Source organism: Streptosporangium becharense (assembly GCF_014204985.1).
Taxonomy (GTDB): Bacteria; Actinomycetota; Actinomycetes; order Streptosporangiales; family Streptosporangiaceae; genus Streptosporangium; species Streptosporangium becharense.
The window spans coordinates 5,674,844-5,790,186 of record NZ_JACHMP010000001.1 but is presented as its reverse complement, the minus strand read 5'-3'; the positions used below and the strand labels follow the sequence as shown (position 1 = coordinate 5,790,186).

Below are 115,343 nucleotides of genomic sequence, written 5' to 3'. Positions count from 1 at the left end.
ACCACAGGTATCGCATCCGCCTTGGCGTCTACTTGTAACCGGCTTCACACCCGGCGATGACCGTTCCAGCGCCGGTGCGCAGGTGGCCCTCGCCGATGTAGACCCACTTGGTCGAGGTCAGCTCGGGCAGGCCCATCGGGCCGCGCGCGTGCAGCTTCTGCGTGGAGATGCCGATCTCCGCACCGAAACCGAACTCGCCGCCGTCGGTGAACCGCGTCGAGGCGTTGACCGCCACGGCCGCCGAGTCGACCAGCGCGACGAACCGGCGGGAGGCGCTGACCGAGCGGGTGACGATCGCATCCGTGTGGCCCGAGCCGTACCTCCTGATGTGCGCGACCGCGTCCTCCAGCGAGTCGACCACCGCGGCGGCGATGTCCAGGGAGAGATACTCCCGGCGGAAGTCGTCCTCCCCCGCGGGCACCACGTCGCCGTAGGCGGCGACGCGGGCGTCGCCGTGCACCGTCACGCCTTCGGCGGCCAGCGCGGCCAGCGCGCGCGGCACGAAGGCATCGGCCACGGCCGCGTGCACCAGCACCGTCTCGGCGGCGTTGCACACCGAGGGCCGCTGCACCTTGGCGTTGAGCAGGATCTCGATCGCGAGGTCCTGGTCGGCGTCCGCGTCGACGTAGACGTGACAGTTGCCCACCCCGGTCTCGATCACCGGGACCGTGGACTCCTCGACCACCGAATTGATCAGCGAGGCGCCGCCGCGCGGGATCAGCACGTCGACCAGACCGCGGGCCCGCATGAGCTGCTTGGCCGAGTCGCGGGTCTGGCCCGGCACCAGCTGCACGGCTCCGGCGGGCACCTCGGTGCCCGCCAGCGCCTCCTGCATGATCCTGACGAGCACCGTGTTCGACTCGTACGCACTGGAGGAGCCGCGCAGCAGGGTGGCGTTGCCGCTCTTGAGACAGAGCGCCGCGGCGTCCACGGTCACGTTGGGCCGGCCCTCGTAGATGATGCCGACCACCCCCAGCGGCACCCGGATCTGGCGCAGCTCCAGGCCGTTGGGCAGCACACCGCCCCGGATCACCTCGCCCACCGGGTCGGGCAGGTCGGCGACCCGGCGGACCGCCTCGGCGATGTCCCCGATCCGGCCCTCGTCGAGACGGAGCCGGTCGATCATGTATTCGGAGGTGCCGCCCTCACGGGCCTTCGCCACGTCGAGGGCGTTGGCCGCGACGATCTCGGCGGAGCCCGCCACGAGCGCGTCGGCGACGGCGCGGAGCGCGGCGTCCTTCGGCGCCCGCGGCAGCGGGGCCAGCTCGGCGGCGGCCTCTTTGGCCGCCAGGGCCACCTTCAGGAAGTCCTCGGACATCGCGCACTCCAAAAGAACTAGTCGTGGGACTCCAGTATGACGATGTCGTCCCGGTGGATGAGCTCGCGTTCATATTCCGGACCGAGGCTGGCGGCCAGCTCGCGGGTGGACCGCCCGAGCAGGCCGGGGATCTCCCCCGCGTCGAAGTTGACCAGGCCCCGGGCCACCACCCGGCCCAGCGGGCCGCACAGGTCGACCGGGTCGCCCGCGGCGAAGTCCCCCTCCACCGCGGTGACCCCGGCGGGCAGCAACGACTTGCGGCGGCCCACCACGGCCTCCACGGCCCCCTCGTCGAGGTGGAGCCGGCCCCGCCCGGTGGTGGCGTGGGCGAGCCAGAGCAGGCGCGTGCCCGGGTGACGGCCGCCGGGGTGGAAGCAGGTGCCGACGTCGCTTCCCGCGAGCGCCTGGGCGGCGTGCGCGGCGCCGGTCAGCACCACGGGCACCCCCGCCCCGGTGGCGATCCTGGCCGCCTGCACCTTGGTGACCATTCCGCCGGTGCCGACCGCGCCGCCCTTGCCGAGCTCGACCCCGACGAGGTCCTCGGGACCGCGCACGTCGACGAGCCGCCGGGCGCCGGGACGCCGGGGATCACCGTCGTAGAGGGCGTCGACGTCCGACAGCAGCACCAAAGCGTCGGCCCGGATCAGATGGGCGACCAGCGCGGCGAGCCGGTCGTTGTCGCCGAAGCGGATCTCGTCGGTGGCGACCGTGTCGTTCTCGTTGACCACCGGCACGATGCCCAGCTCCAGCAGCCGGTTCAGCGTGCGCTGGGCGTTGACGTGGTGCGAGCGGCGCATCATGTCGTCGGCGGTCAGCAGCACCTGGCCGACGCGCAGGCCGTAACGGGCGAAGGAGGAGGTGTAGCGGGCCACCAGGACGCCCTGGCCGACGGAGGCCGCGGCCTGCTGGGTCGCCAGGTCACGCGGCCGGGCCGACAACCCCAGCGGGCCGAGGCCCGCGGCGATGGCACCCGAGGACACCAGCACGATCTGCGTGCCGCCCCCACGGCGGGCGGCGAGCACGTCCACCAGGGCGTCCACCCGGTCGACGTCGATCGTCCCCTGCGGGGTCGTGAGCGAGGACGAGCCCACCTTCACCACGAGTCGCGCGGCCGTACGGATCCGATCGCGCACAGAGTTCACCACACGCACCTTTCACAAAGACGATCACAGACAGGCGGTTCGCCCGGCCGGTGCCCACCGGCCGGACGAGGCCGGCGCGCAGGGGCCGGCCGTCCGGCACGCCCGCCGAGCCGGCGTTCCGGTCCGGCGCGGACGGCGCGCACGGGCCGACCCCGTCAGGCGAGGCGGTCGTCGCTGCCGCGAGGGCCGTGGTGCACGGCCTCGGCGTTGAGCGTCGGCTGCCAGTCGAAGATGTAGCCGTTCTCCATCGACCCGATGACGACCTCGGCACCGGCCGTGGCACCGGCCTTGAGGAGCTCCCCCTCCACGCCGAGCCGCTCCAGCCGGTCCGCGAGGTAGCCCACGGCCTCGTCGTTGGTGAAGTCGGTCTGACGGATCCACCGCTCCGGCTTGACCCCGGTGACCTGGAAGGTGTTCTCGCCGACCCGGCGGACGGCGAACCCGGTGTCACCCAGCTGCTTGGGCCGCAGGACCAGGCGGGTCGGCTCGGGGGCGGGCGCGGCGGCCCTGGCCGCGGCGACCATCTCACCCATGGCGTAGGTGAGCTCCTTGAGCCCCTCGTGGCTGGCCGCGGAGATCGGGAAGACCCGCAGGCCGTGCTCCTCCAGCATCGGCCGGACGATGTCGGCCAGATCACGGGCATCGGGTACGTCGGCCTTGTTCAACGCGACCAGGCGGGGCCGGTCCTCCAGCTTCCCGTACGCGCTCAGCTCGGCCTCGATGGCCTCGTAGTCGCTGACCGGGTCGCGGCCCGGCTCCATCGTGGCGCAGTCGATCACGTGCACGAGCGTGCTGCAGCGTTCCACGTGGCGCAGGAACTCGTGCCCCAGCCCCTTGCCCTGGGAGGCGCCGGGGATCAGCCCCGGCACGTCGGCGACGGTGAAGACGGTCTCGCCCGCGGTGACCACGCCGAGGTTCGGCACCAGCGTGGTGAAGGGGTAGTCGGCGATCTTCGGCCGGGCCGCGGAGAGCGCGGCGATCAGGGAGGACTTCCCGGCGCTGGGAAAGCCGACCAGCGCCACGTCGGCGACGCTCTTGAGCTCCAGCATCACGTCGAGCTCGTCGCCCGGCTCCCCGAGCAGCGCGAACCCGGGCGCCTTGCGCTTGGCGGAGGCCAGTGCGGCGTTGCCCAGACCGCCGTGCCCGCCTTCGGCGATCACGTAGCGGGTGCCCGCGCCGACCAGGTCGACGACGACCTCACCGGTGGCGGCGTCCTTGACCACGGTGCCGTCCGGCACCGCCAGGATGATGTCGCCCCCGTTCGCGCCGTCGCGGTTGGAGCCCTGTCCCTGCTTGCCGTTGTCGGCCTTGCGGTGCGGGCGGCGGTGGTACTCCAGGAGGGTCGCGGTGTTCGGGTCGACCTCGAAGATCACGTCGCCGCCACGGCCGCCGTTGCCCCCGTCCGGGCCTCCCAACGGCTTGAACTTCTCCCGGTGGACAGAGGCGCAGCCATGTCCCCCGTCACCGGCCTTGATGTGCAGGACCACTTGGTCCACAAAGTCCGGCATGTCTGCTTTCTACCCCTATCTGCGGGAAATCTGGTGGAAAACGCGAACAGGGGCGGACCGCTGTGTGCGATCCACCCCTGTCGTCAACGTCTGTCGGTGCGAATCTACTCCGCGACCGGGACGATGCTCACCGCGCGACGCCCGCGCTTGACGCCGAACAGCACGTGGCCGGCGGTCAGCGCGAACAACGTGTCGTCACCGCCACGGCCGACGTTGTCGCCCGGGTGGAAGTGGGTGCCGCGCTGGCGGACGATGATCTCACCGGCGTTGACCAGCTGGCCGCCGAAGCGCTTGACGCCGAGGCGCTGGGCGTTGGAGTCACGGCCGTTCCGAGTGGACGACGCGCCCTTCTTGTGTGCCATCTCGCAAAACTCCCGAAACTCAGGCCTGGTTGATTCCGGTGATCTTCACCTGGGTGTACCGCTGACGGTGACCCTGGCGCTTCTTGTAACCGGTCTTGTTCTTGTACTTCAGAATGCGGATCTTCGGACCCTTGGTCTCGCCGAGAATCTCGGCGGCCACCGTGAACTTGCCCGCCTCGGTGGTCACGTCGCCGTCGTTGACGACGAGCACCGTCGGCAGCGAAACCGTGGAACCGACCTCGCCGGCGACCTTGTCCACCTCAAGGACGTCACCGACGGAGACCTTCTGCTGCCTGCCGCCGCAACGAACGATCGCGTACACCGCGGAACCCTTCTTCTGACTGCTTGCTCGCTGGATGCTGCGCCCCGCATCCGGCTGTGGTCACTGACTGACGTACCGGGTAGGCGCGCGAACAGGGCGCGCCATGAGCGCACCGGTTCATCAGGGTACCGGATTCACGGTGTCCTGGTCGAACCGGGCGGAACGTCGGGGGTGCCGGTCTACTCGACCGGCTTGGCCTTGCGGGGACGTCTCCGCCCCCGGCCGGAAGCCTGTGCGGCCTGCGCGCCCTCACCCTGGGCGTCGTCAAGCGCATCTGTCACCGTATCACGACCGGACTGGTCTCCGGCCGCGACAGCCTGACCGCCCTCCTTGGCGAGCTTCTCCGCGACGGCCTTCTCCACGGCCATCTTGCCCTGGGTGCCACGCGGCTCGGGCTTGCCCTCGACCGGCTCGGCCGAGACGTGCAGCCCACGGCCGTTGCAGCACTCGCAGACGGTGGAGAACGCCTCCAGGAGCCCCTGGCCGACCCTCTTGCGCGTCATCTGGACGAGACCGAGCGAGGTGACCTCGGCCACCTGGTGCTTGGTCCGGTCACGGGCCAGGCACTCCAGCAACCGGCGCAGCACCAGGTCACGGTTGTTCTCCAGCACCATGTCGATGAAGTCGATGACGATGATGCCGCCGATGTCGCGCAACCTGAGCTGGCGGACGATCTCCTCGGCCGCCTCCAGGTTGTTGCGGGTGACGGTCTCCTCCAGGTTCCCGCCCTGACCGGTGAACTTGCCGGTGTTGACGTCGACCACGGTCATCGCCTCGGTCCGGTCGATCACCAGGGAGCCGCCACTGGGCAGCCAGACCTTCCGCTCCATCGCCTTGGCGATCTGCTCGTCGATCCGGTAGGCGGCGAAGACGTCCCCGTCCTCCTCCCACCTGGTGAGGCGGTCGGCCAGGTGCGGGGCGACATAGCGGACGTACTCATCGATGATCTCCCACGCCTCGTCACCCGAGACGACCAGGGAGGAGAAGTCCTCGTTGAACACGTCACGGACCACCCGGACGGTCAGGTCCGGCTCCGAGGAGAGCAGCTCCGGCGCGCTGGCCGACTTCGCCTTGCGCTGGATGTTCTCCCACTGGGCCGAGAGCCTGGCCACGTCACGGCCGAGCTCCTCCTCCGAGGCCCCCTCGGCGGCGGTGCGGACGATGACCCCCGCGTTCTCCGGCATGACCTTCTTCAGGATGCCCTTGAGACGGGTGCGCTCCTTGTCGGGGAGCTTACGGCTGATACCGGTCATCGAGCCGTCGGGTACGTAGACCAGGTAGCGTCCGGGCAGGCTGATCTGCGAGGTGAGACGGGCGCCCTTGTGGCCCATCGGATCCTTGGTGACCTGCACCAGCACCGACTGGCCCGACTTCAGCGCCACCTCGATCCGCTTGGGCTGGCCCTCCAGCCCCGCGGTGTCGAAGTTGACCTCACCGGCGTACAGGACCGCGTTGCGGCCCTTGCCGATGTCGACGAACGCGGCCTCCATGCTCGGCAGCACGTTCTGCACCTTGCCGAGATAGACGTTGCCCACGTACGACTGGCTCGCCTCGCGGTTGACGTAGTGCTCGACGAGGACGCCGTCCTCCAGCACCGCGATCTGGGTGCGGCCACCGGTACGGCGGACCACCATCATGCGCTCGACGGACTCGCGGCGCGCCAGGAACTCCGACTCGGTGATGATCGGCGGGCGTCTGCGGCCGAGTTCGCGGCCCTCGCGGCGGCGCTGCTTCTTGGCCTCCAGGCGGGTCGAGCCGCGCACGCTCTGCACCTCGTCGACCGAGGTGCTGCGTCCCGCGCGGGGCGCGCGGATGCGGACGACCGTGTTCGGTGGGTCGTCCTGGGTCTCGGCGAGGTCTTCCGCGCCTCTGCGCCGCCGGCGGCGGCGCCGGCGGGAACCCCCGGCCTCGGTCTGCTCCTCCTGGTCGGACTCCGGAGCCTCGTCCTCGGCCTGCTCGCCCTCGGTCTCCTCGGTCTCGTCGCTGTCGCGCACCTTGCTGCGGCCACGCCCGCCCCGCCGACGCCGGCGCCGACGACCGCCGACCTCGTCGTCACCGTCGACGTCGTCGTCCTCGGCCTCGTCGGCCGGCTCGGCCTTGTCCTCGGCGGATTCCGGCTCGGGCACGGGCTGCTGGACCGGCGCGGGACGCACGGCGGGCGGCTCGGCCAGGTTCTGGTCGGGAGCCTGGAACAGCGGCTGGAAGACCGCGGCGGGCGCCTGGAAGGTCACCACCGGCACCTCGGACCGCTCCCGGGCGGACAGCCCGAAGGGGTCGGAGAAAAGCCTCGACGGCCGCTCCTCGATGATGTCCTCACCGGCGGGCTCGTCGTCCAGCGGCTCGTCGACGGGCATGGCGGTCAGCAGTTCGTCCGCCTCCTCCTCGACGTCGGCCTCGGCCGGGACGGCCGCGGGAGCCGGCTCCGGCGCGGCCGGGGTCTCCGCCTGCGCGGCCTTCCTACGGGTACGGGTGCGCTTGACCGGCACGGTCGGCGCGGACGCGGCCTCGGCCGCCGGCTCCTCCACCAGGGCCGCGGGCACGAACTCCGCCGCGGGCACGGCCTCTCCCGCAGGCTCCGCGACCGGCTCGGGAACATCCGCCACCGGTCCGGCGACTCCCTCGGGGGTCACGACCTGCCCGGCCTCGGGACCCGGCACGGGCTCGGCCGCCTTCTTCGCTCGGGTGCGCCGCGCGGTGCTGGTCGTGCCGTCCGCGGCGGCCGTCTTGCGGGCGCGGGTGCGCTTGACCGGCGCGGTCGGCGCGGACGCGGCCTCGGCCGCCGGTTCCTCCACCGGGGCCGCGGGCACGGCCTCTCCCGCAGGCTCAGCCGCGGGCTCCGCGACCGGCTCGGAATCCGGACCCGGCTCGGCCCCGGAGTCCGGCGCCTCGGCCGCCGACTGCGGAGCGGGGACGGTCTCCGGCGCGGACGCGGCGGCCGGTCTCGTGATCACTACGACCTCGGGCTCGGGGTCCTCCGGCGGAGGCCCCGCGGGCCGGCTCGCCGCCCTGCGGCGGGGAGCGGGTCGTGTCTGTTCTGTTCGGTCGTCCTCGCCGGGACCGTTGGTCCCGACGTTGGGCTCGTTGTCGAGCATGCGGGCGCTCTCCCGTCAGCCCCCGGGCGCGTCTCCGCGCCGCACAGGGGCTCTCGTCTCTCACTGTCCGCCAGGCCGTGGGCCCGGCGCCAAGTCCTATATGTCGCCGTCGACGTGCCTGCTCGCCGGTTCCGCCTCGCCGCCGCGCGTGTTGTCGCGGTCAAGGTCGAGCGGGTCGGCGGGCTCGCCGGTGTGCGCGTCGAGCGGGCCCTGCGCCAGCCTGGTCACCTCGGGGGGCACCGGCGGCGCGAAGTCAGCCACAAGACGCATTCCGGCAAGAACGTCGTCGGGTCGAACGGCAGGCGTTGCGTGCCGTACAACCATGCGAAGTATGACACATGGTTGACTGGACGCCTGACCTGCGGTTGTCTCAGTTCCCTCAAATACCGTGAGACTCAGCACCGCCTCACGCGCGTCGAAGCGGCGCATCCCCTTCTTCGTGAGCCGCTCGACCTCGACGTGGTCGGCGGCGAGGAACCTCTCGACCGCCGTCCCGGCGACGGCCGGATCGGCTCCCGGCAGCCGCAGTTCCCACGCCGAGCACTCCAGGCGGTCGGCCAGACTCCCCGCCCCCGCCTCGACGACGTCGACGACGTCGAGGCCGGCCGGCAGCGAGGCGTCCAGCGCGGCCCGGACCTGCTCCGGATCGCACTCACGCGTCACGCTGATCTCGAGGTACTCGGCCTCGCTGGCCACTCCGGTGGGGGCGGCCGCCCCCACATAGGAGATCTTCGGGTGCGGCGAGAAACCCGCGCTGAAGGCCACCGGGACATCCGCTCGCCGCAGCGCGCGTTCCACGGCTCGGGAGATGTCGCGGTGGCTGGTGAAGCGCAGGCGGCCCCGCTTGGTGTAGCGCACGCGGAGACGCTGCACCGCGAGCGCGGGCGGCGGCCCGTCGGGAACGGGTTTCAGGGTGGTGTCGTCCTTCCAAGTCGTGGTGGTCGTTTCGGCCGGGCGGCGCTCACGCACCGCCCGTCTCAGACAACCGTCAGTGGCAGCAGCTTCTTCCCCGTCGGCCCGATCTGGATCTCGGTGCCCATCGTGGGGCAGACACCGCAGTCGTAGCACGGGGTCCAGCGGCAGTCTTCGACCTCGACGTCGTTGATCGCGTCCTGCCAGTCCTGCCAGAGCCACTCGCGGTCGAGGCCGGCGTCGAGGTGGTCCCAGGGCAGGACCTCGTTCTCCTCACGCTCGCGGGTGGTGTACCAGTCGACGTCGACGCCCGCCTTCTCGGCGGCGTCCATCCAGCGCTGGTAGGAGAAGTGCTCACTCCAGCCGTCGAACCGGCCGCCGTCCTCCCACACCGCGCGGATGACCGCGCCGACCCGGCGGTCGCCCCGGGAGAGCAGGCCCTCCACGATCGAAGGCTTGCCGTCGTGATAGCGCAGGCCGATGGCGCGGCCGTACTCCTTGTCACCGCGCAGGGCGTCCTTCAACGCCTTGAGCCTGCGGTCGACCGTCTCGTGGTCGGCCTGGGCCGCCCACTGGAACGGGGTGTGCGGCTTGGGCACGAACCCGCCGATGGAGACCGTGCAGCGGACGTCGCGCGATCCGGTGGCCTCACGGCCCGCCTTGATGACCTTCTTGGCCAGGTCGGCGATGCCGAGGACGTCGGCGTCCTCCTCGGTGGGCAGGCCGCACATGAAGTAGAGCTTCACCTGCCGCCAGCCCTGGGTGTAGGCCGTGGTGACCGTCCGGATGAGATCCTCCTCGGTGACCATCTTGTTGATCACCTTGCGCATCCGCTCGGAGCCGCCCTCCGGGGCGAACGTCAGACCCGAGCGGCGGCCGTTGCGGGAGAACTCGTTGGCCAGGTCGATGTTGAAGGCGTCGACCCGGGTCGAGGGCAGCGACAGCGAGGTGTTGGTGCCCTCGTAACGGTCGGCCAGGCCCTTGGCGATGTCGCCGATCTCGGAGTGGTCGGCCGACGAGAGCGACAGCAGGCCGACCTCGTTGAAGCCGGACGCCTTGACGCCCGCCTCGACCATGTCGCCGACCGTGGTGATCGAGCGCTCACGGACCGGACGCGTGATCATCCCGGCCTGGCAGAAGCGGCAGCCGCGGGTGCAGCCGCGGAAGATCTCCACGCTGAACCGCTCGTGCACGGTCTCGGCCAACGGGACCAGCGGCTTCTTCGGGTAGGGCCACTCGTCCAGATCCATGACCGTGTGCTTGTGGATCCGCCACGGCACGCCCGACCGGTTGGGCGCCACCCGGCGGATACGCCCGTCGGGGTGGTAGTCGACGTCGTAGAACCTGGGCACGTAGACCCCGCCGGACTCGGCCAGCCGCATCAGCAGCTCGTCGCGACCGCCGGGCGAGCCCTCGCCTTTCCACTCGCGGATGACCTCGGTGATCGCGATGGCGATCTGCTCGCCGTCACCGAGGACGGCGGCGTCGAGGAAGTCCGCGATCGGCTCGGGGTTGAACGCCGCGTGACCGCCGGCCAGGACGATCGGGTCGTCGTCACCGCGGTCGGACGCCAACAGCGGGATGCCCGCCAGATCGAGCGCGGTCAGCATGTTGGTGTATCCGAGCTCGGTCGAGAAGGAGAGCCCGAAGACGTCGAACGCCCGCACGGGGCGATGCGCGTCGACCGTGAACTGGGGCACGCCCTCGGACCGCATGAGCGCCTCCAGATCCGGCCAGACCGCGTAGGTCCGTTCGGCCAGCGTCTCGGGCAGCTCGTTGAGGATCTCGTAGAGAATCTGGACGCCCTGGTTGGGCAGGCCCACCTCGTAGGCGTCCGGATACATCAGCGCCCAGCGGACCGTGGCCTCGTCCCAGTCCTTGACGGTCGAGTTGAGCTCACCCCCGACATACTGGATCGGCTTCTGCACCTTGGGCAGGAGCGCTTCCAGACGGGGAAACAGCGACTCGACAGACATGCTGTCAAGAATATCCGGCTAGAACGGGTGCCACAGTCGGTCGTCGCCCGCTCGCAGCGAGTCGAGCCGGTGCCGCAGCTCCTCGCGGGCCGCGCGGTCGCGGTGCGCGTTGCGCAGCACGGTGGTGAGCGTCTGCAGCTCACGCATGTCGCGCAGCACCGGGTAGCCCGCCCACGCCGTGGCGTCGTAGCCGTACGCCTCGACGAAGTTGGCCCGCTGGCGCTCGGTGAGCCCGAACCTGACCCCCTGCAGTGTCGGAATCAGGTCGATCTCCCTCGGCCCGGCGCAGACCCCGTCCCAGTCGCACAGCACGAAGCCGCCGAGGGTGCGGATCATGTTGCCGCGGTGGGCGTCGCCGTGGATGAGCCCGTACGGCAGGGCGAACTCCAGCCGCTCGTAGTACGTCTCGGCCAGCGCCTCGCAGCGGCCGAGCAGCCAGGCGCGGTCATCGCCGTCCAGCACGACGCTCGCGTCGATCGCCCGTCGCACCGTGCCGAACGGGTCGTGGGTGGGCAGCTCGAACGGCACCGGCGGCAGGTCGTGCAGCCTGCGCAGCAGCGGCCCGAGCTGCGCCGGGTCCGGCGGCGGCCCGATGTGCTCCTCGTGCCGCCAGAACGTCGCCAGGAACCCCTCCGCGGCGACCGGCTGCTTGACGGGCAGCGGCCGGATCGCGGGAAAACCCTGCTCCGCCAGCCACTGGGTGACGCGGACCGAGATCACCAGGCGGTCGTACCTGCCGGGGGTGGTCGCCTCCGCCAGCCGCACCACCGCCCGTTCGGCCGGCAGGTGGTAGACGGTGTTGGCGAAGCTGCGCAGCAGCGTGGCACCGGTGGCGTCGAGACCGGCCCGCCGGCACGCGTCACCGAGCGCCGCACCCGCCCGGACGAGAAGCGAACCCTCCGCCTCGGCCGCGATCGTCATCGTCCGCTCCTTTTCACGACGGAAGCCGTCATCGTTCACTCCTGTCCGAGACATCGGAAATCGCGTGCCGGGCCTGCTGTGGCAGGCCCACCGCGCAGAAACTCTCGATCCGCCGCGCCATCTGCTCGGCCCCCGGCCGGCCGGCGAGCAGGGCACGACCCGTGCCGAGGGTCGTTCCCAGGCTGCTGATCCGCCGGTCGGGCGGGAGCGCGAGGATCGGCGCCACCGCCTCCTCGGCGCCCGAGGTGTCGCCCTCCATCAGGTGGGCGATCGTCAGGTGGGCACTGGCCATCGACTCGCACCCGTAGGAACGGTTCTCCGGCTCCCCCGAGGTGTACAGGCCGAGCGACTCACGCGCCGCCTCGATGGCCGACGCGGAGTCACCCAGGTGCAGGTGGGTGACCGCCGCGTAGTAGCGCTCCTTGGCGGGACGGAACGCGAACTCCCCGGCGATCTCGTCGTGCAGCTCGTCGGTCGCGGCCGAGCGCGCGTCGGCCGCCCACAGCAGCGCCTCGGACGCCTCCCTGTGCCGCCCGAGCAGCGCGTACGAACGTGCCCTGAGCATGTGCAGGCGGGTGGCGCCCGACCCCTCGCGCACGCAGGTCAGGCCCTCCTCGGCGTAACGCGCCGCGTCACCGTGGCGGCGGTCCCACAGCGCCACCGACGCCTGCATGCCGCGTGCCCACCCCATCAGCGCCGGGTGCCCGGCGATCTTGCCGTACGTCCACGCGGCCCGCGCGAGCGTGTCGGCGGGGACACGGCGGTCCATGTCCATGCTGACATTGGCCATCAGCCCGCACAGGGCTCCGCTGAGGAAGTACAGCTCCCGCGCCTGACCGGGGTGGACACGCTTGTCCAGTGCCCTGCGGGTGCGTTCCTGCAGCTCGCGCATCTCCACGAACAACGGCAGCGGCGCCTCGGAGACATAGCGCCGGCCGACCCAGATCACCTGGGTGCGCAGCCGCTCCAGCGCACCCGTGCCCAGCTCGCTGGCCTCCGCCTGCTCGGCGTGCGCGCCCGCCTCGTCGGCCGCGACCATGATCAGGTCAAGGGCGGGAGGCGCGGACGGCACCACACGCAGCTCCTCGGGGGTGTAGTCGTTGGCGAAACCGAGCTGCACCGGACCGGTCTGGAAGAGCCGGCACAGCAGGTCCGTGTAGTCGCGGTCGGGCCGCGCTCCCGCCTCCCACTCCCGCCAGGAGCGCTCGCTCAGGCCGCGCCGCCTGACGCCCTCGCGATCGCACATGGCGTGGAAGCGCTCGATGGCCTCCTCCACCGTCCACCCGTGCGCGAGCCGGTAGCACTTGAAGCGGGTCTGCCGGGGGCAGCAGGCGTGGATCTCGTCCACCATCTGCTGGATGACAGCCACGGACGGCGGGCCCGGGAGGGCGGCCAGAGTGCGGTTGCGGATGATCGTCGCACAGGCGAGCGTCGCGCGGTCTCCCCCGCGTGAGATCTGGGTCATCTGCTCTCCGGAACGCCGGTGGCCGGGGACCCCGTCACGTTAGTGCGCCACCCCGGGGCGGGGGGAGGTGAGAACCCGCCGCCGGGCCCGAAGCGGGACGGCCTCATGAACGGCCACCGCCGAAGGGCACCACCGTTCCGCCGTTGCGGAGCTGCGCTTGGAAGAGCTGCCCGCACAGGCTGCTCGGCGTCTTGGCGAACCACACCACCGGTGGGCTGCCCGCCGACACCGCCGCCCACCGGCCCTTGCTGAACACGATCCGGTAGTCGGGGAACGCGGTCCGCAGCAGTTCGAGCGCGCGTTGCCTCTCGGCGAGCTCAGAGATCACGGTTCCTCCGTCATCGCGAGTTCCGGCTTCGTTCCCAGAGTGTTCGCTCCGCGGGCACGACGCCAGTGAGAATCCGGGCCCGTGACATGCGGACCGCTCTCATGTCGCCACCCGCGTCCCACACCGCCGCTCAGAAGTGCTCTTCGCGCATGTGGACGGCCTGCAGCAGTCCAATGGCGATCATGTGGGCGAACGTGGCCGTGCCCCCGTAGGAGACGAACGGCAGCGGAAGGCCGGTGATCGGCATGATCCCGATCGTCATCCCGATGTTGACGAACGTCTGGAAGGCCAGCCAGCACACGATGACCCCGGCCACCAGCGTGCCGAACCGGTCACCGCACTCACGGGCGATCCGCACCCCCCGCACCAGGACCGTGCCGAGCAGGGCCACCACGGTGACCGAGCCCAGGAAACCGAACTCCTCCCCCACGACCGTGAAGATGAAGTCGGTGTGCTGTTCGGGCACGAACCGGCCGGTGGTCTGGCCGCCCTCGAACAGTCCCTTGCCGAACACCTGTCCCGACCCGATCGCGATCAGCGACTGGGTGCTGTTGTAACCGACGCCGCGCGGGTCGCTCGCCGGGTTCAGGAAGGCGGTGAACCGGGCGATCTGGTACGGCTCCAGCACGTCCATGAACCACACCGTCACCGCGCCGCCGACCACGGCGAGGAAGAGGCCGGCGATCCAGCGTTTGCGGACCCCGGCGATGACGATCGCCCCGGCCGTGATCACTCCGATGACCATCGTGGTGCCCAGGTCGGGCTGGAGCATCACCAGCCCCATGGTGACGGCGGATATCACCAGCGCGATCCCGACGTCGGCACCGCGCGGCCGGTCGGTGCCCTCGGCGGGCTTGGCCAGCAGCATCGCGAGCATCAGCACCAGGCCGACCTTGGCGAACTCCGACGGCTGGAGGCCGAAGCCGCCGCCCAGCATGATCCACGAGTGGGCGCCGTTCACCGTCGTACCGAGCGGCGTGATCACCAGGAGCAGGCCGACCAGGGTGAGGCCGTACACCACGGGCGCGTACGCCCGCAACGCCCGATGGTTCACCATCGCCACGACCCCGCCCAGCATGGATCCGATCATGAGAAGGAGGATGTGCTTCTTGACCAGCCCGGTCGAGCCGGCCGCCCACGTCCGCGTCGACGACCACACCAGCAGGGTGCCGATCACGGCCAGCGCGGCCACCGCGACCAGCATGACGCCGTCCATCCGGCCGACCGCCGACAGCACCGTCACCGCCCTGCCCGCGGACGACGTCTTCGGTGGCACGGCCGCCACCCGGCTCATGACGTTCTCCCGCGGCCCCGCGAAGACGCGCCCGCGGCCCTACGGCACACCGTCGTCATCGGGCCACCGTCCCGTCCCGCTCGATCATCGGAGGTTCGGCGGCCGGGCGTCCGCCGGGTAGGAGGGGGGCGGTCCGTTTCCCGTCGGGTGCGAAGCCGAAGATGGCCTCGTAGATCTTCCGCACCGCGGGAGCCGCGGTCTGACCGCCCATCCCGCCCTGGGACACCATGGCCACGATCACGAACCGCGGCTTGTCCGTCGGGGCGAACGAGGCGAACCACGAGGTGTCGGCCTTGCCGTAGACCTCGGCGGTCCCGGTCTTGCCGCCGATCTTGACCTCGTCCATGGGGAACCCGGAGAACGCACCCGCCGCGGTGCCGTCGGAGGCCACCTCGCTCAACGCCCCCTTGATGTAGGCCCGCTCACCGGCCGACAGCGGCAGCCTGCCCACCACCGGTACCTCGATCTCCTTGACCTTGGTGCCGTCGGGACGCACCAGTGCCCACCCCACCCGGGGGCTGCGCAGCCTGCCGTCACCGACCAGCGCGGCGTAGGCCGCCGCCAGCTGCAACGGCGTCACCAGCACGTCCCCCTGCCCGATGGAGAAGTTGGCCGCGTCACCCGGCCGCCACTGGTAGCCCTCCAGGCAGTTCTCGTACGCCAGCCGCTTGAGGAAGGCGGCCCTGCTCGGGCTGCTCCTGGCCGCCTCGGGATAGCCCGTCCTGGCCCGCCTGCAGTTCTCGTCCTTGGTGACCGACCACAACTGTTTCTTCCAGGCGCGGTCGGGGATCCGCCCGGGAGACTCGCCCGGCAGGTCGATGCCCGTCGGCCTGCCGAACCCGAAGGCCCGCGCCATGGCCGCCATCGGTTCCTTCGTCCTCCCCTTGGGGTGCAACCCGCCATCGCGCAACCACTGCTCGTAGGCCGCCCGATAGAAGATCGTGTCGCAGGACTTCACCAGCGCCGTGTGCAGGGTGAGCGTGCCCAGCCCGATGCCGCGGAAGTTGTTGAACGGCCGGTCGCCCACCATGAACGACCCCGGGCAGGAGTACTTGCCGTGCAACGGGTACCCGTCGCGCAGCATCGCCGCCACCGACGACACCTTGAAGGTCGAGCCGGGTGCGAACTCCCCCTTGATGGCCCGCGACACCAGCGGCCTGCCCGCCTTGTCGGACAGCAGACGCTGGTACTGCGTCTCGGAGATCCCCCCGGTCCAGACCGCCGGGTCATACGTCGGCGCGCTGGCCAGCGCGATGACCCGGCTGGTCCTCGCGTCCAGCACCACCGCCGCCGCGCCGTCGGCCCTGGGAGCGCTCTTCATGGCCTCGGCCAGCGCCTTCTCCGCCGCGGCCTGCACCTTGGCGTCGATGCTGGTGATGAGCGTGTCACCGGGAACCGGGGGCACCTGCCGCTCCACCCCGATGACCTTGCCGAGCCGGTCGACCTGCACCCGCCGCATCCCCGGTGTCCCGCGCAGCGGCACGTCGTACACCGACTCCAGGCCGTCCCGGCCGACCAGGTCCACCCCGGAGAACGCCGCCCGGAGGCCGTCGCGCCGCTCCAGCTCCTCCTGCGTGATCGGTTGCAGGTAACCCAGCGCCTGCGCGCCCGCGCTGTCGCCCGGATACTCCCGTACGGCCTGGACCTCGGCCGTCACCCCGGGGAACTCCTCCTGGCGCTCCAGGATCTGCAGGGCCTCACGGGTGGTGACGTCGTCGTCGATCGGGATCGGCTGGTAGGGCGAACCGGGCCAGCACGGCCGGGCCACACCCGGCCCGCATGCCCTGATCCGCTCGCGCAACTCGGCGGTACGGCGGCCGAGCACCTTGGCCAGCCGGTCGAGCACCGTCCTGCCGTTGCCCTCCATCCGGTTCAGGCGCGTACGGTCGACCGAGACGACCAACGTGGTCCGGTTGCGCACCAGCGGACGCCCGGCGGAGTCGAGGATCTGCCCGCGCACCGCCGGAACGACCACATCGCGGGTTCGCGTCTCGGTCGCGGCCGCCACGTACTCCGCGCCGCGCACCACCTGCACCTGCCAGAGCCGCGCGGCGAGCAGCGTCATCAACGACACGACCAGCACCTGCAGCACGACCAGTCGCCCCCGCATCCGGATCATGCCCGTTCCTCCTCACGCGTCACGCCCGCCCCCTGACCGCCACGCCCGCGGAGCCCCCACCCACGTCCCGCGGCCCAGCCGCCCCACCCGGTGAGACAGCCGCCGCCCACCGGGCGAACCCCTCACCACACGCCCGGCACCCCCCTCACCGGGCCCGGTGTTCTCCACCAGGCACCCGGCGGTCTCCTCACCGGGCGCCTGATGGTTTCCTCACCATGCACCCCACTCCACACGACCCCGCGCCGGATAGCGCGACGACCGGTGGACCGACCACGTCGTCTCCGGCCCCCGGACGACCCTGCGCGCCGCCCACACCACGGGCGGTGCGGCCAGCAGGTTGTAGAACACCGCCTGCGGCAACACCGTGGTGAGCGTGGCCAGGTCGACCCGTACATCGTTGAGCAGGGCACCGGCCGCCACCGCGATCACCGGGCCCGCGGCCGCGCACCCCAACGCCGCGACCGGCCCGGCCCCCGGATACTTCTCGACCGCCCGCCCTGCGATGAAACCGACGAGACACAGCAGGAACGCGTTCTGCCCGAGCAGGTGGGCCACCGGCGGCAGCACGTCACTGACGAGCCCCACGGTGAACCCCATGACGGCCCCCGCCGTGGCGCCCCGGGCCAGCGCGTAACCCACCACCGCGAGCAGGACCAGATCCGGCACGGCCTCCCCGGGTAACGGCAGCAGGTTGACGACCGTCACCTGGACGACCATGACGATCAGGAGCATCGCCACGAACAGCACGCCCCGTACCATCCGTCAGGTCCCCTCTCGCGCCACGGAGGGTTTCTTCGGCTCTCGCGGCTCCGGGGGGATCACCGGGCCGCGCGGCTCACGCCGGGGTGCCCGCATCACCACACCGACCACGTCGAGCGCGGTGAGGTCGGCGTACGGCCGTGCGTAGGCGATACGGGTCAGCTCCCCCGGTGTGGCCTCCACCCGCTCGATCACCCCGATCGGCACCCCCGCCACGTACGGAACCCCACGCTGGGAGCCGAAGCTCACGATCCGGTGGCCGGGGGTGATCGGCGCGGTCGAGTCGAGCAACCGGAAACGGATCAGGCGACCGTTCTCCCCCACGCCGTGCACCACGCCGATCTCGTTGCTGCTCTCCAGCCGGGCTCCGGCGGCCGAGGCGGGGTCGCTGAGCAGGAGCACGGTCGAGGTCTCCGAACCCGCCTGGATCACCCGGCCGACCAGCCCGTCGGCGTTCAGCACGGTCATCTCCGGACGCACCCCGTCGGCACGGCCCACGTCGAGCTCGACGGCCTCCTCGAATCCGAGCGTGCCCCGCCGGGCGATCACCTGGGCGGTCACGACCGTGTATCCACCGGCTCCCGCCGTACCCAGCAGTCTGCGCAGTTCCTCCGAGCGCCTGCGATCGAGGTTCCGCGCCGCCAGGTCACGCTTGAGCCGCTGGTTCTCGGCACGCAACTCCTCGACCCGCCGCCGGGCGGCGGGTGCTCCGGCCATCGTCTCGAAGAACTCGCCGACCGGCCGGGCGATCCCGGCTCCCGCGTTCTCCACAGCCCCGAACAGCTCGCTGCCGACTCCCCGGAGCGGGCCCAGCGGGGAGCCGGCCCCGGCACGATGATCGACGGTCACCAGGATCAACGCGGCTGCGAGCAGCAACCCCAGGTTGATCCGTGACCGGCGGGTGTCCTTCATCAGTGACGTGGTTCGGGGACGAGAACCTGCTGGAGAGCGTCGAAGTCCTCGACGCACTTGCCCGAGCCGAGCGCGACGGAGTCGAGCGCGTTGTCGACGAGATGGATGGGCATGCCCGTCTCGTCCTTGAGCCGCTCGTCCATCCCCTTCAGCAGCGCTCCGCCACCGGTGAGCGCGATCCCCCGGTCCATCAGGTCTCCGGACAGCTCGGGCGGGCACTTGTCGAGTGTGGTCTTGACCGCGTCGACGATCGCGTTCAGCGGCTCCTCGATGGCCTTGCGGATCTCTCCGGCGGACACGACGACCGTCTTCGGCAGCCCGCTGACCAGGTCGCGACCCCGGATCTCGGCGTGACTCTCCTCGGGCAGCAGGCAGGCGGAACCGATCGCCATCTTGACCTCCTCGGCGGTCCGTTCGCCGAGCATGAGGGAGTACTCCTTCTTGGCGAAGGTGATGATCGCGTGGTCGAGCTCGTCGCCGCCCACCCTGATCGACTGGCTGGTGACCACGCCGCCCATCGAGATGATCGCGACCTCGGTGGTGCCACCGCCGACGTCGACCACCATGTTGCCGGTCGGCTCGTGCACGGGCAGACCGGCACCGATCGCGGCGGCCATCGGCTCCTCGATGATGTAGACCCGGCGGGCTCCCGCCTGGTAGCCGGCCTCCTTGACCGCGCGCTGCTCGACCCCGGTGATCCCGCTCGGCACCGCGATGATGATGCGCGGCTTGGCGAAGTGACGACGTCTGTGCACCCGCTGGATGAAATAGCGCAGCATGCGCTCGGTCACGTCGAAGTCGGCGATCACACCGTCCTTGAGCGGCCGGATGGCCACGATGTTGCCGGGCGTGCGACCGATCATCCGTTTGGCCTCGATGCCCACGGCCACGATCTTCCCCGTCGTGGTGTTGATCGCAACGACGGAAGGCTCGTTGAGCACGATGCCGCGGCCTCTCACATAGACCAGCGTGTTCGCGGTGCCGAGGTCGACTGCCATGTCACGGCCGAGAAAAGCAAGATTACCGCCCATGAGGAAGGCTGCCCCCCTTCCGTCGGGTCGTCGGCGAAAACTACGGAACGCACTCGAATCGTAACGTGGCGCACCCACCCTTAAGCGCAATGAGCAGCCCTACCCCAGCAAAATCTTGGGTCAGGCGGAACGCACCGGACCCCGCCGTCCCACAGGACGACGGGGTCCGCGAAGCCGGAATATCCGGGAGTTTAGAAGCGGTCCGGGAAGAAGATCTTGATCTCCCTGGCGGCGGACTCGGGGGAGTCGGAGCCGTGGACGACGTTCGCGCCGATCTCCAGGGCGTGGTCGCCGCGGATGGTGCCGGGAGCGGACTTCACCGGGTCGGTGAGACCGGCGAGCGCGCGGAAGGCCTCGACGGCGCGGGGGCCCTCGAGCACCAGCGCGACCAGCGGGCCGGAGGTGATGAACTCCACCAGCTCCCCGAAGAACGGCCGCTCGGAGTGCTCGGCGTAGTGCGCCTTGGCCGTCTCGACGTCCAGGGTGCGCAGCTCCAACGCCACGACCTTCAGGCCCTTGCGCTCGACGCGGGCGATGACGTCACCGATGAGACCACGCGCGACGCCGTCGGGCTTGATCAGGACAAGGGTGCGCTCGGACACTGGAGTTCTCCTTTGAACAGGGATAGGTCGCGGACTGCGGTGAACGCGCGAAGTTTACCGCCCTTCGCGAGGTTCCCCATGGTCGGCGAGGTCACGTCACGGAAGGGTGGAGCCGTTCGCCGGGTCGTCCTCCGGTGAGGGAGTGGGCGGCGGCACCACCACGGGCGGGACCGCGGTCTTCTCCTGGTCCGGACCGGGCTCCCGCGCGGGTTCCCCTGCCGGGTCCGGCACGGGACGCGGGCGGGTGTCCCCGCCGTCCCCGGGCGGTGTCGCCTCGGCGGCGGCACCCGGTACGACCGGTACGGCCGCATCCCTCCCGCGCACCGGATCCTTCGCCCCGGTCGCCTCACGGGTACCCGGCACGTCCGAGGTGCCCGGCAGGCCCTCGGTGCCCGTGTCCGCCGAGGTGCCGGGCAGGAGACGGGCGAAGACCGCCCCGAGCACGATGACCAGAAGCACCAGGCCACCTCCGATCAGCGCCCACAGATGCAGTGCGTCCACGAACCCGTCGACCAGGGCCTGCGGAGTCGTCGCCTCCCTCAGGCGGGGGACCTGGACACCGCTGCCCAGCAGGAAGCCCACGAGCACCGCGGGAAAGAACAACGACAGGGCGAAAAGCGCCGAGACCGCCCCGTGCAGACGCAGCGCGGCGGTGAGCGCCACCGCAGCCCCCACGGTGAGCAGCACGAACGGCAGGATCAGAATCGGCCCGCCGGGGGTCGGCAGGAACAACCGGACCGCGCACAGGCCGGCCATCACGGCCACCAGACCGCCCGCCGCGAGGCCGGGGACGGCGGCGTCACGCAACCGACCGGCCAGCACTGCGGCGACCAGACCCGCCACCCCCGCGATCACGAAAGCCGGCCACAGCCCCGACAGGCCGGGGCCGCCGAGCCCGCCGAGCTCGACATAGGTGACCTGGGCACAGGTGGGCAGGAGCACCACCCCCACCGCGGACATCGCGTACGCGGACGCGCGGCCGGCGGCTCCTCCCGGGGCGCCCAAGGTGGCCAGCCCCAGCAGGGCCAGCAGTGACACCAGTGCCGCGCGGACCACCAGGGTCGCCGACCAGTCGAACGTGCCTCCCACCGCGAGGGCGGCGACACCCGCGGCGGGCACGATCACCAGCAGGGAACGCCGCTGCTCCCCCGGAACCGGCGCCGGACCCCGGACGGGGTCCTCACCCTTCTCCAGCCAGAACACGAGATGGAGCGCGGCCAGCACGAGCGCCACACCGGTCAGCATCGGGTACGGCTGGAGGGAGACCCGCCAGGAGCTCACCTCGTCGAGCGGCCCCAGGGCGAGCGCCTGGGCGGCCACCAGGCTCACCGCCAGCGTGGCCGCCCACACCGCTCTGAGGGCCGGAGAACGCCCCCAGGCCATCATGAGGGTGGCCGGGACCAGCAGGCCCGCACCCACCCCGTGCAGCGCCCGCAGGCACCCCACCGCGAACGTGGAGGCCGCGTACCCCCCGGCGGCGTCGGCTGCCGCGATCAGGGCCAGCCCGGCGACCACGAGGAACGCGGGCCTCGTCCGGCGCACCGCCACGGCGGCGGCGGGCACGGTCAGGACCATCACGGGAAGCGCCAGACCATGGGCCCGGATCATCTCGATCTGCGAGACGCCGGGCGGCAGGAGGGCGGCCACCACGGAGATGGTGTTGGGAATGGCGACGATCGCCAGTGGCAACGCGATCGCGACGAGCAGTCCGAGGACGACGTCGGGCAGCGGGGCGGCTCGGAGAACGCGGACCAGGCCCGCGGGCCCGGCTGCCACGGCCCGGGTCGGCTGGATGGGAGGGACGGCCATGTTGGCCGACTTTAGCGAGAAGTGACGCCCTCGACACGGCGAGCGACGAATATCGCCGTGATCCACAGCGCGGCGAAGATCGATCCGAGGAAGAACATGGTCGGAACCATGAACCCCGAGGCGATGGCGAGGAGCTGGATCACGCTTCCCAAGATGTACGCCACAGGGTGCTTGAGCAGCCCGACGACCACCACGCAGAAGACCGCCAGCCCGAGGCCGACGGTGACCGCGACAGCCGGATCGATGCCCTGCGTGTTGATGGCCACCGGTGTGAACAGCCCGACGACTATCGCCTCCATGCCGAGCACGCTGGCGCACAGGCGCCGCATGCCCGGAGTCACAGTGATCATCTCTCGCCCCTCCCCCGTCGCCCGCTCCGCACCGCGCTCACCGTGCCTGCTGCACTTCTCACCGCATCGATCACCGGGGCTGTCGCCATGTCGCCCACCACATCGATCACCGGAACTGTCACCATGCCGATCGCCGGGGTTGTCACCATGCCACCGACCACACCGATCACCGGAACTGTCACCGCACCGGTCGCCACAGCTTTCCGTCGGGCCTTCACCGTGCCGCTCACCGAGCCTCTCACTGCTCCTCCTGGCGGCGGGTCGTCTCTCCACGGGCAGCACGCTTTCACCGTGCCGCTCACTGCTCCTTGTCCGCTCTGAGCAGCAACCTGGCGTCCCCCGCCGTCACCACTGATCCGGTGATCAACACACCGGTCCCGCTGAACTCCCCCATGGCGTCGGCCATGCCGATCGCCCGGTCGATGGCGTTGTCCAACCGTTCCACCTGGTGGACCCGATCCGGACCGAAGATCTCCTCAGCCAGAGCGGCGAGGTCGTCCACGTCCATGGACCTCGGCGAGGAGTTCCGGGTCACCACGATCTCGTCCATCATGGGTTCCATCAGTTCCAGGATGCTCTGGACATCCTTGTCGCCGAAGACGGCCACCACTCCGATGAGGTTGGCGAAGTCGAACGACTCCCGGACCGCTTCCAGGGTCGCCTGCACGCCCCCGGGGTTGTGCGCGGCGTCCACCAGCACTGTCGGCCCCCGCCGCACCACCTCCAGCCTGCCGGGTGAGCGCACCTGCAGGAACGCCTGGCGCACCACCTCCTCGCTGAGAGGTTCGTCCCCGGCGCCGAGCGCCTCGACCGCGGCCAGCGCACAGGCGGCATTGCTCGCCTGGTGGGCCCCGTACAGGGGGAGCATGACGTCCTCGTAGGTTGCCCTGAGCCCCTTGAGGCGGAGCATCTGGCCGCCGATGGCGAGCTCCCGGCCCAGCACGCCGAACTCCAGCCCCTCGCGCGCCACGGTGGCGCCGACCTCGCTCGCCCTGTGCAGCAGTACCGTCGCCGCAGGAAGTTCCTGCTGTGCGAACACGGCGGTCGCCCCGGGTTTGATGATGCCCGCCTTCTCTCCGGCGATCGTCTCGACATCGGGACCGAGGTAGTCGACATGGTCCAGGGAGATCGGAGTGATGACCGCCACCGCGCCGTCGGCGACGTTGGTGGCGTCGAAGCTGCCGCCCATGCCCGTCTCGACGACCGCGACGTCCACGGGGGCGTCGGCGAAGGCGGCGAACGCCATCGCGGTGAGGGTCTCGAAGAAGGAGAGCCTCCGGCCCCGGGAGTCGATCATCTGCAGGTACGGTGCGACGTCCTCGTAGACCTCGACGAAGCGCTCCTCACTGAGTGGGACGCCATCAACGCAGATGCGTTCGCGCATTGAGGCAAGGTGCGGGCTGGTGAACCGGCCGACCCGCAGGTTGCGCTCCCGCAGAAGAGACTCGATCATCCGCGTCGTGCTCGACTTACCGTTGGTGCCGGCGACGTGCACCACGGGATAGGAGCGCTGCGGAGAACCGAGCACGTCCATAAGCGCGGCGATGCGATCGAGGCTGGGATCGAAGTCCCACTCGACGCCGCGTTGCATGATCGCCTGTTCAACCGCTCGATAGTCCACGTCTTTAGCCTACTGACCTTCCCGGCGGCTCCCGGACCAGCCCGTAAGCCTGGGATGAAAGCAGATCTCCTGACGCTGGAAGCAGGCGAAACAGAGAAAGACCTGGCCGACCGTCGAATGGACGACCGCGCCAACCTTCGAGCCTCGGGATCCGGTGGCCGAGCGGACCTTCGAAGACACCGCCCGACTGTGGTCGACCCCGACGAAGCCGCAGTCGATTCCGACGAACTAGCCAGGGCTGGGTCCCTGATCCGTCCCATGACATCCGTCCCATGACAATAGAAAAGCGGACGAGCGAACCCCCCATGCCAAAGGGGCTCGCACAGACCCCGCCCCGGGCTGCCACGAAAAAGGGGGGGCCCGCAGAGCGAAAAAGGAAGGGGGCCCGCAAAGCCCCCGGCCGGCCCCCAGCAGACCCGCACCCCGCCAGGCCCGCCCCTCCCCCGGAGCCGGCACCACGCACAAAGAGGGCACCGGCCCCGCACCCGCACCCGCACAAAAAAAGGGGGGCCCGCCCCCGGACCCCCCTGACACACAAAAAAAGGGGGGCCCGCAAACCCCCCGGAACCCCATACAACCAAAAAAGAAGAGCCCCCCACCATCCCGGCCGGCCCCCCCGCACACGCACACGCACACGCACACGCGCACGAAAAAAAATGAGGGGGAGGAGCCCGTCCCCTCACGGGACGGACCCCTCCCCCTCACATAACGATTGTCCGGCGGCGACCTACTCTCCCACACCGTCCCCGGTGCAGTACCATCGGCGCTGAAGAGCTTAACTTCCGGGTTCGGAATGTAACCGGGTGTTTCCCCTTCGCCATAACCGCCGTAACCCTATGAAACACACAACCCACCGGTTGCTGCCTCAGAATTGCCTAGTGGACGCGAGCACAACAAGACTGCTTCATGGTCAAGTCCTCGGCCTATTAGTACCGGTCAGCTCCACACATTACTGCGCTTCCACCTCCGGCCTATCAACCCGGTCATCTCCCGGGAGCCTTACCCCCTCACAGGGTGGGAGACCTCATCTCAAGGCGAGCTTCCCGCTTAGATGCTTTCAGCGGTTATCCCTTCCGAACGTAGCCAACCAGCCGTGCTCCTGGCGGAACAACTGGCACACCAGAGGTTCGTCCGTCCCGGTCCTCTCGTACTAGGGACAGCTCCTTTCAAGTCTCCTGCGCGCGCAGCGGATAGGGACCGAACTGTCTCGCGACGTTCTAAACCCAGCTCGCGTACCGCTTTAATGGGCGAACAGCCCAACCCTTGGGACCTACTCCAGCCCCAGGATGCGACGAGCCGACATCGAGGTGCCAAACCATCCCGTCGATATGGACTCTTGGGGAAGATCAGCCTGTTATCCCCGGGGTACCTTTTAGCCGTTGAGCGACGGCGCTTCCACATGCCACCGCCGGATCACTAGTCCCAGCTTTCGCTCCTGCTCGACCCGTCGGTCTCACAGTCAAGCTCCCTTGTGCACTTACACTCGACACCTGATTGCCAACCAGGCTGAGGGAACCTTTGGGCGCCTCCGTTACCCTTTAGGAGGCAACCGCCCCAGTTAAACTACCCACCAGACACTGTCCCTGATCCGGATCACGGACCGAGGTTAGACGTTCAAAACGACCAGAGTGGTATTTCACCAATGACTCCACCCGAACTAGCGTCCGAGCTTCACCGTCTCCCACCTATCCTACACAAGACGCTCCAAACGCCAATGTCAAGCTGTAGTGAAGGTCCCGGGGTCTTTCCGTCCTGCTGCGCGTAACGAGCATCTTTACTCGTAGTGCAATTTCACCGGGTCTGCGGTTGAGACAGCGGGGAAGTCGTTACGCCATTCGTGCAGGTCGGAACTTACCCGACAAGGAATTTCGCTACCTTAGGATGGTTATAGTTACCACCGCCGTTTACTGGCGCTTAAGTTCTCACCGTCGCCAGGCAAGCCTGGCTAAGCGGTCCCCTTAACGTTCCAGCACCGGGCAGGCGTCAGTCCGTATACATCGTCTTACGACTTCGCACGGACCTGTGTTTTTAGTAAACAGTCGCTTCCCCCTGGCCTCTGCGACCCCCACCAGCTCCGGACGCACGGTCCATCACCAGCGAAGGCCCCCCTTCTCCCGAAGTTACGGGGGCAATTTGCCGAGTTCCTTAACCACAGTTCACCCGATCGCCTTAGTATTCTCTACCTGACCACCTGAGTCGGTTTCGGGTACGGGCCGCCGCGACACTCACTAGAGGCTTTTCTCGGCAGCATAGGATCACCCACTTCGCCACAATCGGCTCGGCATCACATCTCAGGATACGCGGACCGCGGATTTGCCTACGGTCCTCCCTACATGCTTACCCCAGGAACAACCATCGCCTGGGCTGGGCTACCTTCCTGCGTCACCCCATCGTTTACCTACTACCAGATCAGGCCAGGCGTTCAGCCTCACCCCAGACCCGAAGGTCCGAAGGGCTTAAGGACCCTTAGTATCACTGGATTCAGTATGGGCGCATCACAGCGGGTACGGGAATATCAACCCGTTGTCCATCGACTACGCCTGTCGGCCTCGCCTTAGGTCCCGACTTACCCTGGGCGGATTAGCCTGCCCCAGGAACCCTTGGTCATCCGGCGCAGAAGTTTCTCACTTCTGATTCGCTACTCATGCCTGCATTCTCACTCGCACGGCCTCCACAACTGGGTCACCCCGCTGCTTCGCCGGCCGCACGACGCTCCCCTACCCATCAGCGTCTCTCAACCACAAAGGCTCGAGTTCATACGCTAATGCCACGACTTCGGCGGTGTACTTGAGCCCCGCTACATTGTCGGCGCAGAATCACTTGACCAGTGAGCTATTACGCACTCTTTCAAGGGTGGCTGCTTCTAAGCCAACCTCCTGGTTGTCACTGCGACTCCACATCCTTTCCCACTTAGCACACGCTTAGGGGCCTTAGTCGGTGATCTGGGCTGTTTCCCTCTCGACTACGGAGCTTATCCCCCGCAGTCTCACTGCCACGCTCTCACTTACCGGCATTCGGAGTTTGGCTGACGTCAGTAACCTTGTCGGGCCCATCGGCCATCCAGTGCTCTACCTCCGGCAAGAAACACGCGACGCTGCACCTAAATGCATTTCGGGGAGAACCAGCTATCACGGAGTTTGATTGGCCTTTCACCCCTAAACACAGGTCATCCCCCAGGTTTTCAACCCTGGTGGGTTCGGTCCTCCACGCGGTCTTACCCGCGCTTCAACCTGCCCATGCCTAGATCACTCCGCTTCGGGTCTACAGCATGCGACTCAAACGCCCTCTTCAGACTCGCTTTCGCTACGGCTCCCCCACACGGGTTAACCTCGCCACACACCATAACTCGCAGGCTCATTCTTCAAAAGGCACGCAGTCACATCACAGCCCTCCGAAGAGGACTACGCTCCTACGGCTTGTAGGCACACGGTTTCAGGTACTCTTTCACGACCCCTCACCGGGGCACTTTTCACCTTTCCCTCACGGTACTCGTGCACTATCGGTCATCAGGGAGTATTTAGGCTTACCAGGTGGTCCTGGCAGATTCACACAGGATTTCTCGGGCCCCGTGCTACTTGGGATCCCCTCCAGAAGCCCCCACGATTTCGCCTACCCGGCTCTCACGGTCTACGGCAGCCCTTCCCAGAGCTTTCGACTATCACAGAGGTTTATCACTTCTCACAGTCCCGGCAGAGACCGTCGGAGAGTCCCACAACCCCGCACACGCAACGCCCGCCGGCTCTCACACGTGCACGGTTTAGCCTCTTCCGCTTTCGCTCACCACTACTCACGGAATCACTATTTGTTTTCTCTTCCTACGGGTACTGAGATGTTTCACTTCCCCGCGTTACCACCAACCGCCCTATACATTCAGGCGGAGGCAACACCACATGACTGGTGCTGGGTTTCCCCATTCGGACATCCCCGGATCACCGTCTGGTTGGCGACTCCCCGGGGCTTAACGCAGCCTCCCACGTCCTTCATCGGCTCCTGATGCCAAGGCATCCACCGTGTGCCCTAAAAAACTTGGCCACAAAGATGCTCGCGTCCACTATGCAAATCTCAAACAACAAACAGCCACCGCACCCACCCACCCCACCACGGGAGCGGACGACACAGCCCTGTACACGAGGCCAAACGAACCAGGACCCACCCACCGCATCGCCATCACGACGACCGGCCGGCACGCCCCTGAGAGTGTCCGTTCCCTCAGGACCCAACAGTGTGTCCAACCAGCCCGGCCCTCCGGCAGACCAGCGTTCCCTCTCCCCCGGAGACGAACCCCGGAAGCGGTACTAACGGCCCGGTGACCCCGGCCTGGTTGAGTAGCCAGTGCTCCACTAATGAGCGCGCCGTGTGCAGGACACGCGCCTGCAGACACGACATGAACCCGCGCCCCCACCCCAAGAGGTGGAACCACGCGAGCCGACTGCTCCTTAGAAAGGAGGTGATCCAGCCGCACCTTCCGGTACGGCTACCTTGTTACGACTTCGTCCCAATCGCCAGCCCCACCTTCGACCGCTCCCCCCAGCAAGCTGGTTGGGCCACGGGCTTCGGGTGTTGCCGACTTTCGTGACGTGACGGGCGGTGTGTACAAGGCCCGGGAACGTATTCACCGCAGCGTTGCTGATCTGCGATTACTAGCGACTCCGACTTCATGGGGTCGAGTTGCAGACCCCAATCCGAACTGAGACCGGCTTTTAGGGATTCGCTCCGCCTCACGGCATCGCAACCCTCTGTACCGGCCATTGTAGCATGTTTGCAGCCCAAGACATAAGGGGCATGATGACTTGACGTCATCCCCACCTTCCTCCGAGTTGACCCCGGCAGTCTCCCATGAGTCCCCACCACCCCCGAAGGAGCGTGCTGGCAACATGGAACAAGGGTTGCGCTCGTTGCGGGACTTAACCCAACATCTCACGACACGAGCTGACGACAGCCATGCACCACCTGTCACCCAGTCCGAAGAGGGCTCTGTCTCCAGAGCTTTCCGGGCGATGTCAAGCCTTGGTAAGGTTCTTCGCGTTGCGTCGAATTAAGCAACATGCTCCGCCGCTTGTGCGGGCCCCCGTCAATTCCTTTGAGTTTTAGCCTTGCGGCCGTACTCCCCAGGCGGGGCGCTTAATGCGTTAGCTACGGCGCGGAAACCGTGGAAGGCCCCCACACCTAGCGCCCAACGTTTACGGCGTGGACTACCAGGGTATCTAATCCTGTTCGCTCCCCACGCTTTCGCTCCTCAGCGTCAGGTAAGGCCCAGAGAACCGCCTTCGCCACCGGTGTTCCTCCTGATATCTGCGCATTTCACCGCTACACCAGGAATTCCGTTCTCCCCTGCCTACCTCTAGCCAGCCCGTATCGAATGCAGACCTGGAGTTAAGCCCCAAGCTTTCACACCCGACGCGACAAGCCACCTACGAGCTCTTTACGCCCAATAATTCCGGACAACGCTTGCGCCCTACGTATTACCGCGGCTGCTGGCACGTAGTTAGCCGGCGCTTCTTCTGCAGGTACACGTCACCTTCGTCCCTGCTGAAAGAGGTTTACAACCCGAAGGCCGTCATCCCCCACGCGGCGTCGCTGCGTCAGGCTTCCGCCCATTGCGCAATATTCCCCACTGCTGCCTCCCGTAGGAGTCTGGGCCGTGTCTCAGTCCCAGTGTGGCCGGTCGCCCTCTCAGGCCGGCTACCCGTCGTCGCCTTGGTAGGCCGTTACCCCACCAACAAGCTGATAGGCCGCGAGTCCATCCCCAACCGAAACAACTTTCCACACGCATCCCATGCAGGAACGTGTCATATCCGGTATTAGACCCAGTTTCCCGGGCTTATCCCAGAGTCAGGGGCAGGTTACTCACGTGTTACTCACCCGTTCGCCGCTCGAGTACCCCGAAGGGCCTTTCCGCTCGACTTGCATGTGTTAAGCACGCCGCCAGCGTTCGTCCTGAGCCAGGATCAAACTCTCCAAACAATGTCTTCGAGTTCTCCCGGCTGAAAGCCCCCCGTCACCCCCCGGGACCGAAACGGCCCGGCGGACACGAGGGAACATCAACCAAAGGAATCCCATCCCCCCACCGGCCACAGACCGGCGAGTCGGACGGGGTTGTGCTTCATGCACTGGCTTTTAACACACTGTTGAGTTCTCAAGAAACGGACGCGTTCACCGGGGAACCCGGTCCGTGCGGACCGATCCTCCGGGGCATTCCATTCCGTGTCACCATCTTACCGTTTCCTCCGGGTTCGTGTCAAACTGTCGTGTTTGCGACCGTTCGACCCACACCCGCCGAATCCGCTAGGATGCCGACTTCCCTGTTCCCAGGGCAACCCCTCTAACTTACTTCAACATCCGCGCCTTGTCCAATCCGTACGGATCGACCCGACTTCGAATGTTGTAGAGGGGATGCAGGACCTCAGCCCCGCTCGGAAAACTGTAGCAGCCTCTGCGGGCTGTCATGGCCAACTTCCCGTTAAGAACTAGGTCTTCCCCTTGCCACCGCCTCCCAAACCGATGGGGCCCGGAGCGACGAGCTCCGGGCCCCATGGGCGGAGACAACCTGCCTGCCCGCCTCTGCGGTCGTAGCTCGCAGGCTCTGGAAGAGCCGCGAGCCGGCAGGAGATCAGCCGGTGGGCAACGCTTCCAGCTGGGCGAGCAAGCGCGTGATGTCCTGCTCGGCCTGCTCCGCGCGAGCCCGGACCTTGCTGACCACGGCATCGGGCGCCTTCGCCATGAACTGCTCGTTGCCGAGCTTGGCGGCGACCTGAGCCGCTTCCTTGCGCGCCGCAGCGAGATCCTTCTCCAGGCGCTTGCGCTCGGCGGCCACGTCGATGGTACCCGCGGTATCGATCTCGACGGCGATCCCGCCCACATCGAGCCGGGCGGTGGCCGTGAACGACTCCGACGGATCGTCGAGCCGGAGCAGCGAGCGGATCGCCCCCTCGTGCGCGGCAAGAGCCGTTCCGGAGAGCGACAGCCGGGCGGCGACCCGCTGACCGGGCTTGAGCCCCTGGTCGGAACGGAACCGGCGCACCTCGGTGACCAGTCCTTGAACCGCCAGGAGTTCCTCCTCAGCGGAGGGATCCCGCAGCGACTCGTCCACCGTCGGCCAGGAGGCGACCACGATCGACTCGCGCCCGGTGAGCGCTCGCCACAGTTCCTCGGTGACGAACGGGATCAGCGGATGGAGCAGGCGGAGCAGGGCGTCGAAGACGTGTCCGAGGACCAGTCGGGTGTGCTCCTGCCCGGCGGCGATCTGGATCTTGGCGAGTTCCACGTACCAGTCGCAGACCTCGTCCCACGCGAAGTGGTAGAGCAGGTCGGAGACCTTGGCGAACTCGAACTCCGCGAAGGCGGCGTCCGCGGCGCCCACGACCTCCTGAAGCCGGGAGAGAATCCACCGATCGGCGGTGGTCAACTCCTCGGTGGGGAGGTCTCCGGTGACCGCCCCGTTCATGAGGGCGAAGCGGGTGGCGTTCCAGATCTTGTTACAGAAGTTGCGCGACCCCCCGGCCCACTCCTCGCTGACCGCCACGTCGGAACCGGGATTGGCGCCGCGCAGGAGCGTGAAGCGGGTGGCGTCGGCGCCGAAGCGCTCGACCCAGTCGAGCGGGTCGACGACGTTGCCGAACGACTTCGACATCTTCTTGCCGTACTGGTCGCGCACCATGCCGTGCAGCGCCACGGTCCGGAACGGCGGCTCGCCGTCCATCGCGTAGAGGCCGAACATCATCATCCGGGCGACCCAGAAGAAGAGGATGTCGTACCCGGTCACCAACACGGAGGTCGGGTAGAACTTCTCGAGTTCCGGCGTCCGCTCCGGCCAGCCGAGGGTCGAGAACGGCCAGAGCCCGGAGGAGAACCAGGTGTCGAGGACGTCGGAATCCTGGACGTAACCCTCGGGCGCCTCGTCGTCCGGACCGACGCAGACGACCTCCCCTTGAGGCCCGTACCAGACCGGGATGCGGTGCCCCCACCACAGCTGCCGTGAGATGCACCAGTCGTGCATGTCGTCGACCCAGTCGAAGTAGCGCTTGGCCAGCTCCGGCGGGTGGATCTTCGTTCGGCCGTCGCGGACCGCGTCGCCGGCGGCCTTCGCCAGCGGCGAGACGTTGACGAACCACTGGAGGGAGAGTCGTGGCTCGACCACGGTCTTGCAGCGCGAGCAGTGCCCGACGGAGTGGAGGTACGGCCGCTTCTCGGCGACGATCCGGCCCTCCGCACGCAGCGCGGCCACCACTGCCGGCCGGGCCTCGAACCGGTCGAGGCCCTGGAACGGGCCGTGCGCGGTGACCACCCCGCGCTCGTCCATGATCGTCATGGACGGCAGTGAGTGACGGCATCCGATCTCGAAGTCGTTCGGGTCGTGCGCCGGGGTGACCTTGACCGCTCCGGTGCCGAAGGCGGGGTCGACGTGCTCGTCGGCCACGATCGGGATGCGCCGACCGGTGAGCGGAAGCTCGACCTCACGGCCGATCAGGTGCCGGTAGCGCTCGTCGGAGGGATGCACGGCCACGGCGGTGTCACCGAGCATCGTCTCCGCCCGCGTCGTGGCGACCACGATGGAGTCGTCTCCGTCACCGTAGCGGATCGAGACGAGTTCGCCCTCGTCCTCACTGTGCTCCACCTCGATGTCCGACAGCGCGGTCAGGCAGCGCGGGCACCAGTTGATGATGCGCTCGGCGCGGTAGATGAGCCCGTCGTCGAAGAGCTTCTTGAAGATCGTCTGAACGGCGCGGGAGAGCCCGGGGTCCATGGTGAAGCGCTCACGCGACCAGTCGACACCGTCACCGAGCTTCTTCATCTGGCCGAGGATCCGCCCCCCGGACTCCTCCTTCCACTGCCACACGCGCTCGACGAACGCCTCGCGGCCGAGATCGTGCCGGGACAGACCGTCCTTGGCGATCTCACGTTCGACGACGTTCTGAGTGGCGATGCCCGCGTGGTCCATGCCGGGCAGCCAGAGCGTCTCCTGCCCGCGCATGCGGGCTCGGCGGGTAAGCGCGTCCTGGATCGAGTGATCGAGGGCGTGGCCGATGTGCAGCACACCGGTGACGTTGGGCGGAGGCAGGACGATGCTGTAGGGCTCGCGCTCGCTGCTGGGATCCGCAGCGAAGTATCCCTGCGATACCCAGCGCTGGTAGCTCCGGGTCTCCACGTCGGCGGGGGTGTACTGGGTAGGCAGCTCTGGCGTCGTCACGGTGTCCAAGTCTAGGGATGTCCACGTGTTCCCCGTCCATGGACCGCTTCTCCCGGTGGACGGGGACGGCCGGCGGAACCCGGCAGGCGCCCGCCGGGTTCCCACCGGGTCTCGTGGCTCCGCGTCCGGCCCGTCCGGAGACGACGGTGCCCCCGTGGGGGATCTCACGGGGGCACCGATGACGAAAGGCGTCGCGGTCTACGTGTTACGCGGACTTCTCACGCGGCGGACGCTGCTGCTTGTTGAGCTGGTCGCGCGGCACGAGCGTCGGGTTGACGTGCTCCAGCACCGACTCGCGGGTGATGACGACCCGCGCCACGTCCTCCCGGGAGGGCACCTCGTACATCACCGACAGGAGGACCTCCTCCATGATCGCCCGCAGACCGCGGGCGCCGGTGCCGCGCAGGATCGCCTGGTCGGCGATGGCCTCCAGGGCGTCGTCGGTGAACTCGAGTTCGACGTTGTCGAGCTCGAACAGGCGGCGGTACTGCTTGACGAGGGCGTTGCGCGGCTCGGTGAGGATCTGGATGAGCGCGTCACGGTCGAGGTTGTGCACGCTCGTGATGACCGGGAGACGACCGACGAACTCGGGGATCATGCCGAACTTCAGCAGGTCCTCCGGCATGACGTCGCCGAAGATGTCGGCGCTGTCGATGTCTTCCTTGGAGCGGATGACGGCGTTGAAGCCGATGCCCTTCCGGCCGATCCGGGACTCGATGATCTTTTCCAGACCGGCGAAGGCGCCGCCGCAGATGAACAGCACGTTGGTGGTGTCGATCTGGATGAACTCCTGGTGCGGGTGCTTGCGTCCGCCCTGCGGCGGGACGCTCGCGGTGGTGCCCTCCAGGATCTTCAGCAGGGCCTGCTGCACGCCCTCACCGGAGACGTCCCTGGTGATCGACGGGTTCTCGCTCTTGCGAGCGATCTTGTCGACCTCGTCGATGTAGATGATGCCGGTCTCGGCCTTCTTGACGTCGTAGTCGGCGGCCTGGATCAGCTTGAGCAGTATGTTCTCGACGTCCTCGCCCACATAGCCCGCCTCCGTCAGGGCGGTGGCGTCGGCGATGGCGAACGGAACGTTCAGCATCTTCGCCAACGTCTGGGCGAGCAGTGTCTTGCCGGAACCGGTCGGGCCCAGGAGCAGGATGTTCGACTTGGCCAACTCCAGGCCGTCGTCACGCCCGCGCTCGCCGGACTGCACCCGCTTGTAGTGGTTGTAGACCGCCACCGAGAGAGCCTTCTTCGCCTGGTCCTGACCGATGACGTAGGCGTCGAGGAACTCGTAGATCTCCCTCGGCTTGGGCAGACTGTCCCACTTGAGCTCGGAGGACTCGCTGAGCTCCTCCTCGATGATCTCGTTGCAGAGGTCGATGCACTCATCGCAGATGTATACGCCGGGTCCGGCGATGAGCTTCTTGACTTGCTTCTGGCTCTTCCCGCAGAAAGAGCACTTCAGCAGGTCTCCCCCGTCGCCGATGCGTGCCACCCCAGATACTCCTTTGCGTGGGACCGCCCTGGCTACCGCGGTCCGTTTCTTCCGACCGACGCGATACCCGGTCGAAAAGCCATCCCGCTTAGGTTTCGACGTTACCGTCTTCTGAGCCCTCAGTGAGCCCCCTAGCGGCGAGTCGCACCGGAACGTGCCCAATCGGGCACCGTTCCGGTGCGCTGTGCCTCGTCAGGAGGCTACGGCTTTGGCGACCTTCTTACGAGACGGGATGATGTCGTCGATCAGCCCGTACTCCTTGGCTTCCTGGGAATCGAGGATCTTGTCTCGCTCGATGTCCTTGCGGACCGCCTCCACCGCCCGGCCCGAGTGCCGAGCGATGATCGTCTCCATCTGCGAGCGCATCCGGAGGATCTCGCGCGCCTGGATCTCGATGTCGCTCCCCTGACCACCGCCCTCGGTGGAGGGCTGGTGGATGAGCATGCGCGCGTTCGGTAGGGCGAAGCGCTTGCCCGGGGTGCCGCCGGCCAGCAGGACCGCGGCCGCCGAGGCCGCCTGGCCCAGGCAGACGGTCTGGATCTCCGGCCGGACGAACTGCATCGTGTCGTAGATCGCCGTCATGGCGGTGAAGGAACCGCCCGGCGAGTTGATGTAGATGCTGATGTCACGGTCGGGGTCGAGCGACTCCAGTGTCAGCAGCTGCGCCATGACGTCGTTGGCGGACGCGTCGTCCACCTGCACGCCGAGGAAGATGATGCGGTCCTCGAAGAGCTTGGCGTACGGGTTCATCTCCCGCATGCCGTACGACGTGCGCTCGGTGAAGGACGGAAGGACGTAACGGCCGTTGATGTCTCCCGGCCGGATCAACTCACTCACCTTGTGCCCCTTCAGGAGACGGCGCCCGCGGAGGGCACCTGCCGAGCGCTGCGCACGACGTGGTCGATGAAGCCGTATTCCTTGGCCTCCTCGGCCGTGAACCAGCGGTCGCGGTCGGAGTCGATCTCGATCTGGTCGAGCGGCTGCCCCGTGTGGAACGCGATGCGGTCGGCGAGGGTCTTCTTGACGTAGAGCATCTGCTCCGCCTGGATGGCGATGTCTGCGGCGGTGCCGCCGATACCGCCCGAAGGCTGGTGCATCATGATGCGGGCGTGGGGCAGGGCGTAGCGCTTGCCCCGCTCACCGGCGCACAGCAGGAACTGCCCCATGGAGGCGGCCAGCCCCATGGCGACCGTGCACACATCGTTCGGCACGTATTCCATCATGTCGTAAATCGCCATGCCGGCGGTCACGGAACCACCGGGCGAGTTGATGTACAGCCAGATGTCCCGCTCTGAGTCGTCCGCGGCCAACAGGAGGAGCTCAGCGCAGATTCGGTTGGCGATCTCGTCGTTGACCTGGGAGCCCAGCACGATGATGCGCTCACGCAGCAGCCGCTGGTAGAGCTGGTCTTCGAGTCTGAACGAGCCGTTCGGCTGGCTCATCGACTCGGGCCCGGAGCCGGTCGGCTGGTAGAAGGTCGGCGGGCTGGTCACAGCGTCACCTTCCGATGCGTCGTAATCGATTGGCTTTGCTTGTGACCTTAACGCGCGCCGCCCACCGGACATGCCCCCTCACCGTGCTGTTCGCTGACGGCGCATGCTCCCGGACGCTCCCGAGCGGATCCGTGACCGGTGGACGGCCGGTGAACGGCGGCGCCGAGGCCCCGCGTTCCGCAGGCCGCGGCACAGGGCCGTGGGACGGATCGGAGCGGTCCGGAGACCACGACGGACCCGGCGGGGCGGCCGGGCCGCACAGGCGCAGGCTCGCCCGGGGGCGTCACGCCGGCAGGAGCGGACCGGAGCTCCGGGAACGCGGACGCCCTCGCCGTGTGAGACACGGCGAGGGCAGGACGCGTGCCGGAATCCGGCTGTCGCGACGCGGCGCGGACTACTTCTCGGCGTCGTCGGCGGCGGGGGCCTCGGTCTCGTCGGCCGGCTCCTCGACGACCTCCTCGCCGTTGATCTCCGTGTAGATCGCCTTGAGGTCGATCTCGTTGCCGGCCTCGTCGACCACCTTGGCGGCGTCGCCGATGACGCTCTTGGCCTTGTCGCGGACGATCTCGACCATGGCCAGCGTGAGCTGGTCGTTGTCGGCGAGGTGCTGCGCGAGGACGTTCGGGGCGACGTTCATCTGCATGGCGCGGCGCACCACGAAGTTGGTCAGCTCCTGCTCGCTGACACCGAGCTCCTCGCTCTTGACGATCTTGTCAAGGACGAAGCCCGTCTTGAGGGCCTTGGCGGCGCTCTCGTCGAACTCCGCGAGGCGCTCCTCCTCGGTGGTCTGGTAGAGGCGGAAGAACGCCTCCTTGCTCAGACCACTGTCGGCGATCTGGTGCTCGAGGTTGTGCTTGCGGTTGTCGACCTCGGCCTTGAGCGCGCTCTCCGGGAGCGGGATGTCGATCTTGTCGAGCAGGGCGTCGAGAGCCTTCTCCCGGGCCTGGACGACCTGGTCGATCAGCTTGTTGCGACGGGCCTGCTCGCGGATGCTCTCCTTGAGCTCGTCGAGGGTGTCGAACTCGCTGGCGAGCTGGGCGAACTCGTCGTCGAGCTCGGGGAGGACCTTCTCCTTGACGCTCTTGACGGTGATGGTGACCACGGCCTCCTCGCCGGCGTTCTTGCCGCCGACCAGGTTGGTGGTGAACTCCTTGGTCTCACCGGCGGACAGGCCGACGAGCGTGTCGTCGAGGCCCTGGAGCACCGAGCCGGCGCCGACCTCGTAGGAGACGTCGTTGGCCTGCTGCTCCTCGATGTTGACACCGTCGATGGCGGCGGCCAGGTCCATGACGACGAAGTCGCCGTTGGCGGCGGGACGCTCGACGCCGGTCAGCGTGGCGAACCGCTGGCGCAGGGCGTCCAGCTGGGCGTTGATGTCCTCGTCGGTGACCTCGGCGGCCGGGACGGTGACCTCGAGGCCCTGGTAGTCGGGCACCTCGAACTCGGGACGGATGTCCACCTCGGCGGTGAACTCCACCTGCTCGCCGTCCTCGATCTTGGTGACCTCGATCTCGGGCTGGCTGACCGGGAAGATCTCGGTCTCGTCGACGGCCTGGCCGTACAGCTTGGGCACCGCGTCGTTGAGGGTCTCCTCAAGCACCACCGCGCGGCCGAAGCGCTGCTCGATGATGCGGGCAGGGACCTTACCGGGGCGGAAACCGGGGACGCGCACCTGCTGCGCGACCTTCTTGTATGCCGCCTGCAGGCTCTCGCCGAGCTCCTCGAACGGCACCTCGACGGTGAGCCTTACCCGGGTCGGGCTGAGCTCCTCGACAGCGGTCTTCACGGGGTCGTCTCCTTGATCAAGCTTCGAGTGATCGCGGGCGCGTCAAGTCGTAACGGCTACCGCGGCAAGCTCGCGCGCCGCGCCCACATAAGCGGCACCGGGCACAGCCATCCAGACATGCGAGCTTAGGGCATGCTCCACTGCGGCGGGTGTTCAGCGCCGCTGGCCAGTCTAGGGCAGAGCGGCACCATGGAGCGACCAAAGGCCGCTCAGCCCTCCTTGATGATCCTTCTGAGGATGTCGACGGTCTCACCGGGGGTGGTGCTGACGGCGCACAGCCGTTCCATGACCTCGCTGTAGCGGTCGACGTCCTCACGCTTGTCGAGGTAGAGGGCACTGGCGAGCTGCTCGACGTAGACCACGTCCGGCAGTTCGCTGTCGTTGAAGCGCAGCACGCTGAAGGCGCCGCCCTCGGCGCTGTGCCCGCCGAAGCTGAAGGGCATGATCTGGATGGTGATGTTGGGTTGCCGCATGAGGTCGAGCAGATGCTCCAGCTGAGCGCGCATCACCTCGGCGCCGCCGATGGGACGCCGCAGCGCCGCCTCGTCGATGACGGCCCAGAAGAAGGGACCGTCCGGGCGGCCGAGCACCTGCTGCCGTTCCATCCGCAGGTCGACGCGGCGGGAGATCTCCTCCGGGGCGATGCCCGCGCTTCCGGCGGTGATGACCGCCCTGGCGTACTCCCTCGTCTGCAGCAGGCCGGGCACGAACTGCACCTCGTAGGTGCGGATCCGGGAGGCCGCCTCCTCCAGGCCGACGTAGGTCTGGAACCACGAGGGCAGCAGGTCGCTGAAGCGGTGCCACCAGCCCGGCTCGTTGGCCCGCCGGAGCAGGTCCATTATCGCGGAGCGGGCCGCCCCCTCCTCGACGCCGTAGAAGGTGAGCAGGTCGGCCACGTCGCGTTCGCGCAGGCCGACCCGTCCGAGCTCCATCCTGCTGATCTTGGACTCGGAGCCGCGGATCAGATGGCCCGCCTCCTCACGCGAGAGACCCTTGGCCTCGCGAAGACGACGCAGTTGGGAGCCCAAGAGAATACGCAGAGCTGTGGGACCTGATCCCGGTTGGATCTGCGTCACTTCGCCTCCCTCTGTACTTGGGCCAGCGCACACAGTGTCACTACTTCCGGCCACTATGACAAGGTCTCAACTCCGCGCCCAATTCGCCAAGTCGACGCCCTAACCGCCCATGCGGCTGCACATTGCAACTGCACGTGCATTTGGGTCTTGCAGCGGGCGTTCCGGTGACCCATGATGGCCTAGTGCATATTGGGCTTATGGTGCACAAGCTCTAAAAACTCTCAACCGGTACGGAGACTCACCATGACAGCGGGAGGGACCGGCAGGATGGTGAAGGAGCCAAAATCGGCTGCCGACTACCTGCAAGGGACCCGCCAACTCGGCTTCGACGAACTCCTCGAGGCCCACCGCTCCGGCGCCACGGCATGCCCCCTCCCCCGCAAGGCGGACTCGGTGAGGACCGCCCGGGACGTGACCCGTTCGACACTGCGCGGGTGGGGATTGGCGGAGTTGAGCGATGACGCAGCGCTAGTGGTTTCGGAACTCGTCACCAATGCGGTCCGTTACGCGCTGTGCTCGTCCGCTCAGGGCGAGAGCGCCCCGATCACACTCGTGCTGCTACACCTGTCACCGCACGTGCTCCTCGCGGTGACCGACCCCAGCGACGAGGTCCCGACCCCCAAGGAGCCGGACTTCGTCTCCGAGCACGGCCGGGGCCTGTACATCGTGGAGACCTACAGCCAGCGCTGGGGCTGGGATCATCTCAACCGCGGCGGCAAAGCCGTCTGGGCCCTGTTCAACGGCCGCCGCTGACCGCTCGGCGGGACATCGGGCATCCGGCGGCGCGGCCGCCCTCATCCGAGATCGGGAGCGCCCATGTCCAGGGCCGGGAGCGGAGCCGCCCCCCGGAACCCGGAGGCGACTCCACCGCACCACACATGTCGGGGTGACAGGATTTGAACCTGCGGCCCCCTGCTCCCAAAGCAGGTGCGCTACCAAGCTGCGCCACACCCCGTACGTCGAGTACGCGCGCGCCCCGGAAGTCCGGTACGCTTACGCCCTGACGAACGGATGAAGTCTAGACCAGACTGAAGCCGTCTCGCGCGGACGTAGCTCAATGGTAGAGCCCCAGTCTTCCAAACTGGCTACGCGGGTTCGATTCCCGTCGTCCGCTCTTATGAGGTAAGCCCAGGTCAGGGAAGCGATTCCCGATCTGGGCTTTACTCTTTGCGCGGTTCCGGCTTTTTGCGGGCCCGTTACGCACCCGGCCGCTTTCCACCGCGATGCGGGCCTGGCGTTGCCTGTGCTCCCGGAGCGGCCGAGACTGGGGCGATGTGTGTGCCCCGCCGGTTCCCGGCCGGCGCCGCCGGTGACGGCACGGGCGCCGTCCTCCCGGTGCGGGCGGTCGCGCCGGTCGTCGTACCGCGCGCACGCGGGCGTGAGCGGCAACGACAGGGCGGGCTCCACCCCGAACGCCGTCGTACCGCGCGCACGCGGACGTGAGGAGGAAAGCAGGATGACGGAGGCCGCGAACCTGCTCCAGGTGATCGTGTGCGCCGCCGGGCCCGCCGCAGACGCCGGCCGGCTCGTGCGGGCGGCCCAGGGGGAAGGGTGGACGGTCCAGGTCGTCGCCACACCGGCCGCGCTGGACTTCGTCGACGTCGACGAGCTGGGACGGCAGACCGGCCGCCCGGTCCGCAGCCGCTACCGCACCCCGGACGAGCCGAAGCCGCCGCGTGCCGACGCGATCGTCGTCGCACCCGCGACGTACAACACCGTCAACAAGTTCGCCCAGGGCATCGCCGACACCTACGCGCTGGGGCTTCTGGCCGAGGCCCCCGGCCTCGGCATCCCGGTCGTGGTGATGCCGTGTGTGAACGCCGCGCTCGCCTCGCGAGCGCCGTTCCGCCGGAGCGTGCGTGCACTGCGCGCCGAGGGGGTGCGGGTGCTGCTGGGGCCGGAGGGGTTCGGACCGGGCGCCGCGGGCGGGGATCCCGCGGAGGCGTACCCGTGGCACCTGGCCGTGGCCGCGCTCGGCAGGCCCGCTTCCGGATCCGGGTGAGGGGCCGGGCCCGCCCTCGCTCGCACGAGCAGGTGAGCCGCCCGTGACGGGCCGCGGGGACGTCTGCCTGCTTTGTCACATAAGCACCACTAAGACCCGGTACATGTGGAAATATCGGGGAAACTCTGTTAAACACGAGGTCCCCGTAGAGATCATTCTTTACAGTTCTCCATACCAGCAGTCAGATCGCCATGGAGGGGCAACGTGTCGCAGTTCGACGGCGTCATCGTGGGCGGAGGGCACAACGGCCTGACGTGCGCCGCCTACCTCGCCAAGGCGGGCTTATCCGTCGCCGTCGTCGAGCGCAACGACGTGGCGGGCGGCGGATGCGCCACCCAGGAGCTGACACTCCCCGGCTTCCGGCACAACACCCACAGCAGCTATCACTTCCTGGAGGAGGGTCCGGTCCCCGCGGACCTGGAGCTGCGGCGGTACGGCCTGCGGTACGTCTACCCCGAGACCCAGCACGCCACGATCTTCCGGGACGGCCGGGCGATCACGGTCTACACCGACCCCAAGCGGACCGCCGACTCCTTCGCCCGGTTCTCCACGGCCGACGCCGACCGCTGGCTGGAGCTGTACGAGCGCTACGCCGAGACCGCCAGGGACCTGATGAACGGGTTCCTGTACTCCAGGCCGCTGCCGCCGTCCGTGCTCGCCGAGCGCCTCGGCGGCGACCTCGGCCGCGACCTGCTGAGCTACCTGCCGCTGTCGTTGTACGAGGCCGTCGACAGGAACTTCGAGAGCGAGCAGGTCAGGGTGCTCTTCAAGTCGTTCCTGCACGCGATCTCGATCGAGGACGTGCCCGGCACCGGCGGCTTCTTCCCGCGGCTGCTGTCGCGCATCGCCCGGCTCGGAGTGCCGGTGGGCGGCTCGGCCGGCGTGGCGGACGCGCTGCGCGCCGTCGTCGAGGAGCACGGCGGCACCGTGATCACCAGTGCCCACGTGGAGCAGATCCTCGTCGACGACGGCCGGGCCACCGGTGTCCGGCTGGCAGGCGGCGACGTCCTGACCGCGCGCCGGTTCGTGGCGAGCGCGGTGGACGCCCCGCAGACCGTGCGGATGGCGGGGCCGGAGAACTTCGGCGCGGACATCGCGGCCAAGGTCGCCGGCTACCGGTGGGCCGGGCACAGCCTCGTCACCCTCCACCTGGCGCTCGACGAGCCACCGCGCTATCGGGCCGCGGAGTTCGAGCCCGACGTCGACCGGGCTTTCCTCGTGGTGCTGGGCGCCGACGACAGCGAGCAGCTCACCCGTGCCTTCGACCGGATCCACCAGGGCCGGCTGCCCGACCGGCTGGCCGGCAACGGCGCATGCCCCTCCCTGTTCGACCCCTCCTACGCTCCGGACGGCAAGCACGTGGCGTTCTGGTGGCCGTGGGCCCCGTACGACCTCGGCGGTGACGCGGCGAGCTGGGACGAGCGGCGCGACGAGATCGGTGAGCGCCTGCTGGCCGAGTGGAGCGAGTACGCCCCCAACCTCGCGGGAAGCGCGGTGCTCGGCAGGCGGGTCTTCTCCCCGCTCGACATCGAACGGCACTGCGTCAACATGGTGCGCGGCAGCCACCACGTGGGTGCGTACGAGCCGTCCCAGCTGGGCGGCAACCGGCCGGTTCCCGAGCTCGGGCAGTACCGCACCCCGATCGACGGCCTCTACCTGTGCGGCGCCAGCAGCCACCCCGGCGGTTCCGTCTCCGCCGCCCCCGGCTACAACGGCGCCAACGCCATCGCAGAAGACCTCGAACTGGCCACCTGGTGGACGCCGGTTCCCGCACCCCGGTGGAGCGAGTGAAGTCCCGTTTCGTCACCAAGGACCCCGCCGCGCCAAGCATCAGGATGGGCAGCCCCGCCTCCATGCACGAGCAGCTGTCCCTGCTCAACGCCGCGAGCAAGCGCATCGGCAGCACGCTGGACATGTTCGAGACCGGCAGGGAGCTGATGGACGTCGCCGTGCCGCGCTTCGCCGACGCGGCCGGCATCCTCGTCCAGGACCGGCTGGTGACCGAGGGTGAGTTCCCGCACCAGACCACCGACGGCTCGGCCCTGGTGCGGCGGATCGCGGTCGGCGTGTCCGACCCGTCCCCCGACGTGTACGCCGAGGCGTTCCCGGTCGACGAGGTCGTCTCGTACGCCCCCTGGACGCCCTACGCCCGGTGCATGGCCACCGGGAACCCGATCCTCTACCCCCGGCTGGGCCGCCGGACCGCCGAGGAGATCGGGCGTTTCTGGAAGCGCAGCTCGGTCTCACGGGTGCTGGAGGACAGCTCCTTCCTGGTGGTGCCGCTGAAGGCGCGCGGCCGGGTGCTCGGATTCGTGATCTTCACTCGCCGTCCCACCAGCCAGCCCTTCGACGACCACGACGTGAACCTGGCCGAGGAGCTCGCGGCCAGGACCGCGGTCTGCCTCGACAACGCCAGGCTCTACAGCCGCGAACGCCGTACCGCGCTGACCCTGCAGAGCAGTCTGCTCCCGGTCGATTTGTCCCAGCCGCTTGGCCTGACGATCGCCTCCCGGTATCTGCCCGCCAGCGACCTGGTCGGGGTGGGCGGCGACTGGTACGACGTGATCCAGCTGCCCGGCTGCCGGGTCGCCCTCGTCGTCGGCGACGTCATGGGGCACGGCATCAGGGCCGCCGCCACCATGGGCCAGCTCCGCACGGCCGCGCGGACGCTCGCCAGTCTCGACCTGAGCCCGGCCGACGTGCTGTTCCGGCTCAACCTGATGAGCCAGGACCTGGACGCCAGCCAGATCGCCACGTGCGTGTACGCCACCTACGACCCGGTCACGCGCCGGTGCGCGATCGCGTCGGCGGGGCACGTGCCACCGATCCTGGTGCGTCCCGGCGGAGAGACCGAACTGCTGGAGGTGCCGCCCGGCCTGCCCCTCGGCATCGGCAGCGAGCCGATCGAGATGCGCGAGTTCACCCTGCCGCACGGGACGGTGCTCGCCTTCTACACCGACGGCCTGGTGGAGAGCCGGGACCGGGACATCGAGGAGGGCATCGGCGCGCTGCGCGGCCTGCTCTCCGGTCAGGACCGGGATCTCGAGGAAGCCTGCGACCTCACCATCGGCGCCCAGCGGCCGGGCCACGAGCGTGACGACATCGCCCTGCTGCTGGCCCGGGTGAACGAGTTGTCCGACAACGAGATCGCCGAGGTCTCGCTGCCCGCCGACCGGCGCTCCGTCTCGCAGGCCCGCCGTTTCACCCGTGCCACGCTCGGCGAGTGGGGGCTCTCCTCGCTGTGCGACAACACCGAGCTCATGGTCAGCGAGCTGGTCACCAACGCGATCGAACACGGCGGCGGCGAGGTCGAGCTGCGTCTGCTGCGCGGCCCCGCACTGGTCTGTGAGGTGTCCGACACCTCCGCGTCCGCACCGGTCATGCGGGAGATGTCGAGCACCAGCGACACCGGCCGGGGCCTGCACCTCATCAACTGGCTGGCCCACCGGTGGGGTTCCCGGACGACCCCCAAGGGGAAGATCGTCTGGATCGAGCAGAGGTTGCCGTAGCCTGCCGGACGGGCAAGGGTGAAAGCATGGAATTCGACGTCATTGTGCTGGGCACGGGGCCGGGGGGCGAAGACGCCGCAGGCAGGCTGGCCGAAGCGGGTCTGCGAGTCGCCGCGGTGGAGGCGAACCTGGTGGGGGGCGAGTGCCCCTACTGGGGGTGCATACCGTCCAAGATGATGATCCGCGCGGCCGACCTGCTCACCGAGGCCCGGCGCGTCCCGGGGGTCGCCGGTGACTCGTCGGTCTCCCCCGACTGGGGTCAGGTCGCCGGGCGGATCCGTACCGAGGCCACCGACGACTGGAACGACGAGGTCGCCGCCAAACGCCTGACCGGCAAGGGCGTCCAGCTGTTCCGGGGGCAGGGCAAGATCACCGCACGCGGTGAGGTCACCGTGAACGGGCAGGTGCTCCGCGCCGCCCGGGGCATCGTGGTCGCCACCGGCTCGGAGCCGGCCGTGCCCCCGATCGAGGGACTGCGCCGGACGCCCTTCTGGAACAACCACGACGCGATCGAGGCCGAACAGGCCCCCGAGTCGCTGATCGTGCTGGGCGGCGGGGCGATCGGCGCCGAGCTGGCCCAGGTGTTCTCCCGCTTCGGCACCGCAGTGACGGTCCTGGAGAGCGCCGACCGCTTGCTGCCTCCGGAGGAGCCGGAGGCGGGCGAACTGCTCAGAAAGGTCTTCGAGGCCGAGGGAATCACCGTGCGGACCGGCGCCGCGGCCCGGCGGGTCGACCACGACGGCTCGGTGTTCACGGTGGAGACCGGTGAGGGGCCCGCGGTGCGCGCGCAGCGGCTGCTGGTGGCCACCGGGCGGCGCTCCGACCTCTCGGCGCTGGGCGTGGGCGCCTTCGGGCTCGACGAGTCGGCGCGTTCCATCGAGACCGACGGCCGGATGCGCGCGGCCGAGGGCCTGTGGGCGCTGGGCGACGTGACGGGCAAGGGCGCCTTCACCCACGTGTCGATGTACCAGGCGAACATCGTGGTCCACGACATCCTCGGTGAGCCGGTGCACGACGCGGAGTACCACGCGGTGCCCCGGGTGACCTTCACCGACCCGGAGATAGGGTCTGTCGGGCTCTCGCAGGCCCAGGCCGAACAGCGGGGGCTTCGGGTCCGGACCGCCCTCACCCGGATCGCCGATTCGAGCCGGGGCTGGATCCACAAGGCCGGCAACGAGGGGTTCATCAAGCTCGTCGCCGCCGACGGCGTCCTGGTGGGCGCCACCAGCGCGGGGCCGGCGGGCGGTGAGGTGCTGAGCATGCTGACCCTGGCCGTGCACGCGAGGATCCCGGTGCGGCGCCTCGGTGAGATGCTCTACGCCTTCCCGACCTTCCACCGGGCGGTCGAGGCGACGCTCAGGGAGCTGTAGGCCATCCGGGCACGGATCCCGGTGGCCTGCTTGCGATCGCCGGCCGCGATCGCGCCGCCGGGGAATCCTCCTCGTCGAGGTCGCGCGGGGCCGGCCGCTCCAGGGTGACCGGCTGTTCCGGCTGCCCGCCGGGGAGCGGCCGGCCGCGCGTGCCGGCGCGATGACTACCGGCGGCGCAGGGGTTACGTTCGAGATGGGAGCCGAGACCAGACCCGGGAGGGCGTTCGGGAGGACATGATGATCATCGACGTCCGCGAGGCCTACCACCGTGCCCTGGAGGACTTCGGCGCTCTCGTTCACCGGATCGGGCCGGAGCAGTGGGACAGCCCCACCCCGTGCGTCGACTGGGACGTGCGCGACCTGGTCAACCACGTGGTCGGGGAGAACCTGTGGGCGCCGGAGCTGCTGGGAGGACGCGCCGTCGCGGAGATCGGCGACGCCTTCGAGGGGGACCTGCTCGGTGACGACCCCATCAAGGCGTTCGACACCTCCGCCGTGGCGGCCATGCAGGCCACGGGCGGTGCCGGCTCTCTCACCCGGGTGGTCCACCTGTCGTTCGGCGACGTGTCCGGCCGGGAGTACGTCACCGAACTGTTCGCCGACGCCCTCATCCACACCTGGGACCTGGCCCGCGCCATCGGCGCCGACGAGCGCCTCGACCCGGAGTTGGTCGAGGCGTGCACGGTCTGGTTCTCCGGTGCCGGGAACGGCTACCGCCCGGCCGGGGCGGGCGCGGAGCGGCAGGGGACGTCCTCGGAGGCCGACGCGCAGGCAGACCTGCTGGCCTCCTGGGGGCGGCAGGCCTGAACCGGACGTCCGGTGCCGGATTTGCCCAGGAAGCGCCTCAGGGACGTGCCGGGGAACCGCCGGGGAGAGCGGGCCGCGCGTCCCGGGCGAGAACGATCGTGGCACCGGTGGCGGCGTTCACCAGAATCTTCCTGACTTTCCGCGTCGAATCGATCGCCTCCACCTCCCACACCACCACACCGCCCGTCTCCTCCAGCACCGCGGCGGTGATCCAGGCGCCCGGCACCGCACCGGAGGCGGCCTTCCACGCCCCCATGGCGCCGATCCGGTCGGCAGCCAGGCGGCGGGTGGCCGTGGTGAGTTCCTCCGGGTCCTCCATCTGCTCGCCGGAGACCGCCCCGGTGACGGCGTTCACCCGCAGGCCGGTCAGCGTCCTGCCGTCGCGGCCGAGGACCTGCGCGAGCCAGACGGCGGGGGGCTGGGCGGCGTACAGCTGCAGATCCGTGAGCCGGCCCTGTGCGGCCCGCTCGGCGATCCCTGCGGCTTCGGCGAACGTCACCGGCACCGGGGTGGTCAGGGCGGACGGTGCGGGAGCGGGCGTGTCCGGAGGGGAGGGCGAGGGCGTCGCAGGACCGTTCCCGCAGGCCGTGACGGCGGTGATCAGCACGAGCAGGACCCAGGTCGGACGCATGGTCGGTTACTCACCGTTCCGGCCGCCGTCCACACGGTTCTGACCATGGTTTTAGGCTCCGTCGCATGAGCGCAAAGCTGATGAGCCTGTGGCGGTCCCTGGCCGGTCCCGACGCGGAGGGCCTGGGCCGGGAGTTGATCGACCGTTACGCCGAGCCGCACCGCCGCTATCACACCACCGCCCATCTGGAGGCCGTGCTGGCCCACGTCGACGCCCTCGCCCACCATGCGGACAACCCCGACTTGGTCCGGCTGGCGGCCTGGTTCCACGACGCGGTCTACGACCCGCAGCGAGGCGACAACGAGGAGCGCAGCGCCCGCCTGGCCGAACGCGCGCTGCCGGAGATGGGGCTGCCGCCGGAGGCCGTGGCCACGGTCGCCCGGCTGGTCCGGCTCACCGTCACGCACGACCCGGCTCCCGGCGACGCGGATGGCGCCGTGCTGTCGGACGCCGATCTGGCGATCCTGGGCGCGCCGCGGGAGATCTACGCCGCCTACGCGGCGGCGGTGCGCGAGGAGTACGGGTTCGTCCCCGAAGACGCCTTCCGGAAGGGCCGGGCCGCCGTGCTGCGCTCACTGCTGGAGCTACCCGCGATCTTCCGGATCGCGGACCTGGAGGTCGCCGCGAGGGCCAACATCCATGCGGAGCTTGAGCGGTTGTGATGGTTTACCGTCGTAACCAAACAGCATCCCCCAAGCAGTCTGTGGTAATTTGCTGAAGTCTGGTGGATTTAAGGAGTGAGTCGATGCTCGCCCAGCAGCGGCAGCAGGCGATCCTGGAGAAGGTGCGCGGCAGCGGCGGCGTCAGGGTCGCCGACCTGGTGCGGGAACTCGGCGTGTCCGACATGACGATCCGCCGCGACCTGGAGGTCCTGGCCGAACGCGGCCTGGTGAAGAAGGTGCACGGCGGCGCCACCGCCGCCGGGCCCGGATCGACCGAGGAACCGGGGTTCGCCGCCAAGTCGGCCCGTCAGCAGCCGGAGAAGGAGGCGATCGCCCGCCACGCCGCGCGGCTCGTCCAGCCCGGCACGGCCATCGCCCTGTCCGCCGGGACGACCACCTGGACGCTCGCGCACTTCCTGACCGAGGTGCCCGACCTCACCGTGATCACCAACTCGATCCGGATCGCCGACGTCTTCCACCGCTCTCCCGGGGGCGACCGCACGGTCGTGCTGACCGGCGGGGTTCGCACCCCGTCGGACGCCCTGGTCGGCCCGGTCGCGGTGACGGCGATCCGGGGGCTCCACGTCGACACGCTGTTCCTCGGGGTGCACGGGATGAGCACCCGCGCCGGGTTCACCACACCCAACCTGCTGGAGGCGGAGACCAACCGGGCACTGGTCGCCTCCGCGCACCGGCTGGTCGTGCTCGCGGACCACACCAAATGGGACACGGTCGGGATCAGCACGATCGCCGAACTGTCCGAGGCCCACGTCCTGGTCACCGACTCCGGCCTGCCCACCGAGGCCCGCGAGGAACTCGCCGCCGCGGTGGGCGAGCTGATCATCACCGAACCGCAGCAGGAGAGCGAGGCCCTGAGCCGATGAAGCGCACCGTCACCCACCTGGCCGACGGCCGCGAGCTGTTCTACTTCGACCGGCGGGACGACGCGGACCGCGGCGCGATCGACGAACGCGACCTGCCGCCCCGCCCGCCGGCCTCGGAACTGCGTTACGACCCGCTCACCGAGGAGTGGATCGCGGTCGCCGGTCACCGTCAGGGCCGCACCTTCCTGCCACCGGCCAGCGAGTGCCCGCTGTGCCCGTCCCGCCCCGGCCGGCTGACCGAGATCCCGTCCCCCGACTACGACGTGGTGGTCTTCGAGAACCGCTTCCCGTCCTTCTCCACCCAGCCGGGGGCGTACGAGCAGGTCGGTGGGTTGAGCGAGGTCCGCGCGGGGGCGGGCCGCTGCGAGGTGGTCTGCTTCACCTCCGACCACGACTCCTCCTTCTCCCGGCTCTCCCCCGAGCAGGTCGAGCTGGTCATGGAGGCGTGGATCGACCGCACGGCGGAGCTGTCCGCGGTGCCGGGCGTGGAGCAGGTGTTCTGCTTCGAGAACCGGGGAGCGGAGATCGGGATCACGCTGGCCCACCCGCACGGTCAGATCTACGCCTACCCGTACGTCACCCCGCGCACCAGGACCACCCTGGAGGCGGCCCGGCGCCACCGGGAACGGACCGGCGGCAACCTGTTCGCCGACGTGCTCGCCGCAGAGCGGGAGGCGGAAGTCCGGGTGGTCGCCTCGAACGAGCACTGGACGGCCTTCGTCCCGGCGGCGGCGCGCTGGCCCGTGGAGGTGCATCTCTACCCGCACCGCCGGGTGCCCGACCTGGGGGGTCTGGAGCCCGCCGAGCGGGCCGCGTTCGGGCCGCTCTACACCGACGTCCTGCGTCGCCTCGACGGGTTGTTCGACATGCCGATGCCCTACATCGCGGCCTGGCACCAGGCCCCGGTGAACGTCGGCCGGGATCTGTCGTACGCGCACATGGAGCTGTTCAGCATCCGGCGCGCGGCGAACAAGCTGAAGTATCTCGCCGGATCGGAGTCGGCGATGGGGGCGTTCGTGAACGACGTGCTGCCGGAACAGACAGCACATCTTTTGCGCTCCGTTGTCACGAATTAATCACCGATAGGCATCAAGTTAAGGTCGCAGGAGTATTGGAATACCACTATTATCCTTCCCACATCAGCACTAACTGCTGATATGCCTAATCCCAGGCGCCTCGCCAGGGAGCCGGGGACCCACCGCATCTGGGGTGAATCCACATCGATGGACGGGCTTCCTCCAGCCCGAACCCGTCAGCTAACCCGGTAGGCGGAAGGAGAGGAGAGTCGTGGCGGCCTCGTCCACCACGTTCCGTCGCCACGCGGTCTGGGTTCTCTGCCTAGGTGCTGCCGCGGCGTTCACCCTCGGTGCCCCCACCGCGGGCGCGGCCCCCAAACCGACCGAGGCCGAACTCCGTGCCGAGCTGGCCAAGCTCGGCAAGAAGGTCGACAAGCTGATCGAGGTGTACGCCGCCAAGCGCGCGGCGCTCGGGAAGGCGCAGAAGGCCGAAGCGGTCGCCAAGAAGAACCTGCAACGGGCGGAGACCGCCTACACCGACGCCAAGAAGCAGATCAGCTCGATCGCCCAGATCCGCTACCAGACCAGCGCGGAGAGCCTGCCCGCGATGTTCTTCGCCTCCGACCTGAGCGGTGCGGCGATGATGGAGCAGCTCACCGCCGAGCAGAGCGCCCACCTGGAGGGGTTCGCCGGCCGCCTCGACGACAGGGAGGAGGCCGCCGAGGAGGCGGCCCAGCTCACCGACGAGATCAGACAGGAGGCCGAGGAGGTCCAGACCCAGCGCGACGAGGTCGAGGACCTGATCGACGACATCAAGGGCAAGCTCGACCGGCTCGTGCCCGTCGGCTCCGGCCGCCGCGCCGACGGCACCTGGATCCCCCAGCTGCCCACCGGCGCCGACAACATCACCGACCGGACCCGGATCATGCGCGACGCCGTCATACGCCGCTTCGACCTGCCCTACACGGTCGGCTGCTACCGGTCCACGCAGGACGGCGGCGAGCACCCCCTGGGCCGTGCCTGCGACTTCATGATGAGCACCGGCGGCGCGATGCCCTCGGCGGCCAACCTCAAGCTCGGCGACGAGATCGCCGCCTGGGCCCTCAAGAACAAGGCCAGACTGGGCGTCAAGTATGTGATCTGGCGCCAGCGCATCAACCACGGCTCCGGCTGGCGCTTCATGTCCGACCGCGGCGGCGTCACCGCCAACCACTTCGACCACCCGCACATCTCGATGTACTGACCATGCGGCCCCGGAGTGGCGCGAACGGCCACGACACCGCCACCGGTCCCGGCCGGCCTGCCGCCCCGCCGGGCGGGGACGACCGGCGAAAAAAGGTATGACAACGGCGGGACGTCCCGACAGGATGGAGAACCATGACCGACACCCGGATCGATCCCCCCTTCATCGCCGACGAAGGCCCGATGCTGCACGCCTGGCTCGACTGGCACCGGGAGACCCTGGCCGTCAAGTGCGCGGGGCTGACGGAGGAGCAGTTGCGCCTGCGCTCGGCGGAACCGTCCACGTTGTCGCTGCTCGGCCTGGTCCAGCACATGACCGACGTCGAGCGCAACTGGTTCCGCAACGTGCTCAACGGTGAGGGCACCACCGGGATCTACTACTCCGACGACGATCCCGACGGCGACTTCGACACTCTGGAGACCCCGGTCGACCAGGTGTTCGAACGGTGGCACGGAGAGATCGCGCACGCCAGGAAGCTGTCGGCCGGGCTGCCGCTGGACGAGGTGGGCAAGGCGCAGCGCCGCGGCCAGGACGTCTCGTTGCGCTGGATCCTCGTCCACATGATCGAGGAGTACGCCCGGCACAACGGGCACGCCGACATCATCCGCCAGCGGATCGACGGGGTCACCGGCGAGTAGCGGACTCCCCCAGCGCCTCGGCGATCACCTGGTCGAGGTTGGCCAGGTTCGCCGGGCGGGCCGTGGCGGCCTCCGCGAAGCGTGCGAGCAGGCGGGCGAAGGTCTCCCGGTCGGATTCGTCCCAGTCGGCCATCAGGCCGTCCAGGTAGGTCCGCCGGTGACGGACGACGACGTCGAGCACCCTGCGGCCCCGGTCGCTGAGTGTCAACCGGGCCCGCCTGGCGTCGACCGCCGACTCCTCGCGCTCCACGAACCCCGCGCCGACGGCGTCGTTGACCAGCCTGCTGGCGGTGGACGGGTCGACGTCCAGTTGTTCGGCGACCGCGCCCACGGTCACCTCGGGCACGTCCAGGCTGAGCTTGTGCACGGCGTGCACGACCATCACGTTCGACATCTGCACCGGGCGCTGGGGTTCCCCCGCCCTGCGCGGACGCAGCGGCCGCGCCCATATCCGGCGCAGCCGGAACAGCGCCACGTCGATCAGCGCTCCGGGCGTCCCGTCGTTCACGGCGCCACCGTCAGCCGGAGAGGCGGACGGGGTTGACCAGGTCGGCGTACATCAGCAGACCGGCCATGATGATCATGACGAAGGCGATCGCGTAGGTCAACGGGAGCGCCTTGGCGATGTCGACGTGGCCGGGCGTGGGGCGGCGGGTGACGCGCGCGAAGCCCCGCTTGAGGCCCTCCCACAGGCCACCCGCGACGTGGCCGCCGTCCAGCGGGAGCAGCGGGAGCAGGTTGAACAGGCCGATCGCCAGGTTGAAGCCCGCCAGCAGGTTGATGAAGATGACGATCTTGTTCTCCAGCGGGGCCGCGGACGCGGCGATCTCACCGCCGATACGGCTGACGCCGATGACGCCGATCGGGCCGTTCTTGTCGCGTTCGTCACCGGAGAAGGCCGCGTTCCAGACGCCGACCATCTTCTCGGGGAAGCGGAGGAGCGAGGCGGCGGTGGCGGAGGTGAGGTCTCCCATGTGCTCCACCACGGCGCCGAAGCTCTGCCGCTCGATGACGGTCGTCGGGCTGACCCCGAGGTAGCCGACCCCCTTTTCGATCTTGCCCGGTTCGTCGAGGGACTCGCGGTCCTGGGCGATAAGGGTGGCGTTCAGGGTGATGTCCTGACCGGCCCGCCTGACCCCGATCTCGACGGGCCCGGCGCCGTTGGCCCGGATGGCCCGGGAGGCCGCCTCCCAGGTCGCGGTGGGCTTGCCGCCGACCGAAAGGATGACGTCACCCGGCCGCAGCCCCGCGGCACTGGCCGGGCTGGGCCGGTCGGCCGCGGTGCACTCGGGGTTCTTGACGTAGTCGGCGGCGGTCTTCACGCACTGCGGGATGGAGGCGATCTCGTTCTTCTGCACCTGGATGCCGAAGCCCATCAGCACGACGCCGAACAGGATGAAGGCCAGCAGGAAGTTCATCGCCGGGCCGCCCGACATGATGATGACCTTCTGCCACCAGGGCTTGCGGTAGAAGACCCGGTCTTCGTCTCCCGGGCGGACCTCCTCCAGCGCCACCTCGCGTGCACTGTCGATCAGCCCCTGCCAGGGGCCGGTGGAGACCGAGCGGAGCGTGCCGGGGGCGTCGGAGGGGCGGGGAGGCAGCATGCCGATCATCCGGATGTAGCCGCCGAGCGGCAGCCACTTGATGCCGTACTCCGTCTCGCCCTTGCGCCGCGACCACATCGTCGGGCCGAACCCGACCATGTACTGCGTCACCTTGACGCCGAACCGCTTGGCGGGCACCAGGTGGCCGATCTCGTGCAGCGCGATCGACAGCATCAGCCCCACCAGGAAGATGACGATTCCGATCACGTAGGGCCAGATCACAGGTTCATACCCCCGTCGGTTTCACCGGCAACACCCCATAAGAGATTAGCCCACATATCACGATCGCACGCCGCCGCCGGACGGACCGGTGGATCAAGCCGCTTGCGCACCCTTTGCCGAGAGGAGAGACTTCGTTGACATTGAGCGATCATCCGATCACTCTTTGTGGGAAGAAGTCGGGAGAGGAGCGTTTTGATAGGAATCCTGGTTGCCGAGCATCTGCCCCTGGTGCGGCGCGGGCTGGTGTCGTCGCTGGAGTGCCAGGCCGGCCTCAAGGTCGTGGCCGACGTGGCCAACGGTGAGGCCGTCGTCCCCGCGGCCCTGCGGTACGCACCGGAGGTGGCGGTCATCGACCTGGATCTGCCCGGCACGGACGGGTTCACCGTGGTGCTGCGGCTGCGCGAAGAGGTGCCCGGCTGCCGGGCTCTGCTTCTGGCCCGCGATCCGAGCCCCCGCCAGGTCCGGCAGGCCTTCGCCGTTCACGCGCTCGGTTTCATGAGCCTGGAGGTGGGCCCGGAGCAGCTGGCCGACGGGGTGCGCAGGGTCGCGGCCGGCCGCCGCGCGGTCGACTCGGAACTGGCGGTGGCCGCGCTGAGGTCCGCGGAGAACCCGCTGACCCGCCGGGAGCTGGACGTGCTCCGGCTGGCGGCCCAGGGAGCCGGCCCCGGCGAGATCGCCGATCGGCTGTTCCTGTCGGTGGGAACGGTCCGCAACCACCTGTCGCGCATCATGTGCAAGACCCAGGCGCGAAACCGCCTCGACGCGGTCCGCATCGCCGACGACGCCGGCTGGCTCTGACGGTTCCGGCCCGCTCCGGTGCCCGCGGAAGGACGCGGCCGGAGGACACACGGAGGGCACACGGAGAACCATGGAAGCCCACAGAAGACACGGAGCCCGGCGGAGGGCAGTGGGCCCGGAGTTCCCCCTCAGGGACGCCAGATGAGGATCAGAGCGCAGTCGTCGTTGTGCCCGGCCGACATGGAGGTGACGAGGTTGCGGGCGCCGTCGCGGAAGCCCGAGGGCACCAGACGCTCGGCCTCGCCCAGCAGGCGGTCGAGGCCGGCGTCGATGTCCCGGCCGGGCTGCTCGATCAGGCCGTCGGTGTAGAGCATGAGGGCGTCGCCCTTGCGGAGCATGCCCTGGTCGGTCTCGCAGTGCAGGTCCGGCACGACCCCCAGCACGACACCCTTGGCGGTGGAGACCCGCCATGTCCCGGCGCCCGCCTCGAACTTGACCACCGGGGGATGGCCGGCCGAGGTGATGGCGTACTCGCCGGTGGCGAGGTTGAGCCGGACGTGGACGGCCGTGACGAAGCCCTCGGACTCGCGCTGGCGGTGCAGGTAGGCGTTGCAGGCGGGCAGGAAGTCGGCGACCGAGCCGAGCAGCCCGCCGAAGGTGCCCGACAGCAGCAGCGCCCGGGTGCCCGCGTCGACGCCCTTGCCCGACACGTCGACCAGGGCGAGCTCCAGCATGTCGCCCTCGCGGATCGAGACCAGGAAGTCACCTCCGAAGGAGGAGCCGCCGGCCTGCTTGAGCACCACCTTGGAGCCCCACCCCTTGGGCAGCGCGGGCAGGTCGCTCTGGTTCTTGAGCCGGTCGCGCAGCTCCAGCAGCATCGCGTCGCCGCGCAGCCCCTGCACGCCGAGCTTGCCCCGGGTGCGGGCCATCAGCATGGCGAGGACCGCGGTGAAGGCGAAGGCGGCCAGCAGGCCGGGACCGATGTGCCCGACCCCCCGCACCACGGCCACGTGGACGAGGGAGACCGCGACGGCGCACAGCAGCTTGGCGAGGCTGACCGGCCGGAGCTGGAGCCCGCCGACGAGGGTGATCGGGATCATGAGCGCCGGGGAGAACCACTCCATGGAGACCCGGGCGGCCAGCCCGCCCAGCGCCAGGGTGAACACGATCAGCGTGATGAGCAGGTTGCGGTCGCGCGCCAGGGGCCCGCGGCGCAGGAAGCGCACGACGGGCACCAGGAACGGGATGCGGACGAGGAACGCACGGAGCGCCGGAGGCAGCAGCGGCACCGGACGGGAACTCATGATGCGCTCGACTGTATCGGGCCGTCTCCCGTTTGGGCAGCCCACTTGACCAAGGCCTTGATCACTAAGCAGGGATATTAGATGGCAGGAACGATTTGCCCGGCCTACCGTAGGGAAAATGACTCTTAACCTACGCCCTGTTTCCGAGGCGGAATGGCCCGACTGGATCATGGTCGATGAGGAGGCGTACGCCACCCCGATTCCGCCGCACCGCAACGATCTGTACCGGGGCACCGCGGAGCTCGACCGTTCGCTTGGCGTCTTCGACGGTGACTTGCTGGTCGGTACCGCCGCGGTGTGCAGCTTCACCATGACGGTTCCCGGCGGACCGATCCCGGTCGCCGGTGTCACCGCGATCTCCGTGCTGCCCTCGCACCGGCGCCGGGGCATCCTGTCCTCGTTGATGACCCGGCAGTTGTCCGACCTGCATGAGAAGGGTGAGGCGGTCGCCGCGCTCTACGCGTCGGAAGCCGCGATCTACGGGCGGTTCGGGTACGGCCGGGCGACCGACTCCCTGACGTTCCGCATCCCCACGGCGAGTGCCGCCTTCGCCCCGCACGCCCCGGTCGATCCGGCGCTGCGGCTGCGGATCGCCAGGCCCGCCGAGGAGCGGCCCCTCCTTGAGAAGATCTTCGACGCGGTGCTCGAGCGCCGGCCGGGGATGTACGCCCGTACGCCCGCGCGCTGGAACATGGTGCTGACCGACCACAGTGCCGACCAGCACGGCGCCGGGCCGCTGCGTGCCGTGGTGGTCGAGGACGGGAGCGGTCCCCGCGGCTACGCCCTCTTCCGGATCAGGCCGGGCTTCGACGACCACGACATCCCGAACGGCGAACTGCGGGTCCGGGAGCTGTTCGCCCTCGACCCCGCCGCGTACGCGCTGCTGTGGCGGCACCTGCTGGACCGCGACCTGGTCTCGCACGTCACGGCCGGCGGCCGCCCGTCGGACGACCCGCTGATCCATCTGCTGGCCGAACCGCGCAGGCTCGGCGCGTTGTGGAGCGACGAGCTGTGGGTCCGGGTCGTCGACGTCGAGCGGGCGCTGCCGGCCCGTCGCTACGCGGCGCCGGTGGACGTGGTGATCGAGGTGGAGGACACCCTGTGCCCGTGGAACGCCCGGCGCTGGCGGCTGACCGCCGGCCCGTCCGGTGCCGTCTGCATCCCCACCGGGGACCCGGCGGACCTGACGCTCCCGGTGAGCGCGCTTGGCGCGGCCTACCTGGGCGGACGCGGGCTGATGCCGCTGAGCGCGGCAGGAGTGGTGCGCGAGTCGCGTGAGGGGGCGGCCCGGGAGCTGTCCGCCGCGATGCGCTGGGACCCGGCTCCCTGGGCCGGTCTGCTCTTCTGACCACCGGGCGTCGCGGGCGGCTATGGTGGCGCCATGGCACTGCAGAGCTTGCAGATCACCCCGATCACCGCGATGCGGGCCCGCGACGTCTCGCGTCCCGCCCGGGAGCAGCAGGAGGCCGCCGACCGCCGGCCGCTGCGCGACGAGACGCCCCGCAGGGAGCCCGCCCGCAGGGACACGACGCGCGGGGAGCCGCCGCGGCGGGAGGCCGCCAAGCGCGACTCCCCGCGTCACCGGTAGCTCCGGTGAGGCCGGGGCGGGCGGCGGCTCCGCCCCGGCGCGGGGTCACGGCAGGGACGGAAGCTCGCCGGTCGTCTCGTACGAGGTGAGCTGGGCGATCCGGCGGCTGTGCCGCTCGGCTCCCGAGTAGGGGGTCCGCAGGAAGATCTCGACGAACCGGGTCGCCTCGTCCAGGGTGTGCATCCGCGCACCGAGGCTGACGACGTTGGCGTCGTTGTGCTGGCGGGCGAGCTCGGCGGTCTCCTCGCTCCAGGCCAGGGCGGCACGGACGCCGCGCACCTTGTTCGCGGCGATCTGCTCGCCGTTGCCTGAGCCGCCGATGACGACCCCGAGGCTGCCGGGGTCTGCGGCGACGCCCTCCGCCGCCCGCAGCACGAACGGCGGGTAGTCGTCCTCGGCGTCGTAGACGAAAGGACCGCAGTCCGTGACCTCGTGGCCGTGCTCCTTCAGCCAGGAGACGACGTGGTTCTTGAGCTCATAGCCGGCATGGTCGGCACCGATGTAGACGCGCACCCGCCCAGTTTCGCAGGTGCGCGAGGACGGCTCGACCCCGGCCCCGGCTAGAGTAACAACCGGTATCCTCCATGACCCCTTACAAGAGAGAGCCTCACATGCGTGACATCCGAGTGGTCGGAGATCCGGTCCTGCGCACGCCCGCCGAGCCCGTCACCGACTTCGACCGCGAGTTGCGGCGACTCATCGACGAGATGTTCGAGGTGATGTACCGCGCCCAGGGCGTCGGCCTGGCCGGCCCGCAGATCGGCGTGTCGAGGCAGATCTTCGTCTACGACTGCAGCAACCGCAAAGGGCATGTGATCAACCCGGAGCTGATCGTCGACGACGATGCCGAGGTCCTCAGCGAGGAGGGGTGCCTGTCGGTCCCCGACCGTGCGACCGGCACCCCGATCTACGCCAAGACGCCCCGAGCCGCCGGGGTCACCGTCCGCGGGCTGGACCGGCTGGGCCGCCCGGTCCAGGTCAAGGCCCGCGGCATGCTCGCGCGCTGCTTCCAGCACGAGACCGACCACCTCGGCGGCAGGCTGTACGTGGACCGGCTGGCCAAGGAGGCCGCCAGGAAGGTCCTGCTCCAGGCGCCCTGAGCCACCGGAGCGGCCGCCGTCAGAGCTGGAGCGACTTGATCTCCAGGAACTCCTCCAGACCGAACTCGCCCAGTTCGCGGCCGAGACCCGACTGCTTGTAGCCGCCGAAGGGCGCCAGCGGGTTGAAGCGCCCGCCGTTGACGGAGACCTGGCCGGTGCGCAGCCGACGGGCGGTCGAGACCGCGCGCTCCTCGTCGCCGGCCCACACCGCGCCCGCCAGGCCGTACGGGGTGCCGTTGGCGATGGCGACGGCCTCGTCCTCGCCGCGGGAGTACGGGATGATCGCCAGGACCGGGCCGAAGATCTCCTCCTGCTCGATGACCATTCCCGGCTCCACCCCGGCGAAAACCGTGGGCTCCACGTAGAAACCCCGGTCCAGCGGACGGTCGGCACCGCCGACGACCAGCCGGGCCCCCTCCTCCTGGCCCCGGTTGATGTAGCGGACCACCCGGTCGCGCTGGGCGGCGGAGACGAGCGGCCCGAGCCTGGTGGTCTCGTCGAAGGGGTCGCCGACGGTGTACTTCGCGGCGGCCTCGGCGGCGAGGGCGACGGCCTCGTCGTACTGGTCGCGATGGACGATCATGCGGGTCCAGGCGGAGCAGGTCTGGCCGGAGTTGACGAAGGCGTTGGCCACCGTCGCCTTGACGGCCGTGCGCAGGTCGGCATCCGGCAGGATCACGCTGGCGGACTTGCCGCCGAGCTCCAGGGCCACCCGCTTGACGGTCTCGGCGGCCAGGGAGGCGACGCGGCGCCCGGCCCTGGTGGAGCCGGTGAACGACACCATGTCCACGTCGGGGTGGGTGGCCAGTGCCTCGCCCACCACCGGGCCGTGGCCGCTGACCATGTTGAGGACCCCGGCGGGCAGTCCCGCCTCCTGGAGGATTCCGACGAGCGCGTAGGCCGCCAGCGGCGCGACCTCGCTGGGCTTCAGCACGACCGTGCAGCCGGCGGCCAGCGCCGGGGCCACCTTGCAGACGATCTGGTGGAGCGGGTAGTTCCACGGTGTGATGGCGGCGACCACGCCGACCGGCTCGCGGAGGATGCGGGAGTTGCCCACCCGCCCGCCCTCGAAGTCGTAGGTCTCGGCGAGCTGGGCGTAGGAGGCCAGCACCCCGGCCGGCACCAGCGTCTGCACGTTCATCGCCAGCCCGTACGGGGCGCCCATGTCGGTGGCGATGATCCTGGCCAGCTCGGCGGAGCGGTCGCGGATCAGCCCGGCCGCCGCGGCGAGGATCTTGCCCCGCTCCGCGGCCGAGGTGGCGGACCAGGCGGGGAAGGCCGCGCGGGCGGCGGCCACGGCGACCTCGACGTCCGCGGGCGACCCGGCGGGCACCCGGTCGATCGTCTCCTCGGTCGCCGGATTGACCACGTCGATGCCCTCGCGCGACGCCGAGGGCTGCCAGGCTCCGTTCAGATAAAGGTGCCGCATACCCCTCATCCTTGCGTGCGTGCCGTCATTGTGCGAGAACCCGGCAGGTCACATGATGAGCACATGCCGGCCGGACGGAGATCATGTTTCGGCCGGTCGCGGCGGATCGCCGCGGCGAGCGCCCGGTCGTTGCGAAGAGCGTACGGGGAAGCGCCCGCCCGGCGGGCGAATAGCCACGATCCTTAAAAATTCGTGATATCCGGATAAGGGCGGCATTTGATCTTCAATGCCGCTGAACCCCTTCAAGGGGGGCGGATGCCCCGGTCCGTCCGGCGCCGGACGGACCGGGGCACGCGGCGCGGATCAGTCGAAGATCGGGGGCCGGGTCCGGGTGCGCTTGATCTCGAAGAAGCCGTCGAATCCGGCGACCAGCCGGACTCCGTCCCACAGCCTGCCCGCCTCCTCACCCTTGGGAGCGGGCGAGACGACCGGACCGAAGAACGCGACGTCCCCGACCGCGATCACCGGGGTGCCGACGTCCTGACCGACCCGGTTGATGCCGTCGTCGTGCGAGGCACGGAGCACCTCGTCGAACTCCTCGGAGTCCATCGCGTCGGCGAACCCGCGGTCCAGTCCGGCCGCGGCCAGGGACTCCTCCACGAGCTCGCGGAGACGGTCCGGCTCCTTGAGCCCGCCCCGGTTGTGGAAGCGGACACCGAGCTCGGTGTAGAGGCGGCCGACGGTCTCGGAGTCGTACTTGTGCTGCACGGCGGCGACCACGCGGGCCGGGCCGAGGGCCTTCTCCGTCAGCTCCCGGTACTCGGCGGGGATCTCCTTGTCCTCGTTGAGGATCTTCAAGCTCATGATGTGCCAGCGGGGCTCGATCGATCGGACCTTCTCCACCTCCAGCAACCAGCGGGACGTCATCCAGGCGAACGGGCAGAAGGGGTCGAACCAGAGATCGACGGGGATTCGCTCAGTCATGTTTGCGCTTCCTGGTCATGAGGCTTGTTCGTCCAGCACAACCAGAAGGCCGGAGTTCCCTATTCCACCGGTGGATTAATACCTTGACTTGGTGATTCGTCCTCGGATCTGATGATCACCTCATGGACGGGCCCTCAAGGCGGCGGTCCCGCGCCTTACGTGGCAGGATTCAGTCACCCCTTAGCAATGGAGCGGGGGATGTTGTGAAGAGGGAGCGGTAGTGGCAGGCAATCTGACCCGTGACGAGGCGCGCGAGCGCGCACGGCTGCTCAGCGTGCAGTCATATGCGGTGGAACTCGACCTGACCGAGGGGGAGGAGCGCTTCGAGAGCGTCACCACGGTCCGCTTCACCTGCACCCGGCCAGGCGCGGAGACGTTCATCGACCTGGCCGGCGCCAAGGTGCGCAGGGTCGTCCTGAACGGCGTCGAGCTGGACGTCGACGGATACGACCCGGAAGCCGGGCGACTGCCGCTGCCGGGCCTGGCGGAGGCCAACGAACTGCGCGTCGACGCCGACTGCTCCTACAGCCGCACCGGTGAGGGCCTGCACCGGTTCGTCGACCCGGTCGACAAGAACGTGTACCTGCACAGCCAGTTCGAGACGGCGGACGCCCACCGGATGTACGCCTGCTTCGACCAGCCCGACCTCAAGGCGACCTTCGAGCTGACCGTGCTCGCGCCGTCCACCTGGGAGGTCGTCTCCAACGCGGCGGCCGACGAGACGCTGGAGCTGCCGGAGCACCACGGCAAGCACGGCGCCCTGCAGGCGGCCAAGCGCTGGCACTTCCCGCCGACCCCGGTGATGTCGACCTACATCACCGCGCTGTGCGCCGGCCCTTACCACAAGGTGACCTCCGAGCACGACGGCATCCCCCTGGGACTGTACTGCCGGGCCTCCCTCGCCGAGCACCTCGATCCGGAGAACCTCTTCGAGGTCACCCGGCAGGGCTTCGACTTCTTCCACCGGGTCTTCGGGGTCCGCTACCCGTTCGGCAAGTACGACCAGCTCTTCGTGCCGGAGTTCAACGCCGGCGCGATGGAGAACGCCGGATGCGTGACCTTCCTGGAGGACTACGTCTTCCGCTCGCGCGTCACCGACGCGGTGATCGAGCGCCGCGCCGAGACGATCCTGCACGAGATGGCGCACATGTGGTTCGGCGACCTGGTCACCATGCGCTGGTGGGACGACCTGTGGCTGAACGAGTCGTTCGCCACCTACGCCTCGGTGCTCTGCCAGGCGGAGGCCACCCGCTGGGGCCAGGGGGCGTGGACGACCTTCGCCAACGTGGAGAAGGCATGGGCCTACCGCCAGGACCAGCTGCCCTCGACCCACCCCATCGCGGCCGACATCGTCGACATGCAGGCGGTCGAGGTCAACTTCGACGGCATCACCTACGCCAAGGGCGCCTCGGTCCTCAAGCAGCTCGTCGCCTACGTGGGTCTGGACAACTTCCTGGCCGGCGTCCGCGACTACTTCGCCGAGCACGCCTGGAAGAACACCACCCTCGCCGACCTGCTGGTCGCGCTGGAGCGCACCTCCGGCCGTGACCTGTCCTCCTGGTCCAAGGAGTGGCTGGAGACCTCCTGGGTCAACACCCTGCGTCCGTCGTTCACCACCGACGCCGAGGGCCGCTTCCTGACCTTCGACGTGCTGCAGGAGGCGCCGGCCGACTACCCGACGCTGCGCTCACACCGCGTCGCCATCGGCCTGTACTCCCTGCGGGGTGAGGAGCTGGTCCGGGTCAAGCGGGTCGAGCTCGACGTGGTCGGCGCGCGCACCGCGGTGCCCGACCTGGTCGGCGAGGTGCAGCCCGACCTGGTCCTGATCAACGACGACGACCTGACCTACGCCAAGGTCCGGCTCGACGAGCGTTCGCTGCGCACCCTCGTCGAGGGCGGCATCAGCAGGTTCAGCGAGTCCCTGCCGCGCGCTCTGTGCTGGTCGGCGGCCTGGGACATGACCCGCGACGCCGAGATGTCCACCCGCGACTACCTCGCGCTGGTCGTCTCCGGGATCGAGTCGGTCAAGGACATCACGGTCGCCCAGACCGTGCTCCGCCAGGCCCGCCAGGCGGTCCAGCAGTACGCCGACCCGGCCTGGCGCGCCGAGGGCATGTCCCGCCTGGCCTCCGCGCTCCGCGCGCTCGTCACCGCTGCCGAACCCGGCTCCGACCACCAGCTGGCGTACGTGAACGCGCTGGCGGCCACGGCGGTCTCCGAGGACGACCTGGCCTTCCTGGCCGCCCTGCTGGACGGCTCGCTCGTGCTCGACGGCCTCACCGTCGACGCCGACCTGCGCTGGACGCTGATCCAGGGCCTGGTCTCCGGCGGAGTGCTCGGTGAGGAGGCCATCGCCGAGGAACTCGTGCGCGACGCCACCGCCACCGGCGAGCGCTCCGCGGCGAACGCCCGCGCCGCCATCCCGACGGCCGAGGGCAAGGAGAGGGCCTGGGCCTCGATCACCGGCGGTGACCTGAGCGGGGCGGTGCTCCGCTCGACGATCCTCGGCTTCATGGACCCGCGCCACCCGGAGCTGCTGGAGCCGTACGCGGAGAAGTACTTCTCCGAGATCGGCCGGATCTGGAAGACCTGGACGTCCGACAGCGCCCAGAACTTCGCCAACGGCTGCTACCCGGCGCTGGCCATCTCCCCGGAGACCGTCGCCAGGACCCAGGACCTCATCTCCGCCGAGCAGCCGCCGCAGGCCCTGCGACGGCTGCTGCTGGAGGGGGCGGACGGCATCAGCCGGGCGCTGCGTGCCCAGGCCAAGGACACGACGGCGGGCTGACCCCGCCGGGAAGCCGGAGCGGCCCCTCCCCGGGCCCGGCCGTACGGAGACGGGGTGCCCGCCGGGTGCCCCGTCTTCCGGGACCACCGGCGGTGGCACGGCACGCGGGCGTCTCTCGCCTTCAGGGTGACAGGCGCCTTCGCGGTTCGAGCAGCGGCAGGTGCTCGACGGTCACCAGGTCGTGCCGGAGCGCGAAGGAGACGAGCGCCGCGCGCTGCCAACCGGACGCACCCGGCCGTTCGGGCCCCTTCATCCGGAGCTTCACCCGGGCGAGGTAGTCGAGGTGGAAACCGACCGCCGAGCGGCCGAGGTTCAGGTGGGCCAGGCGCATGATGATCTCCGGGACGGTGGGGACCACGGTGGAGAGCGGGTCGCGCAGCCGGGGCTCGCACAGGGCCACCAGGATCAGGAAGTACTTGGCGGTGACGTCGAAGAAGGTGAGCACGCTCTCCTGCCCCTCGCGGGGCGCGCCGGGGTGGAGCAGCGCGTGCTCGGGGGCGAAGACCAGGAACGACGCCGGTTCGGCGGCCAGCCGCACCCGGGCCAGCTCGAAAGGGATCGGGGCGCGCATCCGGCCGGGCGACACCTTGACGAACTCGCCGTCGCCCTCGGGGTTCTCCACCAGGTAGGTCGTGGAGCGGCTCAGGTTGGAGATCGTCCAGTAGTCGTCGACCGCGTCGATCCGCCCGGCCAGGCGGGCGACGGCCGGATGAGAGAGCACCAGGCCGGCCGGGCCCCGGCCGAAGGTGAGGTGCTTGCCGGGGGTGACCTCCAGCACGTCACCACCGCGCTGGACGATGACCCCCGGGGTGATTCCTGAAACCTTGCAGATACCCACGGCGAGCATCCTTTCGCAGACTGTGAGCACCCGCAGGAAAAACAGAGAGGGAACGCCCGGACGCGCGCCACCGCCGGGAGCACCGGGAACCACCGGGAACCACCGAGACCATCGGAACCGTCCGGACCGCCGGGACCACCGAGATCGTCGAAGACTGATCCAGGACCACTGTCATGACCGCCGCGCCGGCGAGCCGGGGGAGCCGTCCGGCCCGCCGGTCGTCCGCGCCGCCGACCGGCCGCGCCGTCCCGTCCCACCCGACGGCGCTGATGGTCACCAACCACATCGAGCACCACATACTTCGCTATGCGCAGATAATGCTCATGTCACACATCGGCCGTGAGAGGCTGATCGAGTGGAATCGGCACGTGATCTGCTCGTCTCGCTGGCGCAGAGGTACGCCTTCGGCGACGTGGGAGCCCTCGCCTCGGGTGTCGTGGACGACGTGACCGGCGTCGAGGCGCTGTGCGAGTTCGGCCAGCGACTGCTCTCCCTCGACGCGGAGGACTTCGCCGCCGAGGCGCGTACCGTACCGGGTGACCTGCGGCGGCGGGCACGGGCCTGCACGATGCCGCAAACGCCGCGGGAGCAGCCGCGCGGGGCGCTGGAGTCGCTGCGGCCCGCCTACGGCCTCCTGCTGGAGGTCATCGCGGTCCGCTGGCACCGTCGTGAACTGAGCCCCATGGTCGCCGCCGTCCACATCGCCAGCGAGTACCTGCCGCTGCTCGCCTTCGAGCCGGTGCTCGGCAACGCGGGCGACCCCGCGCGCTGGCCCGCCGGCCTGACCGCGCCCGGCAGCAGGTTCGGCGTGATCGGCGACCGCGAGTGCGACCACACGAAGGCGGAGCAGTCCGCCGTCAACCGGACCCTGCGGGTGGCCGGGGAGCCCGCCGAGGGGTGGCGCGCCTACTTCGACCGGCAGCACAGCCAGGTGGCCGGGGCGCTGGCCACCTGCGTGGCCGACTGCCGCACCCCCTGCACCGCCATGGACTGGGTGGGGGCGGCACGGGACGACCTCGCCCTGCGTTCCCGGGTGGCCCTCGCCTTCGCCGACACCCCGCTGGTCCGGCTCCGGCACGCCGCCCCGGTGGGCCATGGCTTCGGCGTGCCCTCGCCGGAGGAGGTTCTGGAGGCGTGGGACCGCAGCCGGGCGATCCTGGCCAAGAACGACGTCGGCGGGGAGGCCGCCAGGGACGACGGCTTCCCGCTGCCGGGTCTGCCCAGCCTGTTCTCCGCCGTCGCGTCCGCGCCGGTGGCCCCCACGACCCTGCTGGCGGACATCACCGCCCACCTGGTGAAGCTGCTCCGGCGTTGAACGACCGGGCCGGTCAGAGCGACCGGCCGATGAGCACCGACGACACGCAGCAGGCGAGGGAGAACAGCATCAGCACGATCCCCCTGCGGACGTAGCGCTCCTTGGCGTCCGCGACGGCGCCGAGAGACCTGATGTCCAGCACGACCAGGTCGAGCCGGAGCCGTGCGTCGTGTCCCCGCCCGTCGCGCGCCGGTCCGGCGGGGGAGGACACGGTGAACCCGCCCGGGTAGGAGCGGCGGCGTTCCACGGAGCGGCCGGCCAGCCGCGCGCTGCGCGGATGAAGCGCGGCGGCGAGCATGAGGAGCCCGAGCAGCCAGAAGAACATCCCGGCCCACCACAGCCACTCCACCTGGCCGGGCAGTTCGCCGGGCCGCAGCCTGCCGTCCAGCAGCCCGGCCACGACGCCGCCGGCGGCGGCTCCGGTGACGGCCAGCAGGATGGCGGCCGTCTCGTCGGCCCTGCGGACCTCCCGCCGGGCCTCGGCACGCGTCTCCCGGACGTAACCGACGATCGGATCGTGCTCCTGCGCCCGCGCGGCCCCCCCGGGGAGCCGCCCCGGCAGTGCGTCCCACACGCTCCTCAACACGTGCCGAATTATCCGGGAAGATCATGGTTGCCGGGGCCGCCGAGAGGATCACCCCTGCCGCGACACCCGGTCCCCCAGCAGCCACACCCCGGCGACGATGCCGCCCACCAGATCGCCCGTGCCGAGGATGGCGGCCATCGACGCCGCGGCCAGCCGGCAGTCGGCGTCGGAGAGCCGCTCCCGGGCCCGGCGGCCCGTGACGATCTCCAGGCCTCGTCCCCGCTGGTCCACGAAGACGAGCACCGCACGATCGGCCTCCTCCCCCAGCGCGGCGTGCAGCCGCTCGGAGAAGTGACGGCGCGGGCCGACCGCCGGTCCGGCGTAGGCGGCGAAACGCAGCCCGGTGCGTCTCTCGGCGGCCAGCAGCGCATCGCGGACGTCGTCCGCCTCCGTCGCGGTCAGGGTCTGCATCTGCACCACCTCGCCGTCGCGCCGCGTCCTCACCAGGTCGCCGACGCCCCACCCGTGTGCCGTCCCGGCTCGGACACCTCCGCCAGCGAGATCCAGTCGACCGCCGGCGCCGACGCCGGCGGCGCCGGACGCTCGGTCAGGACCAGGACCCGGAGACTGACTCCGTGCTCGCTGCGGAACGGGCCGCCGATCCACATCGCACCCTCCGACGTGTGCCTGGCGGCGCTCTCCCGCACCCTGCCGGGGAGGGTCACGATCAGGGTGATGAGCAGGAACAGGCCACCGGAGACACCGATCAGGAAGCCGAAGACCTGGATCGCGCTGTCCACCTCTCCAACGTAAACCCGTGCCGACCGTCCGTCGAGGGTCTGCGGGACACGCCGCGGAACCGTCCGGAGCTGCTCTCACCTGCGGCGACGGTGAAAGCGACGCCTTCGTCGCCGGATCCCGGCGGAGCGGGGCCTGGAAGGTTAGGATCGAGAATGTGAGGCACGCTCGGCACGATGGGGCAGGCGGGATGATCGGCGAAAGCACGTAGATACCCGGTTCATGACCGCACCAAGCGGGAGACTGCGGTCACAAAAGTATGAGATACGCAATACTAGGCACCCCCAAGGACGTCAGCTACCGTGAGTTACGTGGATTCCGGTCAGGTACCAGAAGACGGTAACACTACGTCACCGATTTGGGTCAGCGACCGACAGGCCGACGACCGGCCGACGTCTCGACCCGCCGCGCCCGCATCCGCGTACGCGCTCATCGGACGCGCCTCGCTGCGCGGCCTGCTCGACGATCCCAAGCACCGCCACCTGCGCAGACGCGTGTTCGTCGCGCTCGGCGTCGGCGTGCTCGCGGGCATTCTGCTGGCCAGCTGGCAGCTGGGTTTCACCGCCGCCGTCGTCGCGGCGATCGTCGACACGGTGCTGCACGCCCGGGCCGACTCCTCGGTTCCCGCCTGGCGGCGTGCCTCGGTCGCGGAGCGGCGCACGGAGGTCCAGCTCAAGAGGCTGGAGCGGGGCGGCTACCGGACCCTGCACGCCCGGGCGATTCCCGGCAGCGAGGCGCAGATCGACCATCTGGTCGTGGGCCCGACCGGCGTCTACGCGGTCGACTCCGAGAAGTGGGACAAGCGCCTCCCGGTCCGCGTCCAGTCGCACCGCAAGCTGTTCCACGGCCCGTTCAACCAGAAGGCCCGCCTGGACGAGGCGCACTGGGAGGCGACCCAGGCCGGGGAGCTGATCGGCCGGGAGCTGGGTCGCGAGATCACCATCGTCCCGTCCCTGGCGATCTACGGACCGGCCATCCCGTGGAAGGTCCTCAACGTCCGCGAGGTCGACGTCTTCGACGGCGGCCACGTCCGTAAATGGATCACCAAGCGCGAACGGTCACTCACCGACATCGAGATCGAGAAGATCTACGAGGCCGCCGAGCGCGTCCTTCCCGCGCGTTACCCGGAGAACTGACGCTCCCCTTCCCCCCTCCCCGAACCCGTCGCGCCGCCGTGCCCCGTGCTCGGCGGCGCGACGGGTTCGGTAGTGTCAAAGGACAACCTGGGCCCGCATCGGGCCCGTCGGTCGCCACGTCGGCGCCCACCCCGTGCTTCGTCGGCGTTCCGAGATCCTCGCGGTGCCCGTCCCGTCCCGCGGGCGGCCGCGGGTGCCCGCGCCGCGCCGTGCCCACGCCGCGGTGACGGAACGACATTCGACAACAGATGGTCAGGACCACGCGTCTCGTGCTGCGGACAGGCGTCTCACGCACTGAGCGGTGGCCGTACCATTTGAAGACTCGGTTTCGATGATGGGAGAAGCCCCATGCCCGCCCTCAGGTCTCGTACGGTCACTCACGGCAGGAACATGGTCGGAGCCCGGGCCCTGCTCCGGGCGACCGGCGTAGCGGGCGGCGACTTCGGCAAGCCCATCATCGCGGTGGCCAACAGCTTCACCCAGTTCGTCCCCGGCCACGTCCACCTGCGCGAGGTCGGAGACCTGGTCTCGGGGGCCATCCGCGAGGCCGGGGCGATCCCGCGCGAGTTCAACACGATCGCGGTCGACGACGGCATCGCGATGGGCCACGGCGGCATGCTCTACTCGCTGCCCAGCCGCGAGCTGATCGCCGACGCCGTCGAGTACATGGTCAACGCCCACTGCGCCGACGCCCTGATCTGCGTGTCCAACTGCGACAAGATCACCCCCGGCATGCTGCTGGCCGCGTTCAGGCTGAACATCCCGACGATCTTCGTCTCCGGCGGCCCCATGGAGGCCGGCAAGACACCGGGCAGGAAGCTCGACCTGATCGACCCGATGATCGCCGCCGCGGACGAGAACGTCTCCGACGCCGAGCTGCTGGAGATGGAGGAGAACGCCTGCCCGACCTGCGGTTCGTGCAGCGGCATGTTCACCGCCAACTCGATGAACTGCCTCGCCGAGGCGATCGGGCTGGCGCTGCCCGGCAACGGCACGATCCTGGCCACGCACCGGGCGCGCAAGAAGCTGTTCGAGGACGCCGGGCGGCAGCTGGTGGAGATCACCCGCCGTTACTACGAGGACGGCGACGAGAGCGTCCTGCCGCGCAACATCGCCACCAGGGAAGCCTTCGAGAACGCCATGACGCTCGACGTGGCGATGGGCGGTTCGACCAACACGATCCTGCACATCCTGGCCGCGGCCCGCGAGGCCGAAGTCGACTTCGGCCTCAAGGAGATCAACGAGATCTCACTGCGCGTGCCCTGCCTGTGCAAGGTCGCCCCGGCGACCTCCAAGTACCACATCGAGGACGTCCACCGGGCCGGTGGCATCCCGGCCATCCTGGGCGAGCTCGACCGGGCGGGTCTGTTCCACCGCGACGTGCCCAGTGTCAGCGGGGGCACCATGGGCGACTACCTCGACGCCTGGGACCCGCGCTCGGACAAGGCCCTGCCCGAGGCTCTGGAGCTCTGGCACGCCGCACCGGGCAACGTGCGCACCGTCAAGCCCTACTCCCAGGACAACCGCTGGGACTCTCTCGACCTCGACCGGGCCGAGGGCTGCGTGCGCGACCTCGAACACGCCTACACCCGCGACGGCGGGCTCGCCGTCCTCTACGGCAACATCGCCGTCGACGGCTGCATCGTCAAGACGGCCGGAGTGGACGAGTCGATCTGGCGCTTCTCAGGACCGGCGGTGGTCTTCGAGTCGCAGGAGGAGGCCGTCGAGGGCATCCTCAACAACAGGGTCAAGGCGGGCGACGTCGTGGTGATCCGTTACGAGGGCCCCAAGGGGGGGCCGGGCATGCAGGAGATGCTCTACCCGACCTCGTTCCTGAAGGGCAAGGGCCTGGGCAAGGCCTGCGCGCTGATCACCGACGGCCGGTTCTCCGGCGGCACGAGCGGGCTGTCCATCGGGCACGCCTCCCCCGAGGCCGCCGAGGGCGGCACCATCGCGCTGGTCCGGGACGGCGACACCATCGAGATCGACATCCCGGGCCGCTCGATCGAGCTCCGGGTCGCCCAGGAGGAGCTGGCGGCCCGGCGCGAGCGGCTCCTGACCGAGCTGGGTGGCTACCGCCCGCGCGACCGGCAGCGTCCGGTGAGCACCGCGTTGCAGGCCTACGCCGCGCTCACCACCTCCGCCTCGACCGGTGCCTCACGCGACCTGTCGCAGCTCTCGCGCTGACCCGCGCCTGCTGTCGGATCCGGCCTTCCGGATCCGACAGCAGGTTCGAAAAATGTCGGCGGCGAGGCGTAACCTCTGGGTATGGCTAACGTCATGAAGCCCTCCACCCGCCCGTTGACTGCCGCCGAGATCGCCGCCCTCGCCCTGTCCGTGGCGCACCTGGGTTCCGACCCGCAGGCCGGTGCCGCCCGCAGCGGCCTGCGCCTCGCCTTCGAGCACATGGAGCTCGACGACGACGTCATCGCCACCACGCTGTCCACTCTGACCGAGCCGATGTCCGCCGAGGTCGCCGACCGGGCGCGGACGATCGCCGAGGCCATCACCGCCCGCCTCGTCATCCGCCTCCACTACCGCGACGTCTCCGGCCGCATCACCGTCCGCGACGTCGACCCCGTCACGTGCATGGTCCACCGTGAGTACTGGTATCTCGTGGGAATGTGCCGCATGCGCGGCGCCGTCCGGGCGTTCCGGTTCGACCGCATCGTGGCCGCCGAACCCACCTTCGTGCCCGCCCGCCGGCACCGCGCCGAGGGCTTCCTGCCCTTCCAGGGCAGGCGCGCCGCCTGACGCCCGTCCGGCGGGCGTGGACCCGCCGGCGAAGCGGGCACCGGAACGCGTCCGGGCCGGGCGCCGGACTGCTCCGCCCGGACGCGTACGGCACTTCGCTCCCGGCGACCGTTACGCCGGGGGCACGGACGGCTCCGTCCGGGCGCCCGTGACGGGGCTCAGCCGCAGCAGCCGCCCCCGCAGCAGCCTCCGCCGCCTGCGGGGCGTGGTGCGGGCGAGGCGGCCGAACCGCCGGTCACAGCGACCGTGGACAGCAGTTTGACGGTGTCGTCGTGACCCTCGGGGCAGGGTGCGGGCTCACCGGAGTGGGCCATCGGGCGGGAGACCTCGAAGGTGGACCCGCAGGCACGGCAGCGGAAGTCGTAGCGCGGCATGGCACCCAGCGTACCCAGATCACTCAGGCGAAGGTGATGGAGGCGTAGTCGCTCACCGGCCGGTAGCCGATCGCCTGGTAGATCCGGTTGGACGTCGGGTTGGCCAGATCGGTGAAGAGCAGCACCTCCCCGGCGCCGCCGGCCAGCGCCTTGGCGCTCACCGCGTGGGAGGCGGCGATGCCGTACCCCCTGCCGCGCAGCTCGGGAGGCGTGTAGACCGGGCCGACCCGAGACATGCCGCCGAGCGGCGTGGAGGCTCCGGCGAACGCGACGGGCCGCCCGTCCGCCTCCCACAGGACCAGCTCGCTCCGGGCGATCCGGCCGGCCACCAGCGGGGTCAGATCGGTGCCGGAGCCGTGGTCCGCCTCGTCCTGGAACTCCCCGGCCCACTTCACCAGGAGGTCCAGATCGTCCGCGACGGCCGTACGTGAGGCTCCTCGGGCGAGGGGGTCCGGCACGTGCAGCGAGCCGAGCCGGTAGAGGCGCTCGGGACGGCGCGCGGCCTCGGGACGCCACCAGCAGGCGGCGAACGCCTCGGCCACCGGCAGCGGCCCGGTCACGCCCGGGATGGGCCGCCCTCGCTCGGCGAGCCGCTCGGCGAGCTCCGGGACGGTGTCCGCGGGGATGTCGGGCAGCACCAGGAAGTGGGGTGGTGTCTGGATCGCCGCGGCGACGGTCCGGCCGCCGTGCTCCAGCCGGCCCAGCAGGAGGTCGCCGGTCCACAGACCGTCGCGTATGCCGCGCAGGACGGTGAGGGGCACGGTGTTGCTAACGGGGTCCCGCAGCAGCCAGGGTTCCACGGCGGCGGCGTAGGCCGCGGCGTCGGAGGTGAAGGTCCACGTCATAGGCCGATTGTGCCGACTCCGGCGCATCCGCCGCGAACGGTTATGACGCCGCCCCGCCCGTCACGGTCCCGGGGCACGCCCGGGACCGTGACGTACCACGGGACCGTGGCGTGCCCTCCCGCACGGAGCGCGGGAGGGCACGCGAGCACACGTGAGCGCGGGAAGAGCACGGCCGTGGCCGCGTCAGGCCGCGCTCTCCGCCAGGTAGGGCGCCCACTGCGGGTCGCCGACGATGTGCGCGCCGATCAACCTCCAGTGGACGCCGCGTGGCACCACCGGGGCGACGTCGAGCGTCCACCCCAGTTCCTCCAGCATGCGGTCCGCCTTGCGGTGGTTGCACGACGTGCACGACGCGACGCAGTTCTCCCACGTGTGGGTGCCGCCTCGTGAGCGCGGGATGACGTGGTCGATGGTCTCGGCCCGCTGACCGCAGTAGGCGCACCGGTAGTCGTCCCGGCGCATCAACGCGGTACGGGTCAGCGGAATCCGCGACCGGTAGGGGATGCGGACATATCTGCGAAGCCTGATCACCGACGGGACGTCGAGCGTGCGGCTCGCCGAACGGAACACGGCGCCCCGCCCGTCGCGGTGCACGACGTCGGCCTTCTCCCGGAGCACCAGCACGACGGCGCGGTGCAGGGAGAGGGTGGTCAAGGGTTCGTAGGTGGCGTTCAACAACAGGACTTGGCGCATCAGCGGGCCCTTCCCGCTGCGCGGCGCGTCGGTTGAGGGGGCACGCCGTTGCGTACCCCGGCTGGCGGCCCCTCCTGGGGCCCGGGTGCTTCCGTCACGGGGACCTCCGCCGGACGGCCCAGCGGATGCTCACCACGGCGCCGTCCTCCACCAAGTTTGGCTTCTGCATCACGGTTCCCGCCACCCATAAAACGACTGGAGGGACTCCTGATCCGTTTTATGCCCGCATTACCACTTATTAACTCCTGCTGCCGCGGCTCCAGTACGCCCGGCGCGCAATGACGCCCTTCCGCCCTCCGGAGGTCGTATGGTTTCGGCCATGACGCGACAGCCTTACCCTCCCGCAAGCCGTCTTGACCTCGTCGAGGAGTTGCACGGCGTTCCGGTGCCCGATCCCTACCGGTGGCTGGAGGATCCGGACGACCCGGCGACGAAGGACTGGCTCGACGCCCAGGAGAGGCTCTTCACGACGGAGATGGGAGCGCTTCCCGGCCGGGAGGGCTTCCGCTCGCGCATCGCCGAGCTGCTGAAGTCGGGGTCGGTCAGTGCGCCGGTGTGGCGCGGGGAGCGGCAGTTCTTCATGCGGCGCACCCCCGAGCAGGAGCACGCCGTGCTCTACGTCGTCGATCCCGACGGCACCGAGCGGACGCTGCTCGACCCGATGGCCCTCGACCCCACCGGGCTCACCACGCTCGACACCTGGCAGCCCGACAAGGAGGGCCGCCTGCTGGCCTACCAGATCTCGGTGGGCGGTGACGAGGAGTCGAGCCTCTACCTGATGGACGTCGCCTTCGGCGACCGGATCGAGGGGCCGATCGACCGCTGCCGCTACTCCCCGGTCGCCTGGCTGCCCGGCGGCGAGGCCTTCTACTATGTGCGCAGGCTGCCCGCCACCGAGGTCCCCGAGGGCGAGGAGCAGTACCACCGCCGGGTCTACCTGCACCGGGTCGGCACCTCCACCGAGGACGACGTGCTGATCTTCGGTGACGGCATGGAGAAGACCAACTACTACGGTGTCTCCGTCTCCCGCGACGGCCGCTGGCTGCAGATCTCCGCCTCCCGGGGCACGGCGCCGCGCAACGACCTGTGGGTCGCCGACCTTTCGGCCTCCTCCCCCGAGGAACCCGGGCTCGTCGTCGTCCAGGAGGGCGTCGACGCCCAGAGCTCCCTGCACTTCGGTCGCGACGGGCGGCTCTACCTCTTCACCGACCGCGACGCCCCGCGTTCCCGGATCTGCGTCACCGACCCGGCCACCCCGCAGGCCGAGCACTGGCGCGACCTGATCCCGCAGGACTCCGAGGCGGTGCTGACCGACTTCGCGATCCTCGACGACCTCGACCGGCCGATCATGCTCGCCGGCTGGACCCGCCACGCGATCAGTGAGATCTCCGTCCACGACCTGGTCACGGGTGAGCGCATCGGGGAGGTGCCGACGCCCGGGCTGGGCACCATCGGCGGCATCAGCGAGCGCCCCGAGGGCGGCCACGAGGCGTGGTTCGGCTACACCGACAACACCACCCCGCCGACCATCCAGCGCTACGACGCCCGTACCGGCGAGACCACGCTGTGGGCGGTCTCCCCCGGGGCCGTCGAGGTGCCCGCCGTCGACACCGAGCAGGTGACCTACCGCTCTGCCGACGGCAGCGAGGTGCACATGCTGGTGATCTCCAAGCCGGGCGTCGAGGGCCCGCGTCCCACGATCCTGTACGGGTACGGCGGTTTCGGCATCTCGATGACCCCCGGCTACTCCGCGTCGATCCTCACCTGGGTCGAGGCGGGCGGCACCTACGCCATCGCCCAGCTGCGCGGCGGCGGCGAGCAGGGCGAGGAGTGGCACCGGGCCGGGATGCTCGCCAACAAGCAGAACGTCTTCGACGACCTGCACGCCGCGGCCGAGCACCTGATCTCCTCCGGGGTGACCACCCCGGACCGGCTGGCCATCTCCGGCGGCTCGAACGGCGGCCTGCTGGTCGGCGCGGCGCTGACCCAGCGCCCCGAGCTGTACGCCGCGGTGGTCTGCTCGGCCCCGTTGCTGGACATGGTCCGCTACGAGCTGTTCGGTCTCGGCGCGACCTGGAACGTCGAGTACGGCTCCGCCGAGAAGCCCGACGAGTTCGCCTGGCTGCACGCCTACTCGCCCTACCACCGCGTCCGGGAGGGTGTCTCCTACCCGGCGACGCTGTTCACCGTCTTCCAGTCGGACACCCGGGTCCACCCGCTGCACGCCTGGAAGACGTGCGCGGCCCTGCAGCACGCCCAGGCCGCCGAGCGGCCGATCCTGCTCCGCAACGAGACCGAGGTCGGTCACGGGGCCCGCGCGGTGAGCAAGACCGTCGAACTCTCCGCCGACCAGCTCACCTTCCTCGCCCACCACACCGGGTTGACCTCCTGAGAACCCGCCCGGTGCCGTCCGCCCACCGCGCACGGGCCCCGTCCCTCGGCGTCGCCCCGAGGGACGGGGCCCGTGCGCGGGGCCGGTTCCGGGCGGCCGGGCCCGGTCAGACGAGGCCGCGGGCGTCGCGGGCGGCGGCCACGGCCGCCTGGCCCAGGCTGACGCCGCCGTCGTTGGGCGGCACCCGGTGGTGGGTCAGCACGCGGAAGCCGTGCAGCCGCAGTGCCCGGAGCAGCCCGCCGAGCAGCAGCCGGTTCTGGAACACCCCGCCGGACAGGGCGGCCGTCCCGACGCCGGTCGCCTCACGGATCCGCACGCAGGCCGCGGCGGTGGCGGCGGCGAGCCCGTTGTGGAAACGGGCCGAGACGGCCGCCGGGTCCTCCCCGCGGCGCGTGTCCTCGGCGACCGCCCGGACGAGGTCACCGGCCCGGATCGTCACGAGCGTCCCGTCGTCGAGGAGCCGGGCCGGGTAGGCGGTCTCCTCGGCGGGATCGGCCCGTTGCTCCAGGGCGATCGCGGCCTGCCCCTCGTACGTCACGGTGTCGCGGAGTCCGAGAATCGAGGCGACCGCGTCGAACAACCGGCCCGCGCTGGAGGTCGGCGGGGAGTTCACTCCCGCCCCGGCGACCGCGAGCACGTCGTCCCAGCGGGTGCCGTGCCGGATCCGGACGGCCAGGTCCTCGGGAGGAGCGCCTTCGTAGGCGGCGTCCAGGTGCGCCGCGGCCATCCGCCAGGGTTGCCTGACGGCCGCCGTGCCGCCGGGCATCGGCACCGGCGCCAGACGGCCGGCGCGTTCGAAGCCCGTGAGGTCGGCCACCAGGAGCTCGCCGCCCCAGATGGTGCCGTCCGGGCCGTAGCCCAGGCCGTCGTAGGCCACCCCGATGACAGGACCGGTCTCCTGGTTGTCGGCGAGGCAGGAGGCGATGTGCGCGTGGTGGTGCTGCACCCCGGTCAGGTCCACGTCCTGCAGTTCGCGGGCGTACTTGGTGGACAGGTATTCGGGGTGGAGGTCGTGGGCCACCACCCGGGGGGTGATGCCGAACAGGCGCCGGAAGTGCTCGATCCCCTCCTCGAAGGAGCACAGCGTCTCGTAGTTCTCCAGGTCGCCGATGTGGTGGGAGACGAAGGCGTGGCCCTCCCTGGCGAGGCAGAAGGTGCTCTTCAGCTCGGCGCCGCAGGCGAGCACGGGCCGCCGGGCCGGCGGCCGGAGCCGTAGCGGCTCGGGGGCGTACCCCCGGGATCTCCGGATCGGGAACACCCGCTTCCCGGCCACCGCGATCACCGAGTCGTCGGCGCGGACGTGGATCGGCCGGTCGTGGGTCAGGAACGCGTCGGCGATCCCCGCCAGCCGGTCGAAGGCGTCGGCGTCGGCGTGGACGATCGGTTCGTCGGAGAGGTTGCCGCTGGTCAGGACGTACGGGCGGGCCAGTTCAGCGGCGAGCAGGTGGTGCACCGGCGTGTACGGCAGCATCAGGCCGAGGCGGCGGTCGCCGGGCGCCACCGACGCGGCGACGACGGTTCCGGGCCGGCGGGGCAGCAGCACGATCGGACGGTGCGGGCCGGTGAGCAGCCGTTCGGCCTCGGCGTCCAGCTCGCACAGGGCCCGCGCGGCGTCCAGGTCCGCGACCATGACGGCGAACGGCTTCTCCTCACGGTGCTTGCGGGCCCGCAGGGTCCGGGCGGCGTCCTCGTCGGCGGCGTCGACGGCCAGGTGGTAGCCGCCGAGCCCCTTGACCGCCAGCACGGCACCCGAGCGCAGCAGCCGCGCCGCCCCGGCGACGGGGTCGCCGTCCGCGGTCCGGCGGCCGTCCGAGGAGCCGAGGAGCCGCAGGGTGGGGCCGCAGGCCGGGCAGCAGATGGGCTGGGCGTGGAAGCGGCGGTCGGCGGGGTCGAGGTACTCCCTGGCGCAGTCCTCACACATGGTGAACGCGGCCATGGTCGTGGCCGGCCGGTCGTAGGGGACGTCCCGGATGATGGTGAAACGCGGGCCGCAGTTGGTGCAGTTGACGAAGGGGTGGCGGTAGCGGCGGTCCGCGGGGTCGAACAGCTCGGCCAGGCAGTCATCACATGTCGCGACATCGGGTGAGATGAAGGTGGTACGGCCGACCCCCTCACGGCTGACCACGATGTGGAACCCCCGGTCCCCACGGGCCGGGATCGCGACGGTCGTCATCCGGTGAACGGCCGCCAGCGGCGGCGCGTGCCGGCGCAGCTCCTCCCGGAAGCGCTCGACGTCGCCGGGCACCCCCTCGGCCTCGATGAACACGCCCCGGCCGTCGTTGCCCACCCATCCGGACAACCCCAGCCGCCGGGCCAGGGAGTGGACGCACGGGCGAAAACCCACGCCCTGCACGATCCCCTCGATGGTGATCCTCACGCGGATCGGAGCCTCCGCGCCCGCCTGTCCGGTGCCCACGCCGCCATCCTCACCGGGATCGGAGGCCGGGCGGCGGAGCGTCCCCCGATCCGGACGAGAAGGTTACGCGGGCGATCAGAGCTTTACCCCCGATTGTCATGCATGGGTGTCGTCGCTGAAATGACCCGCCGTAATCTGTCGACTACCGTGAAAAAACGGAGGCAATGATGCCTGCCATCCACACACCTCTCCATACGCCGCAAACAGCGTCCGCCGTTCACGAGGTCGTCACCGAGGCCTTCGCCCGCCGGGATCACGCCGGTCAGGCCCTGGCACGCGACGCGGAGAGCATCGCGCGAGCCTGCCAGGCCATGGCCGTGCGTTTTCACCGCGGCGGCAAACTCGTCGTCTTCGGCAGCGGTGGCGCGGGCACGGACGCGGCGCACATCGCGGTCGAGTTCATGCACCCGGTCATCGTGGGCAAACGGGCCCTCCCTGCCCTGGCCCTGAGCAACGACGCCGCGACGGTCAGCGGGGTATGCAACGAGGAGGGCGTCGCCGAGTCCTTCGCCCACCAGCTGCGCTGCTGGGCCGACCCCTCCGACATCGCGCTGGGCGTATCCCGGGACGGCCGGGACGTAAGTGTCGTACGGGGCCTGGAGGTCGCCCGGGAGCTGGGCCTGCTGACCGTCGCCCTCACCGGCGGGGACGGGGGTGCGATCGCGCGGGACCGGATGGCCGACCACATCCTGGTCGCCGCCGCGGACGATCCCACCGTCGTCAAGGAGATCCACGTGACCGCCTACCACCTGCTGTGGGAGCTGGTGCACGTGTTCTTCGACCAGCCGGGCCTGCTCACGAGCGGGGACGCGCGGTGAACGGGCCCGGTCACTGTACCGGCGACGTCTGCGTCACCTGCTCCGACGAGGCGCTGCCGGTGACGGTGGTCCGGCTGACGGAACGGGACCTCGCGATCGTCGACGCGGGCGGGGCCCTGGAGGAGGTGAGTGTGGCGCTGGTCGACCCGGAGGTCGGCGACACCGTCCTCGTCCACGCCAAGGAGGCCATCGCGGTGGTCGCGCGCGGCGGCGCCCACGGGGACGTCTGCGGGGTCGGCGGGTCCCGCGGGGACGGCGGCCGGGAAGGCGGCGAGAAGCGCGACCGCCGGGCCGGCGTGCCCGCGGACACCCGGCCGGCGGACGGCGGGGCCCGCAGCGCTCGCGGCGCCCGCGGGGACGGCGACCCGGGAGCCCGTGATGAGCACGCCTGACGAGACGCCCCCCGAGGACGTCCGGCCTTCCGAGGGGCTCGAAGGGCTCTACCCCTTCCTCTACGCCGGCCGGGCCGGGCTCGACACGGCGCTGGAGGAGGCCATGCGGTCCACCGTGCAGAAGGCCGCCGAGATCGTGCGGTTGCGCCGGCAGATGGCCGAGGAGTCGGCGGCGGAGCTGGCCGCGTGCGCTGAGGAGATGGCGGACAGGTTCGCCGCGGGCGGCCGGCTGTTCAGCTTCGGCAACGGCGGCAGCAGCACCGACGCCCAGGAGGTCGCCACCGTCTTCCTCGATCCTCCCCGCGGCCGGGCACTGCCCGCCCTCTCGCTGACCACCGACGTCGCCGTGGTCACCGCGCTCTCCAACGACGTGGGCTTCGAGGTCGTCTTCGCGCGCCAGCTCGCGGCGCTGGGACGGTCCGGGGACATCGCGGTCGGCCTGTCGACCAGCGGGGGCTCGGCCAATGTGATACGGGCGTTCGAGGAGGCGGCGCGGCGGGGCATGCTCACCGTCGGCCTGGCCGGCGGCGGAGGCGGCAGGCTCGCCGAACTCGGCCTGCTCGACCACCTGTTCATCGTGCCCTCCTCCTCGGTGCACCGGATCCAGGAGGCGCAGACGACGCTGTACCACGTCCTGTGGGAGCTGACCCGGCACGCGCTCGAAGCCCGCGTCCCGGCCGGGGGCGGGCAGCCGCCCGGAGCACCGGAGGGACCCGGGCCGGACCCGGCGGCCCCACGGGCCCGCGATCCCGGACGAGGACCGCGATCATGATCCGCGCGATCCATCCGGCGCGCACCCCCCGCGCCGGCCACGACCGATCGATGTCCACCAGCAGTGGGGAGGCGTCATGGCCACGCCAACGGACACGGCGAACACCGAACCTCCGCAGGAGCGGGAACCGGTGGTCCACATACTCTGGATCAACGCCGGGCTGAGCTGTGACGGTGACTCCGTCGCCCTCACCGCGGCCACCCAGCCGAGCATCGAGGAGATCGTGCTCGGCGCGCTCCCGGGGCTGCCGAAGGTGGCCGTGCACTGGCCGCTCATCGACTTCGAGTGCGGCCCGATGCAGGGTGCCGACGTCTTCATCGAGTGGTTCTTCAAGGCCGACCGCGGCGAGCTCGACCCGTTCGTCCTGGTCGTCGAGGGCTCGATCCCGAACGAGACGATCAAGCAGGAAGGGTACTGGTGCGGCTTCGGCAACAACCCGGAGACCGGCCAGCCCATGACGACCAGCGAGTGGCTGGACCGGCTCGCCCCCAAGGCCACCGCGATCCTGGCCGCCGGCACCTGCGCGGCGTACGGCGGCATCCACGCCATGGCGGGCAACCCGACCGGCGCCATGGGCGTCGCCGACTACCTGGGCTGGGACTGGAGGTCCAAGGCCGGGCTGCCGATCGTCAACGTCCCCGGCTGCCCGATCCACCCGGACAACCTCTCCGAGACGATCCTCTACCTGCTCTACCAGGTCGCCGGTCAGGCCCCGATGATCCCGCTGGACGAGGCGCTACGCCCGACGTGGCTGTTCGGCCAGACCGTCCACGAGGGCTGCGACCGGGCCGGTTACTACGAGCAGGGCCAGTTCGCCGTCGAGTACGGCTCGCCGAAGTGCCTGGTCAAGATCGGCTGCTGGGGGCCGGTGGTCCGGTGCAACGTGCCCAAGCGCGGCTGGATCAACGGCATCGGCGGCTGCCCGAACGTCGGCGGGATCTGCATCGCCTGCACGATGCCGGGCTTCCCCGACAAGTTCATGCCGTTCATGGACGAGCCGCCCGGAGCCCACGTGTCCTCGGCGGTGAGCGGCGTGTACGGCAGCGTCATCCGCACCCTCCGCAGCATCACCTTCAAGACGGTCGACAAGGAGCCCAAGTGGCGCCGCACGGGGCGCGAACTGCTGACCGGATACAAGGCGCCCTGGAGCTGACATGACGACATCGGAGCAGAACAGCGAACTGGTGGAGATGGCCTGGGACCCCATCACCAGGATCGTCGGCAGTCTCGGGATCTACTGCAAGGTCGACTTCGCCGGCCGGCGGGTCGCGGAGTGCTACAGCACCTCGTCGGTCTTCCGCGGCTACAGCATCTTCATGAAGGGCAAGGACCCGCGCGACGCCCACTTCATCACCAGCCGGATCTGCGGGATCTGCGGCGACAACCACGCCACCTGCTCGGTCTACGCGCAGAACATGGCCTACGACGTCCGGCCGCCGGCCCTGGGCGAGTGGATCGTCAACCTCGGCGAGGCCGCCGAGTACATGTTCGACCACAACATCTTCCAGGAGAACCTGGTCGGGGTCGACTACTGCGAGAAGATGGTCCGCGAGACCAACCCTGGCGTGCTGGAGCTGGCCGAGCGCACCGAGGCGCCGCACGCCGAAGACCACGGCTACCGGACCATCGCCGACATCATGCGCTCGCTGAACCCGCTGGAGGGCGAGTTCTACCGCGAGGCGCTGGCGGTCAGCCGGACCACCCGCGAGATGTTCTGCCTCATGGAGGGCAGGCACGTCCACCCCTCCACGCTCTACCCCGGCGGTGTCGGCACGGTCGCGACGGTGCAGCTGTTCACCGACTACCTGACCCGGCTGATGCGCTACATCGAGTTCATGAAGCGGGTCGTGCCCATGCACGACGACCTGTTCGACTTCATCTACGAGGCGCTCCCCGGTTACGAGGAGGTCGGCCGCCGCCGGGTCCTGCTGGGCTGCTGGGGCAGCTTCCAGGACCCCGAGCACTGTGACTTCACCTACCGGAACATGAGCGACTGGGGTCGCCGGATGTTCGTCACGCCGGGGGTCATCGTCGACGGCACGCTCGTCACCGACGACCTGGTCGACATCAACCTCGGTATCCGGATCCTGCTGGGCAGCTCCTACTACGACGACTGGGCGGGGCAGGAGCCGTTCGTCACCCACGATCCGCTGGGCAACCCGGTCGACATGCGGCACCCGTGGAACCAGCACACGATCCCGCACCCGCAGAAGCGCGACTTCACCGACAAGTACAGCTGGGTCATGTCGCCCCGCTGGTTCGACGGGGAGAGCGCGCTCTCCCTCGACACCGGCGGCGGCCCCCTCGCCCGGCTCTGGTCGACGGCGCTGTCCGGCCTGGTCGACATCGGCTACGTCAGGGCCACCGGCCACAGCGTGCAGATCAACCTGCCGCGGACGGCCACCAAGCCGGAGAAGACATTCGAGTGGACGATTCCCCAGCACGACGGCCGGCCGCTGTCCAACACCATCGAACGCAACCGGGCCCGCACCTACTTCCAGGCCTACGCGGCGGCGTGCGCGCTGTACTTCGTCGAGCAGGGACTGGCCGAGGTGCGCGCGGGCCGCACCCAGACATGGGCGCCGTTCACCGTCCCCGACGAGACGATCAGCTGCGGCTTCACCGAGGCCGTCCGGGGTGTGCTCTCCCACCACATGGTGATCAGGGGCGGGAAGATCGCCAACTATCACCCGTACCCGCCGACGCCCTGGAACGCCAGCGTCCGCGACGTGTACGGCACACCGGGACCGTACGAGGACGCGGTGCAGAACACGCCGATCTTCGAGGAGAACCCGCCCGAGACCTTCAAGGGCATCGACATCATGCGCACCGTGCGGAGCTTCGACCCGTGCCTGCCGTGCGGGGTGCACATGTATCTCGGCGGCGGTCAGGAGCTCCGCAAGGTGCACACTCCGCACGCCTTCGACGTGAGGTGATCCGTCGGCCGCCGGGGAGCCGCGGCTCCCCGGCGCCGGGAAGGAGGACCGGGACACATGCCGCAGGTCCATGACGTTCAGGCGGCCGGGAGCCGCGTCGAGGCGCTGCTCGCCGACCTCGGCGCGCCGGGTGACGCCGCGACGCGCGCCAAGGCGGAGGAACTCGTCCGGGCTCTCGTCGAGCTGTACGGCGCCGGGCTGGAACGCATCGTCGAGATCGTCACCGAGGTCCGGGCCGCCGAGGTGCTGCGCCGTCTCGTCGACGACCGGCTCGTGGCGGGCCTGCTGGTCCTGCACGACCTGCACCCGCTGAGCGCGGCCGAACGCGTCCGCGCGGCGCTCGACACCGTACGCCCCTACCTGGGCCTGCACGAGGGCGGTGTGGAACTGCTGGGGGTGGACGAGGAGGGAGTCGTCCGGCTCCGCCTGGAGGGCACCTGCCACGGCTGCCCGTCGTCGCGGATCACCGTGACCGACGCCATCGAGCGGGCCGTGCGCGAGGCCGCACCCGAGGTGGTCCGGGTGGACGTCGAAGGGGTGACCGACGGGCGGCCGGAGCTGCTGCAGATCCGGACCCGCCCGCCCGGACCCTGCCCGGTGCCGGAGCCGGAGGCGGTCCCGTGACGGCCACCGGGCTGCGCAGGTTCCGCGAGCCGCCGGAATCGGGCAGGGCGGGCGGGCCCGGGGAGACCCGGTGCGAGCTGTGCGGGGAGGTCGCCGGCGACGACCACGACCATGTGGTGAACACCGAGACCCGGGCCCTACTGTGCGCCTGCCGCCCCTGTCACCTGCTGTTCACCCGCGACGAGGGCACCGGCAGGCGCTACCGCGCGGTCCCGCGGCGCTACCTGTACGCCCCGTCGTTCCGGCTGAACCCGGCGGACTGGGAGGAGCTGCAGATCCCGGTCCGCACGGCCTTCTTCTTCCGCAACTCGGCCGCGGACCGGGTCGTCGCCTTCTACCCGAGCCCCGCGGGGGCCACCGAGTCGCTGCTGCCGCTGGGGGCGTGGGAACGCGTCCTGGCGGCCAACCCGGAACTGGCGGACGCCCAGCCCGACGTGGAGGCGCTGCTGGTGGACCGCCGCCCCGACGGGACGTTCGCCTGTCACCTGGTGCCGATCGACGCCTGCTACGAGCTGGTCGGCCTGGTCCGGCTGCACTGGAAGGGCTTCGACGGCGGCCGGGAGGCGCGGGAGGCCGTCGACGGCTTCTTCGCGAGCCTGCGCGAGCGCAGCCGCACCATACCCCCGGAACCCCCGGAACCCCCGGAGTCTCCGGAGCCGGGGGGCGACGACGGTGGATGATCTCACGTTCGACTGCGTGGGTGCCCGGGCGGAACCGTACGCGGCCTTCCCGACGCTGGTCTTCCGGGTGCGCGTCACCCACCCGTCCCCGGCGGGGGTGCACGCCATCGCACTGCGCTGCCAGATCCGGGTCGAACCGCACCTGAGGCGGTACGACGCCGCCGAGGCGGAGATGCTCGGCGACCTGTTCGGCGACCCGGCGCGGTGGGGCGACACGCTCAAACCCCTGCAGTTCGCCAACGTCTCGGTCATGGTGCCGGCCTTCACCGGGACCACCGAGATCGACGTTCCGGTGCCCTGCGGCTATGACCTGGAGGTGGCCGCGGGCAAGTACTTCGCCGCCCTGGACGACGGCGAGATCCCGATGATCCTGCTCTTCGGCGGCACCGTCTTCGCCAGGACGCCGGGGAGCACGGGAAGCACGGGGAGCTCAGGAGGCACGGGGGGGTTCTCCGTGGGCCAGGTGCCGTGGCACTGCGAGGCGCGCCACCGGCTGCCGGTGGCCGTCTGGCGGGAGCTGATGGACCGCTACTTCCCCGACTCCGGATGGCTGCGGCTGCGCCGCGACACCCTGCGGGACCTCACCCGCTTCAAGTCGGACCACGCCCTGGCGACCTGGGACGAGACCATGCACCTACTACTGCGGGAGACACGGGGATGAGCGTGCCGATGGATACGCCGATGGACATCGCCCGGCGGGTGGCCGACACCGTGCTGTACGAAGGCTACCTGCTCTACCCCTACCGCGCCTCGGCGGCCAAGAACCGGGTGCGCTGGCAGTTCGGGGTGCTGGTGCCCCCGGCGTTCACCGCCACCGCCGAACACCCGGCCAACCTCACCGAGTGCCTGCTGGAGGAGGCCGCCGGCGCCGATGTCCGCCTGCTGCTGCGTTTCCTGCACGTCAGGACACGCGTGGTCGAGCGCGCCGAGGACGACGGCTACTGGCCGGTCCGGGAACTGCACGCCGCCGGGCGGACCCACCTCACCTTCGACGAGGCGACCGAGCGCGAGGTGGAGGCGGTGGTGTCGATCACCGGGCTGCTGGACGGCGGCGAGCGGGTGATCGAGGTCCTCGTCCCCGGAGACCACGCGATCGAGCCGATCCCGGGGCCGTCCGGCGAGGTGCTGGGACGCGTCGTCACCGGCCACCTGCCGCTGGAGGCGGCCCTGCGGGTCTCCGCCGAGCGGGTACCGGGGCCGTACGGCCTGGTCAGGCTGCGCATCCGGGTGGAGAACACCGACCCCTGGGAGCCGCGCGGCGCGCCGCGTGAGGAGGCGCTGCGGCGTTCGCTGGTCGCCGCCCATCTGCTCGTCTCGGTCAGCGCCGGCGCCTTCGTGTCGCTGCTCGACCCGCCGGAGTGGGCCAGGCCGGCCGCGGAGACCTGCCGCAACGAGCACACCTGGCCGGTGCTCGTCGGCGAGCCGGGTCACCGCGACGTGATGCTCTCCTCCCCGATCATCCTGTACGACCACCCGGACATCGCACCGGAGAGCCCCGGTGCCCTGTTCGACGCCACCGAGATCGATGAGCTGCTGCACCTGCGGACGCTCACCCTCACCGAGGAGGAGACGCGGGAGGCGCGGGCGACCGACTCCCGGGCCGCCGGCATCATCGACATGGTCGGCGAACTGCCGCCCGAGATGGTGGAACGGCTGCACGGCGTGATCCGCTACCTGAACGCACCCGGCCGGTCCGGCGCCGCACCGGCGCCGGAACCGCCCGCGGAACCGGAACCGCTCCCCGGTGATCCGCGGCGGACGCCGTCGTCCCGGGCGTCGGGACGGGAGTCGTCGCCCTGGGACCCGGAACAGACGCCGGTCACGCCCTGGTGGGACCCCGGAAGCGATCCCACCGTCTCGCCGGGAACCGACAGCGTGACGATCCGCGGGATGACCGTCGCACGGGGCAGCCGGGTCCGGCTGGTTCCCGGACGGCGGCGCGCGGACGCCCACGACATGTTCCTGGCCGGCAGGACCGCCCGGGTGGAGGCCGTTCTCCTGGACCTGGACGGGGCCCGTCACCTGGCCGTCACCCTGGAGGAGGACCCCGGCGCCGACCTGTACCGCTCCCACGGGCGCTTCCTCTACTTCGCCCCCGACGAGGTCGAACCGCTGGACGCCGGGTGGGCCGACGAGGAGGTGGGAGCGTGAGGATCCTGGTGGCCGGGGTGGGGAACGTCTTCCTCGGCGACGACGGCTTCGGCGTCGCGGTGGCCGGACGCCTGGCGGACGCCAAGCTGCCCGCAGGGGTCGCGGTCCGGGACTTCGGCATCCGCGGCATCCACCTGGCCTACGAGCTGACCGGCGGCGGGTACGACACCGTGATCCTCGTCGACGCCGTGTCCCGCGGCGGGCCGCCGGGCACCCTGTACGTCATCGAACCGTCGCCGGGCGACCGCCCCGGCTCCTTCGTCGACGCGCACTCCATGACACCCGAGGCGGTGCTGGCGCTGGCGGACGCGCTCGGCGACGGGATCGGCCGCGGCGCGGTTGGCATGGGTGACGCGGGTGGCACTAACGACACGGGCGGGACCGACGACACGGGCGGGACCGGCCACGACGTCGGCGACGGCCCCGGTGGCACAACCGGACGCGGGCGGGCCGGCGGCCCCGGCCGGGTCCTCCTGGTCGGCTGCGAGCCCGCCGACACGTCCCCCGGCATGGAGCTCAGCGCGCCGGTCGCGGACGCCGTCGGCGGCGCCGCGGAACTGGTCGCCGAGCTGGTCGGGGAAGAGATCGCGAGGCGCCCGCCACCGCGGGCCGGGAGGAGGAACGAGCATGCTGAAACGCCTGGTGGCCCTGGCGATGCTGGCAGGGGTGGCCGTGCTGGTCTACCAGTCCCTTCCCGACATCAAGCGCTACCTGAGGATACGGAGCATGTGATGCCCTGCCATGGCCTTCGGCGGAGGGTCGGGGCACCCGGCTCCTTCACCCCGGAGGCCGGGTGAGGGCCCGCGCCGCCGGCCGGCGTCCCACGTCCCCGGCCGGTCCGGCGCCGGACCGGCCGGACGACACGGGACCGGCCCCGTACGAGACGAGGTGAGACCAGCCATGCACGAGTTCGGGATCGCCGAGGCGATCCTCGCCGCGGTGGAGAAGCGGGCGGACGGCCGGCGGGTACGGCGGGTGCGCGTACGCGCGGGTGCCCTGCTCCGTGTCACGGAACCGATGATCAACCAGGCGTTCTCCATGGTCGCGGACGGGTCGGTGGCCGACGGCGCCCGGGTGGAGCTGGTCGTCGTCCCCGTCACCCTGACCTGCCGGTCCTGCGGGAGGAGCACCGCCTCCGCCGACCCCTTCGCCGTCTGCCCCGGATGCGGCGGCACCGATATCGACACCGAGGGCGGCGGGGATCTCGTCCTCGAATCCATCCAGATGGCGGAGGCGTCCCATGTGCCTGGGAATCCCCGGCGAGATCGTGGAGGTCCTCTCGGACCGTCCTGACCTCGCCATGGTCGACGTGAGCGGCGTCAAGCGCGCGATCAACATCGGCCTGCTGGAGCACGGGAGCGTCGTTCCCGGTGACTGGATCCTCATCCATGTCGGCTTCGCGCTCTCGAAGATCGACGAGGTGGAGGCCAAGGCCGCGCTCGACTTCCTGGAGAGCATCGGCCAGGCGTACGAGGACGAGATCGCGGCCCTGCGGGACTCCGTGATCGAAGAGGAGTGAGATCTGATGCGCTTCGTCGACGAGTACCGCGACGCCGCCAAGGCCCGGATGCTCGCCACGCGGATCGCCGCGCTGTGCGAGCCGGGCCGCGCGTACAAGTTCATGGAGGTGTGCGGCGGGCATACCCACACGATCTACAAGCACGGGCTGGAGGACTACCTTCCCGAGGCCGTCACTCTGGTGCACGGTCCCGGCTGCCCGGTCTGCGTCATCCCCATGGGGCGGGTGGACGACGCCATCCACATCGCCGAGCAGCCCGACGTGATCATGACGTCGTTCGGCGACATGATGCGGGTGCCGGGCGGGTGTGGCTCCTTCCTCGACGCCAAGGCGCGCGGCGCGGACATCCGGATGGTGTACTCGCCGCTGGACGCCCTGAAGATCGCCCGGCAGAACCCGGACCGGCGTGTGGTCTTCATGGCCATCGGTTTCGAGACCACCGCCCCGTCCACGGCGATGACCGTGCTGCGTGCCGAGGCCGAGGGGATCGGGAACTTCTCGATCTTCTGCAACCACGTGACGATCATTCCTGCGATCAAGGCGATCCTGGACTCCCCCGATCTGCGCCTGGACGGGTTCATCGGCCCCGGCCACGTCTCCACCGTGATCGGCTGCCGGCCCTACGAGTTCATCGCCCGCGACTACGGCAAGCCGCTCGTGGTCGCCGGCTTCGAACCGCTCGACGTGCTGTACACGGTCTACCGGATCCTCCTGCAACTGCACGGGGAACGCGCGGAGGTGGAGAACCAGTACTCCCGGGTGGTGCCGTGGGAGGGCAACCTCAAGGCGCTGCGTGCCATCGCCCGGGTGATGGAGCTGCGACCGTACTTCGAGTGGCGCGGACTCGGCTTCATCTCACAGTCGGCGCTCAGGGTCGCCGAGCGGTACGCCGCCTTCGACGCGGAACGGATCTTCCAGATCCCCGGCGGGCGGGTCGCCGACCCCAAGGCGTGCCAGTGCGGCGAGGTGCTCAAGGGTGTGCTCAAACCCTGGGAGTGCAAGGTCTTCGGCACCGCGTGCACCCCGGAGACCCCGATCGGCACATGCATGGTGTCCTCCGAGGGCGCCTGCGCGGCGTACTACAACTTCGGCCGGTTCTCACGCGAGCGCGTCAAGGAGGCGACCCGAGGATGAACCCCGGAAACCCCGTGGACACCGGGCACGCCGGGAACACCGGACACGCCGGACACGCCGGACACGCCGAGACCGCCGGGAGCCCCGGGCACGCCGAGACCGCGGGGGGCCCGCTGCGGGATCGGGAACGGCAGGTGCTGGACCGCATCGAGCGGGCGCGGCACCGCAAGGCGCGCGTGCGGGAGGACCGCGTCACCCTGGCGCACGGCGCAGGCGGCAAGGCGACGCACACCCTGATCGAGGCGGTGTTCCTGGAGGCGTTCCGCAACCCGCTGCTGGAGACGCTGGAGGACGGCGCCGTCACCGGCGGGCTGGCCTTCACCACCGACTCGTTCGTGGTCACCCCGCTGTTCTTCCCGGGAGGCGACATCGGTGACCTGGCGGTCAACGGCACCGTCAACGACCTGGCGATGTGCGGGGCCCGTCCCCGTTACCTGTCCGCCGCCTTCATCCTGGAGGAGGGCTTCCCCATCGCCGACCTACGGCGGATCACGGCCTCGATGGCGGAGGCGGCGCGGGTGGCGGACGTGCAGATCGTCACCGGGGACACCAAGGTCGTCCAGCGGGGCAAGGCCGACGGCTGCTACATCAACACCGCCGGTGTGGGCACGCTCGACCGGCCGGTCCGGCTGAGCGCCGCCGCGGCCCGGCCGGGCGACGCGGTCATCGTCTCCGGCCCCGTCGGCGAGCACGGCATCACCGTCATGCTCGCCCGGGGTGAGCTCGACATCGAGGCCGACCTGTCCTCCGACACCGCGCCGCTCAACGCCCTGACCGACCTGCTGCTGTCGGCCTGCGGAGACGGGCGGGTGCGTTGCCTGCGCGACGCCACCCGGGGCGGGGTGGCCACGATCGTGAACGAGATCGCCGAGTCCTCGCAGGTCGCCGTGGTGCTCGACGAGGACGCGCTCCCCGTCCGCCCGGCCGTCCGGGGGGCGTGCGAGCTGCTGGGGATCGACCCGCTCTACGTCGCCTGTGAGGGCCGGATGGTCGCGGTGGTGGCCGCCGAGGCCGCCGAGACCGCGCTGGGCGCCCTGCGCTCCCACCCGCTCGGCGCCGACGCGGCCGTCATCGGGCGGATCAACGACGACCCGCCGGGCCTGGTCCTGCTGAGGACGTCCTTCGGCGGTACCCGCATCGTCGACCTGCTGGTCGGCGACCCGCTGCCGAGAATCTGCTGAGAACGAACCATGAGGTGCCGGACATGAACGATGACCGCGAACCCGGGAGCCCGAGCCGGTTCGGCGACGAGGAGGAGGAACACGGCTACTCCCCCGACGTGGGCCGATCGAGCGAGGAGGTGACCCAGGCCGGCGACCGGGCCTTCCAGCCGCCTCCAGACGACAAGGGGGCGGGACGCGTCGTATCCGACGAGGAGCGCGCAGGCGTCTCGTCCGCCGACACGGAGCCCGCCTCCGCGCACGGGGTGGGCCCCAGCGAGAGCCGCAGCGGTGAGAGGATCGCCGCCACGGAGGGAGAGGACCGGGAGACGGCCGGGACCGAAGGCGCCGACCGCCCCTACGGCGTCTCCGAGCCCGGAGACTCCACCGGTGTCGGCTCCCCGAAGACCGTCGACGAGGAGAGCCCGCAGATGCCCGCCGGCGACCAGGGAGGATGACGCCGCCGGATGCCGTCGGTCAGCTCCGTGGAGGGAGATCGACGAATACGTCGAGGTGGTCGCGGAGCGTACGGCGTCCCGCGGCGGTGACGGTCACGGCCCGCCAGGTGTGTGCGTGCCGGATGTCCACGTGCTCGATCATCGCCCTCGACGCTTCGGCGGGCGCCGAAGCGTCCGGGTCCTAGCCTCCCCCCATGAACATCGTGTCTCGCAGCGCCCGGCCCGCAGGGGCGGCCTCCGCCCACCTGGCGATCGAACCGAGCATCTTGTACTTCGGCACTCCGGTGGTACTCCTCTCCACGGAGAACCAGGACGGCTCCTTCAATCTCGCCCCGATATCCTCCGCCTGGGCGCTCGGGTGGACGGTCGTGCTCGGTCTGGGAAGCGACGGGCAGACCGCGCGCAACCTGAGCGACCGGCCCGACCTGGTGATCAATCTGCCCGGTCCCGCGCACTGGCCGGCGGTGGAGCGGCTGGCGCCGCTGACAGGCCGCAGCCCGGTGCCCTCGACCAAGGCGCCGGGGTGCCGGTTCGAGGCGGACAAATTCGCCGCGGCCGGCCTGCACGGCGAGCCCTCCCACCGGGTCCGGCCGCCCCGGGTCGCCGAATGCCCCCTTCAGCTGGAAGCCCGCGCCGAGCTGATACGGCCGGGTGCCTGCGGGGAGTTCGTCATCGTCGAGGCCGCCGTGCGGAAGGTCCATGCCGACCCTCGTATCGTCGTTCCCGGCACCGACCACGTCGACCCCGCCGCCTGGAGCCCGCTCATCTACAACTTCCGCCACTACTTCGGGCTCGGCCCGGAACTCGGCCACTCCTACCGCAGCCGGACCTCCCACGGCTCCGGGAGCCACGTGGAGATCGTCTAGCGCGGGAAGACGATCGTCTTGTGCCCGTCGAGCAGGACGCGCTGTTCGCTGTGCCAGCGGACGGCGCGGGCCAGCACCTGGCACTCGACGTCGCGGCCGATGGCGGCCAGGTCCTCCGGCGAGTGGGTGTGGTTGACCCGGGCGACCTCCTGCTCGATGATCGGCCCCTCGTCCAGGTCGGGGGTCACGTAGTGCGCGGTCGCGCCGATCAGCTTCACACCGCGGGAGTACGCCTGGTGGTACGGCTTGGCGCCCTTGAACGACGGCAGGAACGAGTGGTGGATGTTGATCACGTTACCGGCGAGCTTGGCGCAGAGGTCCTCCGACAGGACCTGCATGTAGCGGGCGAGCACCACCAGGTCGGCCTGGTAGTGGCCGACCAGGGTCAGCACCTCCTGCTCCTGCTTTGCCTTGGTCTCCGGGGTGACCGGCAGGTGGTGGTAGTCGATGCCGTACGACTGGGTCAGCGGCCGCATGTCGGGGTGGTTGGAGACGACGGCGACGATCTCGATGTCGAGCAGGCCGGAACGCGTCCGGTAGAGCAGGTCGTTCAGGCAGTGGCCGAACTTGCTGACCATCACCAGCACGCGCGGCTTGACGGAGGCGTCCCGGAGTTTGAAATCCATGCCGAGTTCGGGGGCGAGCGCGGCGAAGGCCGCGCGGAGCTCCGCGTCGGGCAGCGGGGAGGAGAACTGCACCCGCATGAAGAACCGCTCGGTCACGGCATCCCCGAACTGCTGGCTCTCGATGATGTTGCATCCCTTCCCGGCCAGGAGACCGGAGACGGCGGCCACCACCCCGGGACGGTCCGGACAGGACAACGTCAACACAAACTCGGCCCTGGAACTCATGCCTTCACCCTCGGAGAGGTCGGATCGTACGGTGTTTTCCGCCTGACCTGGGCAGAGTACAGCGAGCCGGGGCCCCGCTTCCGCACTGTCACGGCAGATGACCGCGCGCGGGCCCGTCCCGGGGCCCGGCCGGGCGGAACGACGGGACAGAACGGTGAAATGGAACGGTGGGCTCGCGCACGGCGTCATGGAACGCGGACGGCGGACTCGCGCACGATGTCATGGAACGCGGATGGCGGGCTCGCGCACGGCGTCATGAACGCGGACAACGCCGTGGAGCCCGGACGAGTGGTGATGGTAACGTCCCGGGCCTGTGGACGACATTCAGCCCGATGACCGGCCGGCGGCCAGGGTGGTCTGCGTGGACGGAACAGGCCGGGTGCTCCTGCTGCACTGGCGCGACCCCGTCAGCGACCGGAGTCTGTGGGAGCCGCCGGGCGGCGGGATCGACCCGGGTGAGACGCCCTTCGAGGCCGCGCGGCGGGAGTTGGCGGAGGAGACCGGCCTGCCGTCCGAGGCGGTGCTGGACCGTTGGGTGCCGGTTCACCGCGACTTCCGCTGGCTCGGCACCCACTATGTCAAGACCGAGCGTTTCTACCTGGCCAGGTTCGAGGACACTCCCGAGGTGGTCCCGGAGGCGTTCACCGCCGAGGAGAACGTGACCTACCTGGGTTTCGGCTGGTTCTCGACCCGGGAGATGGCCGGTCTTCACGACCCCCTGGAGCCCCCGGACCTACCGGAGGTGGTCTCCCGCGTCATCCGGCTGGGATGAGACGCCACGGATGGAAAACATCCCTACGGGGACGACGATCCTCCCCTTCGGGGGAGAAACTCCACCCCGGCCTGCCGGGTACTGACATGTCCCCCGCGGCTCCTCCGGCCCCAGGCCGGGGCTCGGTCAGTAGAGCGCCGCGTGCCTTCACCGCTTCGGCCTCGGGCACGACCTCTCGACCGGGCCCCTCCGCGACCGCACGGAGGGGCCCGCCCGAGCCGAGGTCCGCGACGGAGGAAGAGGACGCGGCGGGTGTCGCCCGCCTCCCCGCGGCCGGAAGGCCACTCGATATCGCTGTTCTCAGAACCTCGTCATTGCGTCAAGGTAGACATGGCGGGCTCCAGATTCTTTTCTCCGTAAATCACTACGCACCCTCCACGCTCCTCACGGCGGATCTCCCGCCAGCCGAACTTGCGGTACATCTCCATCGCGGCGGGCTGGTTGAGGGTGGTGTCACCGCGAAGCCGCGCGTAGCCGAGCTCGGCGGCCCGCTCCTCCAGGGCGACGACCATCTGGGCACCGAACCCGCGCCGCTGGAACTCAGGGTGGACGCGCATACGGCACATCTCAGCCGTCGTGTCGTCGATCCGGCGCAGGCCGCCCATCGAGACGATGCGTCCGCCCGGGATCTCCCCCACCAGGAAGTCTCCGCGGTCGGCGAGGTAGACCTCGTGGATCCGCGGGAAATCGTCCTCGTAGTAGACACCGTCTCCTGGTGCGAGGCCGACCTGCGCCAGGCAGATCTGGTGCAGCGCCCACACGGATTCGAGGTCGGACCAGCGGTAGCGCCGCAGCCTGGGCCTCAACTACTCCCACCCCCACCCGGCGGTTCCTCTGCCGGCGAGGAGCGCAGCACCTCCAGATACGCCCTGAGCCCCACATGACCGGGGGCCTTCGCCTCCACCTCCCGGGCGATCTCGTGGGCACGTTGCATGAGGATGTCGGGCCGGCACCCTTCGCCCAGCCCCGCGAGCGTGCGGCGGGCGATGGCCAGCGCCTCGTCCACGTCACCCTCGAGCAGCCTGCACCTGGCCCGGTCGAACTTGATCAGGGTCGGGTCGAGCCAGTCGCCCGGGGCGTACTTGGTCAGCGCCTGCTCCAGGATGAGGTCGGCCTCCATCGCCTGGCCGAGCTTCACCAGGGCGTCTCCCTGATGGAAGTAGAGCTGGCGCTCGGTGTAACCGAACGCGGCGTCGTCCTGTTCGCGGGCGGCCATCTGGGAGAACGCGGTCCTGGCACGGGACAGCGCCCGCTTGGCCTGGTCGACCACCTCCTTCTTGCCCGCCCCGGACAGCATCGCCAGCGCGCGCGCCTCGACCACCGGGGCCATGGCCTGGGCGGCGCAGGGGGTCTGACCGGCCAGGTCGCGGCTCTTCTTGGCCAGGTTGAGCGCCTCGCGCGGGTCACCGTAGTAGAGCGGGACCAACGCCTCCCTGGCCGTGACCCACGCGCGCAGCGCCCGGTCGCCGGTCTCGTCGGCGGCCGTCCGGCCGGTCCGGAAGAACGACCGGGCGAGCCGATGATCACCGAGGTTAACCATGATCATCCCACTCAGCCCGGCAAGCTGGGCCGCCATCCGGCACAGGCGTTCCTGCAGGTCGACGGGCTGGTGCCGCTCCATCGCCTTGCGCACCGCGCTGAACTCCAGCAGTACGTCGCACAGCAGCCGCAGCGGCGGGGTGCTCATGTACTGACGGCCGAACCCGATGGTGGCTTCCTCCCACTGATCGAGCATCGCGGGTGAGACGGAGGCCGACACGAGCGTGTCGTCCATTCGCCGGCGGATACTCTCCACCGATCCAAGTACCTGCCCGTCCAGCGCGACGGCGCCGCCGGCCAGGAGCTGTAAAAGCGTCCTGCGTAGCACGTTCTCGTCCTCCTCGCCCCCATCCGCCGAAGGGTTGCCGCCGACCGGATGGATCAGCAGCTCGCGCGGGCCGGGGGAAGTGTCGGGTCTTCCTTGCTGGAGGTCGCCTCGGACCACACCGGGCATCTTGTGACCGTGGCCGCAGATGCACGGGCCGTCGTATCCGAGGGAGGCCGGTTCGACCCGGTAGGCGGAGCACAGGTAATGGAGGTATTCGGGCCCCGGCCGCTTCAGCCCGCTTTCGTAGGCGGACAGGAGCGTCTCACCGATCCCGGGCGCCGACTTGCCGTCGCGTTCGAACAATGCCCGAATCTGTTCGATAACGTCCGCGAGAGCAACGCCATGCGCAAGGCGGTGACTTTTGATCCGTGTGGTCCCGAATTGAGGGCTGCATTTCTCGTGAATCTCCTCGGCTATCTGCGCCGAGGTTCTTCCGGCGGCCAGGCCCCTGGCCCGGATCCGCCGCGCTAACTCCGTCTCCCTGTGCTGCCTGCCGGACATACCGGCCCCTCTCTCGTGGCCAGCTGGGCTGGCTGGCACACTTGTCCCGACCGGTCCTTTCCTCGCTGACCCAGTGTGATCCATCTGTCGCACTGCGCCCACCGAGAATAATGGACCACACTTGACTCACCGAGAACGCGCTAATAAAGCCATCGGCTAAGGATCGTCCACCGCCGGACTGCTTCTTTCAACCTACTTGGCAGAAGGCCCACCCTGAACTGCGTTTTCCCTCCGTTGACCCATCGGCCCGGGTGAGTCATCTTTGGCGAACAGCACCGAATGCGTGACCGAGCAAACACGATTCGGCGCCGCCACGAAAACCACGAGGAGGGACGAAGGTGGGGGAAGACGACTTCCGGCACCTGGAGCGACTGGTGTCAGAGCTTGACTCCCGCGGTCTGCACGCCCGGGTGGTACGGACCCAGTCGGGACGTGCGTTCGTCCGTGTGATCAACCCGAACGCGACCAGCCTGGCGGAGAACGTCACCTGCCGAGCGCAAGCCGCCCCCAGCCAGCGGGACATGTACTACTGGTGGTCCTGGGGCGAGCGGATGCACACGGTGGAAGACCCCGCCGGCGCCGCGACCAAGGTCGCACGAGTGCTCGCCGCGGTGGGAGAGTGAGGTGACCGTCGTACCGGACGTCTTCGACACGCCCGGTACGACGAGCCCACCGCGGCTCGACGGGACCGGCGGGGTGACCCGGTGCGGAGCGTCCTCGGACGCTGGGCACCCCGCCGGCCCCGGACATGTGACGGACTTCACGCACAGGGCCCCATCGGCCTCCGCGTCCGGAGTCCGCCCCCTTCCCGGCCCGGTTCCCCGGGAGGCGCCGCATCCAGGGGAACCGGCTCCCGCGAGCCGGAACGGACACGTCTTCGGAAGGGCCGGAGCCCGCGACCACCGCCCCCGCCGAAGCCCATAAACCGCTGCACAGCAGCACAGAACGCCGCCCGGTCTCCCGTCCGGGCGGTGACCGGAGGGATCCCTCTCGGGAACGGATCGGACACGCTTCCGGGTGCGTGTCCGATCCGGGCCGACCGTCGCCGGAGCGTCCCGGCCCACCCCCGCGGCCTTGGGCCGGACGTCCCCGTCTTCCCCGGCGTGATGTGACGGCGGCCGGTTCGATCGGCAATATGAGTAGGTCGGCTGACTTGCCCGGCTTGCCGATCGAACCGATCCGAGAGGGATCCGCTCCGTGTCACTGTCCACCCCTACACCCGTCCCCACCCCCGTCCCCAGCCTCGCTCCCGTCCCCACCCCCAGCGTCAGCCCGACCTCGGTCCTCGACCCCGGTGTGCAGGACCTCCTCAACATGGGCGCCGGCTTGACCAAGGGCTGCGGTGACGGAGGTGGACCGATCTGCGACGTCGTACAGCTCCTCGTGCCGGTGACCTGGGCGGCTCCCGTGATCGCGGGCGTCATCGCCATCGTGCTGATCGTGGCGATCGCGCTCCTCGCGCGCAACGTGGTCCACCGGCTGATCAACCGCGTGGTGCGCCGGGCGTCGTCCGGCCGCGCGTCGCTGGCGGGCCGACTGCGCAGGGACACCTCGCCCCCCGAAGGGCTGGACATGATCGCGGTGGAGCGGCGCCGGCAGCGGGCCGAGACCATCGGCTCGGTGCTCAGGTCCATCGCCTCGATCATCATCCTGGGCACCGCCGTGCTGACCGTCCTCGACCGGCTCACGGTCCCCATCGCCCCGCTGCTGACCAGCGTCGGCATCGTGGGCGTGGCCATCGGCTTCGGCTCCCAGGAACTCGTCAAGGACTTCATCGCGGGCATGTTCATGCTCCTGGAGGACCAGTACGGCGTCGGCGACGTGATCGACGCCGGCCCCGCGGTCGGCACGGTGGAGGCGGTCACCCTGCGCATCACCCGGCTGCGTGACATCGACGGCCGGGTCTGGTACATCCGCAACGGCACCATCACCCGCGTCGGCAACGAGTCGCAGGGCTGGTCCCGTGCCGCGGTCGACGTGCCGGTGGCCTACGCCGCCGACGTCCCCGTGGTCCGTGACCTGCTCAAGGAGGTCGTCGGCGAGATGTGGAACGACCCCGCCCTGCGCGCCGTCATCGTCGAGGAGCCGCAGGTCTGGGGCATCGAGCAGATCTCCGAGACCGCCGTCGTCTTCCGGATCAGCGTCAAGACCCTGCCCGCCAAGCAGGCCGAGATCGCCCGCGAACTGCGTGTCAGGGTCAAGGCCGCGCTGGACGGCGCCGAGATCCCGATCGCCGCCTGACGTCAACTAACCTGGAAGGCGTGTCCGCTATCCCTGAGGAAACCCAGTCCTTCTACGACGCCGTCGGCGGTGAGGAGACCTTCCGGCGTCTCGTCCACCGTTTCTACGAGGGGGTGGCCACCGACCCCCTGCTCCAGCCGATGTATCCCGAAGACGACTTCGAGGGAGCCGAGGAGCGGCTGCGCCTGTTCCTCATCCAGTACTGGGGCGGCCCCAACACCTACAGCTCGCAGCGCGGCCACCCGCGCCTGCGCATGCGCCACAACCCGTTCGTGATCGGACCGGCCGAGCGCGACGCCTGGCTCGGGCACATGCACGACGCCGTGGCCTCGCTGGACCTCCCCGACGAGTTGGAGAAGCGCCTGTGGGACTACCTCGTCTACGCGGCGCACAGCATGGTCAACGCTCCCGGCGAGTAACACGCACGCATAAACACCGCCGGGGCAGGGCAGCCCATGCACATGGAAACCCCCTGGTGGCGTGATGCCGTCGTCTACGAGATCTATGTTCGCAGCTTCGCCGACGCCTCCGGAGACGGCGTCGGCGATCTGCCCGGCATCCGGCAACGCCTGCCGTACCTCGCCGAGCTCGGCGTGGACGCGATCTGGCTGACTCCCTTCTACCGCTCCCCTATGGCCGACGGCGGCTACGACGTGGCCGACTACCGCGACGTCGACCCGCTCTTCGGCACACTCGCCGACTTCGACGAGCTCGTCGCCGAGGCGCACCGGCTCGGGCTCCGAGTCCTGGTGGACATCGTGCCGAACCACAGTTCCTCGGCCCACGAGTGGTTCCAGGCGGCGCTGCGCGGCGAGGGACGCGACCGGTACGTCTTCCGCGACGGCGGCGACCTCCCTCCCAACAACTGGCAGTCGACCTTCAGCGGGCCGGCGTGGTCGAAGACCCCCGACGGACAGTGGTACCTGCACCTGTTCGCCCCCGAGCAGCCCGACTTCAACTGGCGCAACCCCGAGGTGCACGCCGAGTTCCTCGACGTGCTGCGGTTCTGGCTCGACCGCGGGGTGGACGGGTTCCGGATCGACGTGGCCATGGGCCTGTACAAGGCCGAGGGCCTGCCCGACACCCCGCCGGAGGACCAGGCGTTCAAGGCCGAGTCTCCGATCTGGGGGCGGCCCGAGGTGCACGAGGTGTACCGCGAGTGGCGCAAGGTCCTCGACTCCTACGACGGTGACCGGATGGCGATCGGCGAGGTCTGGACCGACTCGGCCGAAGACCTCGCCCTCTACGTCCGGCCGGACGAGCTGCACCAGAGCTTCAACTTCGCCTGGTTGCAGGCCCCCTGGTCGGGGACGGCGTTCCGGAAGGTCATCGACGACACGCTCGCCGCGGTGACCGCCCCCACCTGGGTGCTCTCCAACCACGACGTGGTCCGCCACGTCACCCGGTACGGCGAGGGCCTGGACAACTCCACGACGGGGCTGGCCCGCGCCCGCGCGGCGCTGCTGGCCATGCTCGCCCTGCCCGGCTCCGCCTACCTGTACCAGGGGGAGGAGCTCGGCCTGCCCGAGGTGACGGACCTTCCCGCCGAAGCCCGGCAAGATCCGATCTTCGCCCGTTCCGGCGGGGAACTGGCCGGTCGCGACGGCTGCCGGGTACCCGTCCCCTGGTCCGGCGCCGCCGAGCCGTACGGCTTCTCTCTTGACGGGGCACGGCCTTGGCTGCCGCAGCCGGTCGAGTGGGCCGCGCTGTCCGCCGAGCGCCAGACGAACGACCCTGGATCGACGCTCAACTTCTACCGGGACGCCCTGCGCATCCGCCGCGAGCTGCGCGGCACACTCCCCGGCGAGATCACCTGGCTGGACTCCCCGCAGGACGCGCTCTTCTTCAGCCGCGGCGCACTGACCTGCGTCATCAACTGCGGCACCGAACCGGTGCAGTTGCCCCCGCACGACCGGGTCCTGCTCGGCAGTGCCCCGGTCGAGGGACACCTGCTCCCGCCGGACACCGCCGCCTGGCTGTTCACTCCCGGCGCCTGACGACGGCGCACCCCGGCCCGTCACGGGACGGGCCGGGGTGCCCGGCGGCGGTGTCCCCGATCCCCGCGGCCACTACGCCCCGATCGTGCCCGGCTCACGTGCCCGACCCCGGCCTCGTTCCCGGCTCACGTGCCCGACGCGCCGGGACGGGGGCGTCGAAGCGCCGGGCACGTGAGCCGGGAGACTACTCGGCGGCGAACCTGTGCAGGTAGGCGAGCTCGTCCTCGGTGAACCGCCGAGGCTGGGCACGTTCGACGTCGTATGCGACGAGCACCGAGCGGGCCTGGACGAAGACCCGCTGATCGTCGCGGATCTCGTACGCCAGGGAGAAGCGGACCGGCCGGATCTCCGTCACCCACGACTCCACGCGGACCGGATCGGGGCGGAAGGTGAGCGGACGCCGGTAGTCGATCTCATGCCGGGAGACCACGAGCCCCTTGAACGGCGCGTTCCCCTCCCGGTGGGGGTCGACGAGGAACATCGCCTGCCGCGCGTCTTCGAGGTAGTCGAAGAACCGCACGTTGTTGACATGGCCCAGCGAGTCGATGTCGGCGAACCGCACTGCCCTGGGGAACACGTGCCGACGCCCCCGGCCGACGGTCTCCGCGACGTTCTGTCCAACCACACCCAGAACCGTAGCGAGCCCTAGGCACCGCCTGTACGGCGGGGTGCCGAGGGCTCGTCGAGGACGTGCTCCGCTCGCGGCCGGGCTGCCTCCGGCCGCGAGCGAGGCCGGCCGACCACGGCTAGACCGTCACTGACCGGGCCGGTCACCGACCGCGGCCGGACCGGCGCCGACCACGAGCGAGGTCAGTCGCGGCTCGAACGGGTCGGCTGCCGGCCACGAGAGAGATCGACCACCGACCGCGGCCGGACCGGCGCCGACCGCGAGCGAGGTCAGTCGCGGGTGAGCTTGCGGTAGGTCACACGGTGCGGCCGGGCCGCGTCGGCGCCCAGACGCTCGATCTTGTTCTTCTCGTAGTCGGCGAAGTTGCCCTCGAACCAGAACCAGTTCGAGCCTTCCTCCCAGGCGAGGATGTGGGTGGCGATGCGGTCGAGGAACCACCGGTCGTGGGAGGTGATGACCGCGCAGCCCGGGAAGTCGAGCAGGGCGTTCTCCAGGCTGGAGAGCGTCTCGGTGTCGAGGTCGTTGGTGGGCTCGTCGAGCAGCAGCACGTTGCCGCCCTGCTTGAGGGTGAGCGCCAGATTGAGCCGGTTACGCTCGCCACCCGACAGGACGCCCGCCTTCTTCTGCTGGTCGGGCCCCTTGAACCCGAACGCGGCGATGTAGGCGCGCGACGGCATCTCCACCTGGCCGACCTTGATGTAGTCGAGCCCGTCGGAGACGACCTCCCAGACGTTCTTGGTGGGGTCGATGCCGCCGCGGCTCTGGTCGGCGTAGGAGATCTTGACGGTCTCGCCGATGACGATCTCGCCGTTGTCGGGCGTCTCGCTTCCAGTGATCATCCGGAACAGGGTCGTCTTGCCGACACCGTTCGGGCCGATGATGCCGACGATGCCGTTGCGCGGCAGGTCGAAGGAGAGATTGTCCATCAGGAGACGGTCTTCGAAGCCCTTGGTGAGCTTCTCCGCCCGGATCACCGTGGTGCCCAGACGCGGGCCCGGCGGGATCTGGATCTCCTCGAAGTCGAGCTTGCGGTACTTGTCGGCCTCGGCGGCCATCTCCTCGTAACGCTGCAGACGCGCCCGGCTCTTGGTCTGACGGGCCCTGGCGTTGGAGCGGACCCACTCCAGCTCCTCCTCCAGGCGCTTCTTGCGCTTGGCGTCCTTCTGGCCCTCCAGCTTAAGCCGCGCGGCCTTGGCTTCCAGGTAGGTGGAGTAGTTGCCCTCGTAGGGGTGGCAACGGCCCCGGTCGAGCTCCAGGATCCAGTTGGCGACGTTGTCCAGGAAGTAGCGGTCGTGGGTGACGGCCAGGACGGTGCCCGGATACTTCTCCAGGTGGGACTCCAGCCACTGGACGCTCTCGGCGTCGAGGTGGTTGGTGGGCTCGTCGAGCAGCAGCAGGTCGGGCTGCTCCAGCAGGAGCTTGCACAGCGCGACCCGGCGGCGCTCACCACCGGAGAGCTGGGTCACCTGGGCGTCCGGCGGGGGGCAGCGAAGGGCGTCCATCGCCTGCTCCAGCTGGCTGTCGAGATCCCAGCCGTTGCGGTGGTCGAGCGCGTCCTGGAGCTTGCCCATCTCCTCCAGCAGCTCGTCGCTGTAGTCGGTGGCCATCAGCTCGGCGATCTCGTTGAACCGGTCGAGCATGGCCTTGGTCTCGGCGACGCCCTCTTCGACGTTACCGAGAACGGTCTTGGATTCGTTGAGGGGGGGCTCCTGCTGGAGCATTCCGACGGTGAAGCCGGGCATGAGCCGGGCGTCGCCGTTGGACGGCTGCTCCAGGCCCGCCATCATCTTCAGCAGCGTCGACTTTCCGGTGCCGTTGGGGCCCAGGACACCGATCTTGGCGCCCGGCAGGAACGACAGCGTCACGTCGTCGAGGACGACCTTGTCACCGTGGGCCTTGCGCACGCGCTGCAGTGTGTAGATGTACTCCGGCATGCCTCCTAGTTTAGGGCCTGGTGACTTCAGCTAGGGGCGGTCTCGGAACCCGGCCGCCGGGCCGGGGGAACCGTGGCGGCGGGCAGGCAGATCTGGTCGCGACCCAGCTCCTTGGCCCGATACAGGGCCAGGTCGGCCGCGGCGAGCAACTCGATCAGATCGTCACCGTGCACGCTCATGATCGCCACACCGACCGAGATGGTCACGGTGATCATGTTGTCGTCGGCGGGGACCGCCATCCGGCCCACCCGGAAGCGCAGCCGCTCGGCGACCCGGCGGGCCTCGGTCACGTCGGCTCTGGGCAGCAGGACGACGAACTCCTCGCCGCCGAAGCGGCCCACGACGTCGTAGTCGCGAAGCTGGTTGCGGATGGTGTCGGCCACCCCGATGAGGACCTGGTCGCCGACCAGGTGGCCGTAGGTGTCGTTGACCCGTTTGAAGTGGTCGATGTCGACGATCAGCAGGGCGAGCGTCTCGCCGGTGCGGCGGGCTCTGACGATCTCGGTGTCGGCCTCACGCTGCCAGGCCGCGGCGTTGAGCAGCCCGGTCTTGAGGTCGGTGCGGGCCGCCGCCTGCAGCTGGGCGTGAAGCAGGGTGCGCTGGAGCAGCACCACGGGCGGCAGCGCCAGCAGCAGGAGCGCCAGGTTGATCCCGCCGATGATGGAGACGATGACGCCCAGGCAGAGCTCGACGACGTCGAGGAGGAGGCTCTCGCGGTCCCACAGGACCTCGCGCCAGCGGCTGTCGGGATCGGCGGTGTGCGCGGCGATGGCGATCAGCGCGGTGTTGATCACGGTGAACAGCACGGCGCAGCCGACGGCCATCAGGATCGACACCCCGTCACCCCGGCTCAGCGCGTTCGGATCACCGACGGTGCCGTGGAAGAGCAACGAGGCCGCACCTCCGGCCAGGCCGATCGCGGCCGAGCTGAAGACCCGCCGGTAGACGACCGTCGCGCGCACCCGTTTCTGCAGCAGGAACTGAAAGGGGATGGGCGCGAGGAGCGCGTACAGCGGTGGCAGGAGCAGTGCGGCCGGCAACCACCACGCGGAGAGCAGGTCACGGGAGACGCCTGCGGGCATGCCCAGCCGCCGGGTCGCCTCGATGCAGACTGCTCCACACGCCATCAGCGCCGCGAACGTGAGCACGTCGGACCATCGGAAATCACCGGTGACCGCGAAGAACACGATCGCGGCGGTATCCAACATCACGATTCCGCAGAGGTAGCCAATCAGCGGGCGGCGTTGCGCCAGCAAGGGCCACCGGTCGGCCAAGGACGTCACGCCGTCACGTGACTTGACCGAGGTATGACTGGAAGCCGCCATGTCGTCCCCCTCTCCGACTAACGATGTGTAACACAATAGTTGCGGAGTGTGCGCTGCGCGATGGGAACCGCTACCTTGGGCGGAGTGGGTCGGCTTGTCGGGTGACCCACGATCTGCAAACCGCTCGCCCGCGAGCGGGCCGTGTGGGGAAGGAGCAGCCATGCTGCGGGGTGTGACCTGGACCTGAAGGTGTCTCGGCACCTGACGGGTGTCTCGGCATCTGACACGGGCAAGACCATCGGCCGGTATTCCGGCGCTACCGCGTTCACCTGGCGAGGCACCGACCACGTCCGGCCGATGCCCCTCACCCCCTGCCCTGTCACGAGACCATGACCGCCCTGTCGCAGGCCCATGAGCCATCGCCCGTCTGACGGCTCCCGGCCGGGCGTCCGTCCGGCTCCCAGCCACGTCGTTCAGTCCGAAACCGCGCGCTCCAGCCCCCGGCGGAATGTTTCCGCCGGGGGACGCGTGTTCTTCCCGCCCTCCCCGCCGGGCTGCCGGGACGCCCCGGCCGCGAGGACGGGTCAGGCCGCCAGGCGCTCTTCGAAGGGCCAGGGTGTCTCCTCCGGATCGGAGACGACCTCGTTCTTCTCCTGTTCCGTGGCGGAGCGTCTGGCCGCCGCACCCCTCGGTGCTCTCCGCCTGGCTGCCGCGATGTCCTGCGGCTGCGGAACGTCTGCCGCCGAGCCCGCGGCCACCTCACCTGCGGCGGTTCCGGCGGCGACCGATTCCGCGGTGGCGGCCCCGGCCCCGGCCGCCTCCGCGCGCGATGCCCGCGCACCGGCCGTGGACGGCCCGTCAGCGAAGCCGGCGGCGACAGTCGCCGGAGAACCCGGAGTGGCCGGCGAACCCGGTGCGTCCTCCGGAACGGGGACACCGCCGCTCATGGCCCAGTCGGACGTCTCGCGGTCGAGCTCGATCCGCTCGTCGCGCCCCAGCAGCGGGGCCGTCCCGCCACGCTGGGGCTTGTCGAAACTGCCGACGCCCCAGCGCAGGTCGTGGCCGAGCGCGTTGGCCTCCACCTCAGGCATGAAACGGCGCTCGCCTTCGTGGACGAACTCACGGATTCTCAGCCTGCCCTGGACGACGATCGGCTGGCCCAGCTGAACCGACCGGACGACGTTGTCGGCGAGGCCCCGGAAACAGCGGACGCCGAAGTAGGTGGTCTCGCCGTTGCGCCACTGCTGGTTCTCACGGTCGAAGTATCGGCTGGTCGAGGCCACTTTGAGCGAGGTGACCCGGGAACCGTCGGGGAAGGTGTGCTGGCGCGGCGGAGCCGCGATGTTACCGGTCAGCGTGACGTGGATGTCGTTCATCGTGCCTCCCATGGAGCCGGCGGGCTGCCGGCGGCTTGGAAGACACGATGGCCCGTCCTGCCCCCCACACGAGGAGCAGAACCGCGTTCTGTGGATGACCGTCGGCCGAGAGCACGGCCTGTGGACAACCGGGCCGATCAGTCGTGGACGGCGCGCACCGCCGAGTAGAACTCGTTATAGCGGGCCAGCTCGCGCTCCACCGGTTCGATGACCATGCTCTGGGCGATCCCCGCGACCCTGCGGCGCATCTCCCGCTCCATGCCCTCCCGCTCCGTCCCCGCGCCGAGCACGATGAAGTTGCGGCTCGCCACGGCGGTGAGCGCGCCGAGCCCGAGGACCGACAGCACCATCAGCCCCACCCACGGCAGGGACGCGGCGTCGGCGAACAGCCCGAGGGCGGCCGGCGGGTTCGCCGCGCCGAACACGCCGTAGACGAGTGCGGTGCCGATCCAGGCGAGACCCGCCACGAAGAGCCCGACCAGGAGGTACTGCCAGACGAGGAGCGCCCGCCACCAGCCGGGAACCCGGTCGAGGCGCGGGGCGACCTCGGTCAGCTCCTCGGCGAGCGCCTCGGGCAGCTGCGCCGAACGCGACCGCGCGGCCTCACGGACACCGTTCCGCCACGCCTCGTGCATGCCGACGGTCAGACCGTCGGCGAGCGCTTGGATCGCGGCGTCCACCTCGGCCGGCTGCGCGCTGACCGATCCGCCGATCCCCCGGATCTCGTCCCTCAGGTCACCCAGGCGCAGGCTCTTCAACGGATCGGGGCGGAGCCCGGCGATCCAGCGGGGGTAGGGCCAGCCGACCCACTCGGCGGATCGCGCGGCGTAGACGTTCTCCATCGCCTCGCCGATCGCGGGCACGCCGACCGCGTCGCACAGGGCGTCGGCCAGACCGATCCGGCGGGCGTCGTCGATGGAGGAGGGCGGGACGGGAGCGTCCTGCACGGGCATGGCCTTCACCAGCCGGCGGGTCAGCCGGTCGAGGTCGGCCTCCAGTCGCTGGACCGCGGCCCTGCGGTTGGTCACGGCCTCGGCGATGACCGCCTTGAGGTTGTCGACGCCCTGGCCGGTGGTCGCCGAGGTGGCGACGATGACGGGGTTCTCGACACCCTCGCGGCGCAGCAGACCGTCGAGGTCGGCCATGCACTCGGCCAGTTCCTCCGGTTCGAGCCGGTCCGCCTGGTTGAGCACGAAGACCGTCACCGCCTCGTGACCCGCCAGGTCGGTCACGTAACGGCGGTGCGTGGAGGCGTCGGCGTACTTCTGCGGGTCGAGCACCCACACGACGAGGTCGGCGACCTGGATGAGCCGATCGGCCTCGTTGTCGGTCAGCGCCCGGATGGAGTCGTGGTCGGGCAGGTCGAGGAGGATCAGTCCGTGCAACTGGCTCTCCCCCCGGTCCAGAGCGCTGGCCCGGGCGAAACGGTGCCGCCACTGGATCTTCAGCCAGTCGAGCAGCGGGCCCGCACCCTCCAGCCCCCAGACGCAGGCGTGGGTGCGGGCGGTGGTCGGGCGTCGCACACCCGTCGGCGACAGCTCCAGGCCGGAGACCGAGTTGAACAGCGTCGACTTTCCGCTGCCCGTGCCCCCGGCGAGGGCCACCACGGTGTGCTCGGAGGAGAGCTTGAGCCTGTCACCGGCGCGCAGCAGCAGCCTGCCCGCCTCGGCGAGGAGTTTGGGATCGACCCTGCCCGGCCCCAGCTCCACGATCCGGGCGAGCGCGGCGAGCCGGCTGCCGAGACCCTGGCGCGTCTGGGTGGTGCCAACACTCATCGGGCGACCTCAAGGTTGTACGTTGCCTGGTAGAGGCGGGTGGCGGCGGTTTCGTCGGGGATGCCGGCGCTGTCGAGGGCCTGGACGTAGCGCATGATCTCCTCGTCGAAGAGCAGGCCGATCCGGGCGCGCAGGTCGCTGCGGGCCTTGCCGCCGATGTTGCGCAGTGACTCGGCGCCCAGCAGGGCGTGCACCAGCCGCCCCGGCAGGGTGCCCGCGGTCCCCTCCACCGGGGTGGAGTCGTTGCCGAGCAACCCGATGGTCAGGATCAGCGACAGCGACTCCGCGTCGAAGGAGATCACCCGGGCCACGGACCTCTTGGTCACGCCCTCGGTCCGGATCAGTTCGGTGATGTGGTCCTGCCACGCGGCGACGGTACGGCCGGTCCTGCGCGCGATCTCGTCGGAGGCGTGGCCGAGACCCGGCACCGCCGACAGGAGCTCCTCGGCGCCGGGACGCTGCAGCCAGCGCGCGGCGGCCTCCTCCGCGGCCCGTTGGGCGGCTGAGACGACGACCGACTCCAGTCCGGCCCGCAGCGCGGCCTTCAGCGCGGTGAGTCGCTCGGGCGTCTGCCGGACGGCCTTGGCCCCCAGGCGTCCGGGTTTGCGCAGGTGCAGAGCTCGCATGAGGTCGCCTGACCCGGCGAAGTCCTGCCAGCGGGCGAGCACCTCGCCGCGGAGCAGCGAGCCGTCCCCGGTGTTCCGTTCGATCCCGGCGAGCGCGCGCGCGTAGGCGCCGTCCACATCGCCGCGCAGCTCCCTCCGGAAGGCGACCTGCATCTCCATGTGCTTGGCGAGGGCGGGGACGCGGGTGCGGAAGCTGTTGAGCACGCCGTCCAGGGTCGCCCGCACGGCCTGCTCGCGGCGCCGCTCGTCGACCGACAGCTCGGTCAGCCAGCGCCGTAACTCGGCGACCTCGTCGTCGGGGAGCATGCCGTCGGTGACCTTGCCCTCGTTGATCACGAACCGGTCGACCTCGCCGAGGCCGTACTCGGTGAGCATCCGGACGAAGTGCTTGGTGACCACCTCTCGGGATCTCGGGGGCACCCGGGAGAGCACGATGGCCAGCCGGGCCCCGCGCTCCTTGGCCAGCCGGAGGAGCCGCCAGGCCGGGGCGTCGGCGTACCGGGCGGCGGTGGTGACGAAGATCCACAGATCGGCCGCGTCGAGCATGCGGTGGGCGGTCTCGTGGTGTTCCTCGACGACGGAGTCGATGTCGGGGGTGTCGAGCAGGGCCACGCCGGGAGGGATGTCCTCCGCGGAGACGAGCACGATACCGCCGGTCGTCCCGGGGGTGGGTTCGCCGAGCCGCCGGAGACCGCCGAGCAGGTCGCCTTCGGCGAACCACTCGTGGTCGTCCGGGTGGCAGACCAGGATCGGTGTGCCGGTGGTCGGGCGGCGTACGCCGGTCGCGCTGACCCCGGACTTGGCCAGGGAGTTGACGAGCGTGGACTTGCCCGCGCCGGTGGAGCCCGCGATGGCGATGAGCGCGGGAGAGGCGCTCGTACGCACCCTGGGAACGACATAGTCGTCGAGCTGGGCGAGGATCTCGCCCTGCACCCGCCTGGCCTCCTCGGCACCCGGCAGGTCGAGGCCGAAGCGGAGGTCGGTGACTCCCGCGCGCACCGCTGCGAGCGCGGTGGTCAGCGCCTCGGCGGCGGAGTCGGGCAGGGGCGTGTCGAGCACCCGCCCGGTGCGCGCCTTCCCCTCCTCCGCGTCCGGGCCGGTCCCTTTTCCGGCGGCGGGTTGCTGTGCGCCTTCGCCCGTCCCGTCCTTCACGGGCCCGTCAGCCCGAACCTTCCCGGCGTGGTCACCGTCCCGGACGCCCCCGTCCCCGGCCGAGCCGGCGTCCTCGGCGACCATCGTCCCGGCGGGCCCGTCATCCTGGGCGACCGCGTCCTTCGCGGACCCGTCACCCTCGGCCACGTCTTCGGCGGGGTCACCGTCCTGGACTCCCTCGTCCTCGGCGGGTCCGGTGTCCTCGGCGACAACGTCCTCAGCGGGCTCGCCGCCCCGATCGGCCGCGTTCTCCGCCTCCATGTTCTCCGTGGACCCGCCGTTCTGAACGGCTACGTCCTCCGCGACCTCATCGGCGCCTTCCCCGTCCTGAACGGACCCGTCGCCGGCGGGCCCGTCTCCCCGGGCTTCGGGCGCCTTTCCGTCCCCGGGTTCGCCGTCCGCCTCGTCCGCGGTGCCGGGCACCGCCTTCCGGCGGGCGTCCACCGACGCCGTCACGCTCCGGGTGTCCTTCACCGGGCCGTCGTTCCCGGTGACGGGCCCGATGACGGTTTCGGGGGCGGTGACGGGCCGGGTGATGGTTTCGGCCTTCTCGGCCACGTCGGTGCCCGGATCGGACACCCGTCCAGCGCGCAGCGGCGGCGCGGTGGCTGGTGCGGTGGCTGGCCCAGTGGCCGGCACGGTGGTCGGCCCAGTGGCCGGCACGGTCGTCGCCGGGCCGGTCGGCGGTGTCCTGGGGGCGGGCTTGAGCGCCGGCGGCGGCTGCGCGACGTGCGGGACCGCGGACGCCGGCGTGGGATCCGGAGGGGCGGGCTTGGAGTTCTGGGGGGCGGTCTTGGCGGCGGTAATGGCCGCGATGGTGGCCTGGGCGGCGGCCGCGGCGGCGTGGAACGCCGCCATGGCGTCCTCGCCCGCGGCCCCACCGGGTGCGGACGACCGGCCGGGTGCCGGAGCGCCCGGCCGCGCCGGGGCACCGGGATCGGGGCGTGAGACGGCGGCGGCCGGGGGGCGGATGCGGCCGCTGGGGGCGCCGTCGCCGGGGCGGATGGCGCCGAAGGTCACCGTCTGTTCGCCGGCGGATTCGGCGTCACCCGGCGGCGCGTCGCCGGACGGCTCCGGCGGGCCGCCGGTGGGGCGAGGGTCACGACCCCCCGGACGAGGGGGCCCGTTACCAGGCGACCTCACGGTACTCGCTCCGCTCGAACCATCTCGACCTCCTGGCCGACCTTCACGACATCGCCGACGATCACGATCGCAGGTGGCCGGATCCCAGCCGCGCTCACGCGCTCCGCCACGGTGGAGAGCGTGGCGTAAAGAGCTCGCTGGGTGGGAAGAGTACCGTCCTGTACCACCATTACGGGAGTTTCCGGCGAACGTCCCTCGTGAATCAGCGTTTCGGCGATCACCCCGATCCGTTCCACGGCCATCATGAGGACCAGCGTGCCGCCGGATCGCGCCAGGTTGGGCCAGTCGACGGTGGACTTCTCGTCACCCGGCGGGACGTGCACCGAGACGACATGGAATTCCTGGCTCACCCCGCGGTGGGTGACCGGCACGTTCGCCGCGGCGGGTACCGCGACCGGGCTGGTGATCCCGGGGACCACGATCACCGGAATGCCCTCGCGTGCGCAGGCGAGCATCTCCTCGCCGCCCCGGCCGAAGACGAACGGGTCGCCGCCCTTGAGCCGGACGACGAACTTGCCCTGCTTCGCGTGCTGGATCAGCAGCTCGTTGATCTTCTCCTGGGCCAGGTAGCGGCCATAGGGGATCTTGGCGGCGTCGATCAGCTCCACGTCCGGGGACAGCTCGTCGAGCAGGGCCTGGGGGGCGAGGCGGTCGGCCACGACCACGTCGGCCTGGGCGAGCAACTGCCGGCCCCGGACCGTGATCAACGCGGGGTCACCCGGCCCGCCACCGACGAGGGCGACGCCGACCGGCTTCGCGCGGTTGCGCCGGGCGTCGACCGTGCCGTCGCGGAGCGCGTCGACGACGGCGTCCCTGATCCCGGCCGCCCGGCGGGGGTCGCCGCCGGCGGTGACCGCGACGCTGATCTCGTCCACCTTGCCGCTGGCGGGGGTCCAGGCCGCCGAGGCGTCCCTGTCGTCGGCGCGCACGCACCAGATCCGCTTGGCCTCGGCCTCGGCCGCCACCGCGGCGTTGACGGCGCGGTCGTCGGTGCACGCCTGGACCAGCCAGGCGCCGTCCACGTCACCGACCTGGTACGGCCTGGCTTCCCAGGTCACACGACCGCTCGCGATGAGGTCGTCGAGGGCGTGCGTGACACTCGTCGAGACGATGGTGACCAGGGCACCGGCGTCGAGCAGCGCCGGAACCCGCCGCTGGGCGACGCGCCCCCCGCCCACGACGAGCACCCGCCGCCCGGAGAGACGCAGACCGAGCAGGTAGGGCGACATGGCGGAAGATCTCCCGTTCGCGAAGAATTGTGAAGCATGGCGTGTTAAGAGGTAAACCTACCGGTTGGTGGCGGTCTCTTCGCTGCCCCGTACCCGCACGGGCGACGTGCGGGCCGGCCGCGACCGGCGGGGTGGGCTCGGGCCTTCTCCAGGTCAGGCCTCCTTCTCGGTCACACCGGCGGAGTCGAAGGTCGCCACCTCCCGCATGGCCCTGACCGCGGCGCAGACCAGCGGGTGGGCGAGCAGGCCGCCGGTTCCCTCACCGAGCCGGAGCTCCAGCTCGACCAGGGGACGCAGACCGAGGTGGTCGAGCGCGACGGCGTGGCCCGGTTCGGCCGACCGGTGCCCCGCCACACAGTGGTCGACGGCGGCCGGTGCCAGCGCGGCCGCCGCGAGGGCCGCCGATCCCGCGATGACGCCGTCCAGGATCACCGGCACCCCGCACGCCGCCCCGCCCAGGATGAACCCGGCGATCGCCGCGTGCTCCAGGCCGCCGACCGCGGCCAGCGTCTCCAGCGCGCCCGCTCCCGAGGGGACGCCCTGCGGACCGGCCAGCCCGTTCACCCGCAGCGCCTCGCGGACCACGGCGACCTTGCGCGCCAGGGTCTCGTCGTCGGCACCGGTGCCCCTGCCCGTCACGACCGCGGCGTCGTGCCCGGTGAACGCGCAGATCAGCGCCGCCGAGGCGGTGGTGTTGGCGATGCCCATGTCGCCGGTGACGAGGCAGCGGGCTCCGGCGTCGACGAGGTCGCGCGCCACGGCGATGCCGGCCTCCAGCGCGGCGGTCGCCTGCACGGCGGTCATCGCGGGCCCGCGGGACATGTCGGCGGTGCCGTAGGCGACCTTGCTGATCCTCAGGCCGGGTGCGGGGTCGAGGTCGGCGGCGACGCCGACGTCCACGACCGTCACCGAGGCGCCGACCTGGGCGGCGAAGGCGTTGGCGACGGCGCCGCCGGCGAGGAAGTTGCCGACCATCTGCAACGTGACCTCCTGCGGCCACGGGCTCACTCCCTGAGCGTGCACGCCGTGGTCGGCGGCGAAGATCGCCAGAGCCGGAGGCGTCGGGAGCGGCGGAGGACTGACCGCGGAGGCCCCGGCCAGCCGTACCGCGACGTCCTCCAGCGCGCCGAGGGCACCCCGCGGCTTGGTGAGGCGGTCCTGGTGCGCGCGGGCCTCGGCGACGGCCGCCGGGTCGGCGGGACGGATCGCCGCGATGGTCTGCTCAAGGATGGTCATGTGATCCAGTGTCCCCCGGAAACGATGTTCCGGGGAGTTCCAGTGAAAGGTCACGCCGAGGTCACCGAGCGGAGTCACCAGGTGATGCCGCTGAGCGCCTCCTCGTAGCGGTCGATGACCACGTCGGCCAGGCCCTCGCAGTCGCCGATGACGTCGGCGCAGCGGACGTCCAGCTCCGGGTGGCCCGCGGCGTAGGCCATGGCCTGGGCCCAGACGCGGTCGAGCACGCCGCCGGCGAACAGCAGGTAGGGCACCACGATCACGCGCCTGGCGCCGAGCCGGCGGCAGCGCTCGATGCCTCCGGGGACGCCGGGTGGGGTGAGGGAGACGAAGGCCGTCTCCACGGTCAGGTACTCGTGGGCGTGGGTCTCCCAGAACAGACGGGAGACCCGGTGCACGTCGGCGTTCGTCTCGGGGTTGGTGGAGCCGTCGCCGACCAGGACCACGGCTGTCTCACCGATCTCGATGCGCTCCGGTTCGTCGTCGAGCGGCCCCGCTGCGGCGGGCACCAGGCGGAGGCTGGCGACCTCGGCGGCGGCGTCGGCCAGGCGCTCGGCGAGCAGCGCGAGAACGCGCGGGTCGGAGCCGAGAGGACGGCCGTAGTCGCAGGTGAGCATGGGGTGCTTGTCCTGCTCGCGCGCCATCGCGGAGGGGATGTCGGCACCGAGCCAGACGTCTCCGGTGAGGCTCATCGGCTGGACCACCATCCGGTGGTGGCCACGCGCGACCAGCGAGGCGACGGAGTCGCTGAGGCGCGGTCTGGCCTTGGCGATGTAGCCACCGGAGACGTCGGCCGCCGTCTGGTCCAGACGGCATCGGAGCCGATGGACGAACCTACCGAATTCAGCGGACCCGCTGTCATCGTTCGAGCCCTGCCCGATGAGCAGCAGCGGCGGTTTCATGGAAACAGGACTCCAATGACCTTGACCTGGGGATACGCAGTGGCGACTCGCGAGGATATCCGATGATGCCACGGCGTGGACAGGTAACGGACGGGTAAAGTCATGCGATTTTCGAACGGGTGCCACGGGCGGGCGGCGAACGAGGAGATGCCGGGCGGGCGGTGAACGGGCGGGCGCCGGACGGGCAGCGGTGATCGCCGGCGCGGCGCCGACCGCCGGAGGTGTGGCGCTCACCACCACGCCCGCGATCAGCCGGGAGGTCTGGGTCGCATGCCCTGGGACGCTAGCCGTGTTCGTGGGAGAGGTCCAGTGCGGCGCGCGCCGGCGGGCGGCCGGGCTCACCGCGACGCGGACCACCCGACAGGGTGACCGGCTCACCGGCGACGCGAGACACCCCGGCGGGTGACCGGCTCACCGGCGACGCGGGGCCGCCCCGCCGTGGTCCGGATGTTTGCCCCGGGCGGGGCGGGTAAGGCCCCTGGTCCGATGGAGAAAGGGATGACGACCATGGAACGGGGAAGCACCAAGCACGGCCGACGCCTGGACGAGGAACAGAAGCACGAGACCCAGGGCATCGTGCAGGGCGGGGACGACGGCCGCGCGGAGGAGTGGAAGGAGCCCGAGCCCCTCGGCGCGCCGGGTGAGGAGGACCTGGCCTCGACGCCGCGCCCGCCGGCGCACGAGCCGGGTTCCCCGGAGGGGATGAGTCCGGAGGATGTGGACCGCCGCAGCAACCTGGCCAGGTGGATCAGCGGCGTCCACGCGTTCCCCGCCGACCGCGCGACTCTCATCGCCCGCGCGGAGGAGCAGTCGGCGCCCGATCCGGTGCTCTCCGCCGTCCGGTCGCTGCCGGACCGGACGTTCGAGAACATGGAGGACGTGGCGGACGCGCTCGGTTTCGGCGGGGAACAGCAGCGCGACTAGCCCCGGCGCCGCCCGGTCGACGATCGGCCGGATCCGCTCCCGGAGCCGATCTCCCGGGAGCGGATCCGGCCGGTTCAGCGGACGACGACCACCTCGAGGGTGCGCGGGCCGTGCACGCCCTCGACCCGGTTCAGCTCGATGTCACTGGTCGCCGAGGGCCCGCTGATCCAGGTCAGGGGTCTGGCCGGGTCGAGCCGGGCGACGGCCTCGGGGACGCCCGCGACGATCTGGTCCGCGCGTACGACGCACAGGTGGTAGTCGGGCACCAGGGTCAGCGCGCGGCGTCCCTGGCCCGGCCCCGCGTCCAGGACGATCGTCCCGGTCTCGGCGATGCCCACCGCGCATCCGGTGATCACTCCGTCGACCGCGTCCAGTTCCGCCGCGGTGAGCCGCGGGTCGTCGGCGACCGGATCGTCCGGGGCCCACTCGGCGGGCAGGCCGTCCGGGACGACCAGCCGGACGGCGCCCTGCCGGGCCATGGCCGCCCTGATCGTCGCGGCCGCCTCGGAGCCGTCCACCACGTGCACGACGGCCCGGTAGTCGGCCACCCGCTCGGCGAACAGCCCGATCACATCCGTCGCCTCCGGGGAGGTGCGGTAGGAGCGGGTGATCGGCGCGTCGGGGGCTCCGGCGACGGCCGAGCGGATCCGGGCCAGGATCCGCTCCCTGCTGTTCGCGCTCGTCCCCGTGCCGATCTCGGCCGCGGGCCGGGGGTCGGCGGGTGCTCCGGCGGTCATCGGGCTCCTCCGTCCGTGCGGTTCCACCAGTCGCGGAAGGACTCGGCGGGGATGTCGGGGATCTCGCGGGTGTCGGTCCAGGCCGACAGCGGGCCGGGCAGGCGGCCGGGGACGAACCTGCGCAGGCGCCCGCCGAGGCGCTGGACGCGGGCCAGCCGGGAGGGCCGGTCGAAGATCCACCCGGCCGCGCGCATGCCCAGCCGCTCGGCGCGCGCGTGGCGGACCTTGCCGCGCAGGTGCACCAGGACCTCAGGGATGTCGATGGCGACCGGGCACGCCTCGAAGCAGGCGCCGCAGAGGCTTGAGGCGTAGGGCAGCGACGCGTCGATGGCGGAGGCCGTGCCGCGCAGCTGCGGGGTGAGGATAGCGCCGATCGGGCCGGGGTAGACGGAGCCGTACGCGTGCCCGCCGGCGCGCTCGTAGACGGGGCAGACGTTCAGGCAGGCCGAGCAGCGGATGCAGCGCAGCGCCTGGCGGCCGACCTCGTCGGCCAGCACGTCCGTGCGGCCGTTGTCGAGCAGCACCAGGTGGAACTCCTGGCCCTCGGTGGCGCCGGTCCAGGTCGAGGTGTAGGGGTTCATCCGCTCGCCGGTGGAGCTGCGGGGCAGCAACTGGAGGAAGACCTCCAGGTCCCGCCAGGTCGGCAGCAGCTTCTCGACGCCGACCACGCTGATCAGCGTCTCGGGCAGGGTCAGGCACATGCGGCCGTTGCCCTCGGATTCCAGGACCACGAGCGTGCCGGTCTCGGCGATCATGAAGTTGGCCCCGGAGACCGCGACCTTGGTGGACAGGAAGCGCTCGCGCAGGTGGAGCCGGGCCGCCTCGGCGAGAGCACGGGGCTCGTCGGTCAGCTCCTCGGGCGCCGCGCGGCCCCACTCGGCCATCTTCTCCTGGAAGATCTCGCGGATCTCCGCGCGGTTGCGGTGGATCGCGGGGACCAGGATGTGGGAGGGCCAGTCGTCGCCGAGCTGGACGATCAGCTCGGCGAGGTCGGTCTCGTAGGCGGTGATGCCCTCCTCCTGGAGCGCCTCGTTGAGGCCGATCTCCTGGGTGGCCATCGACTTGACCTTGACCACACTGGTCTCGCCGGTCGCCTTGACGAGGTCGGCGACGATCCGGTTGGCCTCCTTGGCGTCGGACGCCCAGTGGACGTGGCCGCCCGCCGCGGTGACCGCCTCCTCCAGTTGGAGCAGGTAGCGGTCGAGGTGGCGCAGGGTGTGGTCCTTGATCTCCTTGCCCGCCCGGCGCAGTTCGGCCCAG

The 115,343-nt window shown here is 70.3% G+C and carries 100 protein-coding genes, 2 tRNA genes, 3 rRNA genes, 1 pseudogene and 1 riboswitch (1 of these 107 cut by a window edge); of the genes and pseudogenes, 45 read left to right on the top strand and 61 right to left on the bottom strand.

Annotation, left to right across the window (positions count from 1 at the left end):
- Positions 1–28 precede the first annotated feature (28 nt).
- From F4562_RS25450 to F4562_RS25305, 30 genes are all read right to left on the bottom strand, one after another.
- Positions 29–1,318: a glutamate-5-semialdehyde dehydrogenase gene (locus F4562_RS25450; protein ID WP_184544212.1), complete on the bottom strand. Its 1,290-nt coding sequence runs from the start codon at positions 1,316–1,318 to the stop codon at positions 29–31.
- A 17-nt stretch (positions 1,319–1,335) separates the two neighbouring features.
- A complete protein-coding gene (gene proB, locus F4562_RS25445; protein WP_311734119.1) occupies positions 1,336–2,460 on the bottom strand; it encodes a glutamate 5-kinase in 1,125 nt (374 codons plus the stop codon).
- A gap of 155 nt (positions 2,461–2,615) precedes the next feature.
- A complete protein-coding gene (gene obgE / locus F4562_RS25440; RefSeq protein WP_184544210.1) occupies positions 2,616–3,968 on the bottom strand; it encodes a GTPase ObgE in 1,353 nt (450 codons plus the stop codon).
- Positions 3,969–4,072: 104 nt separating this feature from the next.
- Positions 4,073–4,330, bottom strand: a complete 258-nt coding sequence (gene rpmA, locus F4562_RS25435) for a 50S ribosomal protein L27 (RefSeq protein WP_184544208.1) — start codon at positions 4,328–4,330, stop codon at positions 4,073–4,075.
- A gap of 19 nt (positions 4,331–4,349) precedes the next feature.
- Positions 4,350–4,652, bottom strand: coding sequence for a 50S ribosomal protein L21 (rplU, locus tag F4562_RS25430; protein ID WP_184544206.1), 303 nt, complete (start codon positions 4,650–4,652; stop codon positions 4,350–4,352).
- A 179-nt stretch (positions 4,653–4,831) separates the two neighbouring features.
- Entirely contained in the window at positions 4,832–7,309 is a 2,478-nt protein-coding gene (locus F4562_RS25425) for an Rne/Rng family ribonuclease (protein WP_446697324.1), read from the bottom strand.
- A 531-nt stretch (positions 7,310–7,840) separates the two neighbouring features.
- Positions 7,841–8,617: a TIGR03936 family radical SAM-associated protein gene (locus tag F4562_RS25420; RefSeq protein WP_184544638.1), complete on the bottom strand. Its 777-nt coding sequence runs from the start codon at positions 8,615–8,617 to the stop codon at positions 7,841–7,843.
- A gap of 104 nt (positions 8,618–8,721) precedes the next feature.
- Entirely contained in the window at positions 8,722–10,632 is a 1,911-nt protein-coding gene (locus F4562_RS25415; protein ID WP_184544203.1) for a TIGR03960 family B12-binding radical SAM protein, read from the bottom strand.
- Positions 10,633–10,650: 18 nt separating this feature from the next.
- Positions 10,651–11,553 (bottom strand): phosphotransferase enzyme family protein, encoded by a 903-nt coding sequence (locus F4562_RS25410; protein WP_184544202.1) that lies wholly within the window; start codon positions 11,551–11,553, stop codon positions 10,651–10,653.
- Positions 11,554–11,581: 28 nt separating this feature from the next.
- Positions 11,582–13,018 carry an NsdA family TPR-like regulatory protein gene (locus F4562_RS25405; RefSeq protein ID WP_184544200.1) on the bottom strand — a complete coding sequence of 479 codons (1,437 nt, stop codon included), beginning with the start codon at positions 13,016–13,018 and terminating at the stop codon, positions 11,582–11,584.
- 103 nt (positions 13,019–13,121) lie between these two features.
- Positions 13,122–13,346: a hypothetical protein gene (locus F4562_RS25400; RefSeq protein WP_184544198.1), complete on the bottom strand. Its 225-nt coding sequence runs from the start codon at positions 13,344–13,346 to the stop codon at positions 13,122–13,124.
- A gap of 130 nt (positions 13,347–13,476) precedes the next feature.
- Positions 13,477–14,640 carry a rod shape-determining protein RodA gene (rodA, locus tag F4562_RS25395; RefSeq protein ID WP_184544196.1) on the bottom strand — a complete coding sequence of 388 codons (1,164 nt, stop codon included), beginning with the start codon at positions 14,638–14,640 and terminating at the stop codon, positions 13,477–13,479.
- 55 nt (positions 14,641–14,695) lie between these two features.
- A complete protein-coding gene (gene mrdA / locus F4562_RS25390; RefSeq protein WP_184544194.1) occupies positions 14,696–16,759 on the bottom strand; it encodes a penicillin-binding protein 2 in 2,064 nt (687 codons plus the stop codon).
- A gap of 210 nt (positions 16,760–16,969) precedes the next feature.
- The gene (gene mreD, locus F4562_RS25385; RefSeq protein WP_184544192.1) at positions 16,970–17,518 is read right to left on the bottom strand and encodes a rod shape-determining protein MreD; all 549 of its coding nucleotides are present in this window, start codon (positions 17,516–17,518) and stop codon (positions 16,970–16,972) included.
- A gap of 3 nt (positions 17,519–17,521) precedes the next feature.
- Positions 17,522–18,430, bottom strand: coding sequence for a rod shape-determining protein MreC (mreC, locus tag F4562_RS25380; protein WP_184544190.1), 909 nt, complete (start codon positions 18,428–18,430; stop codon positions 17,522–17,524).
- Positions 18,430–19,461 (bottom strand): rod shape-determining protein, encoded by a 1,032-nt coding sequence (locus tag F4562_RS25375; RefSeq protein ID WP_184544188.1) that lies wholly within the window; start codon positions 19,459–19,461, stop codon positions 18,430–18,432. The genes mreC and F4562_RS25375 overlap by 1 nt, the downstream gene beginning before the upstream one ends.
- 191 nt (positions 19,462–19,652) lie before the next feature.
- Positions 19,653–20,063, bottom strand: coding sequence for a nucleoside-diphosphate kinase (gene ndk / locus F4562_RS25370; protein WP_184544186.1), 411 nt, complete (start codon positions 20,061–20,063; stop codon positions 19,653–19,655).
- Between the two features lie 96 nt (positions 20,064–20,159).
- Complete coding sequence (locus F4562_RS25365; RefSeq protein WP_184544184.1) at positions 20,160–21,872, bottom strand: hypothetical protein; 1,713 nt, start codon at positions 21,870–21,872, stop codon at positions 20,160–20,162.
- Between the two features lie 11 nt (positions 21,873–21,883).
- Positions 21,884–22,222, bottom strand: a complete 339-nt coding sequence (locus tag F4562_RS25360) for a DUF4233 domain-containing protein (protein ID WP_184544182.1) — start codon at positions 22,220–22,222, stop codon at positions 21,884–21,886.
- Complete coding sequence (locus F4562_RS25355; RefSeq protein WP_184544180.1) at positions 22,219–22,452, bottom strand: hypothetical protein; 234 nt, start codon at positions 22,450–22,452, stop codon at positions 22,219–22,221. The genes F4562_RS25360 and F4562_RS25355 overlap by 4 nt, the downstream gene beginning before the upstream one ends.
- Positions 22,453–22,520: 68 nt before the next feature.
- Complete coding sequence (locus F4562_RS25350; protein ID WP_184544636.1) at positions 22,521–23,813, bottom strand: bifunctional folylpolyglutamate synthase/dihydrofolate synthase; 1,293 nt, start codon at positions 23,811–23,813, stop codon at positions 22,521–22,523.
- Between the two features lie 744 nt (positions 23,814–24,557).
- Positions 24,558–24,674: ribosomal RNA gene (gene rrf, locus F4562_RS25345) — 5S ribosomal RNA — on the bottom strand.
- A gap of 75 nt (positions 24,675–24,749) precedes the next feature.
- A 23S ribosomal RNA gene (locus F4562_RS25340) occupies positions 24,750–27,875 on the bottom strand.
- A 408-nt stretch (positions 27,876–28,283) separates the two neighbouring features.
- Positions 28,284–29,807: ribosomal RNA gene (locus tag F4562_RS25335) — 16S ribosomal RNA — on the bottom strand.
- The 16S, 23S and 5S rRNA genes sit together here, the layout of an rRNA operon.
- Before the next feature lie 646 nt (positions 29,808–30,453).
- A complete protein-coding gene (locus F4562_RS25330) occupies positions 30,454–33,039 on the bottom strand; it encodes a valine--tRNA ligase (protein WP_184540810.1) in 2,586 nt (861 codons plus the stop codon).
- 196 nt (positions 33,040–33,235) lie between these two features.
- A complete protein-coding gene (gene clpX, locus F4562_RS25325; RefSeq protein ID WP_184540811.1) occupies positions 33,236–34,516 on the bottom strand; it encodes an ATP-dependent Clp protease ATP-binding subunit ClpX in 1,281 nt (426 codons plus the stop codon).
- Between the two features lie 192 nt (positions 34,517–34,708).
- Entirely contained in the window at positions 34,709–35,353 is a 645-nt protein-coding gene (locus F4562_RS25320; protein ID WP_184540812.1) for an ATP-dependent Clp protease proteolytic subunit, read from the bottom strand.
- 11 nt (positions 35,354–35,364) lie between these two features.
- Positions 35,365–36,009, bottom strand: coding sequence for a ClpP family protease (locus F4562_RS25315; protein WP_375782464.1), 645 nt, complete (start codon positions 36,007–36,009; stop codon positions 35,365–35,367).
- Positions 36,010–36,403: 394 nt separating this feature from the next.
- Positions 36,404–37,795 carry a trigger factor gene (gene tig / locus F4562_RS25310; RefSeq protein ID WP_184540813.1) on the bottom strand — a complete coding sequence of 464 codons (1,392 nt, stop codon included), beginning with the start codon at positions 37,793–37,795 and terminating at the stop codon, positions 36,404–36,406.
- A gap of 209 nt (positions 37,796–38,004) precedes the next feature.
- Positions 38,005–38,871, bottom strand: coding sequence for a Sco1979 family transcriptional regulator (locus tag F4562_RS25305; RefSeq protein WP_184540814.1), 867 nt, complete (start codon positions 38,869–38,871; stop codon positions 38,005–38,007).
- Between the two features lie 243 nt (positions 38,872–39,114).
- Here F4562_RS25305 and F4562_RS25300 point away from each other — a divergent pair, with 243 nt between their 5' ends.
- On the top strand, positions 39,115–39,624 hold the full coding sequence (locus F4562_RS25300) for an ATP-binding protein (protein ID WP_312872170.1): 510 nt from the start codon (positions 39,115–39,117) through the stop codon (positions 39,622–39,624).
- A 128-nt stretch (positions 39,625–39,752) separates the two neighbouring features.
- On the opposite strand, the gene F4562_RS25295 is transcribed toward F4562_RS25300, so the two are convergent.
- Positions 39,753–39,826 (bottom strand) — tRNA-Pro (locus F4562_RS25295).
- Between the two features lie 88 nt (positions 39,827–39,914).
- Here F4562_RS25295 and F4562_RS25290 point away from each other — a divergent pair.
- The 6 genes from F4562_RS25290 to F4562_RS25265 all read left to right on the top strand — a co-directional run bounded on the left by F4562_RS25290 (position 39,915) and on the right by F4562_RS25265 (position 46,559).
- Positions 39,915–39,985: transfer RNA gene (locus F4562_RS25290), tRNA-Gly, on the top strand.
- Between the two features lie 342 nt (positions 39,986–40,327).
- Entirely contained in the window at positions 40,328–40,873 is a 546-nt protein-coding gene (locus tag F4562_RS25285) for a flavoprotein (protein ID WP_184540816.1), read from the top strand.
- 204 nt (positions 40,874–41,077) lie between these two features.
- Entirely contained in the window at positions 41,078–42,664 is a 1,587-nt protein-coding gene (locus F4562_RS25280) for a phytoene desaturase family protein (RefSeq protein WP_184540817.1), read from the top strand.
- A complete protein-coding gene (locus F4562_RS25275; RefSeq protein ID WP_184540818.1) occupies positions 42,661–44,382 on the top strand; it encodes an ATP-binding SpoIIE family protein phosphatase in 1,722 nt (573 codons plus the stop codon). The genes F4562_RS25280 and F4562_RS25275 overlap by 4 nt, the downstream gene beginning before the upstream one ends.
- 26 nt (positions 44,383–44,408) lie before the next feature.
- Positions 44,409–45,752 carry a dihydrolipoyl dehydrogenase family protein gene (locus F4562_RS25270; protein WP_184540819.1) on the top strand — a complete coding sequence of 448 codons (1,344 nt, stop codon included), beginning with the start codon at positions 44,409–44,411 and terminating at the stop codon, positions 45,750–45,752.
- Positions 45,753–45,986: 234 nt separating this feature from the next.
- On the top strand, positions 45,987–46,559 hold the full coding sequence (locus F4562_RS25265; RefSeq protein WP_246473557.1) for a TIGR03086 family metal-binding protein: 573 nt from the start codon (positions 45,987–45,989) through the stop codon (positions 46,557–46,559).
- Between the two features lie 37 nt (positions 46,560–46,596).
- On the opposite strand, the gene F4562_RS25260 is transcribed toward F4562_RS25265, so the two are convergent.
- Complete coding sequence (locus F4562_RS25260) at positions 46,597–47,190, bottom strand: PepSY domain-containing protein (protein WP_184540820.1); 594 nt, start codon at positions 47,188–47,190, stop codon at positions 46,597–46,599.
- 65 nt (positions 47,191–47,255) lie between these two features.
- On the opposite strand from F4562_RS25260, the gene F4562_RS25255 reads away from it, so the two are divergent.
- The 5 genes from F4562_RS25255 (at position 47,256) to F4562_RS25235 (ending at position 51,633) form a co-directional block, all read left to right on the top strand.
- Positions 47,256–47,852, top strand: coding sequence for an HD domain-containing protein (locus tag F4562_RS25255; RefSeq protein WP_221206753.1), 597 nt, complete (start codon positions 47,256–47,258; stop codon positions 47,850–47,852).
- 83 nt (positions 47,853–47,935) lie between these two features.
- Entirely contained in the window at positions 47,936–48,736 is an 801-nt protein-coding gene (locus tag F4562_RS25250; RefSeq protein ID WP_184540821.1) for a DeoR/GlpR family DNA-binding transcription regulator, read from the top strand.
- Positions 48,733–49,812: a galactose-1-phosphate uridylyltransferase gene (gene galT, locus F4562_RS25245; protein WP_184540822.1), complete on the top strand. Its 1,080-nt coding sequence runs from the start codon at positions 48,733–48,735 to the stop codon at positions 49,810–49,812. The genes F4562_RS25250 and galT overlap by 4 nt, the downstream gene beginning before the upstream one ends.
- A gap of 72 nt (positions 49,813–49,884) precedes the next feature.
- A riboswitch (cyclic di-AMP (ydaO/yuaA leader) is annotated at positions 49,885–50,021 on the top strand.
- A gap of 2 nt (positions 50,022–50,023) precedes the next feature.
- Complete coding sequence (locus F4562_RS25240; protein WP_184540823.1) at positions 50,024–50,995, top strand: coiled-coil domain-containing protein; 972 nt, start codon at positions 50,024–50,026, stop codon at positions 50,993–50,995.
- A gap of 134 nt (positions 50,996–51,129) precedes the next feature.
- Positions 51,130–51,633: a DinB family protein gene (locus F4562_RS25235; protein ID WP_184540824.1), complete on the top strand. Its 504-nt coding sequence runs from the start codon at positions 51,130–51,132 to the stop codon at positions 51,631–51,633.
- On the opposite strand, the gene F4562_RS25230 is transcribed toward F4562_RS25235, so the two are convergent.
- Together F4562_RS25230 and F4562_RS25225 are read right to left on the bottom strand one after the other, a co-directional pair.
- Positions 51,620–52,141, bottom strand: coding sequence for a MarR family winged helix-turn-helix transcriptional regulator (locus F4562_RS25230; RefSeq protein ID WP_184540825.1), 522 nt, complete (start codon positions 52,139–52,141; stop codon positions 51,620–51,622). The two genes, F4562_RS25235 and F4562_RS25230, sit on opposite strands and share 14 nt — an antisense overlap.
- A gap of 10 nt (positions 52,142–52,151) precedes the next feature.
- Complete coding sequence (locus F4562_RS25225) at positions 52,152–53,459, bottom strand: M50 family metallopeptidase (RefSeq protein ID WP_311733930.1); 1,308 nt, start codon at positions 53,457–53,459, stop codon at positions 52,152–52,154.
- A gap of 192 nt (positions 53,460–53,651) precedes the next feature.
- On the opposite strand from F4562_RS25225, the gene F4562_RS25220 reads away from it, so the two are divergent.
- Positions 53,652–54,257, top strand: a complete 606-nt coding sequence (locus F4562_RS25220; protein WP_184540826.1) for a response regulator transcription factor — start codon at positions 53,652–53,654, stop codon at positions 54,255–54,257.
- A 128-nt stretch (positions 54,258–54,385) separates the two neighbouring features.
- Here the strand turns inward: F4562_RS25220 and F4562_RS25215 are convergent, their stop codons facing one another.
- Positions 54,386–55,501: a PP2C family protein-serine/threonine phosphatase gene (locus F4562_RS25215; protein WP_184540827.1), complete on the bottom strand. Its 1,116-nt coding sequence runs from the start codon at positions 55,499–55,501 to the stop codon at positions 54,386–54,388.
- Positions 55,502–55,619: 118 nt separating this feature from the next.
- Between F4562_RS25215 and F4562_RS25210 the strand changes: the two genes are divergently transcribed.
- Entirely contained in the window at positions 55,620–56,849 is a 1,230-nt protein-coding gene (locus tag F4562_RS25210) for a GNAT family N-acetyltransferase (RefSeq protein WP_184540828.1), read from the top strand.
- Between the two features lie 33 nt (positions 56,850–56,882).
- Positions 56,883–57,089 (top strand): hypothetical protein, encoded by a 207-nt coding sequence (locus tag F4562_RS25205; protein WP_184540829.1) that lies wholly within the window; start codon positions 56,883–56,885, stop codon positions 57,087–57,089.
- A gap of 45 nt (positions 57,090–57,134) precedes the next feature.
- On the opposite strand, the gene F4562_RS25200 is transcribed toward F4562_RS25205, so the two are convergent.
- Positions 57,135–57,602: a ribose-5-phosphate isomerase gene (locus F4562_RS25200; protein ID WP_184540830.1), complete on the bottom strand. Its 468-nt coding sequence runs from the start codon at positions 57,600–57,602 to the stop codon at positions 57,135–57,137.
- Positions 57,603–57,700: 98 nt separating this feature from the next.
- Here F4562_RS25200 and def point away from each other — a divergent pair, with 98 nt between their 5' ends.
- Positions 57,701–58,189, top strand: coding sequence for a peptide deformylase (def, locus tag F4562_RS25195; protein ID WP_184540831.1), 489 nt, complete (start codon positions 57,701–57,703; stop codon positions 58,187–58,189).
- Positions 58,190–58,208: 19 nt separating this feature from the next.
- Here def and F4562_RS25190 read toward each other — a convergent pair whose 3' ends face one another.
- Together F4562_RS25190 and F4562_RS25185 are read right to left on the bottom strand one after the other, a co-directional pair.
- Complete coding sequence (locus tag F4562_RS25190) at positions 58,209–59,618, bottom strand: aldehyde dehydrogenase family protein (RefSeq protein WP_184540832.1); 1,410 nt, start codon at positions 59,616–59,618, stop codon at positions 58,209–58,211.
- A 303-nt stretch (positions 59,619–59,921) separates the two neighbouring features.
- Positions 59,922–60,542: a mycothiol-dependent nitroreductase Rv2466c family protein gene (locus F4562_RS25185; RefSeq protein ID WP_184540833.1), complete on the bottom strand. Its 621-nt coding sequence runs from the start codon at positions 60,540–60,542 to the stop codon at positions 59,922–59,924.
- Between the two features lie 220 nt (positions 60,543–60,762).
- Between F4562_RS25185 and pepN the strand changes: the two genes are divergently transcribed.
- Positions 60,763–63,330, top strand: coding sequence for an aminopeptidase N (gene pepN, locus F4562_RS25180; RefSeq protein ID WP_184540834.1), 2,568 nt, complete (start codon positions 60,763–60,765; stop codon positions 63,328–63,330).
- Between the two features lie 121 nt (positions 63,331–63,451).
- Here the strand turns inward: pepN and F4562_RS25175 are convergent, their stop codons facing one another.
- On the bottom strand, positions 63,452–64,168 hold the full coding sequence (locus F4562_RS25175; RefSeq protein WP_221206755.1) for an FHA domain-containing protein: 717 nt from the start codon (positions 64,166–64,168) through the stop codon (positions 63,452–63,454).
- A gap of 355 nt (positions 64,169–64,523) precedes the next feature.
- On the opposite strand from F4562_RS25175, the gene F4562_RS25170 reads away from it, so the two are divergent.
- A complete protein-coding gene (locus F4562_RS25170; RefSeq protein WP_184540835.1) occupies positions 64,524–65,483 on the top strand; it encodes a hypothetical protein in 960 nt (319 codons plus the stop codon).
- A 13-nt stretch (positions 65,484–65,496) separates the two neighbouring features.
- Here the strand turns inward: F4562_RS25170 and F4562_RS25165 are convergent, their stop codons facing one another.
- The 3 genes from F4562_RS25165 to F4562_RS25155 are packed head-to-tail and all read right to left on the bottom strand — an operon-like array spanning position 65,497 to position 66,809.
- Positions 65,497–66,069 carry a Pycsar system effector family protein gene (locus F4562_RS25165; protein ID WP_184540836.1) on the bottom strand — a complete coding sequence of 191 codons (573 nt, stop codon included), beginning with the start codon at positions 66,067–66,069 and terminating at the stop codon, positions 65,497–65,499.
- Positions 66,070–66,117: 48 nt separating this feature from the next.
- The gene (locus F4562_RS25160; protein ID WP_184540837.1) at positions 66,118–66,480 is read right to left on the bottom strand and encodes a DUF5130 family protein; all 363 of its coding nucleotides are present in this window, start codon (positions 66,478–66,480) and stop codon (positions 66,118–66,120) included.
- A 29-nt stretch (positions 66,481–66,509) separates the two neighbouring features.
- Positions 66,510–66,809 carry a hypothetical protein gene (locus F4562_RS25155; protein WP_184540838.1) on the bottom strand — a complete coding sequence of 100 codons (300 nt, stop codon included), beginning with the start codon at positions 66,807–66,809 and terminating at the stop codon, positions 66,510–66,512.
- Positions 66,810–67,118: 309 nt separating this feature from the next.
- Here F4562_RS25155 and F4562_RS25150 point away from each other — a divergent pair, with 309 nt between their 5' ends.
- From F4562_RS25150 to F4562_RS25140, 3 genes are all read left to right on the top strand, one after another.
- The gene (locus tag F4562_RS25150; RefSeq protein WP_311733931.1) at positions 67,119–67,943 is read left to right on the top strand and encodes a nuclease-related domain-containing protein; all 825 of its coding nucleotides are present in this window, start codon (positions 67,119–67,121) and stop codon (positions 67,941–67,943) included.
- 348 nt (positions 67,944–68,291) lie between these two features.
- Positions 68,292–70,130 carry a dihydroxy-acid dehydratase gene (gene ilvD, locus F4562_RS25145; protein ID WP_184540840.1) on the top strand — a complete coding sequence of 613 codons (1,839 nt, stop codon included), beginning with the start codon at positions 68,292–68,294 and terminating at the stop codon, positions 70,128–70,130.
- Between the two features lie 81 nt (positions 70,131–70,211).
- Positions 70,212–70,697, top strand: a complete 486-nt coding sequence (locus F4562_RS25140; protein ID WP_184540841.1) for a helix-turn-helix transcriptional regulator — start codon at positions 70,212–70,214, stop codon at positions 70,695–70,697.
- A gap of 158 nt (positions 70,698–70,855) precedes the next feature.
- Here F4562_RS25140 and F4562_RS25135 read toward each other — a convergent pair whose 3' ends face one another.
- The 3 genes from F4562_RS25135 to F4562_RS25125 form a co-directional block, all read right to left on the bottom strand.
- Positions 70,856–71,071, bottom strand: coding sequence for an FmdB family zinc ribbon protein (locus F4562_RS25135; RefSeq protein WP_184540842.1), 216 nt, complete (start codon positions 71,069–71,071; stop codon positions 70,856–70,858).
- Between the two features lie 23 nt (positions 71,072–71,094).
- Complete coding sequence (locus F4562_RS25130; RefSeq protein WP_184540843.1) at positions 71,095–71,916, bottom strand: GNAT family N-acetyltransferase; 822 nt, start codon at positions 71,914–71,916, stop codon at positions 71,095–71,097.
- Between the two features lie 183 nt (positions 71,917–72,099).
- Positions 72,100–72,609, bottom strand: a complete 510-nt coding sequence (locus tag F4562_RS25125; RefSeq protein WP_184540844.1) for an HNH endonuclease — start codon at positions 72,607–72,609, stop codon at positions 72,100–72,102.
- A 319-nt stretch (positions 72,610–72,928) separates the two neighbouring features.
- On the opposite strand from F4562_RS25125, the gene F4562_RS25120 reads away from it, so the two are divergent.
- On the top strand, positions 72,929–75,001 hold the full coding sequence (locus F4562_RS25120) for a prolyl oligopeptidase family serine peptidase (protein ID WP_184540845.1): 2,073 nt from the start codon (positions 72,929–72,931) through the stop codon (positions 74,999–75,001).
- A 106-nt stretch (positions 75,002–75,107) separates the two neighbouring features.
- Here F4562_RS25120 and hypF read toward each other — a convergent pair whose 3' ends face one another.
- A complete protein-coding gene (gene hypF, locus F4562_RS25115) occupies positions 75,108–77,417 on the bottom strand; it encodes a carbamoyltransferase HypF (protein ID WP_311733932.1) in 2,310 nt (769 codons plus the stop codon).
- 164 nt (positions 77,418–77,581) lie between these two features.
- Between hypF and F4562_RS25110 the strand changes: the two genes are divergently transcribed.
- The 16 genes and pseudogenes from F4562_RS25110 (at position 77,582) to F4562_RS25040 (ending at position 90,061) form a co-directional block, all read left to right on the top strand.
- Positions 77,582–78,235 carry a D-sedoheptulose-7-phosphate isomerase gene (locus F4562_RS25110; protein ID WP_312872169.1) on the top strand — a complete coding sequence of 218 codons (654 nt, stop codon included), beginning with the start codon at positions 77,582–77,584 and terminating at the stop codon, positions 78,233–78,235.
- The gene (locus F4562_RS25105; protein ID WP_184540847.1) at positions 78,232–78,627 is read left to right on the top strand and encodes a HypC/HybG/HupF family hydrogenase formation chaperone; all 396 of its coding nucleotides are present in this window, start codon (positions 78,232–78,234) and stop codon (positions 78,625–78,627) included. Before F4562_RS25110 ends, F4562_RS25105 begins: the two co-directional genes overlap by 4 nt.
- Complete coding sequence (locus F4562_RS25100) at positions 78,614–79,399, top strand: D-sedoheptulose-7-phosphate isomerase (protein WP_184540848.1); 786 nt, start codon at positions 78,614–78,616, stop codon at positions 79,397–79,399. Before F4562_RS25105 ends, F4562_RS25100 begins: the two co-directional genes overlap by 14 nt.
- 76 nt (positions 79,400–79,475) lie before the next feature.
- Positions 79,476–80,552, top strand: a complete 1,077-nt coding sequence (locus F4562_RS25095; RefSeq protein ID WP_184540849.1) for an NADH-quinone oxidoreductase subunit B family protein — start codon at positions 79,476–79,478, stop codon at positions 80,550–80,552.
- A gap of 1 nt (position 80,553) precedes the next feature.
- Positions 80,554–82,335 carry a nickel-dependent hydrogenase large subunit gene (locus F4562_RS25090; RefSeq protein WP_184540850.1) on the top strand — a complete coding sequence of 594 codons (1,782 nt, stop codon included), beginning with the start codon at positions 80,554–80,556 and terminating at the stop codon, positions 82,333–82,335.
- A 57-nt stretch (positions 82,336–82,392) separates the two neighbouring features.
- Positions 82,393–82,959: a NifU family protein gene (locus F4562_RS25085; protein WP_184540851.1), complete on the top strand. Its 567-nt coding sequence runs from the start codon at positions 82,393–82,395 to the stop codon at positions 82,957–82,959.
- Positions 82,956–83,639, top strand: a complete 684-nt coding sequence (locus F4562_RS25080; RefSeq protein WP_184540852.1) for a DUF5947 family protein — start codon at positions 82,956–82,958, stop codon at positions 83,637–83,639. The genes F4562_RS25085 and F4562_RS25080 overlap by 4 nt, the downstream gene beginning before the upstream one ends.
- Positions 83,632–84,300, top strand: a complete 669-nt coding sequence (locus F4562_RS25075; protein ID WP_184540853.1) for a DUF6084 family protein — start codon at positions 83,632–83,634, stop codon at positions 84,298–84,300. The genes F4562_RS25080 and F4562_RS25075 overlap by 8 nt, the downstream gene beginning before the upstream one ends.
- 8 nt (positions 84,301–84,308) lie before the next feature.
- Positions 84,309–85,790, top strand: a complete 1,482-nt coding sequence (locus F4562_RS25070) for a hypothetical protein (RefSeq protein WP_184540854.1) — start codon at positions 84,309–84,311, stop codon at positions 85,788–85,790.
- Positions 85,763–86,050 (top strand): annotated as a pseudogene (locus tag F4562_RS36715) (hydrogenase maturation protease); the annotation flags it as partial. The gene F4562_RS25070 and the pseudogene F4562_RS36715, both read left to right, overlap by 28 nt.
- A gap of 367 nt (positions 86,051–86,417) precedes the next feature.
- Positions 86,418–86,522, top strand: coding sequence for a DUF6893 family small protein (locus F4562_RS36710; RefSeq protein ID WP_376770957.1), 105 nt, complete (start codon positions 86,418–86,420; stop codon positions 86,520–86,522).
- A 168-nt stretch (positions 86,523–86,690) separates the two neighbouring features.
- Positions 86,691–87,083: a hydrogenase maturation nickel metallochaperone HypA/HybF gene (locus F4562_RS25060; protein ID WP_184540855.1), complete on the top strand. Its 393-nt coding sequence runs from the start codon at positions 86,691–86,693 to the stop codon at positions 87,081–87,083.
- Positions 87,058–87,309 (top strand): HypC/HybG/HupF family hydrogenase formation chaperone, encoded by a 252-nt coding sequence (locus tag F4562_RS25055; RefSeq protein ID WP_375782465.1) that lies wholly within the window; start codon positions 87,058–87,060, stop codon positions 87,307–87,309. The genes F4562_RS25060 and F4562_RS25055 overlap by 26 nt, the downstream gene beginning before the upstream one ends.
- Positions 87,310–87,315: 6 nt before the next feature.
- Complete coding sequence (gene hypD / locus F4562_RS25050) at positions 87,316–88,443, top strand: hydrogenase formation protein HypD (RefSeq protein WP_184540857.1); 1,128 nt, start codon at positions 87,316–87,318, stop codon at positions 88,441–88,443.
- Positions 88,440–89,624, top strand: coding sequence for a hydrogenase expression/formation protein HypE (gene hypE, locus F4562_RS25045; protein ID WP_184540858.1), 1,185 nt, complete (start codon positions 88,440–88,442; stop codon positions 89,622–89,624). The genes hypD and hypE overlap by 4 nt, the downstream gene beginning before the upstream one ends.
- Before the next feature lie 23 nt (positions 89,625–89,647).
- Positions 89,648–90,061 carry a hypothetical protein gene (locus F4562_RS25040; RefSeq protein ID WP_184540859.1) on the top strand — a complete coding sequence of 138 codons (414 nt, stop codon included), beginning with the start codon at positions 89,648–89,650 and terminating at the stop codon, positions 90,059–90,061.
- A gap of 19 nt (positions 90,062–90,080) precedes the next feature.
- On the opposite strand, the gene F4562_RS35965 is transcribed toward F4562_RS25040, so the two are convergent.
- The gene (locus F4562_RS35965) at positions 90,081–90,203 is read right to left on the bottom strand and encodes a hypothetical protein (protein WP_260315914.1); all 123 of its coding nucleotides are present in this window, start codon (positions 90,201–90,203) and stop codon (positions 90,081–90,083) included.
- A 52-nt stretch (positions 90,204–90,255) separates the two neighbouring features.
- On the opposite strand from F4562_RS35965, the gene F4562_RS25035 reads away from it, so the two are divergent.
- The gene (locus F4562_RS25035; protein WP_184540860.1) at positions 90,256–90,927 is read left to right on the top strand and encodes a flavin reductase family protein; all 672 of its coding nucleotides are present in this window, start codon (positions 90,256–90,258) and stop codon (positions 90,925–90,927) included.
- Here F4562_RS25035 and purU read toward each other — a convergent pair.
- Complete coding sequence (gene purU / locus F4562_RS25030; protein WP_184540861.1) at positions 90,924–91,778, bottom strand: formyltetrahydrofolate deformylase; 855 nt, start codon at positions 91,776–91,778, stop codon at positions 90,924–90,926. The genes F4562_RS25035 and purU overlap by 4 nt on opposite strands.
- Positions 91,779–92,091: 313 nt before the next feature.
- Between purU and F4562_RS25025 the strand changes: the two genes are divergently transcribed.
- The gene (locus tag F4562_RS25025; RefSeq protein WP_311733934.1) at positions 92,092–92,550 is read left to right on the top strand and encodes an NUDIX hydrolase; all 459 of its coding nucleotides are present in this window, start codon (positions 92,092–92,094) and stop codon (positions 92,548–92,550) included.
- A gap of 311 nt (positions 92,551–92,861) precedes the next feature.
- Here F4562_RS25025 and F4562_RS25020 read toward each other — a convergent pair whose 3' ends face one another.
- Together F4562_RS25020 and F4562_RS25015 are read right to left on the bottom strand one after the other, a co-directional pair.
- Entirely contained in the window at positions 92,862–93,356 is a 495-nt protein-coding gene (locus tag F4562_RS25020; RefSeq protein WP_184540862.1) for a GNAT family N-acetyltransferase, read from the bottom strand.
- Positions 93,353–94,918 (bottom strand): NsdA family TPR-like regulatory protein, encoded by a 1,566-nt coding sequence (locus F4562_RS25015; protein ID WP_184540863.1) that lies wholly within the window; start codon positions 94,916–94,918, stop codon positions 93,353–93,355. Before F4562_RS25015 ends, F4562_RS25020 begins: the two co-directional genes overlap by 4 nt.
- A 374-nt stretch (positions 94,919–95,292) precedes the next feature.
- On the opposite strand from F4562_RS25015, the gene F4562_RS25010 reads away from it, so the two are divergent.
- The 4 genes from F4562_RS25010 to F4562_RS24995 all read left to right on the top strand — a co-directional run bounded on the left by F4562_RS25010 (position 95,293) and on the right by F4562_RS24995 (position 99,156).
- On the top strand, positions 95,293–95,541 hold the full coding sequence (locus F4562_RS25010) for a hypothetical protein (RefSeq protein WP_312872167.1): 249 nt from the start codon (positions 95,293–95,295) through the stop codon (positions 95,539–95,541).
- A gap of 574 nt (positions 95,542–96,115) precedes the next feature.
- Positions 96,116–97,159, top strand: coding sequence for a mechanosensitive ion channel family protein (locus tag F4562_RS25005; RefSeq protein ID WP_311733935.1), 1,044 nt, complete (start codon positions 96,116–96,118; stop codon positions 97,157–97,159).
- Positions 97,160–97,179: 20 nt separating this feature from the next.
- Positions 97,180–97,578 carry a globin gene (locus F4562_RS25000; RefSeq protein WP_184540865.1) on the top strand — a complete coding sequence of 133 codons (399 nt, stop codon included), beginning with the start codon at positions 97,180–97,182 and terminating at the stop codon, positions 97,576–97,578.
- Between the two features lie 42 nt (positions 97,579–97,620).
- Entirely contained in the window at positions 97,621–99,156 is a 1,536-nt protein-coding gene (locus tag F4562_RS24995) for a glycoside hydrolase family 13 protein (protein WP_184540866.1), read from the top strand.
- 184 nt (positions 99,157–99,340) lie between these two features.
- Here the strand turns inward: F4562_RS24995 and F4562_RS24990 are convergent, their stop codons facing one another.
- From F4562_RS24990 to F4562_RS24950, 9 genes are all read right to left on the bottom strand, one after another.
- Positions 99,341–99,781: an acyl-CoA thioesterase gene (locus tag F4562_RS24990; RefSeq protein ID WP_311733936.1), complete on the bottom strand. Its 441-nt coding sequence runs from the start codon at positions 99,779–99,781 to the stop codon at positions 99,341–99,343.
- 272 nt (positions 99,782–100,053) lie between these two features.
- A complete protein-coding gene (ettA, locus tag F4562_RS24985; protein ID WP_184540867.1) occupies positions 100,054–101,718 on the bottom strand; it encodes an energy-dependent translational throttle protein EttA in 1,665 nt (554 codons plus the stop codon).
- Positions 101,719–101,744: 26 nt separating this feature from the next.
- The gene (locus tag F4562_RS24980; protein ID WP_246473554.1) at positions 101,745–102,926 is read right to left on the bottom strand and encodes a GGDEF domain-containing protein; all 1,182 of its coding nucleotides are present in this window, start codon (positions 102,924–102,926) and stop codon (positions 101,745–101,747) included.
- A 641-nt stretch (positions 102,927–103,567) separates the two neighbouring features.
- Positions 103,568–104,359 carry a single-stranded DNA-binding protein gene (locus F4562_RS24975; RefSeq protein WP_184540869.1) on the bottom strand — a complete coding sequence of 264 codons (792 nt, stop codon included), beginning with the start codon at positions 104,357–104,359 and terminating at the stop codon, positions 103,568–103,570.
- 137 nt (positions 104,360–104,496) lie between these two features.
- Entirely contained in the window at positions 104,497–106,134 is a 1,638-nt protein-coding gene (locus F4562_RS24970) for a GTPase (RefSeq protein WP_184540870.1), read from the bottom strand.
- Positions 106,131–108,932 carry a GTPase gene (locus F4562_RS24965; protein WP_311733937.1) on the bottom strand — a complete coding sequence of 934 codons (2,802 nt, stop codon included), beginning with the start codon at positions 108,930–108,932 and terminating at the stop codon, positions 106,131–106,133. Before F4562_RS24965 ends, F4562_RS24970 begins: the two co-directional genes overlap by 4 nt.
- A gap of 119 nt (positions 108,933–109,051) precedes the next feature.
- On the bottom strand, positions 109,052–110,284 hold the full coding sequence (gene cobA / locus F4562_RS24960) for a uroporphyrinogen-III C-methyltransferase (RefSeq protein WP_184540871.1): 1,233 nt from the start codon (positions 110,282–110,284) through the stop codon (positions 109,052–109,054).
- A gap of 153 nt (positions 110,285–110,437) precedes the next feature.
- Entirely contained in the window at positions 110,438–111,520 is a 1,083-nt protein-coding gene (gene cobT / locus F4562_RS24955) for a nicotinate-nucleotide--dimethylbenzimidazole phosphoribosyltransferase (RefSeq protein ID WP_184540872.1), read from the bottom strand.
- A 74-nt stretch (positions 111,521–111,594) separates the two neighbouring features.
- Positions 111,595–112,422 (bottom strand): sirohydrochlorin chelatase, encoded by an 828-nt coding sequence (locus F4562_RS24950; RefSeq protein WP_184540873.1) that lies wholly within the window; start codon positions 112,420–112,422, stop codon positions 111,595–111,597.
- Positions 112,423–112,920: 498 nt separating this feature from the next.
- Here F4562_RS24950 and F4562_RS24945 point away from each other — a divergent pair, with 498 nt between their 5' ends.
- Positions 112,921–113,346, top strand: a complete 426-nt coding sequence (locus tag F4562_RS24945; protein WP_246473553.1) for a DUF2795 domain-containing protein — start codon at positions 112,921–112,923, stop codon at positions 113,344–113,346.
- A gap of 74 nt (positions 113,347–113,420) precedes the next feature.
- Here F4562_RS24945 and F4562_RS24940 read toward each other — a convergent pair whose 3' ends face one another.
- Together F4562_RS24940 and F4562_RS24935 are read right to left on the bottom strand one after the other, a co-directional pair.
- Positions 113,421–114,083 carry a LutC/YkgG family protein gene (locus F4562_RS24940; RefSeq protein WP_184540874.1) on the bottom strand — a complete coding sequence of 221 codons (663 nt, stop codon included), beginning with the start codon at positions 114,081–114,083 and terminating at the stop codon, positions 113,421–113,423.
- Positions 114,080–115,343, bottom strand: the 3' portion of a protein-coding gene (locus F4562_RS24935; RefSeq protein ID WP_184540875.1) for a lactate utilization protein B. The gene runs 149 nt beyond the window's last position; 1,264 of the gene's 1,413 nt are visible here — the last part of the coding sequence; its start codon lies off the right edge, out of view — the gene reads right to left on this strand; the stop codon is at positions 114,080–114,082. The genes F4562_RS24940 and F4562_RS24935 overlap by 4 nt, the downstream gene beginning before the upstream one ends.

Coding starts and splice junctions, on each gene's coding strand:
- F4562_RS25450 (WP_184544212.1), bottom strand. CDS start 1,318: ATGTCCGAGGACTTCCTGAAGGTGGCCCTGGCGGCCAAAGAGGCCGCC.
- obgE (WP_184544210.1), bottom strand. CDS start 3,968: ATGCCGGACTTTGTGGACCAAGTGGTCCTGCACATCAAGGCCGGTGAC.
- rpmA (WP_184544208.1), bottom strand. CDS start 4,330: ATGGCACACAAGAAGGGCGCGTCGTCCACTCGGAACGGCCGTGACTCC.
- F4562_RS25415 (WP_184544203.1), bottom strand. CDS start 10,632: ATGTCTGTCGAGTCGCTGTTTCCCCGTCTGGAAGCGCTCCTGCCCAAG.
- F4562_RS25410 (WP_184544202.1), bottom strand. CDS start 11,553: ATGACGATCGCGGCCGAGGCGGAGGGTTCGCTTCTCGTCCGGGCGGGT.
- F4562_RS25405 (WP_184544200.1), bottom strand. CDS start 13,018: ATGACCCAGATCTCACGCGGGGGAGACCGCGCGACGCTCGCCTGTGCG.
- rodA (WP_184544196.1), bottom strand. CDS start 14,640: ATGAGCCGGGTGGCGGCCGTGCCACCGAAGACGTCGTCCGCGGGCAGG.
- mrdA (WP_184544194.1), bottom strand. CDS start 16,759: ATGATCCGGATGCGGGGGCGACTGGTCGTGCTGCAGGTGCTGGTCGTG.
- mreD (WP_184544192.1), bottom strand. CDS start 17,518: ATGGTACGGGGCGTGCTGTTCGTGGCGATGCTCCTGATCGTCATGGTC.
- mreC (WP_184544190.1), bottom strand. CDS start 18,430: ATGAAGGACACCCGCCGGTCACGGATCAACCTGGGGTTGCTGCTCGCA.
- F4562_RS25375 (WP_184544188.1), bottom strand. CDS start 19,461: ATGGGCGGTAATCTTGCTTTTCTCGGCCGTGACATGGCAGTCGACCTC.
- F4562_RS25365 (WP_184544184.1), bottom strand. CDS start 21,872: ATGGCCGTCCCTCCCATCCAGCCGACCCGGGCCGTGGCAGCCGGGCCC.
- F4562_RS25360 (WP_184544182.1), bottom strand. CDS start 22,222: ATGATCACTGTGACTCCGGGCATGCGGCGCCTGTGCGCCAGCGTGCTC.
- F4562_RS25350 (WP_184544636.1), bottom strand. CDS start 23,813: ATGCAACGCGGCGTCGAGTGGGACTTCGATCCCAGCCTCGATCGCATC.
- F4562_RS25300 (WP_312872170.1), top strand. CDS start 39,115: ATGACAGCGGGAGGGACCGGCAGGATGGTGAAGGAGCCAAAATCGGCT.
- F4562_RS25285 (WP_184540816.1), top strand. CDS start 40,328: ATGACGGAGGCCGCGAACCTGCTCCAGGTGATCGTGTGCGCCGCCGGG.
- F4562_RS25270 (WP_184540819.1), top strand. CDS start 44,409: ATGGAATTCGACGTCATTGTGCTGGGCACGGGGCCGGGGGGCGAAGAC.
- F4562_RS25265 (WP_246473557.1), top strand. CDS start 45,987: ATGATGATCATCGACGTCCGCGAGGCCTACCACCGTGCCCTGGAGGAC.
- F4562_RS25260 (WP_184540820.1), bottom strand. CDS start 47,190: ATGCGTCCGACCTGGGTCCTGCTCGTGCTGATCACCGCCGTCACGGCC.
- F4562_RS25255 (WP_221206753.1), top strand. CDS start 47,256: ATGAGCGCAAAGCTGATGAGCCTGTGGCGGTCCCTGGCCGGTCCCGAC.
- F4562_RS25250 (WP_184540821.1), top strand. CDS start 47,936: ATGCTCGCCCAGCAGCGGCAGCAGGCGATCCTGGAGAAGGTGCGCGGC.
- galT (WP_184540822.1), top strand. CDS start 48,733: ATGAAGCGCACCGTCACCCACCTGGCCGACGGCCGCGAGCTGTTCTAC.
- F4562_RS25235 (WP_184540824.1), top strand. CDS start 51,130: ATGACCGACACCCGGATCGATCCCCCCTTCATCGCCGACGAAGGCCCG.
- F4562_RS25215 (WP_184540827.1), bottom strand. CDS start 55,501: ATGAGTTCCCGTCCGGTGCCGCTGCTGCCTCCGGCGCTCCGTGCGTTC.
- F4562_RS25210 (WP_184540828.1), top strand. CDS start 55,620: ATGACTCTTAACCTACGCCCTGTTTCCGAGGCGGAATGGCCCGACTGG.
- F4562_RS25205 (WP_184540829.1), top strand. CDS start 56,883: ATGGCACTGCAGAGCTTGCAGATCACCCCGATCACCGCGATGCGGGCC.
- def (WP_184540831.1), top strand. CDS start 57,701: ATGCGTGACATCCGAGTGGTCGGAGATCCGGTCCTGCGCACGCCCGCC.
- F4562_RS25190 (WP_184540832.1), bottom strand. CDS start 59,618: ATGCGGCACCTTTATCTGAACGGAGCCTGGCAGCCCTCGGCGTCGCGC.
- F4562_RS25185 (WP_184540833.1), bottom strand. CDS start 60,542: ATGACTGAGCGAATCCCCGTCGATCTCTGGTTCGACCCCTTCTGCCCG.
- F4562_RS25160 (WP_184540837.1), bottom strand. CDS start 66,480: ATGCAGACCCTGACCGCGACGGAGGCGGACGACGTCCGCGATGCGCTG.
- ilvD (WP_184540840.1), top strand. CDS start 68,292: ATGCCCGCCCTCAGGTCTCGTACGGTCACTCACGGCAGGAACATGGTC.
- F4562_RS25140 (WP_184540841.1), top strand. CDS start 70,212: ATGGCTAACGTCATGAAGCCCTCCACCCGCCCGTTGACTGCCGCCGAG.
- F4562_RS25135 (WP_184540842.1), bottom strand. CDS start 71,071: ATGCCGCGCTACGACTTCCGCTGCCGTGCCTGCGGGTCCACCTTCGAG.
- F4562_RS25130 (WP_184540843.1), bottom strand. CDS start 71,916: ATGACGTGGACCTTCACCTCCGACGCCGCGGCCTACGCCGCCGCCGTG.
- F4562_RS25125 (WP_184540844.1), bottom strand. CDS start 72,609: ATGCGCCAAGTCCTGTTGTTGAACGCCACCTACGAACCCTTGACCACC.
- F4562_RS25120 (WP_184540845.1), top strand. CDS start 72,929: ATGACGCGACAGCCTTACCCTCCCGCAAGCCGTCTTGACCTCGTCGAG.
- F4562_RS25110 (WP_312872169.1), top strand. CDS start 77,582: ATGATGCCTGCCATCCACACACCTCTCCATACGCCGCAAACAGCGTCC.
- F4562_RS25100 (WP_184540848.1), top strand. CDS start 78,614: ATGAGCACGCCTGACGAGACGCCCCCCGAGGACGTCCGGCCTTCCGAG.
- F4562_RS25095 (WP_184540849.1), top strand. CDS start 79,476: ATGGCCACGCCAACGGACACGGCGAACACCGAACCTCCGCAGGAGCGG.
- F4562_RS25090 (WP_184540850.1), top strand. CDS start 80,554: ATGACGACATCGGAGCAGAACAGCGAACTGGTGGAGATGGCCTGGGAC.
- F4562_RS25085 (WP_184540851.1), top strand. CDS start 82,393: ATGCCGCAGGTCCATGACGTTCAGGCGGCCGGGAGCCGCGTCGAGGCG.
- F4562_RS25070 (WP_184540854.1), top strand. CDS start 84,309: ATGGATACGCCGATGGACATCGCCCGGCGGGTGGCCGACACCGTGCTG.
- F4562_RS36710 (WP_376770957.1), top strand. CDS start 86,418: ATGCTGAAACGCCTGGTGGCCCTGGCGATGCTGGCAGGGGTGGCCGTG.
- F4562_RS25060 (WP_184540855.1), top strand. CDS start 86,691: ATGCACGAGTTCGGGATCGCCGAGGCGATCCTCGCCGCGGTGGAGAAG.
- hypD (WP_184540857.1), top strand. CDS start 87,316: ATGCGCTTCGTCGACGAGTACCGCGACGCCGCCAAGGCCCGGATGCTC.
- hypE (WP_184540858.1), top strand. CDS start 88,440: ATGAACCCCGGAAACCCCGTGGACACCGGGCACGCCGGGAACACCGGA.
- F4562_RS25040 (WP_184540859.1), top strand. CDS start 89,648: ATGAACGATGACCGCGAACCCGGGAGCCCGAGCCGGTTCGGCGACGAG.
- F4562_RS35965 (WP_260315914.1), bottom strand. CDS start 90,203: ATGATCGAGCACGTGGACATCCGGCACGCACACACCTGGCGGGCCGTG.
- F4562_RS25035 (WP_184540860.1), top strand. CDS start 90,256: ATGAACATCGTGTCTCGCAGCGCCCGGCCCGCAGGGGCGGCCTCCGCC.
- purU (WP_184540861.1), bottom strand. CDS start 91,778: ATGAGTTCCAGGGCCGAGTTTGTGTTGACGTTGTCCTGTCCGGACCGT.
- F4562_RS25015 (WP_184540863.1), bottom strand. CDS start 94,918: ATGTCCGGCAGGCAGCACAGGGAGACGGAGTTAGCGCGGCGGATCCGG.
- F4562_RS24995 (WP_184540866.1), top strand. CDS start 97,621: ATGGAAACCCCCTGGTGGCGTGATGCCGTCGTCTACGAGATCTATGTT.
- ettA (WP_184540867.1), bottom strand. CDS start 101,718: ATGCCGGAGTACATCTACACACTGCAGCGCGTGCGCAAGGCCCACGGT.
- F4562_RS24980 (WP_246473554.1), bottom strand. CDS start 102,926: ATGTTGGATACCGCCGCGATCGTGTTCTTCGCGGTCACCGGTGATTTC.
- F4562_RS24975 (WP_184540869.1), bottom strand. CDS start 104,359: ATGAACGACATCCACGTCACGCTGACCGGTAACATCGCGGCTCCGCCG.
- F4562_RS24970 (WP_184540870.1), bottom strand. CDS start 106,134: ATGAGTGTTGGCACCACCCAGACGCGCCAGGGTCTCGGCAGCCGGCTC.
- cobA (WP_184540871.1), bottom strand. CDS start 110,284: ATGTCGCCCTACCTGCTCGGTCTGCGTCTCTCCGGGCGGCGGGTGCTC.
- cobT (WP_184540872.1), bottom strand. CDS start 111,520: ATGACCATCCTTGAGCAGACCATCGCGGCGATCCGTCCCGCCGACCCG.
- F4562_RS24950 (WP_184540873.1), bottom strand. CDS start 112,422: ATGAAACCGCCGCTGCTGCTCATCGGGCAGGGCTCGAACGATGACAGC.
- F4562_RS24945 (WP_246473553.1), top strand. CDS start 112,921: ATGACGACCATGGAACGGGGAAGCACCAAGCACGGCCGACGCCTGGAC.
- F4562_RS24940 (WP_184540874.1), bottom strand. CDS start 114,083: ATGACCGCCGGAGCACCCGCCGACCCCCGGCCCGCGGCCGAGATCGGC.